This is a genomic window from Pedococcus sp. P2_E2, from assembly GCF_056403955.1.
The window spans coordinates 1-115,343 of record NZ_JBFUEM010000009.1 but is presented as its reverse complement, the minus strand read 5'-3'; the positions used below and the strand labels follow the sequence as shown (position 1 = coordinate 115,343).

At 71.3% G+C, this 115,343-nt stretch carries 93 protein-coding genes (1 of these 93 running past the window's edge); 40 read left to right on the top strand and 53 right to left on the bottom strand.

Translation table 11 applies throughout. The features are described 5' to 3' along the window. Window positions 1–223: the 3' portion of a DCC1-like thiol-disulfide oxidoreductase family protein gene (locus tag AC1DWR_RS18135; RefSeq protein ID WP_477624917.1), read on the top strand. It extends 194 nt beyond the left edge of the window; 223 of the gene's 417 nt are visible here — the last part of the coding sequence; its start codon lies off the left edge, out of view; its stop codon occupies window positions 221–223. Further along, window positions 198–890: a TetR/AcrR family transcriptional regulator gene (locus tag AC1DWR_RS18130; protein WP_477624916.1), complete on the top strand. Its 693-nt coding sequence runs from the start codon at window positions 198–200 to the stop codon at window positions 888–890. Before AC1DWR_RS18135 ends, AC1DWR_RS18130 begins: the two co-directional genes overlap by 26 nt. A gap of 28 nt (window positions 891–918) precedes the next feature. Here AC1DWR_RS18130 and AC1DWR_RS18125 read toward each other — a convergent pair whose 3' ends face one another. From AC1DWR_RS18125 to AC1DWR_RS18110, 4 genes are read right to left on the bottom strand one after another with little or no spacing between them, the layout of a single operon-like run. Then, window positions 919–2,121 (bottom strand): SIS domain-containing protein, encoded by a 1,203-nt coding sequence (locus AC1DWR_RS18125; RefSeq protein WP_477614996.1) that lies wholly within the window; start codon window positions 2,119–2,121, stop codon window positions 919–921. 22 nt (window positions 2,122–2,143) lie between these two features. After that, window positions 2,144–2,350: a Trm112 family protein gene (locus AC1DWR_RS18120; RefSeq protein WP_477614995.1), complete on the bottom strand. Its 207-nt coding sequence runs from the start codon at window positions 2,348–2,350 to the stop codon at window positions 2,144–2,146. Then, entirely contained in the window at window positions 2,350–3,792 is a 1,443-nt protein-coding gene (locus AC1DWR_RS18115) for a phosphomannomutase/phosphoglucomutase (protein ID WP_477624915.1), read from the bottom strand. The genes AC1DWR_RS18120 and AC1DWR_RS18115 overlap by 1 nt, the downstream gene beginning before the upstream one ends. 19 nt (window positions 3,793–3,811) lie before the next feature. Continuing rightward, window positions 3,812–4,207: a DUF3499 domain-containing protein gene (locus AC1DWR_RS18110; RefSeq protein WP_477614993.1), complete on the bottom strand. Its 396-nt coding sequence runs from the start codon at window positions 4,205–4,207 to the stop codon at window positions 3,812–3,814. A gap of 60 nt (window positions 4,208–4,267) precedes the next feature. On the opposite strand from AC1DWR_RS18110, the gene AC1DWR_RS18105 reads away from it, so the two are divergent. Then, window positions 4,268–4,714: a metallopeptidase family protein gene (locus tag AC1DWR_RS18105; protein ID WP_477614992.1), complete on the top strand. Its 447-nt coding sequence runs from the start codon at window positions 4,268–4,270 to the stop codon at window positions 4,712–4,714. 19 nt (window positions 4,715–4,733) lie between these two features. On the opposite strand, the gene AC1DWR_RS18100 is transcribed toward AC1DWR_RS18105, so the two are convergent. The 3 genes from AC1DWR_RS18100 to AC1DWR_RS18090 form a co-directional block, all read right to left on the bottom strand. Then, window positions 4,734–6,224, bottom strand: a complete 1,491-nt coding sequence (locus AC1DWR_RS18100) for a DUF5719 family protein (protein ID WP_477624914.1) — start codon at window positions 6,222–6,224, stop codon at window positions 4,734–4,736. After that, window positions 6,221–9,406, bottom strand: a complete 3,186-nt coding sequence (locus AC1DWR_RS18095; protein ID WP_477624913.1) for a glycosyltransferase — start codon at window positions 9,404–9,406, stop codon at window positions 6,221–6,223. Before AC1DWR_RS18095 ends, AC1DWR_RS18100 begins: the two co-directional genes overlap by 4 nt. Window positions 9,407–9,499: 93 nt before the next feature. Beyond that, on the bottom strand, window positions 9,500–9,715 hold the full coding sequence (locus AC1DWR_RS18090; protein ID WP_153269213.1) for a WhiB family transcriptional regulator: 216 nt from the start codon (window positions 9,713–9,715) through the stop codon (window positions 9,500–9,502). 319 nt (window positions 9,716–10,034) lie between these two features. Between AC1DWR_RS18090 and cofD the strand changes: the two genes are divergently transcribed. Continuing rightward, window positions 10,035–11,009 carry a 2-phospho-L-lactate transferase gene (gene cofD, locus AC1DWR_RS18085; RefSeq protein WP_477624912.1) on the top strand — a complete coding sequence of 325 codons (975 nt, stop codon included), beginning with the start codon at window positions 10,035–10,037 and terminating at the stop codon, window positions 11,007–11,009. Between the two features lie 2 nt (window positions 11,010–11,011). Beyond that, complete coding sequence (locus AC1DWR_RS18080) at window positions 11,012–12,043, top strand: coenzyme F420-0:L-glutamate ligase (RefSeq protein WP_477614988.1); 1,032 nt, start codon at window positions 11,012–11,014, stop codon at window positions 12,041–12,043. Window positions 12,044–12,431: 388 nt separating this feature from the next. On the opposite strand, the gene AC1DWR_RS18075 is transcribed toward AC1DWR_RS18080, so the two are convergent. Beyond that, window positions 12,432–13,364, bottom strand: a complete 933-nt coding sequence (locus AC1DWR_RS18075; protein ID WP_477614987.1) for a DNA-3-methyladenine glycosylase family protein — start codon at window positions 13,362–13,364, stop codon at window positions 12,432–12,434. Between the two features lie 89 nt (window positions 13,365–13,453). On the opposite strand from AC1DWR_RS18075, the gene AC1DWR_RS18070 reads away from it, so the two are divergent. Continuing rightward, window positions 13,454–14,155, top strand: coding sequence for a DUF3105 domain-containing protein (locus AC1DWR_RS18070; protein ID WP_477614986.1), 702 nt, complete (start codon window positions 13,454–13,456; stop codon window positions 14,153–14,155). A gap of 101 nt (window positions 14,156–14,256) precedes the next feature. Here the strand turns inward: AC1DWR_RS18070 and AC1DWR_RS18065 are convergent, their stop codons facing one another. The 5 genes from AC1DWR_RS18065 to AC1DWR_RS18045 form a co-directional block, all read right to left on the bottom strand. Continuing rightward, window positions 14,257–15,060 carry a class I SAM-dependent methyltransferase gene (locus AC1DWR_RS18065; protein WP_477614985.1) on the bottom strand — a complete coding sequence of 268 codons (804 nt, stop codon included), beginning with the start codon at window positions 15,058–15,060 and terminating at the stop codon, window positions 14,257–14,259. Continuing rightward, a complete protein-coding gene (locus AC1DWR_RS18060; RefSeq protein ID WP_477614984.1) occupies window positions 15,057–16,094 on the bottom strand; it encodes a lysylphosphatidylglycerol synthase transmembrane domain-containing protein in 1,038 nt (345 codons plus the stop codon). The genes AC1DWR_RS18065 and AC1DWR_RS18060 overlap by 4 nt, the downstream gene beginning before the upstream one ends. 18 nt (window positions 16,095–16,112) lie before the next feature. After that, entirely contained in the window at window positions 16,113–18,041 is a 1,929-nt protein-coding gene (locus tag AC1DWR_RS18055) for a glycosyltransferase family 4 protein (protein WP_477614983.1), read from the bottom strand. A gap of 139 nt (window positions 18,042–18,180) precedes the next feature. Continuing rightward, window positions 18,181–19,335, bottom strand: a complete 1,155-nt coding sequence (locus AC1DWR_RS18050; protein WP_477614982.1) for a glycosyltransferase family 2 protein — start codon at window positions 19,333–19,335, stop codon at window positions 18,181–18,183. A gap of 146 nt (window positions 19,336–19,481) precedes the next feature. Beyond that, window positions 19,482–20,453, bottom strand: a complete 972-nt coding sequence (locus tag AC1DWR_RS18045) for a hypothetical protein (RefSeq protein ID WP_477614981.1) — start codon at window positions 20,451–20,453, stop codon at window positions 19,482–19,484. Between the two features lie 163 nt (window positions 20,454–20,616). Here AC1DWR_RS18045 and AC1DWR_RS18040 point away from each other — a divergent pair, with 163 nt between their 5' ends. Continuing rightward, window positions 20,617–21,408: an inositol monophosphatase family protein gene (locus AC1DWR_RS18040; protein ID WP_477614980.1), complete on the top strand. Its 792-nt coding sequence runs from the start codon at window positions 20,617–20,619 to the stop codon at window positions 21,406–21,408. Between the two features lie 71 nt (window positions 21,409–21,479). On the opposite strand, the gene AC1DWR_RS18035 is transcribed toward AC1DWR_RS18040, so the two are convergent. After that, window positions 21,480–22,643 carry a GNAT family N-acetyltransferase gene (locus AC1DWR_RS18035; RefSeq protein ID WP_477624911.1) on the bottom strand — a complete coding sequence of 388 codons (1,164 nt, stop codon included), beginning with the start codon at window positions 22,641–22,643 and terminating at the stop codon, window positions 21,480–21,482. 55 nt (window positions 22,644–22,698) lie between these two features. On the opposite strand from AC1DWR_RS18035, the gene AC1DWR_RS18030 reads away from it, so the two are divergent. After that, the gene (locus AC1DWR_RS18030; RefSeq protein ID WP_477624910.1) at window positions 22,699–23,004 is read left to right on the top strand and encodes a hypothetical protein; all 306 of its coding nucleotides are present in this window, start codon (window positions 22,699–22,701) and stop codon (window positions 23,002–23,004) included. Between the two features lie 12 nt (window positions 23,005–23,016). Here the strand turns inward: AC1DWR_RS18030 and AC1DWR_RS18025 are convergent, their stop codons facing one another. Next, window positions 23,017–25,131, bottom strand: coding sequence for a hypothetical protein (locus AC1DWR_RS18025; RefSeq protein WP_477624909.1), 2,115 nt, complete (start codon window positions 25,129–25,131; stop codon window positions 23,017–23,019). Between the two features lie 131 nt (window positions 25,132–25,262). Here AC1DWR_RS18025 and AC1DWR_RS18020 point away from each other — a divergent pair, with 131 nt between their 5' ends. Next, window positions 25,263–25,694 (top strand): FAD synthase family protein, encoded by a 432-nt coding sequence (locus AC1DWR_RS18020; protein ID WP_477614976.1) that lies wholly within the window; start codon window positions 25,263–25,265, stop codon window positions 25,692–25,694. After that, window positions 25,694–26,428, top strand: a complete 735-nt coding sequence (locus AC1DWR_RS18015) for a TIGR03089 family protein (RefSeq protein ID WP_477624908.1) — start codon at window positions 25,694–25,696, stop codon at window positions 26,426–26,428. The genes AC1DWR_RS18020 and AC1DWR_RS18015 overlap by 1 nt, the downstream gene beginning before the upstream one ends. 6 nt (window positions 26,429–26,434) lie before the next feature. Here AC1DWR_RS18015 and AC1DWR_RS18010 read toward each other — a convergent pair whose 3' ends face one another. Then, the gene (locus tag AC1DWR_RS18010; protein ID WP_477624907.1) at window positions 26,435–28,096 is read right to left on the bottom strand and encodes a peptidoglycan-binding domain-containing protein; all 1,662 of its coding nucleotides are present in this window, start codon (window positions 28,094–28,096) and stop codon (window positions 26,435–26,437) included. Window positions 28,097–28,413: 317 nt separating this feature from the next. On the opposite strand from AC1DWR_RS18010, the gene AC1DWR_RS18005 reads away from it, so the two are divergent. The 3 genes from AC1DWR_RS18005 to AC1DWR_RS17995 all read left to right on the top strand — a co-directional run bounded on the left by AC1DWR_RS18005 (window position 28,414) and on the right by AC1DWR_RS17995 (window position 32,403). Further along, window positions 28,414–29,217, top strand: coding sequence for a CoA transferase subunit A (locus AC1DWR_RS18005; RefSeq protein WP_477624906.1), 804 nt, complete (start codon window positions 28,414–28,416; stop codon window positions 29,215–29,217). Window position 29,218: 1 nt separating this feature from the next. Continuing rightward, entirely contained in the window at window positions 29,219–29,857 is a 639-nt protein-coding gene (locus tag AC1DWR_RS18000; RefSeq protein ID WP_477614972.1) for a CoA transferase subunit B, read from the top strand. A 140-nt stretch (window positions 29,858–29,997) separates the two neighbouring features. Further along, window positions 29,998–32,403 carry a hypothetical protein gene (locus tag AC1DWR_RS17995; protein ID WP_477614971.1) on the top strand — a complete coding sequence of 802 codons (2,406 nt, stop codon included), beginning with the start codon at window positions 29,998–30,000 and terminating at the stop codon, window positions 32,401–32,403. Between the two features lie 61 nt (window positions 32,404–32,464). On the opposite strand, the gene AC1DWR_RS17990 is transcribed toward AC1DWR_RS17995, so the two are convergent. Then, window positions 32,465–34,492 carry a SpoIID/LytB domain-containing protein gene (locus tag AC1DWR_RS17990; RefSeq protein ID WP_477614970.1) on the bottom strand — a complete coding sequence of 676 codons (2,028 nt, stop codon included), beginning with the start codon at window positions 34,490–34,492 and terminating at the stop codon, window positions 32,465–32,467. A gap of 11 nt (window positions 34,493–34,503) precedes the next feature. Continuing rightward, a complete protein-coding gene (locus tag AC1DWR_RS17985) occupies window positions 34,504–37,299 on the bottom strand; it encodes an FG-GAP-like repeat-containing protein (RefSeq protein ID WP_477614969.1) in 2,796 nt (931 codons plus the stop codon). A gap of 286 nt (window positions 37,300–37,585) precedes the next feature. Between AC1DWR_RS17985 and AC1DWR_RS17980 the strand changes: the two genes are divergently transcribed. After that, on the top strand, window positions 37,586–39,019 hold the full coding sequence (locus AC1DWR_RS17980; protein ID WP_477614968.1) for a lipopolysaccharide biosynthesis protein: 1,434 nt from the start codon (window positions 37,586–37,588) through the stop codon (window positions 39,017–39,019). Between the two features lie 86 nt (window positions 39,020–39,105). Here AC1DWR_RS17980 and AC1DWR_RS17975 read toward each other — a convergent pair whose 3' ends face one another. Next, a complete protein-coding gene (locus AC1DWR_RS17975) occupies window positions 39,106–40,131 on the bottom strand; it encodes a hypothetical protein (RefSeq protein ID WP_477614967.1) in 1,026 nt (341 codons plus the stop codon). A gap of 119 nt (window positions 40,132–40,250) precedes the next feature. Between AC1DWR_RS17975 and AC1DWR_RS17970 the strand changes: the two genes are divergently transcribed. Next, window positions 40,251–40,922 (top strand): glycosyltransferase family 2 protein, encoded by a 672-nt coding sequence (locus AC1DWR_RS17970; RefSeq protein ID WP_477614966.1) that lies wholly within the window; start codon window positions 40,251–40,253, stop codon window positions 40,920–40,922. A gap of 24 nt (window positions 40,923–40,946) precedes the next feature. Then, window positions 40,947–41,339, top strand: a complete 393-nt coding sequence (locus AC1DWR_RS17965; RefSeq protein ID WP_477614965.1) for a DUF2304 family protein — start codon at window positions 40,947–40,949, stop codon at window positions 41,337–41,339. Here the strand turns inward: AC1DWR_RS17965 and AC1DWR_RS17960 are convergent. Genes AC1DWR_RS17960 through AC1DWR_RS17940 form a run of 5 tightly spaced genes read right to left on the bottom strand, consistent with a single transcriptional unit; the run spans window position 41,318 to window position 46,745 of the window. Then, complete coding sequence (locus AC1DWR_RS17960) at window positions 41,318–42,328, bottom strand: glycosyltransferase (protein WP_477614964.1); 1,011 nt, start codon at window positions 42,326–42,328, stop codon at window positions 41,318–41,320. The genes AC1DWR_RS17965 and AC1DWR_RS17960 overlap by 22 nt on opposite strands. Window positions 42,329–42,344: 16 nt before the next feature. Further along, entirely contained in the window at window positions 42,345–43,160 is an 816-nt protein-coding gene (locus tag AC1DWR_RS17955) for a CDP-alcohol phosphatidyltransferase family protein (RefSeq protein ID WP_477614963.1), read from the bottom strand. Then, a complete protein-coding gene (locus AC1DWR_RS17950; RefSeq protein WP_477614962.1) occupies window positions 43,157–45,190 on the bottom strand; it encodes a DUF5941 domain-containing protein in 2,034 nt (677 codons plus the stop codon). The genes AC1DWR_RS17955 and AC1DWR_RS17950 overlap by 4 nt, the downstream gene beginning before the upstream one ends. After that, on the bottom strand, window positions 45,187–45,936 hold the full coding sequence (locus tag AC1DWR_RS17945) for an ABC transporter ATP-binding protein (protein WP_477614961.1): 750 nt from the start codon (window positions 45,934–45,936) through the stop codon (window positions 45,187–45,189). The genes AC1DWR_RS17950 and AC1DWR_RS17945 overlap by 4 nt, the downstream gene beginning before the upstream one ends. Continuing rightward, window positions 45,936–46,745 (bottom strand): ABC transporter permease, encoded by an 810-nt coding sequence (locus AC1DWR_RS17940; protein WP_477614960.1) that lies wholly within the window; start codon window positions 46,743–46,745, stop codon window positions 45,936–45,938. The genes AC1DWR_RS17945 and AC1DWR_RS17940 overlap by 1 nt, the downstream gene beginning before the upstream one ends. Before the next feature lie 226 nt (window positions 46,746–46,971). On the opposite strand from AC1DWR_RS17940, the gene AC1DWR_RS17935 reads away from it, so the two are divergent. Continuing rightward, window positions 46,972–48,780 (top strand): CDP-glycerol glycerophosphotransferase family protein, encoded by a 1,809-nt coding sequence (locus tag AC1DWR_RS17935; protein WP_477614959.1) that lies wholly within the window; start codon window positions 46,972–46,974, stop codon window positions 48,778–48,780. Further along, window positions 48,777–50,540, top strand: coding sequence for a CDP-glycerol glycerophosphotransferase family protein (locus tag AC1DWR_RS17930; RefSeq protein WP_477614958.1), 1,764 nt, complete (start codon window positions 48,777–48,779; stop codon window positions 50,538–50,540). The genes AC1DWR_RS17935 and AC1DWR_RS17930 overlap by 4 nt, the downstream gene beginning before the upstream one ends. Before the next feature lie 48 nt (window positions 50,541–50,588). Here the strand turns inward: AC1DWR_RS17930 and AC1DWR_RS17925 are convergent, their stop codons facing one another. From AC1DWR_RS17925 to AC1DWR_RS17915, 3 genes are read right to left on the bottom strand one after another with little or no spacing between them, the layout of a single operon-like run. Then, window positions 50,589–52,481 (bottom strand): glycosyltransferase family 2 protein, encoded by a 1,893-nt coding sequence (locus AC1DWR_RS17925; protein ID WP_477614957.1) that lies wholly within the window; start codon window positions 52,479–52,481, stop codon window positions 50,589–50,591. Window positions 52,482–52,525: 44 nt separating this feature from the next. Next, entirely contained in the window at window positions 52,526–54,019 is a 1,494-nt protein-coding gene (locus tag AC1DWR_RS17920; RefSeq protein ID WP_477614956.1) for an SDR family NAD(P)-dependent oxidoreductase, read from the bottom strand. Between the two features lie 10 nt (window positions 54,020–54,029). Continuing rightward, window positions 54,030–55,577, bottom strand: coding sequence for a CDP-glycerol glycerophosphotransferase family protein (locus AC1DWR_RS17915; RefSeq protein ID WP_477614955.1), 1,548 nt, complete (start codon window positions 55,575–55,577; stop codon window positions 54,030–54,032). A gap of 219 nt (window positions 55,578–55,796) precedes the next feature. On the opposite strand from AC1DWR_RS17915, the gene AC1DWR_RS17910 reads away from it, so the two are divergent. Then, a complete protein-coding gene (locus AC1DWR_RS17910; protein WP_477614954.1) occupies window positions 55,797–57,734 on the top strand; it encodes a DUF6541 family protein in 1,938 nt (645 codons plus the stop codon). Between the two features lie 65 nt (window positions 57,735–57,799). Here AC1DWR_RS17910 and AC1DWR_RS17905 read toward each other — a convergent pair whose 3' ends face one another. Beyond that, the gene (locus AC1DWR_RS17905; RefSeq protein ID WP_477614953.1) at window positions 57,800–58,825 is read right to left on the bottom strand and encodes a glycosyltransferase family 2 protein; all 1,026 of its coding nucleotides are present in this window, start codon (window positions 58,823–58,825) and stop codon (window positions 57,800–57,802) included. Next, window positions 58,822–60,390, bottom strand: a complete 1,569-nt coding sequence (locus AC1DWR_RS17900; RefSeq protein WP_477614952.1) for an LCP family protein — start codon at window positions 60,388–60,390, stop codon at window positions 58,822–58,824. Before AC1DWR_RS17900 ends, AC1DWR_RS17905 begins: the two co-directional genes overlap by 4 nt. 161 nt (window positions 60,391–60,551) lie before the next feature. Between AC1DWR_RS17900 and AC1DWR_RS17895 the strand changes: the two genes are divergently transcribed. Further along, complete coding sequence (locus tag AC1DWR_RS17895) at window positions 60,552–61,805, top strand: LCP family protein (protein WP_477614951.1); 1,254 nt, start codon at window positions 60,552–60,554, stop codon at window positions 61,803–61,805. Between the two features lie 25 nt (window positions 61,806–61,830). On the opposite strand, the gene AC1DWR_RS17890 is transcribed toward AC1DWR_RS17895, so the two are convergent. The 8 genes from AC1DWR_RS17890 to AC1DWR_RS17855 all read right to left on the bottom strand — a co-directional run bounded on the left by AC1DWR_RS17890 (window position 61,831) and on the right by AC1DWR_RS17855 (window position 73,025). Next, window positions 61,831–65,334, bottom strand: a complete 3,504-nt coding sequence (locus tag AC1DWR_RS17890; protein WP_477614950.1) for a CSLREA domain-containing protein — start codon at window positions 65,332–65,334, stop codon at window positions 61,831–61,833. 207 nt (window positions 65,335–65,541) lie between these two features. Then, window positions 65,542–66,708, bottom strand: coding sequence for an acyl-CoA dehydrogenase family protein (locus tag AC1DWR_RS17885; protein WP_477614949.1), 1,167 nt, complete (start codon window positions 66,706–66,708; stop codon window positions 65,542–65,544). A gap of 127 nt (window positions 66,709–66,835) precedes the next feature. Then, on the bottom strand, window positions 66,836–68,017 hold the full coding sequence (locus tag AC1DWR_RS17880) for an aminotransferase class I/II-fold pyridoxal phosphate-dependent enzyme (protein WP_477614948.1): 1,182 nt from the start codon (window positions 68,015–68,017) through the stop codon (window positions 66,836–66,838). Continuing rightward, on the bottom strand, window positions 68,014–69,054 hold the full coding sequence (locus tag AC1DWR_RS17875; RefSeq protein WP_477614947.1) for an SDR family NAD(P)-dependent oxidoreductase: 1,041 nt from the start codon (window positions 69,052–69,054) through the stop codon (window positions 68,014–68,016). Before AC1DWR_RS17875 ends, AC1DWR_RS17880 begins: the two co-directional genes overlap by 4 nt. Then, window positions 69,051–70,109, bottom strand: coding sequence for a nucleotidyltransferase family protein (locus AC1DWR_RS17870; RefSeq protein ID WP_477614946.1), 1,059 nt, complete (start codon window positions 70,107–70,109; stop codon window positions 69,051–69,053). Before AC1DWR_RS17870 ends, AC1DWR_RS17875 begins: the two co-directional genes overlap by 4 nt. Continuing rightward, a complete protein-coding gene (gene neuC / locus AC1DWR_RS17865; protein ID WP_477614945.1) occupies window positions 70,106–71,305 on the bottom strand; it encodes a UDP-N-acetylglucosamine 2-epimerase in 1,200 nt (399 codons plus the stop codon). Before neuC ends, AC1DWR_RS17870 begins: the two co-directional genes overlap by 4 nt. After that, a complete protein-coding gene (locus AC1DWR_RS17860; protein ID WP_477614944.1) occupies window positions 71,302–72,351 on the bottom strand; it encodes an N-acetylneuraminate synthase family protein in 1,050 nt (349 codons plus the stop codon). The genes neuC and AC1DWR_RS17860 overlap by 4 nt, the downstream gene beginning before the upstream one ends. Window positions 72,352–72,374: 23 nt before the next feature. Continuing rightward, the gene (locus AC1DWR_RS17855) at window positions 72,375–73,025 is read right to left on the bottom strand and encodes a NeuD/PglB/VioB family sugar acetyltransferase (RefSeq protein ID WP_477614943.1); all 651 of its coding nucleotides are present in this window, start codon (window positions 73,023–73,025) and stop codon (window positions 72,375–72,377) included. Window positions 73,026–73,157: 132 nt separating this feature from the next. Here AC1DWR_RS17855 and AC1DWR_RS17850 point away from each other — a divergent pair, with 132 nt between their 5' ends. The 4 genes from AC1DWR_RS17850 to AC1DWR_RS17835 are packed head-to-tail and all read left to right on the top strand — an operon-like array spanning window position 73,158 to window position 76,991. Next, the gene (locus AC1DWR_RS17850; RefSeq protein WP_477614942.1) at window positions 73,158–74,177 is read left to right on the top strand and encodes a Gfo/Idh/MocA family oxidoreductase; all 1,020 of its coding nucleotides are present in this window, start codon (window positions 73,158–73,160) and stop codon (window positions 74,175–74,177) included. Continuing rightward, a complete protein-coding gene (locus tag AC1DWR_RS17845) occupies window positions 74,174–74,923 on the top strand; it encodes an acylneuraminate cytidylyltransferase family protein (protein WP_477614941.1) in 750 nt (249 codons plus the stop codon). The genes AC1DWR_RS17850 and AC1DWR_RS17845 overlap by 4 nt, the downstream gene beginning before the upstream one ends. Continuing rightward, complete coding sequence (locus AC1DWR_RS17840; protein ID WP_477614940.1) at window positions 74,920–75,687, top strand: SDR family NAD(P)-dependent oxidoreductase; 768 nt, start codon at window positions 74,920–74,922, stop codon at window positions 75,685–75,687. The genes AC1DWR_RS17845 and AC1DWR_RS17840 overlap by 4 nt, the downstream gene beginning before the upstream one ends. Beyond that, window positions 75,681–76,991, top strand: a complete 1,311-nt coding sequence (locus AC1DWR_RS17835; RefSeq protein WP_477614939.1) for an acyltransferase family protein — start codon at window positions 75,681–75,683, stop codon at window positions 76,989–76,991. Before AC1DWR_RS17840 ends, AC1DWR_RS17835 begins: the two co-directional genes overlap by 7 nt. 10 nt (window positions 76,992–77,001) lie before the next feature. Here the strand turns inward: AC1DWR_RS17835 and AC1DWR_RS17830 are convergent, their stop codons facing one another. Beyond that, window positions 77,002–78,063, bottom strand: coding sequence for an LLM class F420-dependent oxidoreductase (locus AC1DWR_RS17830; RefSeq protein WP_477614938.1), 1,062 nt, complete (start codon window positions 78,061–78,063; stop codon window positions 77,002–77,004). A gap of 139 nt (window positions 78,064–78,202) precedes the next feature. Between AC1DWR_RS17830 and AC1DWR_RS17825 the strand changes: the two genes are divergently transcribed. Continuing rightward, the gene (locus AC1DWR_RS17825; protein ID WP_477624905.1) at window positions 78,203–78,658 is read left to right on the top strand and encodes a CoA-binding protein; all 456 of its coding nucleotides are present in this window, start codon (window positions 78,203–78,205) and stop codon (window positions 78,656–78,658) included. A gap of 16 nt (window positions 78,659–78,674) precedes the next feature. On the opposite strand, the gene purE is transcribed toward AC1DWR_RS17825, so the two are convergent. Together purE and AC1DWR_RS17815 are read right to left on the bottom strand one after the other, a co-directional pair. Then, window positions 78,675–79,244: a 5-(carboxyamino)imidazole ribonucleotide mutase gene (gene purE, locus AC1DWR_RS17820; protein ID WP_477614936.1), complete on the bottom strand. Its 570-nt coding sequence runs from the start codon at window positions 79,242–79,244 to the stop codon at window positions 78,675–78,677. Beyond that, entirely contained in the window at window positions 79,241–80,449 is a 1,209-nt protein-coding gene (locus AC1DWR_RS17815; RefSeq protein WP_477614935.1) for a 5-(carboxyamino)imidazole ribonucleotide synthase, read from the bottom strand. The genes purE and AC1DWR_RS17815 overlap by 4 nt, the downstream gene beginning before the upstream one ends. A gap of 62 nt (window positions 80,450–80,511) precedes the next feature. On the opposite strand from AC1DWR_RS17815, the gene AC1DWR_RS17810 reads away from it, so the two are divergent. Next, window positions 80,512–81,018 carry a GtrA family protein gene (locus AC1DWR_RS17810; protein ID WP_477614934.1) on the top strand — a complete coding sequence of 169 codons (507 nt, stop codon included), beginning with the start codon at window positions 80,512–80,514 and terminating at the stop codon, window positions 81,016–81,018. A 119-nt stretch (window positions 81,019–81,137) separates the two neighbouring features. Here AC1DWR_RS17810 and AC1DWR_RS17805 read toward each other — a convergent pair whose 3' ends face one another. The 5 genes from AC1DWR_RS17805 to AC1DWR_RS17785 are packed head-to-tail and all read right to left on the bottom strand — an operon-like array spanning window position 81,138 to window position 85,567. Continuing rightward, a complete protein-coding gene (locus AC1DWR_RS17805) occupies window positions 81,138–82,163 on the bottom strand; it encodes a sensor histidine kinase (protein WP_477624904.1) in 1,026 nt (341 codons plus the stop codon). A 9-nt stretch (window positions 82,164–82,172) separates the two neighbouring features. Beyond that, window positions 82,173–82,850, bottom strand: a complete 678-nt coding sequence (locus AC1DWR_RS17800) for a response regulator transcription factor (protein ID WP_056922896.1) — start codon at window positions 82,848–82,850, stop codon at window positions 82,173–82,175. A 30-nt stretch (window positions 82,851–82,880) separates the two neighbouring features. Continuing rightward, a complete protein-coding gene (locus tag AC1DWR_RS17795; RefSeq protein ID WP_477614932.1) occupies window positions 82,881–83,672 on the bottom strand; it encodes an enoyl-CoA hydratase/isomerase family protein in 792 nt (263 codons plus the stop codon). Continuing rightward, window positions 83,669–84,775, bottom strand: a complete 1,107-nt coding sequence (locus tag AC1DWR_RS17790; RefSeq protein ID WP_477624903.1) for an adenylate/guanylate cyclase domain-containing protein — start codon at window positions 84,773–84,775, stop codon at window positions 83,669–83,671. Before AC1DWR_RS17790 ends, AC1DWR_RS17795 begins: the two co-directional genes overlap by 4 nt. Window positions 84,776–84,784: 9 nt before the next feature. Continuing rightward, window positions 84,785–85,567 (bottom strand): biotin--[acetyl-CoA-carboxylase] ligase, encoded by a 783-nt coding sequence (locus tag AC1DWR_RS17785; protein WP_477624902.1) that lies wholly within the window; start codon window positions 85,565–85,567, stop codon window positions 84,785–84,787. A gap of 24 nt (window positions 85,568–85,591) precedes the next feature. Here AC1DWR_RS17785 and AC1DWR_RS17780 point away from each other — a divergent pair, with 24 nt between their 5' ends. Continuing rightward, entirely contained in the window at window positions 85,592–87,256 is a 1,665-nt protein-coding gene (locus AC1DWR_RS17780; RefSeq protein ID WP_477624901.1) for an acyl-CoA carboxylase subunit beta, read from the top strand. A gap of 34 nt (window positions 87,257–87,290) precedes the next feature. Continuing rightward, window positions 87,291–87,530: an acyl-CoA carboxylase subunit epsilon gene (locus tag AC1DWR_RS17775; protein ID WP_477624900.1), complete on the top strand. Its 240-nt coding sequence runs from the start codon at window positions 87,291–87,293 to the stop codon at window positions 87,528–87,530. A 149-nt stretch (window positions 87,531–87,679) separates the two neighbouring features. Here AC1DWR_RS17775 and AC1DWR_RS17770 read toward each other — a convergent pair whose 3' ends face one another. After that, a complete protein-coding gene (locus tag AC1DWR_RS17770; RefSeq protein ID WP_477624899.1) occupies window positions 87,680–88,366 on the bottom strand; it encodes an MOSC domain-containing protein in 687 nt (228 codons plus the stop codon). Window positions 88,367–88,501: 135 nt separating this feature from the next. Between AC1DWR_RS17770 and AC1DWR_RS17765 the strand changes: the two genes are divergently transcribed. The 3 genes from AC1DWR_RS17765 (at window position 88,502) to AC1DWR_RS17755 (ending at window position 92,945) form a co-directional block, all read left to right on the top strand. Further along, window positions 88,502–90,217, top strand: coding sequence for a DUF885 domain-containing protein (locus AC1DWR_RS17765; protein WP_477624898.1), 1,716 nt, complete (start codon window positions 88,502–88,504; stop codon window positions 90,215–90,217). Window positions 90,218–90,322: 105 nt separating this feature from the next. Continuing rightward, a complete protein-coding gene (locus tag AC1DWR_RS17760; protein WP_477624897.1) occupies window positions 90,323–92,224 on the top strand; it encodes a Na+/H+ antiporter in 1,902 nt (633 codons plus the stop codon). 58 nt (window positions 92,225–92,282) lie between these two features. Beyond that, window positions 92,283–92,945, top strand: a complete 663-nt coding sequence (locus tag AC1DWR_RS17755; protein ID WP_477624896.1) for a Maf family protein — start codon at window positions 92,283–92,285, stop codon at window positions 92,943–92,945. 10 nt (window positions 92,946–92,955) lie between these two features. Here AC1DWR_RS17755 and AC1DWR_RS17750 read toward each other — a convergent pair whose 3' ends face one another. After that, window positions 92,956–94,575: an acyl-CoA carboxylase subunit beta gene (locus AC1DWR_RS17750; protein ID WP_477615306.1), complete on the bottom strand. Its 1,620-nt coding sequence runs from the start codon at window positions 94,573–94,575 to the stop codon at window positions 92,956–92,958. Between the two features lie 52 nt (window positions 94,576–94,627). Next, on the bottom strand, window positions 94,628–95,809 hold the full coding sequence (locus tag AC1DWR_RS17745) for an acyl-CoA dehydrogenase family protein (RefSeq protein WP_477624895.1): 1,182 nt from the start codon (window positions 95,807–95,809) through the stop codon (window positions 94,628–94,630). A gap of 123 nt (window positions 95,810–95,932) precedes the next feature. Here AC1DWR_RS17745 and AC1DWR_RS17740 point away from each other — a divergent pair, with 123 nt between their 5' ends. From AC1DWR_RS17740 to AC1DWR_RS17730, 3 genes are all read left to right on the top strand, one after another. Further along, window positions 95,933–96,346, top strand: coding sequence for a MerR family transcriptional regulator (locus AC1DWR_RS17740; RefSeq protein WP_477614922.1), 414 nt, complete (start codon window positions 95,933–95,935; stop codon window positions 96,344–96,346). A gap of 87 nt (window positions 96,347–96,433) precedes the next feature. Next, on the top strand, window positions 96,434–97,432 hold the full coding sequence (locus AC1DWR_RS17735) for an SDR family oxidoreductase (protein ID WP_477624894.1): 999 nt from the start codon (window positions 96,434–96,436) through the stop codon (window positions 97,430–97,432). 74 nt (window positions 97,433–97,506) lie between these two features. Further along, window positions 97,507–98,211: a M50 family metallopeptidase gene (locus AC1DWR_RS17730; protein ID WP_477614920.1), complete on the top strand. Its 705-nt coding sequence runs from the start codon at window positions 97,507–97,509 to the stop codon at window positions 98,209–98,211. Window positions 98,212–98,235: 24 nt separating this feature from the next. Here the strand turns inward: AC1DWR_RS17730 and AC1DWR_RS17725 are convergent, their stop codons facing one another. Next, window positions 98,236–99,195 (bottom strand): PfkB family carbohydrate kinase, encoded by a 960-nt coding sequence (locus tag AC1DWR_RS17725; RefSeq protein ID WP_477614919.1) that lies wholly within the window; start codon window positions 99,193–99,195, stop codon window positions 98,236–98,238. 88 nt (window positions 99,196–99,283) lie between these two features. Between AC1DWR_RS17725 and AC1DWR_RS17720 the strand changes: the two genes are divergently transcribed. Both AC1DWR_RS17720 and AC1DWR_RS17715 read left to right on the top strand, forming a co-directional pair. Next, window positions 99,284–100,663 carry a glucose-6-phosphate dehydrogenase gene (locus tag AC1DWR_RS17720; protein ID WP_477614918.1) on the top strand — a complete coding sequence of 460 codons (1,380 nt, stop codon included), beginning with the start codon at window positions 99,284–99,286 and terminating at the stop codon, window positions 100,661–100,663. A 121-nt stretch (window positions 100,664–100,784) separates the two neighbouring features. Continuing rightward, window positions 100,785–104,693, top strand: coding sequence for a hypothetical protein (locus tag AC1DWR_RS17715; RefSeq protein WP_477624893.1), 3,909 nt, complete (start codon window positions 100,785–100,787; stop codon window positions 104,691–104,693). An 81-nt stretch (window positions 104,694–104,774) separates the two neighbouring features. Here the strand turns inward: AC1DWR_RS17715 and kynA are convergent, their stop codons facing one another. Next, window positions 104,775–105,629 (bottom strand): tryptophan 2,3-dioxygenase, encoded by an 855-nt coding sequence (gene kynA, locus AC1DWR_RS17710; protein ID WP_477624892.1) that lies wholly within the window; start codon window positions 105,627–105,629, stop codon window positions 104,775–104,777. Window positions 105,630–105,704: 75 nt separating this feature from the next. Between kynA and AC1DWR_RS17705 the strand changes: the two genes are divergently transcribed. Together AC1DWR_RS17705 and AC1DWR_RS17700 are read left to right on the top strand one after the other, a co-directional pair. Beyond that, window positions 105,705–107,789, top strand: a complete 2,085-nt coding sequence (locus AC1DWR_RS17705) for a PQQ-dependent sugar dehydrogenase (RefSeq protein WP_477624891.1) — start codon at window positions 105,705–105,707, stop codon at window positions 107,787–107,789. A gap of 94 nt (window positions 107,790–107,883) precedes the next feature. Beyond that, window positions 107,884–109,677 carry an acetyl/propionyl/methylcrotonyl-CoA carboxylase subunit alpha gene (locus AC1DWR_RS17700; RefSeq protein ID WP_477624890.1) on the top strand — a complete coding sequence of 598 codons (1,794 nt, stop codon included), beginning with the start codon at window positions 107,884–107,886 and terminating at the stop codon, window positions 109,675–109,677. Window positions 109,678–109,765: 88 nt separating this feature from the next. On the opposite strand, the gene AC1DWR_RS17695 is transcribed toward AC1DWR_RS17700, so the two are convergent. After that, the gene (locus tag AC1DWR_RS17695; protein WP_477624889.1) at window positions 109,766–110,395 is read right to left on the bottom strand and encodes an antitoxin; all 630 of its coding nucleotides are present in this window, start codon (window positions 110,393–110,395) and stop codon (window positions 109,766–109,768) included. 145 nt (window positions 110,396–110,540) lie between these two features. Further along, on the bottom strand, window positions 110,541–111,947 hold the full coding sequence (locus tag AC1DWR_RS17690) for an NAD(P)H-quinone dehydrogenase (RefSeq protein ID WP_477624888.1): 1,407 nt from the start codon (window positions 111,945–111,947) through the stop codon (window positions 110,541–110,543). A gap of 57 nt (window positions 111,948–112,004) precedes the next feature. Between AC1DWR_RS17690 and AC1DWR_RS17685 the strand changes: the two genes are divergently transcribed. Both AC1DWR_RS17685 and AC1DWR_RS17680 read left to right on the top strand, forming a co-directional pair. Further along, window positions 112,005–112,856: a purine-nucleoside phosphorylase gene (locus AC1DWR_RS17685; RefSeq protein ID WP_477624887.1), complete on the top strand. Its 852-nt coding sequence runs from the start codon at window positions 112,005–112,007 to the stop codon at window positions 112,854–112,856. A 16-nt stretch (window positions 112,857–112,872) separates the two neighbouring features. After that, window positions 112,873–114,585, top strand: coding sequence for a phospho-sugar mutase (locus AC1DWR_RS17680; protein WP_477624886.1), 1,713 nt, complete (start codon window positions 112,873–112,875; stop codon window positions 114,583–114,585). A gap of 87 nt (window positions 114,586–114,672) precedes the next feature. On the opposite strand, the gene AC1DWR_RS17675 is transcribed toward AC1DWR_RS17680, so the two are convergent. After that, window positions 114,673–115,343 (bottom strand): HNH endonuclease signature motif containing protein (locus tag AC1DWR_RS17675; protein WP_477624885.1); only part of this gene is annotated, 671 nt, incomplete at its 5' end.

Genomic DNA, 115,343 nt, shown 5'->3' with positions numbered 1-115,343 from the left:
GGTCTGGACCGGCGCCCACGCCTGGGTCGCCTGCCTCTGGACAACGGTGGAGCACCGCGACCTCGCCATCCGCCTGTCCACCCCGCTCGGACTGCCCGTGGCCAAGGCGATGGCGTATGCCGCGGCCGGGCTCCGCGCCTCCCTCACCACCACGCTCGTGCCCGAGGCGGTGGAGGACAATGGCTACGCTGACGACTGTGACGGACTCTGCCAACCGGTCTGACCCCGCCAACCGGTCCGACCGTGGTGAGCAGACCCGCACCGCCATCGCAGCGGCCGCCCAGGAGCTCTTCCTCGAGCGGGGCTACGACAAGACGACCATGCGGGCCGTCGCGGACCGGGCCGGCGTCAGCATCGGCAACGCCTACTACTACTTCGCGTCCAAGGAGCACCTGGTCCAGGCCTTCTACGACCAGGTCCAGGTCGCCCACGCGTCCGCTGCAGAAGAGGTCCTGGCCGACAACGACAAGTTCGCCGACCGCCTGGGCGAGGTGCTGACCAGCTGGGTGGACGTGGCCGAGCCGTTCCACGGGTTCGCCGGGAAGTTCTTCAAGGTCGCCGCCGAGCCGACCAGCCCGCTGTCACCGTTCAGCAGCGAGTCCCGCGGCGCGAGGGAGGCCAGCATCGACCTGTTCCGCCGCGTGGTGGACGGCTCGGACCTCAAGGCTCCGGCAGCCATCCGGGCGGAGCTGCCCGAGCTGCTGTGGCTGCTCCAGATGGGGGTCGTGCTCTTCTGGGTGCACGACTCGAGCACCGGCCAGAAGCGCACCCGCGCCCTCGTGCGCCAGGTCGTTCCCCTCGTCGACAAGCTCGTGCGGCTCAGCCGCCTGCCCGGCATGCGGGGTGTGGTGGGCGACGTCGTCGCCCTGATCCGCTCCGTACGGCCCTGAGGGCACCCGGCCCGCCAGGCCACTCGGGTCAGCCGCCGGCTCGGCCTCGCAGGTCCGCCACGTGCGGCGACACCGCAGGATCCAGGCCCAGCCCCAGGGCCAGGTAGGTCGCGGCGAAGTCTGTGGTCGCGATCTGACCCGCCAGGCGGGTCAGGGCGTGCCCCGGCTGCGCCGTCACCTCGCTGACCCTGACCCCCACCTCACGAGCCGCCGAGGTCAGGGCTTCGGCCAGCGCCCGCGCCTCGTCGGCCTCTCGCGTCATCGGGTCGGGCAGGACGTCCCTGAGCATCAGCAACGACAACCGTGGTGCGGCCGGGCCGTCGAGGAACGGATCGGTGAAGATGTCGTCGACCACCCCGGAGGCCTGTGCGCCCGGGCGAGACGCGGCCCCGCCGGAGTACGCGGCGGTGAACGGGCCGTCGAAGCAGGCGACGACCTGGGCCGCGTCGTCGGGGAGCTCACCGGACGTGGCCGGCACCCGCGCGGTGCGCGCGAGCATCGAGGTGGCCCGCCCCGCGGCCACGCCGTTCAGGGGACCGTCGCCGAGGACCACCGGGACGCCCTCGGCGAGATCGGCGGCCAGCACCTTGGCCGGGTTGACGAACGACTCCGACGAGGGACGGCAGGACTCCGCGATCTCGTCGAGGCGGTCGGCGGCCTCGGTCAGCACCCGGGCGTCGACGTCAACGATGCCCAGGTGCCCTGCGCCCAGCAGCACCGGGGCGAGCAGCGACCAGAGGGAGGTGCGGGACGTGGTGCGACCGCGGCCGATGCCGATGTGGACACCCCGTGCCTGGGCTGCGACGTCCGCGAGCGGCGAGTCGATGGCCCCGACGGTGAGCAGGGCAGCGCCTCGACGAGCCGCCTCGGCGGCGAGCGCAAGCGGGCCCGGAGCGCGTCCTGACAGCGAGACGGCGATGACGAGGTCGAGCGGACCCACCCAGCCGGGCAACGGCAGGTTGCGCCGCACGCTGACCGGGACCGGCGAGCCCGGCTCGGCAAGCAGCTCGAGCACGTCGCAGACGACGGCCGACCCGCCGAGCGAGGCGACGAGGACCGACCGCGGCCGCTCGCCACCGGCCACGCGCTCGATCCCGCCCTCGGCGGACAGCTCGATCGCCTCGCGCACCTGGGCACCGGCCGTCGCCAGCCCCCGCAGGGTCTGGCGGGAGTCGAGGGTGGCCAGCGCCTCGTCGCTGTCGATGCGCGACTCGTCGAAGAACTGTGCCATCGTCGCGCCTCCCCGCCGTCCGTCAGACCGGCTTGCGGGCTTCGTCGACGAGCAGCACCGGCACACCGTCGTCGATGCGGTACTGCAGGCCGCAGGCCGTGCTGGTGCAGTGAAGCTCGGGCTTGCCCTCGACGGTGGCGTCGGCGAGCTCGGAACGGCAGGCCGGGCACCTCAGGATCTCCCGCAGCCACGGCTCGATCCGGACGTCCTGCCCTTGTCCTTGCGACATCAGCGTTCTCCTCTCACCAGTACGAGGACATCGTCCCGCACCTGGGTCATCGTGTCTTGGTCAGCCGCCTCGACGTTGAGCCGGAGGAGGGGTTCGGTGTTGGAGGCGCGCAGGTTGAGCCACCACATCGGCGCATCGCTCGTCCCTGCGTGGGTCGCCGTCAGTCCGTCCAGCTCGTCGAACTCAGCGCCGCGCTCGGCAGCCCACTGACGCACGGTCGCGGTCGCGGCCGCAGCGTCCGTGACCGTCGAGTTGATCTCGCCGGACGCGGCATACCGGCTGTATGCCGCGGTGAGCCGGCTCAGTGGCTCACCCTGCTCGCCCAGGGCAGCGAGCACGTGCATCGCGGCGAGCATGCCGGTGTCGGCGAACCAGAATTCCCGGAAGTAGTAGTGCGCACTGTGCTCGCCGCCGAAGACCGCGTCCTCGCGGGCCATTTCGGCCTTGATGAACGAGTGGCCGACCCTGGTCCGCACCCCGCGAGCGCCCTGCTCGGCGATGATCTCGGGGACCGCGGCCGAGGAGATGACGTTGTAGACGACGGCGACGTCAGCCGCGGCGACGCCTCCTGCGACCTGCTTGGCGATCTCACGGGTGGCCACCAGGGCCGTGACGGCACTGGGGCTCACCGGTTCGCCACGCTCGTCGATGACGAAGCAGCGGTCGGCATCGCCGTCGAACGCCAGGCCGAGGTCGGCGCCGTGCTCGACCACAGCAGCCTGGAGGTCACGCAGGTTCTCGGGCTCGAGTGGGTTGGCCTCGTGGTTGGGGAAGGTGCCGTCCAGCTCGAAGTAGAGGGGGATGACCTCCAGCGGCAGCGCGGGCAAGCCGGTGCCCGTGCCGAGGACGGCAGGCACCGTGTGGCCGCCCATGCCGTTGCCGGCGTCGACGACCACGCGCAGTGGCCGACCACCGGAGAGGTCGACCAGGCCGCGCAGGAAGGCCGCGTAGTCACCCAGGACGTCACGCTCGACGACGTGTCCAGACCTCGTGGCCGGAGGCCCCGCACTGACCCCCGCGTCGAGCAGCTGCTGGGCCAGGGCGCTGACGTCGGAGAGACCCGAGTCCTGACCCACGGGGCGCGCTCCCGAGCGACACAGCTTGATGCCGTTGTACTGGGCCGGGTTGTGCGACGCGGTGAACATGGCGCCGGGGAGGTCCAGGGCGCCACTGGCGTAGTAGAGACCGTCGGTGCTGCACAGCCCGATCAGTGTGGCGTCGAGGCCGTGGGCGGTGACGCCTGCGGCGAAGGCCCGGGACAGCTCGGGCGACGAAGGGCGCATGTCGTGGCCGATGACGACTCCGGGAGCTCCCTCCGGCCCGACCACGGTCCGGGCGAAGGCGGCGCCGAGGGCCCACGCCACATCGACGTTGAGCTGGTCGGGGACGAGGCCCCGGACGTCGTAGGCCTTGACGAAGTCGGAGAGGACAGGCTTGGGCACGCCCGAAACCCTAGCGGTGTCAGTTGTCGCGCAGGACGCGCAGGTGCCCGCGGCGACCCGTCTCGACGGCGCCGGAGGCGTCCTCGTCGGCTGGGTGGCGCCTGGTCTGCGCCTGTGCCGGACCGGGGGCCTCGCCCAGCCGGGGCCGGCCTGCCTCGCGCACGGCGTTGGCCAGCGCCAGCAGGTCGTCGTGCGAGGGCTCCGGCTCGACGTACTCCCCGGAGAGGCGCACGATCTCCCAGCCCCGGGGGGCGGTCAGTCCCTCGGCATGGGTCGCGCACAGGTCGTAGGTGTGCGGCTCGGCATACGTCGCCAGGGGTCCGACCACAGCGGTCTGGTCGCCGTAGACGTAGGTGAGCGTCGCAATGGCAGGCTTCGAGCACGCGGTGCGGGAGCACCTCCTGGACAGACTCACGACGCGGACTCTATGCCAGCAAGGCGGGGCCCCCGGGTCGGCACGCCGTAGGCTGGTCTGGTGACTTCGACCGGCCCGCAGGCAGGGCGCTCCCGGGCGGCGCGACGGGACCGTCGAGGCCGAGGGGTGAGGGGTCCGCTGGCCTGGCCGGCCGTCCCCGCCATGGCCACCCGCCGGCAGCAGTTCGACGACCTGGTCCTCGACAGTGCTGCTCGCCTGGAGACGCGGCTCGGCGCTCGCTTCCAGGACGTCGAGTTCGCGGTCGAGGACGTGCCTCCGACCGACCCTGCCCCGTGGGAGCGTGAGGGGGCGCCGCTCGCCCGGGCCTTCCCTCCGCACGGCAGGACCCCGGCGCGGATCGTCATCTACCGCCGCCCGATCGAGAGCCGCGCGGACAACCAGCGCGAGCTCACGGCCATCGTGCAGGACGTGGTGGTGGAGCAGGTCGCCGCGTTGTTCAACCTGCCGCCGGGCGACCTCGACCCACGCTACGACGACGGGTCCTGACCCTGCGTCGAGCCCCGATCTACCGGGTCACCTCTCGCAGGCCCACGGTCGTGGTGCGCAGGGCAGCGTCGTGCAAAGGGGTCGTCGTCAGGAGCGTTCCCTGGCTGTCGTTCACCCAGGTGACCACGCCTGCCCGGACCTGCCCCTTGCCGGACACGCGGTGCACCCACACGGAGGTGGCACCGGTGAGGTCGAGAACCCCTGACGCGTCGACACCGAGGTTCGGACGACGGGACGTCTCCACACCCTTGGCGTCGACGGTCACCACCTCGACGCCGGCGGTGTCACCGGACGACGTCAACGACAGGAACCGCTGCATGGGGCCGGGCGCGCCGACCGGGTCGACGAGAGGCATCCCGGCGACCCCCGAGATCGGCGGCGTGGAGGACGTCCACGCAAAGTCCCCCGGCTTGCCGGGGGCGGTCCGCGTGACCACGGCAGCGGCCACGACGGGCACGTCGGCTCGCACCTGGAGCCCCACCGTGCCGGTCGGCAGCGCGGAGATGTCGATGTCACGCACGGCACCACCGTCGATCCGGGTCACCCCGCCGGCGGGCAGGGCCCGCGGTCCCTGGGCGGTGAGCACCCTGGCCTGGACGACAGCCTCGCCCGTCCCTGGCACGGCGACGCGCAGGACCGCCTGGCCCCCCACCGCGACGGCCGGGATCACCTGGTCGCGCGACGGCGCCGCAGTGGGCACGGAGTCGTCGGACCCACCCGCGCGGGTGCCGTCCAGCCACAGGTCGTTGACGACCGCCCCGACCACACCACCATCGGCGACGACGTGCACGACGGGGTTGGCCAGCTCGCTGTTGATCGAGTCGAGGAGGAAGGCCGTGCGTCCGTGCGCCGGGACGACGATGCCCTTGCCGTTCGGGGACGAGACCGCCCCCTTGCCGCCGTAGAGGGTGACGTCGACGGCGACGGCGTTGCCGCCGGGGTTGGTCAGGAGGAGTCGTTCCTGCCGACCGGGCGCCCCCCCGCCGGCCATGATCCAGAACTCGGCACCGGGCGGCCCGCACGGGGCCGAGCCCAGCGACCGCTGGTCGCCCGAGGGCACCAGCCAGCCCTGTGCCGCGGCGACACCGGCAGCCATGGACTCGGTGCCCGACACCAGCACCCCTTCCGCACGGCCCTGGTCGCCCATCACGCTGGAGCCGCGGACGGTCACGGGCGTGCCGAGGTCGCCCCGCGGCATACGGCTGAGGCTCAGCCGACCGGGGGCCGTGGCGGGCGCGGTGCCGGTCAGGGCCCGGACGGGGGCCTCAGCCGCGGCAACCCGCACGCCGACGTCGACGTCGTCGACTCCCTTGACGCCCTTGAGCTCCGGACCCGGGCACACCAGCGAAGAGCTGCGCACCGGGTTGGTGGCCGAGGTGGTGGCGGTGTCCACGAGACGGGTCGACGCGACGGCGAAGGCCCCCTGGCTGTGCACGGCTGCGGTGACGATCCCGACGCCTGCGGCAGCCACGAGCGAGGTGCGGACGATGCCGCTGACGGAGAGGTTCACGGGCGCCTCCGCCTCGAGGAGCGGTTGCCGAAGGGCACGGCGAGGAAGACGACCACCAGGAGCAGGACGCCCTGGGCGTAGCGCCAGATGGCGTTGGTCGGGAGCACGTCCACGGAGATCGTGGCCGGCCCCGCAGGCAGGGAGTACGACGCTGCGTCGCCGTTGGGCGCGAGCACGTGACCGTCGACGGCGACCCGCGCGTGCCTGACCCACTGGCCCGGCTCGGACAGGACGAGCGAAGCCCCTTGCGGCACAACGGATTTCACCTCGAGCCGCGAGTGGGGACCCGAGACGGGGATGGCCTGCTCCGATGTGCGGGTCAGCAGACGGGCGCGGGAGGGTGCGACGGCGTCGTCGGCCGCCCCTCCGCCTCCGGGCAGGACCCGCCAGAACAGCACGCCATCGTGCTCGCCGAGTCGACTCAGCCCGGCCGTGGCGTCGAGGGCGCGGATCCGGGGGTCGGTGGGCTCGGCACTCAGGCCGATGAACCCGACGGCTTGGTCCGCCAGGTCGACTGCGGGGGTGAGCGCGCCGGGCGCAGCTCCCTGTTCGAACAGCGCACTCACCGAGGCGGCGAGTGCCTCAGCGGTGGGTCGGTCGGCCGTCATCGGGGGCAGGATCCGGGAGGTCTCCCCGACCTCGCGGCCGAGCAGCTCGTAGGTCAGGGCGTCGCCCTCGGGCCGCAGCAGCAGCATCCGGTTGCCGAGACCGCTCTCGGCCTGGTCGATGGCAACGGCTGGACGGGGGTCCTGCCAGGCCCGCAGCCCGTCGCCGACAGTCCGGACGGTGAGCCATCCGGAGCTGACCAGCACGGCCCCGATCAGCGCACCGGCCACGGGCCAACGAGCCAGCGCCTGCCACCCGCCGCGCGCCCGGCTCACGGCAAGGCCGTCGGCGCCCAGCAGGGCTGCGGCCACCAGCGCCAGGGCGAGGACGAGCAGGCCGACACCCGACCACGCCGTCACCGGCGCCCCGGCGTCGGGCAGTCCCTGCGGCACGACGCCGAGCTGGATCCGGGGTGCCACGACGGCATAGGCGAGGCCGAGAAGGGCCACGACCCCGAGGGCGCTCGCGGCGCGACCACGCCGGCCGGCACGCAGCAGGCCGAGCAGCCCGGCGAGGACCAGCGGCGCCGAAAGCAGCACGGGGTAGGACCCGGGGCCACCGGGGTGCAGGAGCGCAATCTGCCAGGGCTGCGCCTGGGTCGTCCCCCAGACCGACAGGCCGGGGCCGGTGAAGAGCAACGCCGGACGGTCGAGAAGCGCAGGCAGCCAGGACCCCAGGAGTAGGACCGGGCCGAGGACGATGGCCAGGCCCCGCACCCGTGCCCAGCCGTGACCGACGAGCGCGACGCCCAGGCCGGCGACGAGCACCAGCACGAGGAGGGCAGGAGCGAAGGCTCCGAGAGCAGTGGCGGCAAGGACGGTTGCGGCAGTGACCGTCGCGGTGCCGGTGCGGCGACCGGCCAGCGCGATGCCCCCGGCCACCAGCGGGAGGAGGATTGCGGCGACGATGCCGCCCAGCCGACCAGAGCCCACCGCCGTGGCCAGGACCGCGCTGGTGGACCAGGCCAGGGCGGCGATGGCACGCGGCCAGCGTGAGTGCGTGACGACCCGGGCGCCGAGGTATGCCGTGAGGGTCGCCATCGGGAGGGCGAAGGTCACCAGCAGGGTTGTCACAGCGCCGACAGGCGAGGCGGGTGCACTGAGCAGCGGGAGGTGGGCCACCAGCCACGACAGGCCCGACAGGATCACGAGGTGCGGACCCTGCTCGCCGGCACTGCCGAGCCCCGCGCCGTGCCAGCCGTCGAACCAGGCGTGCCACAGGGTGCCCGCGTCGGCTCTGACCCCGAGGGTCTCGCCGCCGGTCACACCGTTGTCCAGCCGGTCGACGAAGCTGCCTCCAAGGTGTCGGGTGGCCAGGGCGGCGACGACGGTCATGACCAGGGTCGCCAGCAGACCGGGGTTCCGGGCGGCATGGGAGGCCCACGTCGCACCCAAGATGTTGAGGTCCTGGGCCTCGTCGGCCACCGGGCCGGACTCGACGGCGTCGGCGCGGCCGGTGTCGCCCAGCCCCGGCTCGAGCGCGACCTCGTCGTGGATGAGGTCGGTCGTGTGCCGCAGCACCGTGCGCGATGGGACGAACAGGCCCTGCAGGTCGCGTCGGCGCACCTGTCGGGTGCCACGCGAGCGCCACCGGGCCCCGAGCACTCGTCCGGGGGTCAGCACCGCACCGATGTCGGAGAACTCGGCCCATGCGGCCCGGGGTCGTTTGGCCAGCAGCAGCGCGAGGGCGGCAACGGCGCTCGTCAGGACGATCCAGGCCGCCAGCAGCGGCAGGGCCCACCAGGCGCACCTGGCCAGCGCCACCCGCCGGGCCTGGCGACGCATCCGCGGTGTCGAGTCGCCGAGGGCGGCGTCGTCCGGCTCCGCCCGGGCACCGGTGCGCACGGTGGCGCGGGGCACGACGACGACGCGGCGGCCGGACTGCTGGGCACGCCACGAGAAGTCCACGTCGGCGCCGAAGTCCCCGAAGGCGCGCTCGGGCCCGCCGAGCTCGTCGAGCATTCCGCGCTCCACGAGCATGCCGGTCGCCGGGACGGCCAGGACGTCGGTGCGGCGGTCGTACTGGCCCTGGTCGGGCTCACCCGGGGCCGGTGAGGGGATCACCCGGCCACTGCGGGTCAGCTGCAGGCCAACCGATCGCAGGGCGCCGGGACGCGTCCAGTCGAGCAGCTTGGGGCCGGCTGCACCGACCGACGGGCTGCGTCGCACGGCATCGAGCAGTCGCGCCAGCGTCATGGGGGCCGCGGCACTGTCTGAGGTGAGCACCCAGACGTGGGTCATCCCTGGCGCGTCGGGGGTCACGTCGAGGGTCACGCCGGGGGCCACGTCGGGCGAGGACGCGCCGTCGGCCGTCGCGGCCCGGTCGGTCAGTGCGAGGGCCGACCGCACGGCATACGCGAGGGAGGTTGCGCCGGGGACGGTGACGAAGGTGATCGCGTCGATGGCTTCGGCCACGCCGCGGTGGGCGCGCACGGTCTCGACGGCGTTGCCGTCGCGCTCGTCCCTCCCGAGGTCGACGACGACGAGGCGTTCGGGGCTGCGCGTCTGGCGCGCGAGGGAGTCGAGGGTCTCCGCGAGCGCGGAGGTCGGGCCGCGGAGCACCAGAACCGCCGTCACCGTCGCGACCCCCGCAGGTGATCCTGCGGGGTCTGTCAGGCCATGGGGCGGGGCAAGCGTCATGCGCTGGTGACGGAGTCGCCGCTGGGGCGACTAGACCGCACGCTTCTTGAGCTTGCGGCGCTCCCGCTCGGACAGCCCACCCCAGATGCCGAACCGCTCGTCGTGGGCGAGGGCGTACTCCAGGCACTCGGCCCGCACCTCGCAGCCGACGCAGACCTTCTTGGCCTCACGCGTCGACCCGCCCTTCTCAGGGAAGAACGCCTCGGGATCGGTCTGGGCACAGAGCGAGCGCTCCTGCCATGACATCTCCACCTCTTCGCCACCTTCGAAGGTGACCAACTGAAGTTCCTGCACGGCTTCCTCCTCGACCCGGTTCGCCGCTGCGTGTGACCTTGCTTGGTCACAACAATGGAATTACACGCGTGTCATACGTGGTTCGTCAAGCGGAAGTCTGATATTTGCCCGATCGGATGAACCTTGATAACGCCGCTTCACAGGACGCTAGAGGTGCGCTAGAAGACTCCCGGCACAGGCGTCGCCCCGACGGCGCCCCCGAACGGCCCCGACGGCACCCCCACGGCGCCCCCGCTGCGGGGGCTGTGGACGGGCTGCAAGACTGCGGAGCATGCGCATCACGGCACTGGCCGGCGGCGTCGGAGGTGCCCGCTTCCTGCGTGGCCTTCGCGCCCACCTGGACCGCTCCCCCGGCCTCTCGGACACCGAGCTGACCATCATCGGCAACACCGGTGACGACATCAGCCTGTTCGGGCTGCGGGTCTGCCCCGACCTCGACACCCTGCTCTACACCCTCGGCGGCGGCATCCACGAGGGCCAGGGCTGGGGCCGGGCCGACGAGAGCCACCGGGTCCAGGGTGAGCTGGCGGCATACGGCGCCGTGCCGCAGTGGTTCGCCCTCGGCGACCTCGACTTCGGGACCCACGTCATCCGTTCGCAGTGGCTCGGCCAGGGGGTGTCCCTCACCGAGGTGACCGCACGCCTGGCGGCCCGCTGGGGCCTGCCCGACCAGCGGATCACCCTGCTGCCGATGAGCGACTCCCCCGTGGAGACGCACGTCGTCGTCGAGGACGAGGAGGGTCAGCGCGCGATCCACTTCCAGGAGTGGTGGGTTCGTCACCAGGCCTCGATCCCGGCGCAGCGGTTCCAGGCGGTGGGCATGGACCGCGCGACCGCAGCACCGGGTGTCCTCGACGCCATCCGGACCGCCGATGTGGTGCTCCTCCCCCCGAGCAACCCGGTGGTCTCGATCGGCATCATCCTGGGCGTGCCCGGCGTGCGAGATGCGTTGCGTGGCAGCGCCGCTCCCGTCGTCGGCGTCTCACCGCTCATCGGCGGTATGCCGGTGCGCGGGCACGCGGACGCGTGCCTCCGGGCCATCGGGGTGGAGTCGACAGCAGCTGCCGTCGCCGGGCTCTACGAGGACTTCCTCGACGGGTGGCTGGTGTCCGCCGAGGACGAGGCGTCCGTGCGCCTGCCCCGAGCGACGGTTCGCAGTCGGCCGCTGCTCATGTCGGATGCCGATGCCGCGGCCGACATCGCCGGCGCCGCCCTGGAGCTCGCGCTCGAGCTCAAGGGCGCCTGACCGTGTCGGTGTCACTCATCCCCTTGACGGGGATGCCGGAGGTGGCGGCGGGCGACGTCCTGGTCACGCTCCTGCTCGACGCAGCGGCCTCTGCGGGCATCTCGCTGGCGGACGGCGACGTCCTCGTCGTCTCGAGCAAGATCGTCTCCAAATCCCTTGGTCTGTGGGCTGATTCGGCCGACAGGAGTGCCGCCGTGATCAGCCAGACGGTGAGGGTGGTGGCGGAGCGCATGTCGGACGACCGGATCACCCGCATCGTGCAGTCGACGGCCGGTCCGATCATGGCAGCGGCCGGGGTGGACGCCTCCAACACCGGGAGTCGCGACGACGTGCTGCTCCTCCCCGCCGACCCCGATGCGGAGGCCGAGCACCTGCGGGTGGCCCTCCTCGCGGCGACAGGGCTGCGGCGCGTCGGAGTGATCCTGAGCGACACGGCGGGGCGGCCCTGGCGGTTCGGACAGACGGACTTCGCCCTGGGGGCAGCCGGAGTCTCCGTCGTCGATGACCTCCGGGGGGCTGTCGACGCCGACGGCAAACCGCTGGCCGTCACGGCGAGGGCCGTCGGCGACGAGCTCGCCGCCGCAGCCGACCTCGTCAAGGGCAAGGCGGACTCGATCCCCGCCGCGGTGGTCCGCGGCTCCGACCTGGCGATCGACGGGCGGGGGGCGGGGGCGCGCGCACTGGTCCGCGTCGGCCGGGAGGACTGGTTCGACCACGGGCGCGCCGAGTCGATCCGGGCTGCCCTCGGCACGGCCCCGGGCAGCCCGGAGGCCATCGAGGACGGCATCGCCGCGATCGGACCCGAGGACGTGGCGTCCCGACTGCGGCGGGCGGTGGCCGTCGCCCTGCGCGGAGCGCCCGAGGCCGGCGTGGACGTCGGGGGTGAGGTGGTCCACGTCAGTGCGCCGACGGCATACCAGCTGGGGGTGGCGGTGAGCCGCCTGCAGGTCGCGCTCTGGGGGGAGGGGCTGGCCACCGACGTGCCCGACGAGGTGAGCGGGCTGGACGTTCGCCTCGAGGTGCATCCCCGCTGACCGAGCCACAAGTCCGGCCCGCTGGGACTGTTGCCGGCTGGAGGTCACAGAGCGGTCGATTCGGGGTCCGGTGACAACAAGCGAGCACCAAGTCCCGGCCCGCTGCGACGTGTTGCCGGCCGGTGGTCACAGAGCGGTCGATTCGGGGTCCGGTGACCACGAGCGAGCAACAAGTCCCGGCCCGCTGCGACGTGTTGCCGGCTGATGGTCACAGAGCGGTCGATTCGGGGGTCCGGTGACAACAAGCGAGCACCAAGTCCCGGCCCGCTGCGACGTGTTGCCGGCTGGTGGTCACAGAGCGGTCGATTCGGGGGTCCGGTGACCACGAGCGAGCAACAAGTCCGGGCGCGGAGGTGTCCCGGCGCGGAGGTGTCCCGGGGCGGAGGGGTCAGCGACGGGTGGGCAGATGGGTTCGCGGCGCCATCCGCGGGCCACGCCGGGGCCGGCTGGCCCCGGACAGCTCGAGGAGGTGCTGCACCCGGTAGCGGTGGCCGCGGTAGGGCTCGAGCAGCTCGGCCAGCACCTCGTCGTCGCGGACCTCTCCGAGCAGGGCCCAGGTGAGGTCCTTGGCCACGTGGTAGTCGCCGAAGCTCACGGCGTCGGGGTCGCCGAGCGCCCGCTGGGCCACCTCGGCAGCGGTCCACACCCCCACGCCCGGCACCGAGCGAAGTCGTCGGCGGGCCTCAGCCAGGGGCAACGAGGCACTCTCCTCCAACCGGCCGGCCACCCGCGCCGCCCGCACCACCGTCGCGGACCGGGCGCCGTCGACCGAAGCGCCCAGCCACTCCCAGGACGGGATGCCCGCCCACTCCTGGGCCGTCGGCGCCACCCACAGCCGCCGCTCCTCCCCCGGCCCGGGCGCGCGGGAGCCGAACCGGTGGACGAGCCTGCGGTAGCCCCCGAAGGCCTCCTGCCCGGTGACCTTCTGCTCGATCGCCGCCGGCACCAACGCGTGCATCACCAGCCCGGAGCGCGGCACGTGCCACGCGGCATACCTCTTCCACGCAGTGGCCACCTGCGGGTGGTGCGCCACGAAGTCGCTGTCGTCGTCATCCCCACCGAGGAGCGCAGGCACCTGGTCGAGGGCCCACTGGGCGCCGTCGCCCCACGCCGTCGCGACGACCTCACCGACGTCGCCGCGCTGAACCAGCCGCAGCGTCGCGGTCCCCGAGGGCGTGGGAAGGCCGAGCCACCAGCCCTCACCGCGGTCGGGCTGGAACGTCGGATCGGCGCCACCACGACGGAATGCCGAGACGATCAGGCCGACCGACGTCGGGCGCCCGGGCCGCCAGACACGGGTCGTCTCGGCCGTCGGGGACATGCCGTCAGTCTTGCGCGTAGGGGTGACAGGGTCCGCAGGCGGGCCACGTAGACTCTGCGGGTCCCGACCCCGAACCACCCGAGGAACCCGTGGCAAACAAGCGCGTGAGCCAGGACCGCAAGGCCCGACTGGCCGAGATCCAGAACCAGCAGAAGGCGAAGGAACGCAAGGTCGTCGCCGGCATCGTCGTCGGCTGCCTCGTCCTGCTCGCGGGTCTCACGGGGGTCGTCCTCTACGCGATCAACGACGCCAAGGCGAAGCAGCTGCCCAACCTGGGAGCCTCGGTTGCCGCCGCCAAGTGCGACCCGGTCACGACCGACGCGAACGCCGGTTCGGGTGAGCACGTCGGTCCGGGCACGCAGAAGCCCGACGAGACCTCGGTGAAGTACGCCACCATCCCGCCGAGCAACGGCCCGCACTTCGTCAGCCCCGACGTCAGCGGCCGCGACTTCTACACCGCGACCGACCGCCCCGTCCTCGAGACCCTGGTCCACAACCTCGAGCACGGCTACACCATCCTCTGGTACGACGGCGCCAAGGTGAAGGACACCACCCTCCTCAAGGACATCGCCGACCAGGGCAACAAGCTGACCGACTCGAGCGGCAAGTTCAAGGTCGTCGAGTGGGACGCCAGCCGTGGCGCCTTCCCCGCTGACAAGCCGTACGCCCTCGTCCACTGGGCCAAGGACGCCGGTCACCGCCAGCTCTGCGGGGACATCTCCGGCCAGGTCGTCGTCGACTTCGTCAAGAAGTTCCCCAAGGACGACACCCAGGAGCCGGGCGCGCAGTAACGGCCCAGCAGGCCGCAAGCCCACCCACCACCTCGGTATGCCGCCCACTGGCCTCAGTGGGCGGCGTACCGGCGTCGGGTGGCGCGGGTTGGAGAGAACCGTCAGAGGTGGACGGGGCTGACGCGCAGCGCCGGGCCCGAGGGTGAGGCGTCCTTGAAGGCGGCCCAGATGTAGGTCGGGGCCATCGGCGCTGCCCTCTCGAGCAGCGGCGCGGGAACGCGCGACACCCACTGCGGTATCTGGTCCGTGCCCGCGAAGGCACGGCTGTCGGCCAGCACCGGCAGGGTGTAGTCCCACACGTCGAAGGCGCCGAACAGCCGGCGCAGCCCTGCTCGGGAGTAGTAGTGCTCGTAGTAGTGCTCGCCCCGCCGGGTGAGCCGCATGTAGCGGTCGGCGGCGCCCTGCGGCAGCCACGACAGGAACGGCAGCTTGTAGTGCGGCTCGACCACCTGGTGACGGTGCCCGATGCCGAGGTAGAGGACGCCGGTGGGACTGAGCACGCGGTGGATGTCGGCGACGACCGACTCGGGGTCGACGACGTGCTCGTAGATGTGGTTGAACACCACGACGTCCATCGAGCCGTCCTCGAAGGGCAGGGCCTCACCACGGGCGAGGCTGAACTCGACCCGCTCGCCGAAGCGCTCACGGGCGGCCACCAGCCCGGGCTCGTCGATGTCGACGCCGGTGGTGTGCGCGCCTGCCAGGGCGAGCTCGTCGGCGATGAAACCCGCCGAGCAGCCGACGTCGAGGGCACGCAGCCCGGCCAGGTCGTCGCGGCCCAGGGCGTGCCGGACGACAGCCAGGATCTTCTGGGCCTTCTGCCGCCGCTTCCGCTCGTCGAGCATGGCGTCCATGAGCTCGGAGTAGGCGAGCTGCTCCTCGCGTCCGGTGGCCTCGCCGCTCATGACCGGGCCTGCCTCGGGCCGGGCGCCTGCTCCTCGGGTGCACCGTCGGCGGCAACGTCCACGGCGGGGTCGACGACGATGTGGTCGTGTTCGCGTTCCTGGGCGGAGGTCAACAGGTGGTGCGATCGCGCGTAGGCCCAGCCGAGCAGGGCGAAGAGGACGTCGGCCGCCACCGTGAGGAACCGCGAGATCACCACGACCGCCGTCGCCGCTGAGGTCGAGGTGACCGGCGCGAGGATGAGCACCATCACTCCCTCGCGGACGCCCACGCCGGCGGGCAGGATGACGCTGAACATCGCCAGTGACGATGCCAGCGCGAAGCCCGACAAGGTCGCGAGCACCAGCTGGCCGCTCTCGTAGTCGGTGCTCGTGGCACGTGCGAGGACGAGCACGTGCAGGCCGGAGCACACCCACGCGCCGATGAACAGCAGCGTCGCCGACAGCACGGCGCGGCCCGAGAGCTCCCGCTCCAGGGGCTCGCGCCGCAGGATCCTCAGGACTGTCGCGATGGCCCAGTTGAGCAGCCGCGGCCACAGCACGACGGCCAACAGGGGCATGGCGAGCAGCACCATCCAGCCCGTTGCCGCCGCCGAGTCGTCCCGGGTGATGAGCAGGGGCAGGGCCGGGACGCCGACGATCAGTCCGCAGATCGCCGCGATCGCGACCGTCACGAACGCCACCACGGCCGAGCGGCGGCGGGGGATGTGCAGCCTCGCGCCGATCTCGGCCTGCGCGACGATGCTCCACACGGCACCAGGCACGTACTTGCCGAGCTGGCCGACGAAGAACACCCCGCCCGCGGGCGCGACGTGCAGCGGCGACCCGAGGTCGGCCAGCAGGATGCGCCACCCCAGCACAGTGAGCAGCGGGGGCAGGCAGACCAGCAGCGCTGCGAGCGCGAAGGACCCCGCGTCGATCCGGTCGATGTCGGCCGACACGGCTCGCCAGTTGCGCGCCACGGCGATCGACACAGCCGCGACGACGAGCAGTGCCAACAGGATTCGCAACAGGGTGAACACGCGGGATCGGGTCATCGTGGGCTCTCCGTCATGTCAGCGTCTTCGCAGAGTGAGACGAAGCAACCCGTATGCCGCGTCGGTGCGGGTGGAGGTGTCGGACGCCATCCGCATGCGTCCGGCGAGGTCGCCGTCGAGGTCGCCGACGAGCACGAACCCGAAGTCGTGGGAGCGGGCCAGGACAGCACGGACGTCGGCGGGGCCCAGCGCACCCTCGGCTCCGGAGTGACCGATCGGCAGGGTCACGCAGAGCAGACCGCCGGACTTCAGTGCCCAGGACGCCTGGCTCATCGCTTCGTCGATGTCGTCGGCGTCGCAGCCTCCCGGGTGCAACCGCACGATGACGTCGAGCGACGCGGTGTCGACGTCGAGGACCTCGACCGACGACCGACGACCGGTGAGCTCGAGCTCGACGGGCACGAACCCGATGGCTCGGGCCCACTTGGACAAGGGCGAGCGGCTGCCCGACTCGTCGACGATGACGGCGCTGCGGCGGCCGTCGTCGCGGACCCGGACGATGGCAGCCAGAGCGCCCAGGGCTGCCCAGGCCGCGATCGCGTCGCTGCACCGGGGCAGTCCGAGGCTGCGGGCGAAGGCTTTAGCCTCGTCGGCATCGTGGCCGTCGGCGAGGATGTCTGAGGCGTGGACCCATTCGGGCAGGTCGCCACGGCCGAGCTCCACCTCGGGACGCGAGGCGGCGATGACGGTGCGCGCGACGCTCGCCGCCCGGTGCCTCAGGTGCCCGACGACGGCGGCCGCCCCGGTGGCCGTGGGCTCGGCCCCCGGCTCGGACCCCGGCTCGTCAGCCTCGGCGGCCGGTTCGACGGCGGCGAGGGCCTCGATCGTCCCGACGTACCGCGCCCACGGCCCGGAGAGGTCGGGAGGACGGACCTGCGCGCGCAGCCGGTCCGTGCAGCCGGGTTCCGCGAGGCGCTGGAGGGCTTCGACGAGCGCCTTCTTGTCCCCCGGCGGCACCAGCAACCCGTCGACACCGTCGCGCACCTGACCGCCGAACGTGCCGACGTCGGAGGCCAGGATCGGCAGTCCGTGGTGCTGGCCGAGCAGGGCGTTCTGCGATGCCGTGGCACTGCGGTAGGTCAGCGTCAGGACGTCGTGGGTCGCCAGCAGCGGCGCCAGCCGGTCGGCCGGCACGTAGCCGCCGTGGACCTCGACCCGGTCGCGCAGCCGAGGATCCTGGGCAAGCTCCTTGACGCGCTCGCCGCTGGTGCCCCACATCTCGCCGGCCACGGTCAGGGTCGGTCCGGGCACCTCCGCGAGCGCCTCCATGAGCAGGTCGACACCCTTGTAGTCGCGGACCATCCCCAGCGCCAGCAGGCGTGGCGGGCCGTCGTGGGAGGCTCGCTCCACTGGTGCGCCACCGGGCAGGTGCGGGGGGAGGTCGGTGACCGAGACTCGCGGCGCGCCGAGCTCGTAGGCGATCCTTGCTTGCGAATCACTGTGCACGAGAACGGAATCCACGCGTTCGAAGAAGCGTTGCATCAGCTCACGGTCGCCCAGGTGCGTCTCGTGCGGCAGCACGTTGTGGGCGATCACGACGGTGCGTGGCCCCGCATGGGCAACGCCCCGCTGGGCGTTGCGACGACCGACGCCGGCCGCCCTCAGCAGTGCCAGGTGGGCGGGGACGACTGCCGGGATGACGTGCACGACGACCACGACGTCGAAGGTGCGCAGCCGACGCCCGGTGCGAACCCACGTGTCGGGACGGGCCCAGCTCAGGGCGCGGACGGTGCGGGGAAAAGGCTCGACGTCGGGGGCGCCGCCGGGGACGGCCTGCTCACCGGGATACAGCTTGGAGGGGTAGAGGTGCGACCAGGACACGAGCGTGACGTCGTGACCGGCCTCGGCCAGCTCGTGCGCCAGGCTCGTCGTGTGGGACGCGACCCCGCCCTTGTAGGGGTGGGTGGGCCCGACGACCGCGACCCTGAGCGCGGCGCTGGGGGTCACCGGACTCGCCCAGCAGGACTGCCCGCCGGACGTCCCGGCAGAGGTCCCGCCAGACGGACGCCCGGTGCCGGCTCGCCGGCCGACCGCGCGCCCTCGCGTGGCGTCACGCTGGCCGGCAACGCGGCATACCGGGCCGTGCTCACACGCCCGTCCGGGAACGCACGACGAGGTCGGACAGCAGCGCGAGCGAGCCGATCATGATGCCGCTGACGATGAGCAGCACGGTGCTCGCCGGGAAGTAGAACGGGTGCCGCACCATGTCCACGATGCCCTTGAGCAACCCGATGACGATGAGCCACAGGGCCGGCGGCATGAGCACCTTGAGCGGGTCGAAGTACATGACCATCCGCAGCACCTGAAGGATGTAGCGGTAGGCGTCGCGGACGAAGTGGAACTTGCTGACGCCTGCGCGCTTGGCATAGCTGGTCGGAACGTACTTGATGTCGTGCTGGTTGCTCAGGAACGCCAGCGTGATCGTCGTGACGCAGCTGAATCCGGGTGGCAGCAGGCGCAGGTAGGGCAGGGACACCTCGCGCCGGAACGCCCGCAGCCCGCTGTTGAGGTCGGGGATCGTCTGGTTGGTGAGCTTCTCGGCGATCTTGCGGATCAGCCACTTCGCCGGGATCCGGGCCCACTTGTGGGTGCCCTCCTCGGTGGTCCGGGCGCCGACGACCTGGTCGTAGGAGTCGTCGTCGCGCAGGATCCGGACCAGCTCGGGGATGCGCTCGTTCTCGTAGGTCATGTCGGCGTCGGTCCACACGACGATCTCGCCGTGGGCCTGCTGGGTGCCGATGCGGCGGGCGGTGCCGCTGCCGCCGTTGCGGCGGAACGGCATCACGCGGAGGTTCGCGTAGTCGCGACCGGCGCGCTGGAGCACTTCGAGGGTGTCGTCGGTGGAGGCGTCGTCGATGCAGAGCACTTCGTACGTGAACTCGCTGGCGTTCATCGCCTCGGTGATCCGGTCGATCTCCTTGAGGACGTGCGCAGCCTCGTTGAAGCACGGCAGGACGATGGTGACGTACGGCTTGCCGTGGCCGGGTTCGCCGGGCAGGGCGGCAGGCGCCGGCTCACGTGCCGGGAGGTATGCCGCGTCGGCCGGGTGCACGGGCAGGTCACCCACCGGGGTGGTGGGGGCCACCTGCTGACCGGTGCTGACCAGCTCCGTCGCGGGGGCGCTGACCTGCTGGGGCGCGACGGGCATGCGCTCCGTGGCGGGGCTGTGGGCCTGCTCGGGGTCGGTGGGAATGCGCTCCGTGGCGGGGGCGACTGGACCGGTGCTGGGGTGCTCGCTCATCTCGCGAGGAGCCTACCCGTCGGAAACCTCCCCCGTGCTCCCCGTCGTTGTTCCCGCCTGCGGCGGTGCGCCAGTCCGCGACTCTGAAGGATTCTCCGGATCTGGGTCCGGAGCGTCCTTCAGAGTCGCGGGCCGCCAGGCAACGGTCAGCGGACCGGGACCGTGCAGCCGTTCCGCCGGCAAGGTCGCGGCCGGCCCGGCCAGCCGCGGGCCCGGAGGATCGCCCCGATGTCGACGGCGGTGTCACAGGGCGTGACCGCCACATCGGCCCAGAAGACCCTCGTGGTGGCGCGCGCCCTGGAAAGCAGCTGGCGATCGCGGCGTCCGTCCTTCACCCGGTCCGCCCACCGCTCGTGCCCCAACCGACCGTCGACCTCGACGAGCAGGCCGTAGTCCTCGTACGCGTTGTCATGGAACCGTCGACGACCGACGTCCGAGAGTGCCTGGCGCGCAGCGACGGGCAGACGGTGGGCGCGCTCGACGTCACGGACGTAGAGCACCTCGGCACCACTCTGGGCGCCGTCCTCGACGTCAGCCAGAGCGGGACCGAGGACGCGGCTGTGGCGATGACCCTGACGCATGGCCAGCTCGGCCCGGAGCTGGCCGACCGTGACGACCTCCTTCTGCACCGCGCGGGCGACGGTCGACAGCGCGTCGACGACGGTCCCTGTGGCCGCCACGTCCAGGAGGGTGGCAGGGAGCGTTGTCCGCCACGGGTATGCGCGTTCGTCGACGAGATCCTCCCAACGCACCGAACGGCGCACCCGCAGAGTCGGACCCGAGGCGATGGCCCGCTCGTAGGGAACGACCACCTCGGTGACCGTTGGTGGCCTGCTCTCCAAGCCCCAGAGGTAGAGGGCGGAGCGACCACAGAAGGCTGCATCGGCGGCTGGCGCGCCGGACAGGCACCGCAGCAGGTCAGCAGTCGCAGTGACGTGCCAGTCGTCCCGGCCGGGCTTGGTGAGGAACACGCCCTGGCGCAGCCGGACCCACCTCCCCGATGTGACGCGCCACTGCACAGCGTCGTCCGTCATGCCTACTGCCAGGCACTGCCGACGGGTCAGCAGGTCGTACTGGCGGTTCGCGTGCTGGCGCAGCGTTGACCAGTCGATCGGCATCCGCCCACTGTGGCCGCTCGGCGGTGGCGGGCGGTCGGCTGTCCACAGCCCCGCGACTCTGAAGGATCGTCCGGGGCTGGGTCCGGAGGATCCTTCAGAGTCGCGGGATCCCAGTCGTGGACCGGTTGCCCACCCGGGGCTCCGGTGTGGAACGGTGGGACCCGTGGACACCCAACAGGTGCTTGACCTGATGAAGACCGTCGCAGCCGAGGTCATCACGCCGCGGTTCCGGGCGCTGGCCGACGGCGAGGTGATGGAGAAGAACCCTGGTGATCTCGTCACCATCGCCGACCACGAGTCCGAGGCGATCCTCACCCGCGAGCTCTCGGCGGCCTTCCCCGGCGCGTTCGTCCTCGGCGAGGAGCGCACCTCGGCCGACCCGACGACTCTCGACCGCTACGTCGGGGCGGAGCACGCCTTCACGGTCGACCCGGTCGACGGCACCAAGAACTTCGTCCACGGCTCCCCCGACCACGCCGTCATGGTCAGCGAAGTCGTCCGTGGCGAAACGGTGCGTGCCTGGATCCTGCAGCCCGAGCACGAGGTCGCGTGGGTCGCCGAGAAGGGAGCCGGCGTCTACCGCAACGGCGAACGCGTCACCCGCGAGCCGGTGGAGGACGGCGTCCCCCCGCACGGCGTCACCTCGATCTGGCCCCTGCGCGGTCACTCGCTCGGGCGGCTGCCGGCACTGGTCGGCTCGTGGGTCTGCTGCGGCGTCGACTACCCCCGGCTGATGGAGGGGGCGACCGACTACATCCTCTACGCCCGCAACAGCCCGTGGGACCATGCGCCTGGTTCGCTGATGGTCACCGAGGCCGGCGGTTTCGTCGGTCACACTGACGGAACGCCTTACGCACCAACGGTTCTCACGCCGGGAATCATCGTGGCTGCGGACAAGGGCACGTATGCCGCCGTCCGTCGCCATGCCGCCGACGCCTTCGCGAAGCGCAGCTGACCGGAAGGGACCAGGACGGGTTCGCCGGGCCGTCGCGAGGGAGCCTCAGGAGCCGGCCTCAGGAGCCGGCCTCAGAAGTAGTCGGTCAGGTAGGCCGTGGACGTCGCGAACACGGCGTCCACCAGCTCGGCCAGCGCGGGGTCGACGTCGGCGGCCAGCCCGGCAGCCGTGACGGCGGCGAGCGGCCTACCCGCGTAGAGCGCCGCCAGTCCGCGGCCCGTCACTCGTAGCGCCGGACGGTCGGCCTGCGGGGCGTGCTCCACCATGGCCCGGCCGTCCGCGACGGTGAGGCGCCAAGCTCCCGTGTTCGTGGCGGCTTCCGGATCCTCCACTGCCAGCGTGAGACCCGCCTCGACACCGGCGGGGTAGCCGCGCGCCGACAGGGCGGGTGCGACGTCGAGCACCCGCAGCATCCACGCGTGCTGCTCCACCTCGTGACCCGCCTCCTCGGGCAGCAGCCAGAAGAGCGGATCGTCCGGCGAAAGATAGGCATGCACCGTCCTGGCCACCGACGACCCGGAGCCCACCACGGCCCACAGGCTGCGCAGGGTGGTCTGCGTCGCACCCCACAGGAAGTGGACGAGGAGGTCGGTGCCGTGCCAGCCGTACACGACCACACCGTCCTCAGCGCGGTAGACGAACGTCTCGGGGTCGGTCACCCGGCGCTGCCATTCGCTCTCGGACCACAGCAGCGGCCCGCTGGCACGCCCCTGTCGCAGCGCCGTCGCGCACAGCTCGCGCAGGGCAGGGACGTCCTCGGTCCCTGCCTTCCGCAGCCGCGTGTTTCCACCGAGGGTCCGCAGCTGGGCTGCGTTCAGCGCGTAGCGGCTCTGCGTCCCAGCCAGCTCCCAGCCGAGGTGGCGGTAGACCGGGATCGTGGCTGGATACAGCGCCGAGAGGGGTTCGCCCCGCGTGACCGCCTGCTCGACCAGCCCCCGCATGAGCCGAGTCCCCACCCCGCGGCCGCGGAACTCGGGCAGCACGGTGATCCCGGCCATCCCGGCCATGGGTACCAACCTCCCGTGCCAGACCTGTTCGAACCCGCGCACCTTGCCGCAGCCCGCCATCAGGCCCCCGTCGAAGACACCGAACTGCCGGCCTTCGGCGATCAGCTCCGCGTTGACGGCGCGCCACCTCTGCGCGCCCGAGCCCGACATGGGTCCGAAAGCCCTGACCCGCACGTCCTGCATCGCATCGAGGTCTGACTCGGTCAGCGGGCGGAAGTCGAGGCTCACGGTGTCGAGGCTAGCGATCGGGCGAGGCGCGGCGCAGGGTCTTAGGCTCCATCGCATGGCGAGCGACCGCGACTGGGACCACGAGGAGGTATGTCGTGTGGTCGCGCTCCGCGGCGACGTCAGGGCTCTCGGCGGGGCCGTGACCACCGCGCTCTGTGGGCACTGGGAGCACGATGGTCCGTGCCGCTGGCCCCATCACACGACGAGCACGAGGGCCGGTGACGAGGTGGTCGCCACCGTGCGGTTCGATGCCGCGCAGCCTGAGGAACAGCAGGTTCGCGCGCTGATCCGGGAGGCGCTGGCAGGGGGAAGCCTGGTGGGCCCGGATGGCACGACCACCAGGTGGCGGCTCGCCCCCTGAGGCGCATACTGCTCAGCCGAGCCGGCCGAGCCAGACCTGGATCGGCAGCGGCACCAAGGAGTCCGGGCGTTGTTCGAGCAGCCGGGCGTCCTCCTCGACCCGCGCGTCGACCGCCACCACAGCAGAGGTCAGCCCCAGCCGGCTGAGCGCCTCGGTCGAGTCGGCTGCCACGAGGACCAGCCGTCCCCCGCGGGCGTCGACGGCGCCTCGGACCTGGTCGACGGCCGCGGCCAGGCGGGCTGGGTCGTTGCGGAGCGCCGACGTCGTCGACAGGGCGGCCACGCCGCAGTAGCCGCGCAGCACCTGGGGCCACTCGTTCGCCGCCCTCGAGTCGACCATGAGGGCGACATCACCAGGTCGCAGGGCCGCGCACACGTGGTCGACGGCCGCCCACTCGCCGTGTTCCACCCGCTCGTCCGCGTGCGGCCACGTGGCGAGACCGGTGGGAACCAGCAGGGCCAGGGCGACGGCGATGCTCACAGCGACGTTCACGGCATACGGGAGCCGGCGGGTGGACCAGCGCGACACGACGGCGGCGCAGGCGACGGTGAGCAGGACGACCGTGGGCAGGGCGATCAGGAGACGTCGGTCCGCCCACGGGTGGTCGGGGGTGATGCCCGGCCGGTAGAGGGTGAGCAGGGTGGAGCCGATCCCGACGACGGCCGGTCCGGTCCAGCCCGGCAGCTCTCGGCCGTCGACCCAGGCCGACGCGGCCCGGTGCGCGAGCACCCCTGCCGCCACCAGCGCGAGGCCGAGCGCGGCAGGACCGAGCCACCATGACAGCCACACGACGGTCTGCTCGGCGTAGGTGCGGCCTCCGTCGACGGGCAGCCCCTGACGCGCCTGGAGCCCCGCGACGACGCGAGCCCCCGGGTCCGCAGCGGACTGACGCACGACCTGCCACCACGGGCGGCTGGCCAGCACGAGTCCCACCACCACGACGCCGCCGGCCAGGACGCGCGGCAACCAGGCCTGGACGAGGGCGGGCATGGCCCAGCCCCGTCGGGCACCGTGGAGCAGGAGAGCGCCGAGGACGCACACCGCCGCCCCGAGCGCCACGAGCGGAAGCAGCGAAGCGGCAATGCTGCCGAGGTACTCGCTCGACGTCAGCCAGGTGAGCCCGAGGGCGACCGTCCCGGAGACGGCCGTGGCCACGCCGAGCACCCGGGCATGAGCCTGCCGCTGCAGCGCTGCCAGGACCACGACCGGCACGACCAGGACGACCTCGCGCAGGGCATCGACCCGGATGAGGACCGCCCCGCCCATGAGCACACCGGCGAGGAGGGCCGTACGGCGCGAGACGACCACGTCGGGCACAGCGGCGCTCCGTGCGGCCAGCACCATCGTCAGGAGCCCCGCAGCCAGCACGGGCAGGGCGACCGGTTCGGAGTAGGTCGCGCGGGCGACATGGACCAGCGGGAAGAGCAGCGCCGTGCCCAGTGCCGCGAGCGGGCCCCACCGGGGGCCGACGACGGTCGAGGCCAGCAAGCCGACGCCCAGCACGGTGAGGCCGAACAGGATGGCCGGCGCCCAGGCCAGGGCGGCCGAACCCCCAACCCACCAGGCGACGGAGTACCAGGCGGAGGCCCCGATCGGGAACTGTGGCTGGATGCTGGGGTCCTGGGGGGTCCCGGTCGCGTAGAAGGCCGGACTCGCCAGGGTGATGCCGTCGATGGCCAGCACGTCGGCTCCCCCGACGGACTCGCGCGGGACCGCGATGGGGCGCGCGTGCCCGGACGCGAGCTGGACCGCCGACTGGAGGTAGGAGCCCGAGTCGCGCCTGGGGAGCACCTGCTCCGAGTGCGTGACCCCGGCCCAGACCATGGCGGCCAGCGACAACACCACGAGCACGGTGGCCGACCACACCGGGAGCGGACGCACCGGCACGAGCGACGTGGCGAGCGCCGAAGCGACCGCCAGCACCAGCAGAACGGGGATGGCGACCACCGGTGACCACAGCCCGCCGAGGGCGAGCAGGGCCGCAGCGACCGATCCGAGCACCAGCACCAGACCCGACCAGACGACGGTGCGGGTGACGAACCAGCCGCCCCACGCCTCGCCCCGGAGGAGCGGGAGGTCGCCGGGGTCTGGGGCATACGGGTAGCTGCGGGACTCGCGGCTGCTCACGGTCGGCAACGCTACTGCTCCCGTGTCCGCAACCTGTGCACCGGTGGGGGCCCATCGGCGCGCGCCGCTGCGGTCGTCAGGGGTGGACGAGGATGCGAGCCCAGCACGGGTCTCGCGATAACCTCACCGCCATGCCTGCTGCCGACAGCGCCGAGGACGACGCCACCCCCCGCACCGTGATCACCTTCGGGACCTTCGACGTGCTCCACGTCGGTCACATCCGGATCCTCAAACGGGCCGCCTCGCTCGGTGACCGACTGGTCGTGGGCGTCTCTGCCGATGCGCTCAACGAGGCCAAGAAGGGTCGCGCACCGGTGTTCTCCCAGGACGAGCGGGTGGAGATCATCAGCAGCCTGAAGTTCGTCGACGCGGTCTTCATCGAGGAGAGCCTCGAGCTGAAGCGCGACTACATCATCGAGCACCGGGCCGACGTCCTCGCCATGGGAGACGACTGGAAGGGACGCTTCGACTTCGTCTCGGACCTGTGCGAGGTCGTCTACTTCCCGCGCACCCCGTCGGTGTCCACGACCGAGCTCATCGAGCACATCGCCAACACGGCCTGATGGCCGCCACACCCGGGGAGGTCCTCGCGGCGTTGCTGGGCTCGGACCCGGCCGGCCCGCGGGTCACCTTCTACGACGACACCCCGGGACCCACCCAGGGTGAGCGCATCGAGCTGAGCGCCAAGGTGCTCGCCAACTGGGTCAACAAGGCCGCCAACGCGTTGCAGGAGGAGTGGGACGTCGCTCCCGGCTCGCGGGTGCGCCTGGCTCTGCCGCCACACTGGCGCTCCCTCTACTGGGCGCTCGCCGTCTGGTCCGTGGGCGCGACGGTCGTCCTCGACGACGAGACGTCGGACGACACCTCCGCTGACCCGAACGACCTGGTGGTGACCGACGACGTCGCCGTGGCCGCGGCCAGGTCCGGCCCCACCGTCCTCGTCACCCTGGCCGCCCTCGCGCGGAGCGCGAGCCAACCGGTCCCTCTCGGGGCCATGGACGAGGCACGCGAGCTGTCCACGTATGCCGACCAGTTCAGCCCGTGGGAGGAGCCGACTCCCAGCGATGTGGCGCTGAGCGACAAGGGAGCTGACACGGCATACGAAGATGTTGTGCCGCAACGGAACTGGGCCCAAGGCGTCCGCGTGCACACCTCCACGGACGACCTCCGGACAGTGCTGGAGCTGGCGCTCGCGGCCTGGGCGTCCGGCGGCTCGGTGGTGCTCTCACGAGGCCCGGAGCCGGCGTCAGGTCGCGCCGGACGGCTGGCGTCGGAAGGCGTCACCCTGGAGCTCTAGCGAGCCCTAGCGGCGACGCAGCTCTGCCTCGAGCGCCTGCCACGTCAGCGTCGCCACCACGCCGGTCCGAGCCAGCTTGGCCCGCCCCTGGAGGGCCTTGACGGCCGCCTCGTCGCTCGAGCCGAACGTTCCGTCCGCGGGGATCCGCAGGGCCTTCTGCAGAGCCGTGACCGCAGCCCCACGCGAGCCGACCCGCAGCACCGTGCCGTAGTAGGCCCGCAACGGGTAGTCGCGGTTCTCCAGCGCCTGCCAGACCTTGACGTCCACCACCCCCGTCTGCGGCAGGTGCCGGGCCTTCTGGAAGGCCTTGACCGCAGCGGAGGTGCGCGCCCCGAAGGCACCGTCGACGGAGAGACCGCCGAGGGCACGTTGCAGGGTCTTGACCGCCGCGCCCCGGGAGCCCGCCTTCAGGACGGTCGAGACGAGGGCGGTGTAGGGGGTGGCGACGCGCGGGGTCGAGGTGCTCCGCGATGCCGTGGCGGTCGTCGCGGTCGTCGTCATGAGCGCGGCCCAGGTGGTGGGGCCGACGATGCCGGTCGCCGGCAGGTTGCGCCGGGTCTGGAACGCCTTGACGGCCGCGTGGGTCTTCGGTCCGAACGCTCCGTCGAGCGGCGTGACGCCGAGCGCCTTCTGCAGGGCCACGACGGCGGGGCCCTTGGCGCCCTGCGCCAGGGTGAGCTTCGCGTAGGGAGCGAGCGGGCTGGCGGGCGTCGACGTCGGCGGCGGCGGCGGCTTCGCAGGTGTCGTCGGCGTGGTCGGCGTGCTGGGGGTGGTCGGCTGGGTGGGCGTGGTCGCTGCGCCGCGAGCCGGGATGAGCTTGAGGGCGACCATCTTCGCCCAGGTGGCCAGGTCCAGCTGGCCGGTCACCTTGACGCCGTTCTTGCCCTGCCAGACGCTCAGCGCGGCTGCCGTCTTGGGCCCGAACACCCCGTCCGGCGTGGTCCCGATGACCTTCTGCGCCAAGGCGACGTCGGGGCCCGTCGCTCCCGGCATGAGCACCGAGTAGACGGCCGACGGCGGCTGGGGTGGAGTCGTGGGCTTGGGCGTCGAGGACGGGCCGGGGTCGACCGTGGTCAGCGCCTTGCCCGTCCACCACGACGTGCGGCCGTAGGCGCCGTCCCAGGAGAAGGAGAAATGGATGTGGTCGGTGTGCGGGACCGGTCCGGTGTAGGTGGCCCATCCCCTGGCGGGGTCGTAGGCGCGCCACATCTTGTGGTTCCAGATGATGTACATGATCCCGAACCGGCGGGCCATCGCGCCCGGACGACCCTGGGCGTCCGGTGCCGACAGCCACTGGGTCACGGCGTCGGCAACAGCCTTCTCGTTCGGCTTGTTGACGCTGAGCATCCAGTCCCACGCACGCCCTTCGGAGTGCTCGGTGAGGCCGCTGTTGCAGTTGCGGACGATGCCCCAGTCCGCGCTGCCGAGCCTGTAGTGGCCCGACATGAGCTTCGCGAAGGACACGACCCCGGGCTTGGCGTTGGGGTCGCACAGCCGCTGCGCCTGGTACGGCGAGGCGATGTCCAGCGCCGGGGGGAGCGCCTTGGTCGGCGGCTTCGGCGTCGTCACCGACGTCACCGACGTCGCGGCATCCGCGGTCGCCGCGCCGACGGGCACGGTGAGCACCGGGATGGCCAGGACTCCAAGGGCACGCACGACACGCGACACGGAACACTCCAGAGGGGGGATGGCGCCTCGGATCCCGAGCCGCGGTGACGAATTGGACACCAGCCCCAGGGGTCACTTCCTGAGCAGGCAGGACATTTGTCCCACCAGTGCACAGCCGTCACAAGGGCCTCTGGAGAACTACAACCACGGAATTCGTTCTCCCCTCCCCCGATCGGCTGATGGCCACAGCCAGCACGGGCCGGCATGTGCCGGCCACGCTGGTGCGCCGGCCCATGTGGGGGCACCACGCGGCATACCCGGAACGGTGGGGAGGGACCACGCAGGGCGACCCAAGCCCTCCGGCTAGAGTCCACGCCATGGACAAAGTCGTCTCCACCGCGGCCGCAGCCATCGACGGGATCGTCGACGGCTCCTCCCTCTCGGTGGGCGGGTTCGGGCTCTGCGGCATCCCGAGCGTGCTCATCGCGGCGATCCACGATGCGGGGGTGACCGGACTCGAAGCCATCTCCAACAACTGCGGCGTCGACGACTGGGGCCTGGGCATCCTGCTCAAGGACAAGCGGATCGCCCGGATGGTCTCCTCCTACGTCGGGGAGAACAAGGAGTTCGAGCGCCAGTACCTCTCGGGCGAGCTCGAGGTGGAGCTGACGCCCCAGGGCACGCTCGCGGAGCGGTTGCGTGCGGGAGGCTCGGGGATCCCGGCCTTCTACACCGTGACCGGCGCCGGCACCCAGGTCGCCGACGGCGGACTGCCTTGGCTGTATGCCGCGGACGGCACCGTCGCGAAGGCCTCGCCTCCCAAGGAGGTCAAGGTGTTCGAGGTCGACGGCGTCGAGAAGGAGTTCGTCCTGGAGCGTGCCATCGTCGCGGACTTCGGGCTGGTCAGGGCCTGGAAGGGCGACCGCCACGGCAACCTCGTCTTCAACCGGAGCGCCCGCAACTTCAACCCGCTGGCCGCGATGGCCGGCCGGGTCACGATCGCCGAGGTCGAGGAGCTGGTCGAGCCGGGCGAGCTCGACCCCGACCAGGTCCACCTGCCCGGGATCTACGTGCACCGGGTGCTGCCGCTGACGGCCGACCAGGCCAGGGACAAGCGCATCGAGCGCCGCACCGTCCGCCCCGCGACCGACACCAGCCAGACGACCGCGCAGGAGGCCTGAGATGGCACTGACCCGTGAGCAGATGGCCGCCCGTGCGGCCGCGGAGCTGTCCGACGGCTCCTACGTCAACCTCGGCATCGGCCTGCCGACCTTGGTCCCCAACTACGTCCCCGACGACGTCGAGATCGTCCTCCAGTCCGAGAACGGCATCTTGGGCGTCGGCGCGTATCCCGTTGACGGACAAGAGGATCCGGACCTGATCAACGCCGGCAAGGAGACCGTCACCCTGCGTCGCGGGTCGTCGTTCTTCGACTCCGCGACGAGCTTCGGGATGATCCGCGGCGGCAAGGTCGACGCGGCCATCCTCGGCGCCATGCAGGTCTCCGCCAAGGGCGACATCGCGAACTGGATGATCCCCGGCAAGATGGTCAAGGGAATGGGCGGCGCGATGGACCTGGTCCACGGCGCCAAGCGGGTCATCGTGCTGATGGAGCACAACGCCAAGGACGGGTCCTACAAGATCGTCGACGAGTGCTCGCTGCCCTACACCGGTCGCGGGGTCGTGCAGCGGATCATCACCGACCTGTGCGTCTTCGACGTCACGGCAGACGGCCTCGTGCTGCGCGAGCTCGCCGACGGTGTCACCGAGGACGAGGTCCGGGAGAAGACCGAGCCCGACTTCGTCTCCGGCCTGGCGTGAGCGACGGGACGGCCTCGTCAGCCCAGGGGGTGTCCGGCGGGTCGTCCTCCGTCCTTCAGGCTGCGCCCAACGGCGCGGTGGATACTCAGGACGTGTTTGTCCGAGCCAGAGCGCAGCCCATTCGTCGTCTCCTCCTGGGAGTGGGGCTGGCGCTCCCCCTCGCCGGCTTCGCCTGGGCTCAGGTGGCGACCGGTGTGGACCTCGGCACGGTCCTGCGCTGGCTGGGGATCTTCGTCGGGACCGTCATGCTTCCGGGTCTTGCCGTGGCCCGGGCGGCGCGCCACCGACCCGCCGCCCTCCTCGACGACGTGGCGTGGTCGACACCCATCGGTCTGGCGATCACCCTGCTCGGATGGCTGGCAGGACAAGCGCTCGGTCGGCCGGTCCACCCGGCGTGGGGGGCCGCGGTAGCCCTCGCGGTCGTCCTCGCGTTCCCCCTCACCCGCCGGAGGCTGCTCGGGCGACCTGCGCCGGGCTGGGGCCTTGGCGCCGGCGTCGTCGTGGTGGGGTCGATGCTGGTCACGCTGCTGTGGACCGCGACGACGCTGCTGGCCGCGGTCCCGGTCCGACCCTCCGGCCCGGGGTTCGCCTACACACCTGACTCGGTGTTCCAGGTCGCCATGACGGGCGAGCTCACCCGGGGCGTCTCGCCGTCGTACCCGATGGTCGCCGGCGCTTCCAGCAGCTACCACTGGTTCTTCCACGCGGCGTCCGCCCATCTCGGCCAGGGCTTGGACACGGCGACGGTGGTGACCCGGCTGTTTCCCGTGTGCCTCATGCTCGCCCTGGTCCTCATCACGGCCTCGGTCGCGCGCCAGATCGCCGGACGCAGCTCGGCAGCAGCGATCGCCGCCCTCCTGGTCGGCGTGGTGGGCAACACCCTGACCACCGCCTGGGTCCAGCCGACCGGCATCGCGGGCCGGTACGACGCGGACGGAGGGGGCCTGACCCCGGACCCCCTCCGGCTCTACTGGCAGGTCAGCCCGACCCAGACGATGAGCTGGGTCGCCGGCGTCGCCTGTCTGGGACTGGCGATCGAGATCTTCCGGGCGACCGGCAGCCGCTGGGTCCAAACGCTGGGGGGCCTCACCGTGATGTCCCTGGTCGCCGCGGGGTCGAAGTCGTCGGTACCTCCGGTCATCATCTGCGGACTTGCGGGAGCGGCGGCATACGGCCTCGTCCGTCGCGAGAGGTCGTGGGTGCTGCGAGGCGCCTCGGCAGCCGCCGTCACCGCAGCCACCTGGGTCTTCGCCATGGTGTTCGTCTACCCGGGGGGGTCCTACGGACTGCGGCTGCAGCCCGGCGTCCACGCGTCCTTCCTGGTGGGCCTGATGATGCCGGACCTCGCCACCTGGGACGCACAGAACCGCGCGGTGGCGGCCAGCCTTCCCGTCGCCCTGGCGGCGGCAGCCGTGGCGACGCTGCCCCTCCTGCCCCGGCTGGCCGGGCTGTGGTGGCTCAGCCGACTTCGACCTCAGGACCCGGCCGGGATCCTCTGCAGCGGGGTGGTCCTCGCCGGCCTCGCGGGAACGTTCCTGACCCGCCACCCGGGGCAGAGCGAGGTGTTCTTCATCGTGGGGGCCTACCCGTTGGGGCTGGCGGGGTCCGCAGCAGGATTCTCCGACGCCCTGGCCCGCTGGGCCAGGGCAGGTGTGCGGCAGACGGTCGTCGTCATGACGGCGACCGCCGTGGCTGCCGTCGCGGCGACAGCGGCCGTGACGGACTGGGCCGGGCTGCGTTCGCCCCTCGCGGTCTGGCGCTCGACGAGGCCACCGGGCGGACACCGGCTCGGCTTCGGGGTAGCCGTGTCCGACCAGGTCCTCGCGTGGGGTGGCCCCATCCTGGCGCTGGCTGGCCTCCTGACCGTGATCACCGCCGTGGTGGTGCTCGCGGCACGCCCTCCCCGGACGGGCCCCCCTCAGCCGGTCCTCGGGCGCCTCGCCACGGTCTTCGCCTTCGCGCTCGTCGCCTGCGGCTTGGTGCCGACCTGGCTCGCGGTCACGGGCGCCCATCACCAGTCCCCGGACGAGCGCCGGCACACGTGGGAGAGGAGCGCCGTCGCCCGAAAGGCGAGCCTGACCACGGCGGCCTTCATCGAGGGCGCGCAGCGCATCCACGCTGCCGCGCACCCTGACGACGTGGTCGCCACCAACCACGTGTGCGCCCAGCAGTGGCGGATCATCACCAGGACGAGGCTCTGCAACCCCACCGACTTCACGGTCGCGGCCTACACCGGTCTGCGCGTCGACGTCAGCGGGTGGGCCTACGCCGACCGCTCCCTTGCCCACGCTTGGGAGACAACCGGTGGGTACTCACGGATGCCCTTCTGGGACCCCGCAAGGCTGCGGTCCGAGCAGGCCCTCATCACGGCGCCGAGTCAGGCCCTCGCCACCGCGGCCTGGTCCCGGGGGGTGCGCTGGGTCCTGGCCGACGAGGCCACGGGTCCGGTCTCGCCTCGCCTGGCGGAGTACGGGACCGTTGTCTACGACCACGGCGGAGTCACCGTCGTGCACCTCCGGGCGCCGCAGGCGCAACCCGCCGGCTGAACCCGCGCACTGTCGCCGACGCCGCCGACAGCCGCCGACTGTCGCCGACGGTCGCCGACAGTCAGCGCAGGATCGTCATGGTGGAGACGTCGCCTGACACGCTCAGGCGGACACCGAACGTCCCGTCTCCCTTGCCGGGGTACAACCAGGTCTTGCCCGTGTTGTCGCGGGCGAGCAGGTCGGCTCCGCCGCCACCGTTCACGTCGCCCACCGCCACGAGGTCGGTCATCGCGTTCCAGCCGCCGCCGGCATTGGTGCGACCCGTGATCCGACCGGCACCGTCGAACTTGTAGGTCCAGAGCACACCACTCGCGTCGCGAGCCCAGAGGTCGGCCCGTCCGTCGCGGTTCGCGTCCGCCGCCCCGACGATGATGCCGAAGGGGTTGAAGTTCCCCCCGAGGCTCGTGCGTGACGAGGCCACGCCGCAGGCACCGTTGCCGGCGTACAGCCACAGCGTGCCGGTGGCGGGGTCGAGCCCCACGATGTCGCTGCGCCCGTCGGAGGTCACGTCGCCGACGCCGGTGATCCGGTCCAGGGTCGCCGGGACGTTGGTCAGCTCGGTGCGGGTCCCGAGGGTTCCGGTCTGGGGAACCGGGTAGCACCACAAGCGGTCGGCGGCGTCCCGGGCGATCAGGTCGCCCGAGCCGTTGCCGTTGAGGTCGCCAGCAAATCCGAGGAGCTTCATCGTGCTCCAGCCGGTCCCCATCGTCGTGGGCGCGCTGAGCGCGGTTCCGGTCAGCGTCATCCGCGAGAGCGTGCCGCTGGCGGTGCGGCCGAACACGCTCGCCTTGCCGTTGGCCGTGGTGTCCCTGCGCAGGAAGTCACCATTGGTCACGGTGAACCACTCCGACTTGAGGCCGAGCCGGCTGCGCAGCTCGTCCCAGGGCAGCGTGGCCGTCCCACTGCTGCCCACCAGGGTCACGCCGCGGATGCGGCCACCCCACTCCCCGTGCCCGTCCCGGGTGACGACCACGCTGTGGAGGGTCCCGATGGCGGGGCGGGCGTTCTGCAGGTCGGTGCGCAGCGTCGTGTCAGAGACGGTCCAGGAGTTGGCGTTGTTGGCCACCACCCCGTCGTACGGGTCGGCCTTGGCAACCAAGTAGGGAACGCTTCCCGCTGCCATCCACCCGCCGTTGGCAGCCGAGAACTGCGTGAAGGCCACATAGTGCTGGTAGGCGATCATCACTCCCGTGGTGGCCTTCACGGCTGCGTCCGCGTTGGGATGGGTCCTCGTGCTGGTCAGGGTGCCGCTGGCGCTGTAGTCGGCGTAGCCGAAGTAGACCTGGCACGACGTCGTGTCGCAGACGTCGTAGAGGGAGCTCGTGGCGTGCTGCTGCTCATACGCCGCATAGGTCCGGGCCGCGACTGACTGGCTTCGCAACGCCGCCGCCGGCCAGGACGCGGGCATCTCGTTGGGGACGACGCCGCGCAGGTACCTCTCCATGGAGGTCGCATTGACCGTGACGAGCGAGGATCCGCTCAGCGTCCCCTGGACCCGGTCCGGGTAGTCGCGCAGCGTGCCGTCGGTCCGCTCGACGCGAACGGTGGTGGCTGTCGGGTTCACGAAGCCGGGCGTGCCGGTCAGGCCCCTGTAGGAGCTGCCCGTGCTCCACACCCCACCCGCGCGCCACTGGAGGTCGAGCGCACCGGCAGTGACCAGCAGTCTCCACCGGTCGACGGGCTGGCTCGCCGTACCGCCCCCCAGGGCGAGGACCTTGCTGCCGATGACGAACTTCAGACCCGGTCGCATGGCGACGGTGAGGCTGGAGGTTGACACCCCGCTCAGGCGGGCGCGGAGCGGTCCGGGAGCGGTGGTGACCTGAGCGGTACCCGGGTAGTAGAAGGCCAGGATCTGCTGGTGGGTCAGACCCTTCGTGGCCGCGCCGTAGGCGCCCCACTGCGACATGCCGTGGCCGTGGCCGTAGCCGTGGCCCGAGATCAAGGACGGACCCGTCAGAGGGATGGGCAGGGCCTCGGCACCGGCAGACCCGGCGGACGCCAGCACCGCGGCGCCGGTGAGGGCGACGAGCGCACCGGACGCCCAGCCACGACGCCTCCCCACCAACGGCATGCGCAGCACTCTCCTCATGGCTTCCATGGTCACCCCAGTTCCTGTCCTGCGCCAAGGCCGCCCGAGAGCGGCATCCGTCCGGCATGCAGCGTGCCATCGCCTCTGCCTGCATAGAGCCACAGTCGCCCGGAGCTCCCCGCCGCCATGATGTCTGCTGCGCCGTCCCCGTTGTAGTCGCCCACGCCGAGGATCTGGGTCAGATCCGTCTGACCGGACCGCAGCACAGTGAAGTCGAACAGGGGGTTGGGGCCCGAACCGCGGAAGAGCTGGAGCGTGCCGTCCGAGCGGAGGGCGACGACATCGCCGTTCGCGTCGGCATTGAAGGCGCCGACTCCTGCGAGGCTCACGACGTCCCCCCAGCCCTGTTCGAGCTCCTCGACCCGCGGCATGGTGAAGTCGCGCTTGAACGAGTACCGCAGGGTGAGCCCGGCTTTCGTGATGACCAGGACGTCAGGGATTCCGTCGTAGTCCTGGTCGCCCGCTGCGGCGATCTGACGCATCGCCGCCCACCCCCGGGCACCGACCATGACCGGCGCACCGAACCCTCCGCCGCTTCGGCCGGGCAGCGCCTGCAGCGCGTCGCCCACCCGGACCACGGCGTCGACGTAGCCGTCGCCGTTGACGTCACCCACCAGCTGGACAAGGTCCGTTCCGGTCGGGGCCTCGAAGGTCGAGGCCACGCGGAGGTCCCTGAGGCCGGTACCGGGGTAGACGCGCAGGCTGCCGTTGGAGACCGTGGTTGCGACACCGAGGAGGTCCGGGTGGCCATCGCCGGTGAAGTCCACGCCGCTGGTCATCTGCGCCATGCTGTTCCATCCGCTGCCCCACCGGTTCCACCGCGCGGAGGGATTGCTCCCGTCGCCGTAGTACACCCGCATCGCACCACTCGGCTCGCGGCCGAAGATGTCGCCGTGCCCGTCGCCGTCGAGATCGCCCGCCGCGAAGACAGCGGTCAAGCCGCCCCACCCGGCGGCCAGCCGCTCGAGCGTGCCGAGGTGTCCGCGACCGTCCCCCGGCGCCAGCACGAGGGCGCCGTCGCTGACACGCACGGCGAGGAGGTCAGGGTGACCGTCACCCGTGACGTCGCCGGCGCCGCTGACGTAGCGGTAGGCACCCCACCCACTGGCCACGACCGTACGCGCAGTGAAGGTGCCCTTCCCGGTCCCCGGGTAGAGCACCAGCTGCCCCGTGCTGCTGATGGCCATGAGGTCCGCGTGGCCATCGCCGTTCTGGTCGCCTGCCGCGATGAGCGACCGGACGGAGTTCCAGCCGCTGCCGGTGGAGGTCATCCTCGCGATCCCGCCACGGCCATCGCCGCTGTAGATGCGCAGGTTGCCGGCCCCGGGGTACTGGGCCACGATGTCGGGCCGGCCGTCTCCCGTGAAGTCGGGCGACAGGGTCGCGAGCCTCACGGTGTTCCAGCTGCTGCCCAGGGTGCGCTGGGAGGTGAACGGGTTCGTGGTGGCCGAGGTCAGCAGCGTCACCGAGCCAAGTGCCGCCCCAGTCACCGCCGACGCGTGCGTCAACAGGTCAGCCTGCCCCGCCCGGTCGACGTCTCGCGACAGCCTCGTGGTCGCAAGGCTCCCCATGCGAGCGGCAACGTTCCTGCGAAGGGTGGGGAGCAGGGCATACAGCTTGGCGCCCGGACACTCGGTACTGACCGCGTCGCGGTGCCCGGAGATGCGGTTGAAGTACTTGTCCTTGGCGAACACGGTGCCCGTGGCCGGCATACCGTCGAGAGACATCTTCCAGGCGATGACGTTCGTGAGTGCCGTGGTCACGGCGGGGGGCACCGCGACGGTGTTGTAGTCCCCGATGACGCTGGTGCCGAAGGACCAGGAGTTGTACCCCAACGTGTGGGCACCGATGACGGCCTTGTCCACCCCGCCGTAGCGGCCCTCCCACGTCCGACCGAACTTGTCGACGAGGAAGTTGTAGCCGATGTCGGACCAGCCGTTGCCCTTCACGTGGTAGGCGTAGATACCCCGGATGATCGCCGGGACCTGCGCCTGCGAGTAGGTGTTGGAGCCAGCCGTGTGGTGCACGAAGGCGACGTGCGCCTGGGAGTACCCGGGGCTGCCCTGACGGATCGACTCGTCGGCTCCCCACTGTGCCCGCGTGTAGATGGTGGGCTTGGCTGTCGCCGCAACGGCCCCACCCGCCGGCGTGGTTCCCACGCCGGCGTCCGCATCGGACGTGCCCGGGTCGACGACCGTCAGCGACAGGCTCGTGGGGACGGTTGCGTCTGAGCTGAGCACGCGCGCCTGCACCTGGTCGCCCTGAACCACGAACGGGTCGCTGCCGGCCCGGAGCCCGCGTGCGGCCTCGGCCGTGCCCGGGTCAGGACCGTGGTCCGCCTCGGCATGCACCTCTTCCCAGGCTCCCCACACTCCTTCGCGCTCTACCCGGAGCTCGACGTGGTCGCCCCTCGCGAGATCGCCGGGCCGCCAGGTCACGCCGGCGACCGCCAGACCCGACCGCACTGCGGCAGGGTCGCTGAGGCCGCCAGCCGTGGCCCTGGCCAGCTCGCCCGCGCCTCCAGGGCTACCGGCGTCACGAGGGTCACCAGGGCCGGGCACGGCACGGCGGTCGTCGAAGCTCGAGCGGGCACCGGGGGCGGACTGCGCCCGCTCCAGCGCACTGCGTGGTGCCACCCGGAGGGAGTGCACCTGCGTGGTGGCCCTGACCTGGTGCGGCGTGGGGTGGCGTCCGAGGTCGACGAGGCCAGTGAGGCCCGGGGTCATCAGGGGCGCGGCCGCGGCGGTCGAGAAGATGGCCAGGAGCGCGGCGGGCGTGACGGTGGTCCGGCGTGTCTTCGCGGTCAACACGGCAGGGGCTCTCAGACGTCAGAGGGGATTTACAGTCCTCACACGGTGCACCAAAGGCAGGCGCAATGCCACACAAACGCACCAACTTCCCCACTGGCACCACAGATCGTTACCCACCCGCAACCCCCAGTCCGCCTGACGCGGCTGCGGTGTGGAACGTCGCCTAGGCTGCTGGCGCCGGCGCTGGACTGCCCAGGGCTGCAGTTCGACTCGACGCCCATGCGAACCGGAGCACTGATGAGCCACCCCCCTTCCACGCCCAGCTCACCACGGGGGTCCCACCGTGTCTGAGCCGGCCGGGGAGGCAGAGATCCGCTCCCCCGGCGCCGACGCGTCGCGGAGCGTTCTGGGCCGGGGACTGATCTACACGGTCGGCGCAGCGGCCCCGATCCTGAGCAATGCCGTGGTCACTCCGGCCGTCACGCGCAGCGTGGGCTCTCAGGCCTACGGTGCGGTCGCCACCGCACTGGTCATCATCCAGGTGGGGATGATCGTCGCCGGCCTCGGCCTCGCCGCCGCAATCATGAGGCACGGCATACTCGAGCGCACCGGCATCGAAGGCGCGCGAAGCCTCCTGCTCAGGGGCGCCCTCGCCTCAGCGGTCCTCTGCGGGATCGGGGCCGCCGCGGCCCCCTGGGCCCACCACGCCTTCGCCCTGCAGGAACCGGCCGTCCTGGCGCTCGCGCTGGCCGCCTCTGCGGGCTTCGCGACGGTGGTCAACGTGCAGTCCTATCTGCGCGTCATCGACCGCCCTGGCCTGTTCGTGTCCTTGTCCCTCACGAGTGCCCTGGGCGGGCCCGTGCTCGGCCTGCTGCTGGTGCGGCTGGTCGCCCGGACGGCGGAGGCCTACATCACGGGGCTGGCCTTGGGCCTCGTGGTGTCGGGCCTGGTCGGGCTCGCGATCGCTGTCCGCGACGGACACCTGCATCACGAGAAGGGTGACACCCGGCGAGCCCTGCGCATCGGACTGCCCACGGTGCCGCACCAGGTCGCGATCTTCCTGGCCAGCGGCGCACTCGTGCTGGTGGCGGGACGCGTGTTCGACAGTACGCAGGCGGGTCGACTGCAGCTGGCGGTGCTCATCGGTTCCGCGCCCGGCATCGTCTCCGCTTCGCTCAACAACGCCTGGGCCCCCATCGTCTACCGGGCACAGGAGAGTGACCGGGCAGACGTCCTCGAGCACACCGGCCAGAACATCGCCTTCCTGACCGCCCTGGCCGCGGGGTTCGTCGCATGCGCTGCACCGTTCCTCCTCGCGATGGTCGCGCCGCCCTCCTACGACCCCGGAGCACTGACGGCCGCCGTGGGCGTGGTGGCGGCGGGAACGGTTCTCTCGGTTCCCTACCTGTGCAACGTGCACCTGGTCTTCGTCTCCGGTCGGATCGGCGGCTTGGCCTTCGTGACGCCGTTCAGCCTCGTCGTGGGGACCCTGGCCGCCTGGGTGGGCGCCCAGGCCTTCGGCTTGTCGGGGATCGGCGTGGGTATGCCGGTCACTTACTCCCTCATGGCCCTCGGCACGGGAGTGCTGGCGCGGATGGTCTCGAGCACCCGCTGGCACTACCGGGTGCTCGTGACTCCCACTCTGCTCGGTTTCGCCCTGTGCGCGCTCGGCGCCGTCCTGCCGACCACGGGCGCGGCCATGATCGCCCGGCTCGTTCTCACCGCCGGCACGGTGGGACTCAGCCTGCTCGTCTTCCGCCGCGCGTTCACCTCCTGACGCTCGGGCGAGCGTGCCTGGCCACGCCGGTGGCAGGACGCGACGCGGCGTCATGGGCGGAAGGCGCCCGTTCCGGGCGGAGGTCGTCAGGCGACGGTGATCGGTTCGCGCGTTTCCCCCGGAGCCGGGATCGACGTCGGCATGCGTCCGGGCAGGTAGCTGGTGGCGGCCCGCAGCCACGCGCTGAAGCGCATGGGCTCATGGGTGTCGGCCACCGGCGTCGCGGGCGCCGCGCGCCTGCGCAGGTTGATGATGGCTCGTTGCGCCGGAGACGTGGTCCAGTACTCGACTGCGGCCACCGCGGTGGAGCCATCCCATCCCAGGATGTGCTCGAGCTCCTGCGGCGACCTCAGGTGCTGGACTCCGAGCTCGAGCTCGGACAGTGCCTTGGCGGCAGCGCGGTCCAGGTGCTCTCCGTAGAGCTCGGGCCAGACCCGCCGGTACTCGTTGGCCGTCGTCGTCTGCTCGCCGTCGACCCGAAGCCCGTCGCCATAGATCGCGATGTCGGCACCGAGGTGAGCCGCATACAGGACAGGGGTCGAGAGTCGGTTCGAGACCACCCGATCGGCTCGGCCGAGCATGGTCCACACCCGCCACAGGAAGGCAGGGTCGAGACGTTCCCCGAGCATCACGATGCGGTGCCCCGCAGCCCGGTAGGCGGAGACGATCTCCGGGTCCTGTGCGTCGGCGGCATACAGGCAGGCCGTCGCGGGCCCCTCCTTCTCGCGCCACATCCGTGCCAGGCCCGCGTGGTCGCCGCGGACCCGCTGGGTCTGAATGCCGTGCAGGGGCATGAGCACGACGCGGTCGTGCTCCTGCCGCGGCTCCGGTGTCGGGCCCGCAGCGGCAGCGAGGTAGGCGAACTGCGCCCCGATGGCCGTCGTCTCATGGGTCTCGTCCGAAGGCGACCAGGCTCGTGACGAGTGGGACCAGACCAGAAGCTTGCGGCGACCGTCACCGTGCAGGTTCGGGAAGTCCCTGAAGTGCGATCCGACCGGCGACACGGCCGTCCATCCATGCTGGACCAGCCCGTTGATGTGGCTCGGCCGGGCACGGTTCAGGTAGGCGGCCAGGCCCGCGCTGTGACCGTAGAAATGGTTCTGGGACTCCATGTCGACGAGGCTATCGGCAACGGTGCCCAGGGCACGCAGCCAGCCACCCGCGCCGGACCGGCGGCAGCGCAGCGTGGCGTTGGATCGAGTGGTCAGCCGAGCCGATACGCTGTGCTGCGATGGAGAATGATGACGTCTGGCTCGTGGTCCCCCTCTTCAACGAGGCGCAGGTCATCGGGGACGTGGTCCGTCATGCCCGTGAGACCTTTCCGAACGTCGTGTGCGTCGACGACGGGTCCAAGGACAACAGTGCTCAGGAGGCCGCCGCGGCCGGGGCTGTCGTCGTGCGACACCCCGTCAACCTCGGTCAGGGAGCGGCCCTCCAGACGGGCTTCGAGTATGCGCGCAGCGTCCCGGGCATGCGCTGGGTGGTCACCTTCGACGCCGACGGGCAGCACCAGACCTCCGACGTGGTGGAGATGCTCGACAAGGCCCGCGGCGAAGGGCTCGACGTCGTGTTCGGGTCGCGGTTCCTCGACAACCGCACCGATGCCGGCGCCCTGAAGAAGCTCGTCCTGCGCATGGCGGTGGGCTACACCAACCTCACCACGCACACGCGACTCACGGATGCCCACAACGGCCTGCGCGTCCTGTCGCGCGACGTGGTCGAGCGCATCGAGATCACCCAGAACCGCATGGCGCACGCCTCGGAGCTGGTCCAGCAGATCGGCGCCCTCGACGTGCGGTACGCCGAGAGCCCGGTGCACATCCTCTACACCGACTACTCCCGCGCCAAGGGGCAGTCCCTGTGGAACGCCGTGAACATCCTCGCCGAGCTGATTCTCCGATGAGCCTGCCGACCAGGAGCCTCTGACATGAAGATCGTGCTGATCCAGATCGTGCTGATCCTCGTGGTCCTGGCGGTGGCCGCGCGGCTGTTCCGCTCGCGCGGTGCCCGCGCCCAGGCCGTGCGGCGACTGGGGCTCCTGCTCTTCGCCGCCTTCGCCGTCGTCTCCATCCTGTTCCCCGACCTGTGGAACAAGATCGCCCGGGTGGCGGGGGTCGGACGCGGCACGGACATGGTGCTCTACGCGCTCGTCGTCGCCTTCCTCAGCTTCACCGTGACCACGTACCTGCGGTTCCGTGAGTTCGAGTCGCGCTACACCCGGCTCGCACGACGCCTGGCCCTGGACGAGACCCAACGGGACTTCCCGCAGCCCCCCGAGGGTGGTCGTGGCACGCTCGGTCAGCCGACCGACGAAGCCTGACGAACGCGCAACCGCGTCATCGCCCCCTGGGCGGCGTCGAGCAGTGTCGTGGCCGCCAGCCCGGCGCCGTCGCTGACCCGACCTCCGTGCAGCACCGCCGCGGCAACCTCCGTCACGTCCGAGCCACTCAGCTCCACCCCGGCTGGTCGGGGCGAGGAGTCCGTGGCGACGACTCGGGCGCCGGCCGCGAGGGCCTCTCGCACGACGACCGAGTCTCCGTCCCAGGCTGTCGGGCGCAGGAACACCCCCGTGCGGCGCAGCACCCCGTGGACCTCGTCCGGCGAGGAGTCGAAGCTCAGCTCGACCCAGGGCCGCCCGACGAGACGGGCGCGCAGGGCAGCCAGCTCGGGCCCGTCGTGACCGTAGGCCAGGACGCGGAGGCGGGCATCGGGCCAGACCTCACGGACCAGCGCCACGGCGTCGACGGCCAGCTCGGCACGGTAGTGCGCAAGCCCGGCGTTGGTCGCCACGGCGAGCAGGTGGGGGTCGCGAGCCGGGGCCTGCGCGTCGCCCTCACCGGCGGCCACTTGCTCCGCGGCGAACGGTGCGACCACCCTGACGCGACGGGCCAGGGACGCCGGAAGGCGTCGGCCGATCTCGTCGTTGACAGCCCAGATCTCGTCGTAGGCGCGCAGGACGAGCCTCAGCAGCCGCGCCTCCGAGGGGCGCATGGCATCGAGCTGACCGCCGACCGAACCGGAGTGGAGCACCAGCACGGTGCGTCCCGGGAGCACGGCGAACAGCGGTCCGAGGACGATCGCGCGCCACAGCCTGGTGATGTGGAACAGGTGCAGGGCACGTCGCCGCCACAGGTGCGGGAGGGCAGCCGCGGCACGCGCCGCCGACCCGGTGTCGACGTAGCGCACCCGATGGCCGGCAGCGGTCAGCTGTCGCGAGAGCTGGCGGTGGCTGGTGAGCACCCCACCGACCTCGCCGTCCTCCTGGGCCCACTGGAGCACCTGAACCCCTTGCGTACCAGTCGAATTCATGGCGACACCGCAGACCTCAGTCGAGCCGCGAGCTGGTGAGGACTCCCAGGAGATGACCCCCGGCCGTGATGATCGCCAGTGGAACCATGACGACCACCAGGACCTGAGTGCCGACCAGATCACCCCGCGTGACGTCCACGAGGCCGGCGACGAGGGCCAGGAGCGAGGCCTCGACCGCGACGAAGGCGCGGAAGATCGGCAGGTATCCCAGGGCACGACGGACCGCAGCCACACCCGAGACCTTGGACCGGGTCGTGGTGGCGACGTCCTCGAGCATGGGACGGCCGGTCTTGGCACGGGCCACGTGCACGAGATCGGTGAAGGCCTTGTTCAGCAGGACGAGGACCGCGACGAGCAGACCCAGGACGGTCCAGCCACTGACGTCGAGCGGATCGGACAGCGACCAGCCGTCGGCGCGCAGGCCCAGGGCGACAGGGATCGAGGCCTCCGTGAGGTAGTGCCCGACCCGGTCCAGGTAGATCCCGGCTGGGGAGAACCGCTGTCGCCATCGAGCCACCTCGCCGTCGCTGCAGTCGAGCAGGATCTGCAGCTGCATCGCGAGGACGCAGAGCAGCGGCCCGACCAGTCCGCCCAGGGGCAGGGCCAGGGCGCCCAGCACCCCCACCACGATCATCAGCCAGGTGACGCCGTTCGGCGTGATCCCGGTCGGCAGCATCGCCCTGGTGGCGTAGATCGAGAGGTGCCGGATGTACAGGGCGCCGGACCAGTGCTCCGCGTTGTAGCGCGCGATGTGCTCCGGAGGCTGGGCCACGGCACGCAGCTCGGCCATCGTCGGCCGGTTGTCCGTGGGGTCGTGGGCGAGCTGGCTCATGTCGGGATCCCACCACGCAGCGGATCTTCCTGGGCACCGATCCAGCGACGCCAGCCGAAGAACGACTCGGTGACGTAGGTGGCGAAGAGGGCCGCGGCCGCCACCCACAACATCGGAACCACGACTGCGGGTGCAACCGCGGCGACCACGAGCAGCACGACCAGTCGGCCATCGGTACCCAGCCCGACCCGCGCCAGCCAGCCAGCCGGGGCGGTCCCGGTGTCACGCAGCCGGTAGACCACGTCGTAGCGGTGGTAGGCCACCGCGGCGAGGTAGGCGAAGGCGGCTGCGGTCTGCTCGCCCAGCGTGTGGTGCACGAGCACGCCGACGACCAGGACCTCGGCCGCCCACAGTGCGGCTGGTGCCTGCCAGGCCAACGGGTGGTGGACCGGCGGCTGCCAGCCACAGGCCACGAGGGCACCGCCCAGGAGCGCCACAGTCGCCGCACTGCCGACCCTGTCGGCCCAGAGCAGGAGCGGCACCGCGACGACCAGGACGGTGGCACCCAGCACTCCCACCGCGAAAGGGGCCCGCCACAGCCTGCCCAGGAGGACGGCGATCGGACCGAGGTCGAGCTGCTCGTCGAGGCGACCCCTCACCGTGGCCCGCTCGGCCAGCGACCAGGTCGGGTCCCGGCGCGCGAGGACGGCGGCGAGCCGTCCACCCTGGGTCCAGGCGACGGCGAGGCCGACCGCGATGAGCAGCGTCCACAGCACCAGCATCGGACGGCCGGTCAGCAACGTGAGGGAGATGAGGAGGTAGCGCTCGGCAATCGGCATGTGCACGACCTTCTTCGCCCAGTGCACCGCCTGCGTGCGGCCCGTGGGCGGCCCGGCGAAGGTCGTCCGCGCCCCCTGCGGCGAAAGGTCGTGGGCTGACGTGACAGGGAGGACATCTGCGCTGCTGCGCCGCGAACCACGAAGCCTGTCCTCGTAGGCGTAGTCCTCGAGGTGTCGGAGCGTGACCACCGCCATCGCGGCCAGGGCAACGGGCCAGCCATCTGCCCCTTGGCGCACCGCGACCGACGCGACCGCCGCCAGCACGGCATACTCCTTGACCCTGTCGCCGACGGCATCGAGGAAGGCTCCCAGCGGGCTGAACCGCCTCGTGAACCGGGCGATCTCACCGTCCACACAGTCGACCACGAGGGCCACCAGCAGCAGGACCGCGGCAAGGGCCCACGCCCACCGGGCGCCGGTGGCGACGAGGAGCGCCGCGAGGATCCCGAAGGCCAGCGACACGACCGTGACGACGTTGGGTGTCCAGCCCATGCCGAGGCCCACCCCGGTGAGGCGCCGGGACAGCGGCCGCACCGCGAACGTGGAGAAGAAGCCGTCGCCACCGCGAGACGCACCACGCAGCCGCTGGCGCCACGGGTCGCCCGCTGCACCGTTCGCACGCACGCCGGTGCGCGCCCAGTCGAAGGGGCCCAGCGCACCCGCCTGCACGGCGAGGCCGCCGCGGACGAGCACGAGGGTGACCGCGGCAACCCGGTCTGCGCCCCAGCTCGGCTCGGCCGACGGTGCGGCGTCCCGGAGCAGCGCAGCCGCCCGTGACCGGTCGGCGGCCGCGACGCGCACGATTCCGGGAAGCGCGGAGGTGGGGTTGCCCGCGATGTGCGACGACGTGCCGACAGACTCGACCAGCTTGCCGTCGCGGCCGACGCGGCCGGGGGTCACGACGTCGACGCCCTCGACGAGCGCAAGGGGGTCGGCAACCAGTGCGGCCGTGTGCACTCCGGGCCTGTCGAGGAGGTCGAGCAACGCGACCCAGGAGATCTCGAGGTCGGCCGCCGCGATGACGGCGGGCCCGTCGTCGGCCTGTCCCAGCACATCGGCCAGCGTCTCGAACTGTGCTGCCAGGGTGGCCTCCGCCACCCGAACCAGAGCCGAGATCCCCAGTGCCGCAAAGACTTCCGCGACACCTTCTCCAGTCCCCGGACCGAGGAGGACAGCCAAGGCGCCGGCCGAGTAACCGTGGACGCTGCGGGCTGCGTCGTCGCCGACCGAGGGAGGCGAGGTACGGCTCACGCCCCGGCGTCCAGGTCGTGGTTGTAGCGGTCGAGCACGTCGAGCATCGGCCCGTCCATGAGCAGCTCGCCGCGCTTGAGGTAGAGGCCCCTGGTGCTGAACCGCTTGAGGTCGCCCTCCGAGTGGGAGACGAGGAACAGCGTGCGACCGTCGGCCAGCAGCGACTCCATGCGCTGGTAGCACTTCTCGCGAAAGGCCCGGTCACCCACCGCGAGGACCTCGTCGACCAGCACGATGGGTTCATCCAGGGTCGTGACGACGGCGAACCCGAGGCGCACCTTCATGCCCGAGGAGAAGTGCCGGTACGGCGTGTCCAGGCCATCGCGCACCTCAGGGCCGGCGAAGTCGACGATGTCGTCGAAGCGTGCCTCGACGTCGGACTTGGACAGGCCGTGCAGACCAGCGGTGAGGTAGATGTTGTCGCGGGCGGACAGCTCGCCCACAAAGCCACCCGTCAGCTCGATCAGGGGCGCGACACCACCACGGACGGTGACCGAACCCTCGTCAGGGAGCAGGACACCGGCGATCATCTTGAGCAACGTGCTCTTGCCGCCGCCATTGCCGCCCACGAGTCCCACTGCCTCACCGGCCTGGATGTCGAAGCTGATGTTGCGCAGTGCCCAGAAGGTTTCCTTGGCGGCTCCGCTGCGACCGTGGAAGAGCATCTCGCGCAGCTGCATCCGCCGCCGACGGGACCGGTAGAACTCGATTCCGAGGTCGTGCACGGAGATCACTGGATCAACCATCAGATCTCCTTGAGGACGGCGCGCTCGAGTCGGCCGAAGACCGAGACCCCGACGAACAGGAGGATGACCGACATCACCGCGGACACCCCGACGGCTTCCCACACGATGGGGTGCTTGTCGTGCGCGAACAGACCGGCCCGCATGATCTCCAGGATTCCGGTCATGGGGTTGAGCCAGGTGATCATGTCGTACGGCTTGGGCACCAGGCGGCTGGCATAGATCACGGGGGTGGCGTAGAAGAGCATCCGGATGACGATGCGGATGACGCGCTGGGTATCGGTCACCAGGGCGGTCACCGGAGCCAGGATCAGGCCGATGCCGATGAGCGCCACTGCCTGGATGACGATGCCGACCGGGAACAGCGCCAGCCAGCCGTTGAGGTGGACGTCGCCCTTGACCATGTACACGACGAGGAAGAAGAGCAGCACCGGCAAGGACAGCAGGTACTCGATCCCCTTGGACAGCACCACGCGGAGCACCCACATCTCGCGCGGCAGGTTGGTGGACCGCACCAGCTTCGCCTCCTGGATGAGGGAGCGCGACGTGTCCGTGAGCGAGCCCGAGAACCACTGCCACGACAAGAGCCCGACGACCAGGAAGAGGAAGTACGGCTCGTGACCGAGGTCCTTGCGCTTGAAGATGTAGACGAAGACGAGGAAGTAGATCAGCGACATCAACAGCGGATCGAGGATGGTCCAGAGGTAACCCAGGACGCTGCGCGAGTACCGCACACGCAGGTCGCGGATGACAAGGGTCCACAGCACGCTGCGCCTGGCCAGGATCGCCTGGGTGCGCGTGATGATCCTCATGTGTCCTGCCTGTCGTGGATGCGGGGGTGCCGGCACGATTCGTTCGCATCATCTCGCGTGCGATCCGACGACCGAGGGTACGCCACACCGCGCGGCCCCTTCAGTCACGCCGCCTCGAAGAGACGGCCTGCGACCCCGGTATCCTCGGCGCAGCGCTGGGGACACCATCCAGCGCCCCCCTACGCCCAGCCGCCCAGCCGCCCAGCCGCCCCGACGAACGGACACCATGACGCGCACGACCTCCGCCCTGCGCAGGCCCGACGTGCAGGTCAGCCTCGCCTGGGTGCTGAGCGCGGTCGTCATGGTGCTGGCGGCAGTCCTCGCGTGGGGCTGGGTGCTCGCGGTCGCGCTGGTCGTCAACTACCTGGCCGACGCCGCGTTCTACCGCGTCGACGAACGCGCAGTGACGTGGTTCAACGACCGCGAGATGGCACCCGTCAACCGGCACCTGCTCCGGGAGGGCGCAGCGCTCCTCGGCTGGGCGATGGTGCGCAGCCCCTCGGCCCTCGAGGTGACCGTCGCGCTGGCAGGGGTGGCGGTCGTCCACGGCGCCCACACGGCATACCGCATCATCGGGGCGCGCAACCGGCGGCGCCGGCGCGGTCGGGTGTGGTGGCGCGGGCTGGACGTCGGCGGCGCCGACAGCGGCCCCGAGATCCTGCCTCCCACGCTGCCCAGCCTGGGGCCGGTGGAAGGTGCCCAGTTCGCGCTCCACGTGGACGTGCCGCTCGTCGTCGGACTCTGGCTGTCGTGGACGCTCGGGGCGGCGTGGCCCGTCTGGGCAGCCTTCGTGCTCGTGGTGGGGGGAGCGGGGTTCGTGGTGCTGCGGGCGCTGGCGCGCCGTCGCCTGGTCGGTCGGCTCGCCACGCCGGCCCAGGAACGGTCAGGAGTCTTCGCCGCCCTGCAGGAGCTGGCGCCCGAGGTGGTCGTCTACTTCAGCGGCGGCCCCGACACGACCTACCAGCTCAACGTGTGGCTCGAGACCATCGACCGCATCGAGCAACCGACGGTCATCTTCATCCGCGAGAGCCTTCACCTCGATGCGCTGCTGCCGACCCGCACACCCGTCCTCGTCCTGCCCCGGGCCCAGGACGTCGAAGCCTTCCAGCTGCCGTCGATGCGGGTGGCGCTCTACCCGACGACCGTCATCAAGAACAACCACATGATCCGGTTGCGGGGGCTGCGGCACGTCTTCATCAACCACGGCGACGGCGACAAGTCGGTGACCTACAGCCCGCTGCACCGGGTCTTCGACGAGATCTGGGTCGCGGGTGCGGCAGCGCGCGACCGATACCTCCAGCGCGGCGAGGGCGTCCGCGCCGAGCAGCTGGTCACCGTCGGGCGACCTCAGCTGGCCAGCATCCAGGCGGTCCCTGACGGTGCCCGCGGCGCCTCCCCACTCACCGTCCTCTACGCCCCCACGTGGGAGGGCAACTTCGAGGGAGTCAACTACTCGTCGGTCGCGCCGATGGGCGTGGCCCTGGTCGATGCCCTGCTGCAGTCCGACCGTGACATCCGGGTGCTGTTCAAGGCCCATCCCGCGACGGGCACCCGACTCGACGCCGCCGCGACGGCCCGCGCCGACATCGAGCGCCGACTGTCCGGCGCGGGTCCGCACGAGGTCGTGGGAACCGAACCCGATGCCCTGTACCGGGCCTTCAACGACGCCGACGTGCTCATCGCCGACATCTCCAGCGTCGTCGCCGACTTCCTCGCGTCGCGCAAGCCCTACCTGGTCACCAACCCGAAGAACATCCCGCTGGCAGACTTCCGCCGGGAGTTCCCCAGCACTGCTGGAGGCGGGGTCGTCACCCTCGACCCGAACTCCGTGGTCGCCGCGATCGAGGACGCCGCCGGGGCGGACAGCCTGCGCCCGCGCCGTCTCGAGCTCGCCACGTACTTCCTCGGCGACCCCGTCAGCGATCCCATTGCCCGGTTCACCGACGAGGTGACTCGCGCCTGTCAGCGCAGCGAGGAGGCCCTCGCACGGACGGTGGCTGCTGCCCAGGCCGCGGCGCAGGAGGAGGACGCGTGAGGAAGTACCTGCCAGTCATCGGCATGCTCGGGACAGGGTTCGCCCTGCTCGTGCTGGCCCTGCCGGTCGCCGAGGCCTTCCCCCGCGTCGCCGCGGCGCTGTTCGCCGCAGGCACGCTCGTCGGTCTCGCGGGCGAGATGCTGGTGCGCGAGCGCGACGACGTGGCGGAGGCGCTGGAGGGGTTCGGCGCCGGCCTGTCCGTCCGCACCGGTCTGCGTGGACTGCTCCTCGGGGGGCTTGCCGTGACAGCGCTCCGCAGCGACGACGGAGGCTTCGTGGTCGTCGCGACCACCCTCATCGTGACCTGGCTGGCACGGCTCGCCATGCAGGTGCTGGTCGCCGATGCCGTCGGCCACCGCCTGTCCCCCGTCACCTGGCGCAACTTCGACGTGCCCGGTGTCGTCCGACATCCACCCCTGGCACCGCGCCTGCTCGCGGAGGCCCAGCGCTGGATCTCAGGGGCCACCCTGGCCCTGGTGGTCGGGGTACTGGTCCCGCTCGCTGGGGGTCCTGCCGGCGCCACGCGGGTTGCCGCATCTGTGGCCGTCCTGATCTGCGGGCTGTTCGTGTCGTTCGCGCTGGTCGACGCCTTGCGGGCACGCCGGGACACGCCCCACGAGAAGACGGTCGACCTGCTCGCCGCCGCACTGCGCGAGTCCGCACCCGAGGCGGTGTTCTACTACAGCCGTCCCGAAGCCGTCGGCTACATCGCGAACGTGTGGGTTCCGACCCTCGAGCGCATCGACCGCAAGGTCGTGATCATCGTGCGAGAGCCCTACAACGAGCCCCTTGTGGCGACCGAGACGCTCCCCGTCATCATGGTCAGCCGCCCAGGTGACATCGAGCGAGTCGTGCCATCGTCCGTGCGCATCGCCCTCTACCCGTCGAACGTCGCCACGAACAACCACCTGCTCCGTCTGCCCGGCATCGTCGACGTCTTCGTCGGCCACGGCGACAGCGACAAGGGCGGCAGCGCCACGGTCCTCACGAGGATCTTCGACGAGGCGTGGGTGAGTGGGCCCGCTGCCCGCGACCGGTATCGAGTGGCCGACGTCGGCGTGCGGGACGAGCAGGTGCGGGAGATCGGGCGTCCGCAGCTGGCGGAGATCCGCCGAGTCGCCGCGCCCCTCGCCGAGGACCACCACGGCGACGACGGCGACAGCACCTGGGAGTACACCGTGCTCTACGCGCCCACCCGTGAGGGATTCTTCGCCCAGTGGGAGTACTCCTCGATCCTCAGCCAGGGCCGGGTCATCCTCGAGACGCTGCTGGCCATGCCTGGCGTCCGCGTGCTGTTCAAGCCGCACCCCGGCACCGGCACCGACGACCCGGCCTTCGGCGACGAGGTCGAGGCGCTCAAGGACCTGGTGACCGCCGCCGGGGCCCCGCACGAGGTCGTCACCGGCTCGGAAGGCCTCTACCAGGCCTTCAACCGCGCCGACCTGCTGGTCAGTGACATCTCGAGCGTCATCACGGACTTCCTGGCCTCGGGCAAGCCGTACGTCGTGACCCGCTTCGGCACCGCTTCGGACGACCGCTTCCGGCTCGAGTTCCCCTCGGCCGGCGGTGCCTACATCCTCAGCGGCGACGGCAGCGACATCGCCGAGCAGGTCCGGGACGCCCGCGACGTCGACTCGCTCAGCGCAGTCCGCGCCACGACCGCGGCGTACCTGCTGGGTGACCAGACGGGCGACCCGGTGGCGCGCTTCGACCGAGCCTTCGACGACGCCGTTGCCGCGTGGGGCCGAGTCACCGCCTGAAGGGCCGGGTCACCGCCTGAAGGGCGGCGTCAACGGCTGAGGGCCGCGTCAGCGCTTGAGAGATCGGCGGGCGCGGGCGGCCAGGCGGGTCAGGCGCTCGACCGTGGTCGGTCCCGCGGTGGCCCTGCGGGTGCTGACTCCGAGCGGCGAGACCACGACCACTTCGAGCAGTCGCACGGCACCCCACGGTCCCGGCGCCGACAGGGTCAGCTCGTACGTGCCTGGGCGCAGCTGGTCACCCTCCGGAGCGGTGGCCACCCAGGTGGGACCACCCTCCGTGGCGACCTTCCACGAGGTGCGGTGTCCGTCGGCGCGACGCAGCCCCAGACTCCCCTGGCCGCTGGCCCCGGCGAGATGGACGTTGGGGGCGATCTCGACGGTGGTGCGTGAGGCCGACCGCACGGCGGACTTGGCGAGCAGGGTCCGCGCGCGGTCCTTGGGGATGCCGACGTTGAGGCTGAGGTTGCGGTGCGGGTCGGTGTCAAACCGCTCGACGAGCCGTCCACCCGGCTCCACGAACAGGTCCGGCACCCGGAGTCCGTCGCGGCGGTCTGCGCCCATCCGCTGCTGCCGGGCCCACCCGAAGCAGCCGAGCCGGAGGTAGAAGTCCTGCTTGCCGGAGCGCAGCGGCGAGCCACCCGCGGCGGTCGCGGGGTCGACCGTCGCGGTCCCCCGCCACACCACCTGCTTGCCGCTCCCACTCGGCTCCAGGGAGACCTCCAGTGGGGCGGGCAGGAACCACTCGTCACGCAGGTCGCGGTGGCGCAGGACGACGTCGCCGTATGCCGCGTCGACCTGGTCGTCGACGCGCCGCTCCTCGTCGGTGGCGGCGTCGCCGACCACAGCCCTGGGCAGGTAGAGCTTTCCGTCGCGGGACTCGAGGACGAGCGGACTGCCCCGATGGGTCAGTCGCACCTCGACGTCCACCTCGAAGGTGGAGCCGACCGTGCGCATACCGGTGAGGACCGCGAGCGCCTTGACGGCGTTGTACTCACGCGCGAGGGCGAGGATCTGCTCCCGGTCTCCACCGCGGACGATGCCGGCCCGCACGCGCATGGCGGCGCCCATGCCCTGGTCGACCGTGAGCGGGAAACGCTCCTCGAGCAGGGCACGGACCTCTCGCAGCAGCGCCTCGAAGAAGTCCTCGGGGTGCTTGAGAACCTTGCCGCCGCCCAGGCGACCGAGCAGCTCGACGCGCAGGAAGCGGCGGTAGAAGTGGTCGCGCTCCTCGCCGGGCTCGGTGTGCGCGTCGACGACGTCGAGCACCTCGCGGAGGTTGGCGTAGTAGATGGCCGGGTCGAAGCGCTTCGAGCCGGCGTTGCCGCCGTCGGGTCGGCGCAGGTAGCGGTAGCAGACGTAGTCGCCGACGATGGTCGCCGCCTTGGCCTGGAAGTAGGCCTTCGCCATGTAGAGCTGGTCCTCGAGGCGCCGGGCGCCCTCGGGGTAGCGGATCCCCTTCTCGCGCAGGAACTCCGCGCGGAACATCTTGTGCGGGGTGAGGCTCTCCATGAGGGGTGCGTCGAACACGGTGCAGGACGGGCGATGGGTGCGGTAGACCTCGTGGTTGACCCCCCGGAAGTCACTGATGACCTTGCCCAGCACGACGTCGGCGCCGTGGGCCGCAGCCAGGGTGTGCATCCGCTCGAGGGCTTCGGGCTCCATCGTGTCGTCCTGGTCCACGAACATGACGTAGTCGCCCTTGGCCTGGTCCGCCCCGATGTTCCGTGGCTTCCCCGGCCAGCCCGAGTTGGGGATCGGGATCACCGTCACCTGGGGGTGCTTGGCAGCGACGGCACGCAGTTTCGCCAGGGAGTCGTCGGTCGAACCGTCGTCGACGAAGATGAGCTCGAGCTCCTCGGCGGGCAGGGTCTGTCCGAGCAGGGACTCGATACAGGGGTCGATGTACGGTCCCGGGTTGTACACCGGCACGACCACGCTCACCTTTACCGACACTGGACTCCCTCTCGTTGCAACGGGTTCGTGCCCTAGGAGCGGTCGCTACCGCTGGCCGACTCGGCGTTCTCGGGCATCTCGTCATGCGGTTCTGTCTGGTGCATGTCGTCAGCCAGGGCCGACGTCAGCTCGTGGGTCGAGAACGGGTCGGCGCGACGGATGTCGATGACGTGACCGGTCAGCTCGGACACCAGCACTCGGAGGGCAGCCCTCGCGACGGTCTCGGAGTCGAGGAGGCTGTCTGCCGGCTCCTGACCGAAGGCCTTGGTGCGCATGGGAGTTCCGGTGCGCTCAGGGTTGACGCAGTTGACCCGGACGCCACTGGAGGCCCACTCGTCCGACAGCGCCTGGGTCAGGTTGACCGTGGCGGCCTTGGCCGAGGAATAGAGGCTGTAACCCGAACGACCGCGGGTGTAGGAGCTGGAGGTGAACAGGAGCAGGGCTCCCCCCGCCTCGCGCAGGTAGGGGTAGAACTCCTGGGCGATCAGGATCGGTGCGATGTAGTTGACCTCGGTGGCCGCGTAGATCGTCTCCTCCGTCGTCTCCTCCAGGGTCCCCCGCGGGAGGACCCCAGCGGTGTTGACCACGAAGTCCACGCGGCCGGTTTCCTCGAGGACCTTCTGGCGTGCAGCCACGACGTCGGCCCTGCGCTCCACGTGGGTGCGGGTGCCGGAGCGGCTGAACGAACGCACCGTGGCCCCGAAGCGCTCGGCCAGGGTCACGATGTCGGCGCCGATGCCGTAGCTGCCCCCGAAGACGACCATCGTCTTGCCGCGCAGCACCTCACCGAACTCGTCGTCGGTGTGGTCCTCGGGCAGGTCGTGGCTGGTGAGCTGGAAGAGCTTGTCGGCGAGGTAGACGTCGATCGGCTCGGTGACCTTCATGTTGCGCTCGTCGCCCGCCACGACGGCGATGGGCACATCGGGGAGGTACCGCAGCACGACGGTGCAGTCATCCGTCGCCGCGAAGTTCGGGTCGCGGGACGCCAGCTCGTAGGCCCGGGAGATCACCGACCGGCGGAAACCCTGGGGCGTCTGGCCGCGACGCAGCTCCGAGCGCTTGAGGACGTCGCTGATCTCGCTCTCGTCGGTGACGGAGATGATCGTGTCCGCCGAGGGGATGGCGGTGTCGACCGCTTCGTGGGTCTTCAGGGCGGCCACGCAGTCGGCGATGATGCGCTGGCTGAGCAGGGGCCTCACGGCGTCGTGGAACAGGACGTTGCACTCCTCGGAGCCGAGGGCCTGCAGGGCCCGGCCCGTGGTGCCGTTGCGGGTGTCGGCGCCCTCGAGGATCTGGGTCACCTTGGAGTAGCCGCCGGTGGCGACGATTGCGCGGACCGGGTCGAGGTGGCCGGGCGTCATCATCACGATGATCTCGTCGACGAGGGGACTGCTGTCGAGCGCCTCGATCGTGTGCTCGATGATCGGCCGACCGGCGATCTTGATGAGCTGTTTGGGGATGCTGAGCCCGACCCTGCTGCCGACTCCACCCGCGAGGACCACGGCCACCGTGCGCAACTCTGTCACGGACGCGACCCTACCGGCTGGCAGGTGTCTGACCGGCAGGCGGCTGGGCTCGGTCGAGGATTTCCAGCACCGCCTCGCCGAACGCGCGGTCCCCGTCAGCGCCCACGTAGCGGGCGCGCACGGCGGCGCGCTCCTGCTTCAGCGGATCAGCCCCGAGCAGTTCCGCGAGCACCTCGTCGAGGTTGGCGAGATCGGAGGCCACCAGGTATGCCGCGTCGGCGACCGGGTTGCGCTGCCTGAAGGTCGAGAGGTCGGCGTCGGCGATGATCGCCAACGGCTTGTCCGCGGCGAGGAACTCGGTCACCACGCTGGACAGGTCGGCCACCATGACGTCGGCGCGGTTGGCCGACGCGGCGAACGGTTCGTCGAGCCCGACCACGTGGGACCTTCCGGTCACGCGGGCGTCCTCGAGGAGCAACTGCTCGATCGCGCTGACGAGGACGGCCTCGGCGGGACGCGAGCGCGAGAACGGATGGGGCCGGAAGACGACGGCGCCCGGTCGGCGCAGCAGGCTCGTGACGAGCCGGACTCCCTGTCGCAGAGACGAGTACGACGAGTCGTCGTTGTAGCCCTGCCACGTCGGCGCGTAGAGGATCGTCGGCGCTGCGAGCTCCGCGACCGGCCGCTGGGCGCGCAGGACGGCGGCCGACTGGGGGCTGCCCACGACCACGAACTTGCCGGCGGGCACCTGGACGCCGTGCCGCGCGTACCGCTCGATGGCGGCCTGGCCCGAGACGAAGATCCGGTCGTACATCGCGTGCGCGGGGTGGTGTGACAGGGCCTTGTCGGACTCCCCGTGCCCCAGGTAGACGTGGGTGAGCTGGCGGTAGGTGACGAAGTCGGCGTTGGCCGCGACGCTGTTGACGTAGAAGGCCGCTCGCAGGCTCGGCACGACGACGTTGTCGAGGTCACGCCAGGCGGGGCAGGCGAGCACAGGCACCTCCGCCACTCCCCCGAGCGCCGCCAGGGCCACCGGGTCGCGGGTCGCGACCACGAACCGGCGATCGAGGGCGCGCAGGTGCGGCAGCCACATGTCCAGCTGGTAGGCGCCGCCCCGACGGGCGGTGTAGAGGACGAACTCGGGTGCGTAGGCAGCCAGCGCCTCACGCACGGCTGCGCCCCGGGCCCGCCGCCCGGCATACGCAGCCACCAGCTGCAGCCCGGCAGCCAGCAGCACGGCTGCCTGGACGGCGGCGGCCACCGCCACCACGCCGGGCGACCAGCGCGCAGCGACGGCCAGCGCCAGCAGGAGCAGCGCGGAGAGGGCGGCCGGGACGACGCCACTCACCCACGACACGTCGGGGTCGGCGTAGCCCGGCAGCTGGACCGCCCGGGGAGTCGGGAGCAGCCGACGGGCCAGCGTCTCACCGGCGGTGCTGAGGAGGATGACGGCCACCGGCCACCAGACCACGACGTCGTGGGGGCGCCTCGCGAGGTAGCCCACGGTGAGGGCGACGACGACCAGCACCCGGGTCATGGCCAGCCATCCCGGAAGGAACGGACCGGACGAGAGACCGCTGCCGACCGCGGTGCGCAGGAGGGCGCGCCAGGACTTCATCGAAGGCACCAGTCGCCGCGAGGCGCGTCGGGCATGCGGTTCTTCCTCGAGGGGAGCAGGGGCAATGCAGCATAGCCGCCGGCACCCTCGGCCCGGGTGGCGACGACGAGGTCGGCCAGACCCCGCTCGTATGCTGTCCGCCATGACCCGACCGACGCGCCCGCCCGGCCGCCACGCCTTCCGAAACCGCGGAATCGTCGACCTGGCGACGCGACCCTGATGGGGCTGGGAAGCACCACCTGGCTGGAAGCCCTTCCGGTCGTCCTGGTCGCCACGGTGCTGCTGGTCGTCCCCGGAGCCCTTGGCGCCCGGCTCACCGGGCTGCGGTGGCCGACCGCCCTCGCCGTCGGGCCCCTGCTCGGCACGACGACCATCGCGCTGGCCGGCGTCGCAGCGGCGACGGCGGGCGTCTCGTGGGGCGCCCTGCCCCTGGTGTCCGGCTTCCTCCTCCTGGTCGGCGCGTGCGCCATCGTGGGGCGGCTGCTGCGCTCACGCCCCGAGGTCGGCGACGACGGCAGCCTGTGGTCGTTGCTGGTCGGGGGGACCGTGTCGGCCGTGGTGGTTGCCCTCGTCGTCCTGCCGGTCAGCGGTCGGCCGACCACGTTCCCCCAGAGCCCCGACACGATCTTCCACCTCGGGACCATCCAGTGGATGCTCGAGCGGGGTGACGTCTCCACGCTCCACGCCGGGGGTTTCGCCGCCTCCGGCGCCGGCGGTTTCTACCCCGCGGCCTTCCACGCCGTAGCCGCGACGGTGGCCCAGCTGACCGGCAGCACGCCCGTCGTGGCGGCCTCCGCGACCAGCCTCGTCCTGGCCGCAGTCGTGTGGCCGCTCGGACTCATGCTGCTCGCCCGCCGGGTGCTGGGCACCGGCTGGTGGCCGACCCTGGCCGCCTCCCTCGCCGCCGTGGCGTTCTCCGGTTATCCGTTCTGGATGGAGGGGTACGGCGTCCTGTGGCCCAACCTCTACGGCCAGGCCCTGCTGCCGGGCGCGCTCGCGCTCCTGGTCGTCGTGGTCGATGGGCCGGTCCGGGCCCGCTCGGCGCTCGTGGGGACCGCCGCCCTTCCGGGCCTCGCGGCGGCGCACCCGAGCGCGTTGATCGCCTTCTTCCTCCTCGGCACCCTGGCCGGGGTTGCCGGACTCGTGCGCGGCGCCTGGCGGCAGCGACGGAGGAACGCCCGCGCCGCCGTCGGCCTCGCCGGCGCGGCCCTCGGGGTGCTGCTCGTGGCAGCCCTGATCTGGGTGGGCGCGACCTGGGTGTCCACGGCGATGCGCGCCTCCAACGGGCCCGGTCCGGAGATGTCCGTGCACGACGGGTTGATCGACGTCGCCTTCTTCGCCCCGAGGAACCTGCTGCCGGTGTGGGGCGTCGGTCTGGCGGTGGCTGTCGGCGGCCTCGTGCTGCTCGTGCGGAGGTCGCACGTGTGGCTCGTGCTGGCGCACGGCGGGGTCCTCGCGCTCTACCTCGCGATCACCCTGGTCGACACGCCGCACACGCGCTGGTTCACCTGGCCCTGGTACAACAACTCGCCAAGGCTCGGAGCACTCATGGTGCTCACCGGGGCGGTCCTGGCCGCGGCGGCGCTGACCGGGGTCACCGAGCTCGTCGTGGCCGCCATCCGCCGTGGCCGACCACGCACCCAGCCCACGCCGGCGATCGCCGCCGTCGTGGCCGTCGCGTTCGTGGCCGGGACGGCCGGGCTCGGGCTGCACTCGCATCGCGAAGCCCTGCGCCCCTTCTTCGTCACCAGCGGTCGCGGCGCCTGGGTGTCCAAGTCCAACCTCGACGCCCTGCGCACCCTGGGGGCCAAGGTGCCGCCGGGCGATGTGGTGGCGGCCAACCCGTGGCGAGGTGGCACCTACCTCTATCTCACGAGTGACCGGTCACTGCTCTTCCCCACCGAGAAGTCGTGGACCGAAGGCGACCGCGCCCTTCTCGGTCGCAAGCTCGACGAGGTCTCGAACGACCCCGAGGTGTGCACGGCAGCCCGCCGGCTGGGCGTCACCCACGTCCTCGCGGGAGGCAGGTCGAAGACGGGGAGCGCGTACCAGAAACGACTCTACGAAGGCATCGACGCGGTTCCCGACGCCCCTGGGTTCACCGTGGTCGGCAAAGCCGGGGACTACACGCTCTACCGCCTCGACGCCTGCCGCTGAGCCGTCCGCCGGCACCCGCGAGGCGTGGCGCCGCGCGGTGCCGGCCCCACGGCATACGCGACCGCTCAGGTGTCGATCCGCACGCGGCTGGACAGGAAACCCCAGCCCCAGCACAGGTGCATGGTGGGCAGGATGACCGGCAGCCACAGGCGGTCCGCCAGGTGCAGCCGCGAGTCGCGGACCGACAGCCCGCCCACGGTGATGACGGCGAGGTATGCCGCGGGCACCAGCCACAGGGGCCACCAGACGAAGCCCCCCACGAGCCCGGCGAGGATTCCGACGAGCGCCGCCGGAGGCGCGAGGTAGCGCGCGTTGATCGTGCCCGCGTGGGTGCGGGCCACGACCCGGCGCCAGCGGCCGTAGTCGCGGTACTGCCGGCCCAGTGCCCGGAGGGTCGGCCGCGGGCGGTAGGCCACCCGGAGCCGGGGCGAGAACCAGACCAGCCCGCCTGCCTCCCGGATCCGGTGGTTGAGCTCCCAGTCCTGGGCGCGGACGAAACGCGGGTCGTAGCCGCCCAACCTGCTGAGCCACTCACGCCGGAACACGCCGAGGTAGACCGTGTCGGCCGGCCCGGCCTCGCCACCGGTGTGGAACCGGGCAGCTCCCACGCCGAGCCTGGAGGTCATGGCTGCGGCAACGGCCCGCTCGAACGACGTGACGCCCTCGGCGTCCATCAGGCCACCGACGTTGGCTGCCCCCGTCTCGGTCAGGAGGCTCACCGCGGTGCTGACGTAGTCGCGGTCCAGCACGCCGTGCCCATCGACCCGGACGACCACGTCGACCTCGTCGAGCGCGCCCAGGGCGGCGTTCAGCGCCTCCGGGGTGCGACCCGACGGGTTGCCTACGCTCCGCACCCGGGGTTCGCGATCGGTGATGCCCCGTGCGATCTCGTCGGTGCGGTCGTGGCTGGGTCCGAGCGCGAGGACCAGGTGGACGGGGCCGTCGTAGTCCTGCCCCAGCACGGCGTCCACCGCTTCCTCGAGGTGCCGCTCTTCGTTGAGGATCGGCATCACCACTCCGACGCTGGGCAGCGACGGCAGCGGCGCCAAGGGGGCCGTGCGGAGCGGTTCGTCGGGCGGCGTACTCGTCATGAGGAGGATGAGCATACGGAGGAGAGATCGCTCTCCGCCGCGTTCCCCGCCGCCTTGGCCGGGTCCTGGACGGCCGTGCCCGGCTGGTGCCTGGGCTTGACCACGGGCCGGGGGGCGGCCGGCGCCTTGCTCTTCGAGCTGGTACTGCCCGCCTTCTCCGACGCGGCGATGGTGGACCGGACCGTCGAGGTGACCACGGAGGGGTCGTAGTCCCACGGCTTGATCAGCGGCGGGACGAAGTTGACGCCGCGGATCTTCTGCGAACGCGTCTTGATGGCCAGGTCGGCGAAGCGCCCGAGCTCGGACTGGGGCAGGTCGGTCTCGATCAGCCCGGCGCTGGCCGAGGCGATCTTCTGGAAGCGCAGCAGGACCGTCTGGGGGTCGAGCTGGCTGGCCATCGCCGTGGTGACGCACCGCTGCCTGGCCATCCGCTCGTAGTTGGTCGACCCCTGGCGGGAGCGGGCGTACCAGAGGGCGTGGTACCCGTCGAGGTGCTGGTGACCGGGCTCGATCCACCCGACGATGGGCGAGGTGCCCCCGCCGATCGGGGTGCGGTGCTTGACGGTGATGTCCAGGCCGCCGACGGCGTCGACCATCTGGCGGAAGCCCTTGAGGTCGATCATCACGTAGTAGTGCACCTCCAGACCGCTGAGCGCCTCGACCGCCTCGCGGGTGGCGACGATGCCCGGATCGCGGGTTCCCGCGGGAAAGAGCGCAGCGTGCTCCTGCCCCCAGGTGTAGAGGCCGTTGAGCAGGCACTCGTCGCCGCAGTTCCAGCCCTCGGGCATCAGCCGAGCCATGGTGGAACCGGGGCGGAAGTTGATGTTCTCCGTGTCGCGGGAGAAGCCGAAGGTCACCGCCCGGCCGGTCTTCTCGTCGAGGCTGACCAGCTGGATGCTGTCCGGCCGGGTGCCGACCCGGTCGCGGCCGGAGTCGGCCCCGAGGAGCAGGATGTTGTACCGCCCGTTCGTCGACGCGATCGCGCTGTTGCCCTGGAACATCGCCCCCAGGGCCTCGCGCCCGGCACCTACGGTCTGCGCGGCATACACGAGGCCGCCCGAGGTGACCACGAGCAGCGCGGCCGTCAGCCCGGTGAGCCAGCGCCGCGAGGCGGCGACGAGCCCGTTGGGGCGACCCAGCCGCCAGGCGTCCACGAAGAGCACCGCCCACAGGACGGCGAAGCCCGTGAGCACCCACTGCAGGCCGAGCATCAGCCAGGGTCGGCCGACCAGCCCGAGGGCCGTCGACCGGCTCGCCAGGAAGAGCAGCCCCACCGCGACGACGAGCGTGACCATGGTCAGCCACACCCGCAGACCCAGGCGTCCGAGCCGACGGTTCCCCGCCACGAGCTGCGCGGCGCCCGGGAGCACCAACGTCAGGGCGACCAGGGTGAACGCCCGCCGTCGTCGCATCCGGGGGCTGGCCGGGGTGGCATCGCCCAGTCGGCGACCGGGGCCTCCCGACAGGTAGACGCCGTCAGCCGGCCAGCCCGAGGGCGACGGCCGGGGCCCGGTCGCGCGGCGAGGGACGACCAGTCCCGGGTCGGCAACGGTCGGGCGGCTCATGGTGCATCAGTATGGGACGCAACAGGTGAGAATTCTGTGACGCGTGGGATTCCAGAGTGTCGTGTCGCCGGGTCGTTTCGTCATGGAATTGGCTGTTCTGCGTCTAGGCAACTTTCGTGCGGCGTTTTGCCTCGACCACCCCCTCACCCCAGACTTGCCGCATGAGTGGACGCCCCCAACGCCCCGACGACGCACGCCCCATCCCCCAGGGTGGCGGTGGCAGCGGCGCCGACGCCGGGGGGCTGTCGGACGGCGAGGGGACGCCCGAGGGCGAAGGGGTCTACACCGTCGACGTGCGTGGCCGACGGCGCGACAAGGCCGCCCGCGCGGCCGAGTCGGCTCCCCCGGCCTCGGTCGCCGCTGCCGGGTCCGGCCGTGGCTCGTCGGCGACACCTGCAGGCCCGGGGTATGACGAGACGTCACCCCCTCGGCGCCGGCGCAGGTTCCCGATCGTGCGGGTCGTCCTACTGCTGGTCGTGGCGTGGGTGGCGTTCATGGTCTTCACGCCGCTGCACGCGTGGAACTCGGTGACCAAGGTCGACACCACGCCCGCCGGCAAGCGACCCCCGGAGAGCAAGGGATTCACCTACCTGCTCGTGGGGTCGGACAGTCGCGAGGGGCTCACCGCGGCCCAGCGCAAGGAGTACGCCACCGGCAACGCCGCGGGCCGTCGGACCGACTCGATCATCCTCGTGCACGTCTCCCAGAGTGGTGGCAAGCCCGCCCTCATCTCGATCCCGCGCGACTCCTACGTGCCGATCCCCGGGCACGGCAGCAACAAGATCAACGCAGCCTTCGCCTTCGGCGGGCCGAACCTCCTGGTCCAGACCGTGGAGCAGGTCACCGACCTGCACATCGACGGGTACGTCGAGATCGGGTTCGCCGGCTTCGCCTCGGTCGTCGACAGCGTCGACGGCGTCAACATCTGCGTGCCGTTCCGCATGAACGACAAGAAGGCCGGCATCAACCTGAAGAAGGGGTGCCAGGTCCTCGACGGCAAGAACGCCCTCGGCTTCGTCCGCGCGCGCTACTCCGACCCGCGCGGCGACATCGGTCGCGCGGAGCGGCAGCGCCAGTTCCTCGCCGCCATCATGAAGAAGGCCGCCACCCCCTCCACCGTGCTCGTCCCGACGCGCTACTGGGGGTTCACCCACGCCGCAGCCAAGGGTCTCATCGTCGGTGAGGACACCTCGATGCGTGACGCCAGCCGCGTGCTGCTCGCCATGCGGGCCGTCTCCAACGACCAGGGCCTCAGCCTCGTGGTCCCGATCCAGAGCGTGAACTACCAGACGTCGGCCGGGAGCTCGGTCAAGTGGAACTCCGAGCGCGCCAAGGCGCTGTTCACCATGCTCCGCAACGACGAGCCCCTCGAGGCGCCCCCGGCCGGCACCGACGGCAAGCCCTCCGGCGGCTGACCGCCGAGGTATGGCCCTCCCCGCCTCAGTGGACGGTGATGTTGCCGCCCTTGAGCGTCTGACTCCCCGTGGAGAAGACCGGATGTGCAGGATCTGCCACTCGATAGACGACGATTGAGATGGTGTCGCCCTTCTTGGCGCCCGAGGATCCGTTGTCCACCACGGTGACGGTGTATCCGTAGCCGGTCACACCGTTCCACCGTCCGGTACCCGTCCAGCGAACTGAGGCGGCTGACAGCACGGTCGCCGTCGCGGGGCCAGATCCGTGGAACGTGTCCTTGTCTGCCGTACGCGCCTGGAACTGGCTGGTCAAGGCGCCTCCCGCTTGCGGGATGAGGTTGAACCCGAAGGAGGTGCGCCCGATTCCGGTGCTGACCCAGCCGCCACCTGTCACCTTCGCTCTTGCCTGCTCGACCGTGAACACCGCGTCGCGGGCGGTGCGGCAGGAGTTGTAGAACTCGTCCCCGGCGAAGGTGACGCCCACGCCATAGACGTTGGCAGGCAGGGCAACGGTTCGCGACGCGACCCCCTGCGCATCAGTGGCAGCGGCGTACACGGTGGTCGCGGACGCCGAGTCGAGAACGACGAACTCGACGGCATGTCCTGACCAGTCGCCGGGGGTGGTGTCGCTCTCCCCGAACTGGGCGCGCAGCGTCGTCGACGCCAGCGGGCTCACGAGCAGGTCACCGGTGTAGCTCAAGGTGCAGTCCTCTCGCAGCACCGTGACGGGATCCGTGTCGGTCGCCTCCCCGTATGCCGTGTCGCCGGCGAAGTGGGTGGTCACGGTTCGCTGGCCCGGTGTGGCCGTCACGGCGAACGGCGTCGACGAGGCAGTGCCATCGGCCGCCGTGGGGCCACCGGTCACGGTGGGCATCGCGCCCAGCGTGAAGGACAGGGTCTTCCCTGCGATCGGTGACGCAGGGGTGCCGCCGGTCACCAGCCGTCCGCTGAGCGTGAGGGGATCGGAGTAGGTGGCGGTGGCAGGTCCTGTGTAGGTGACCACCGTGTTCGCCGGCTGCACGATCAGGCTGGTGTCGGCGGACGTGGCGCAGGGTAGGTAGTAGTCGTCACCCGCAAAGCTCACCCCCACACGACGCGCGTCGGGCGGGAGCTGGACCCGTGTGCTGGCCAAACCTGCGTCGGTGGTCGTGGCCGTGTAGTGCGAGGTGTTCCCGCTGGAGCCGACGACCGCGAAGTCGAGCACGTGTCCGGACCAGTCACCGGGGTTGGTGTCGCTCTCGCCGAACTGGGCGCTCAGCGTGCTCGTTGTTCCGGTGGTCGCCGACGTGTCGCCCGTGTAGGCGAGGGTGCAGCTCTCCTTCGCGACGGTCACGGGATCCGTGTCAGTCGCGGGGTTGTAGACGTCGTCGCCGGCGAACTCGGTCGTGACGGTGGTTGGGCCTGGTTTGAGAGTCACGGTGAGTGCGGCGGCGCTGGCGGTGCCCGCGGCACTGGTGGGCCCGGCCGTCACCGTGGACAGGCTCCCCAGCGTGAGCGAGAGGGTTTTGCCAGAGATCGGCGCCGGCGGCTCCGCCACCGTCTCGAGTCGGCCGCTCAGGGTGGCGGGGTCCGAGTAGGTCACGGTGGTGGGCCCCGTGTAGGACACCCTCGCCCCAGGCAACGGGGCGCCGCACCGGGACAGCTCGGAGGTGCTTGCGTTCGCGTTCGTGGCGGAGGCGGCAAGAGTGTGTCCATCGGCTACGGGCGGCGTCACGGTGAAACTGAAGGACGCCACTCCCGGCGTGCTGCTTCCTGACCCCGAAGTCGTGACAGCCTGCGTGGCCACGAACTTCTCTGCCTCGCCGTACCCGGTCTCGTCACATGCCCCGTTCTCGTACAGATCGATGTCGAACCGCTCGCCCGGCGTGCTGCGCAGTCGACCGCTGACCACGGTCGCCGTGTCCGTCGTCGTCGCCGCGAGGATCTCCGGAGCGTTCTGGAGGTCGTTGGCGCCCGCGTCGGCGTCGAGGTCGTCGATGCCATCCGGCGCACCCAGTGCGGCCTCGCTCGGCAGGTCGATCCCCAGCGCGGGCGAGCCTTGCGTGCCGTTGTCGTGCACCGAGTTGTATCGGATCGTGACGCCGCGTGGCAGCGGCAACCCGGGAATCTCTGGGCGATGTGCGATCGCGATGCCGCCCCGGCCGTTGAAGGCGACCGTGTTGCCATCCCCGGCCGCGCCGCCGACGACGTGGGCGCCGCCCTCGAAGTCGTCCGAGACCAAGACACCGAAGCCTCCGTTGCCCAGCGCAGTTCCGTCCGTGCCGACGCCAATCCAGTTCCGGAGGACACGATGTCCTGGACCGGCATTCGTTCCGATCACGAGTCCGTTGCCCGAGTTGCCAGCAATCACGTTGTCCTCCACCAGGCTGCCGGTGTCCACCATCGTGACTCCGTCGGCATTCGGGATGGCGACCGTTCCGGTGACATCGGTTCCCACGAGGTTGTGGCTCACCACGGTGGAGCCCTCCGCCCCTGTCGCCGGGTTCGAGGACACGTGGATCCCGAAACCTCCCGAGACGACGTTCCCGGAACCTGCCCCACCGATCAGGATGCCCTCCGACTGAACGTCGATTCCTCCGTTTCCCGCGCGCACACTCCCGGTCCAGTCCACCCCGATCAGGTTGCCTTGGACTTTGGTTCCCGCCGTGTCCAGCAGGAGCAGTCCCACGCCCGAGCTGCCGCCGGAGATGACGTTGGGCGCTGCGCTGGTGCCTACCTGGCTGCCGCTGGCCTGCTGCAGCCTGATTCCGGCGCCGCCGCTTCGCGGAGTGAGGCCGTCGGCGAGAACGCCGATGTGGTTGCCCAGCACCTCGACCCCCGGTGTGGCGATGCCGTCAACCTCCGCAAAGGGGTGCCCGGCGATGACATTGCCCTCGCCCTGTGCGAGATCGCCTCCCACCCGCACGCCCTCAACGTGGTCCAGTAGGACCCCGCTGCTCGTGGGCGCGAAGGGACGCTGGACGACAGCCGTGCCTGCAGCGTTCGTCCCGATGAAGTCCCCCTCGACCACGAGGCCGTCGCCACGTCCCGAGATGTTGCGGATCCCCGCGAAGAACTCATGCACCGCAAGCCCTCGAATGATGGTGCCCGATCCCCCCACCACCAAGCCATCGCAGGGGTTTCCGGTTGGGTTGCACTCTGCACCACTGAGCTCCACGCGCCGGGGCGCCCACGGGGCCGGCAGGCCGGCATCTATGGTCACCTGGTCGGTGAGTACAGGCAGCACGCTCGTCGGGGCGATGACGTGAGGCTCCGCGCCGGCAATCGCGAAGCTGATGACGTCGGTCCCCCCGTCGACATTGGAATGGGCGTTCGCTGCGAGGATGGCTGCCCTCAGGGTGCACTCGCCCGTTCCGGCGGAGCAGTTGTCGACGGTCAGGGGGTCGCCGCCATCACCCGTCGATGTCACCACGAAGGTGCCATCGGCAGCCGTGCTCCAGGCCGGTGGCGCCAGCGCGAGACCCGCAGTGCAGCCGACGACGGCGACCGCCAGGCGAGCGATCAGCCTGGTAGGGAAAGTTCCAGGCATGATCTGCCTCCAACCAGCGGTTCAGCACGTAGTGGTTGCCTGCGCGACCCCGTGCAGGCGTGCTCGACAACGCTAGTGGGGCGCGCGCCGATGCTCATCCGTCGCCCGGCCTATGCCAGATGTCGAAGAACGTGCGCCGAATCGCGTAGCGCCAACGTCGTACGGCAGCGCGGACCTGGCAACCGCCCTGAGGCGGTTCAGCCGTCCCTACCTGAGGAGCTGGCGGGCCATCACGACGCGCTGGATCTGGTTGGTGCCTTCGTAGATCTGGGTGATCTTCGCGTCGCGCATCATCCGCTCGAGCGGGAAGTCGCGGACGTAGCCCGCCCCACCGAGCAGCTGGACGGCGTCGGTGGTGACCTGCATCGCGACGTCCGAGGCGTAGCACTTGGCGGCCGCCCCGAAGAACGGAAGGTCCTTGTCACCCCGCTCGGACTTGGCCGCCGCGACGTAGACCATCTGCCGCGCGGCCTCGACGGCCATCGCCATGTCGGCGAGCATGAACTGGATGCCCTGGAACTCGGCGATGTGCTTGCCGAACTGCTTGCGCTCCTTGACGTAGCCGACCGCGAAGTCCAGTGCGCCCTGGGCGATCCCGACGGCCTGCGCACCGATGGTGACGCGGGTGTGGTCGAGGGTCGCCAGCGCGATCTTGAGGCCCTCACCCTCGGCGCCCACGATCCGGTCGCCGGGGATACGGACGTTGTCGAAGTGCAGCTCGCGGGTCGGGGACCCCTTGATGCCGAGCTTGCGCTCCTTCTCACCGAACGTGAAGCCCTCGTCGGACTTCTCCAAGACGAACGCCGTGACGTTGTTGCCGCGCTTGCCGTCGGGGTCGGTGACAGCCAGGACGGTGTAGTACTCGGAGACGCCGGCATTGGTGATCCAGGACTTCTGCCCGTTGACGATCCAGTCGTCACCGTCCCGCCGCGCGCGCGTCTTCATGGCCGCGGTGTCCGAGCCGGCCTCGCGCTCGGACAGCCCGTACGAGAACGTCGTCCTCCCCTCCGCGAGGGGCGTGAGGTAGCGCCTCTTCACTTCGTCGTTCGCCGCGATGATCAACGGCATCGTGCCGAGCTTGTTGACGGCCGGGATGAGCGAGGCGGAGGCGTCGACCCTGGCGACCTCCTCGATGACGATGCAGGTCGCGAGGGCGTCGGCGCCCACGCCGCCGTACTCCTCGGCGATGTGGGGCGCGAAGAAGTCCGAGGCCACCAGGGCGTCGTGCGCCTCCTGGGGGTACCGCGCCTCTTCGTCCACGGCCGCGGCATACGGAGCGATCTTGTCCTCCGCGACGGCGCGCACTGCCTCGCGCAGGGCCTCGTGGTCCTCGGAGATCTTGAACAGGTCGAAGGCGTCGTTACCGGTGCTCACGGGCCTCAGGTTACCCGTTGGTATGCCGTGACGTCCCCGCCCCTGCGTGTGTCACCGGACACCTCGCTGACCTGGAGACCCGAGGTCCAGGGGCACGTGCGGGGAGTCGCGAGCCGCGGTGCCCGCGTCAGCCGAAGTAGGCGAGGACCGCGTCGATGACCCGCTGCTGGTCGGCCACGGTCAGCTCGGTCGCGCAGGGCAGCGACACGCCCCGGGTGAACAGGCTCGTGCCCACCTCTCCCCCGATGACGGCCAGGTCGGCGAACGGCGGCTGCAGGTGCAGCGGTCGCCAGAGCGCTCGCGCGCCCACACCGTGGTCGTTCAAGTGGGCCAGGAAGGCGTCCCGACCGTCCGCCTCAGGCGTCAGGACCGAGTAGAGCCAGTAGGTGGGGTCGTATCCCTCGAGCCGCGGAGGCAGGACGAGCGGGGTGTCCCGCAGCGCCTCGTCGTAGCGCGCAGCGATCTCGTGCTTGCGGGACACGAACTCGTCCAGGCGCTCGAGCTGGGCCAGCCCGAGGCCGGCGGCGATGTTCGTGAGCCGGTAGTTGTACCCCACCTCGTCGTGGAGGTAGCCGACGTCCGGGACCTTGGCCTGGGTGGTCAGGTGCCGGGCCCGGCGGGCCAGCTCCTCGTCGTCGGTGACGAGCATCCCGCCGCCGCCCGTCGTGGCGATCTTGTTGCCGTTGAAGGAGAACGCACCGACGCGGCCCACGCTGCCGGTGTGCTTGCCCGCCAACCGTCCGGTCCCGGCATAGGAGGCGCCGAGCGACTCGGCCGCGTCCTCGAGGATCGGCACGCCGTAGCGCTCACAGATCGGGGCGATGGCCTCGAGGTCAGCCGGCTGGCCCAGGACGTGGACCACCTCGACTGCCTTGGGCATCGGCTCGCCGGCCTGCTGGCGGCGCTCCAGCTCGCCCTCGAGCAGGGCCGGGTCCATGTTCCAGGTGTCGGTCTCGGAGTCGATGAAGACGGCCGTGGCGCCGGTGTAGGCGATGGGGTTGACCGAGCCCACGAAGGTGAAGTCCGAACAGAAGACCTCGTCGCCCGGGCCCACGTCGAGCAGCAGCAGGGCGATGTGGATGGCTGCGGTTCCGGTCGAGCAGGCAACCGCGAACCGGCTGCCGACCCGCTCGGCGAACCGCTGTTCGAACTCGTTGACGAAGGGACCGACCGACGAGACGAAACCCGACTCGACCGCCTTGAGCACGTACTGACGCTCCAGGGCTCCGATGTTGGGAACGGCGAGGGGGATGGTGCCCTCCGGGCCACGCGCGCCCGGTGCGTGCGCCTCTCCGGCGGGGATGCTCATCGGTGGTAGCGCCCAGCGGTCTCCGCGTCGACCCGTGGCCGCAGCCACTCCGCGGTCAGGGACAGACCCTCCTCGAGCGAGACGGTGGGGGCCCACCCGAAGGTGGCGTGCGCGTTCGACGGGTCGGACAGCAGGATCTCGACCTCGGAGCCGTCGGGGCGGAGCCGGGCCTCGTCGGTGACGATCTCGGCGGTGGATCCCGTGACCTTCTTGCAGAGGTCGACGACCTCGCCGACCGACACGGTGCGGCCAGTGCCCAGCTGCACCGTGGTGCCGGGGGCGACGTCTGCGAGGGCCGCCCGCACGAAGCCGTCAGCCGTGTCCGTGACGTAGGTGAAGTCCCGCTTGGGCGAGACGGCGCCGAGCTTGACCTGGGTGGCACCGGCAAGCAGCTGGGACAGCACGGTGGGGATGACCGCCCGGAAGGACTGGCGGGGCCCGAAGGTGTTGAACGGTCGCAGCGTGGTGACGGGGGTGTCGAAAGAGAGCGCGTAGGACTCGCACATCTTGTCGGCACCGATCTTGGTGGCCGAGTAGGGCGACTGACCGCGCAACGGGTGGGCCTCGGTGATCGGCACCTCCTCGGGCGTGCCGTAGACCTCCGAGGTCGACGTGTTGACCATGCGTGGGGTGCCGTGGCGGCGCACGGCCTCGAGGACGTTCAGCGTGCCGATGATGTTGGTCTCGACGTAGGACCGCGGCGCGACGTAGGAGAAGGGGATGGCGATGAGGGCCGCGAGGTGCAGCACCGCGTCGGCTCCGTCGACGGAGGCGAGCACGTGCTCCGGGTCGCGGATGTCTCCGAGGATGACCTCCGCCTGGCCGTCACGCACCGCCTGCTTGAACGGTTCGGACTCGTCGAGCCAACCCGTCGAACCGTTGGAGTTGTACAGGCAGAATGCGCGGACGTGTGCCCCGTCGGCCACGAGGCGCTCGACCAGGTGGCTGCCGATGAAGCCGTCGGAGCCCGTCACCAGCACGGTCTTGCCCTTCAGGCTGCCCTGCATGGCCTGGGGGGTGAGCTCAGCGTCGGTCACGCCTGTCCTTTCGCGCGGGCCAGGTCCACGGGGGTGCCCACATCGATCCAGTCGGAGGAAATCGTCCATGCGGCGACACGGTGGCCGCGGTCCAGACACTGCTGGACCAGTCCCGGCATCGTACTGGCCTGCCCCTCGGGGAGCAGAGCCAGCGCTGCGGGCTCCACGGCATACACGGCCGCGTTGATGTTGAAGCGGATCGTCGGCTTCTCGGTGACGGCGGTCACGAGGTGCTGGTCGTCGCTCTCGACGACCCCGAAGGGCACCTCGTGCTGGTAGCTGCGGACGCCCATCGTGAGCTGGGCTCCGCGCCGCCGGTGGAACTCGAGCAGCTGGCTCGTGTCGAACTCGACCATGAGGTCGCCGTTCATGACGATGACCGGGTCGGCGAGGTCGCCCCGCTCCTGGCGCAGCAGCGTGAGCGAACCCGCCGTGCCCAGGGGGTGGTCCGGGTCCTCACGGAGGTAGCGCACGGTGCACCCGAGCCTGGTGCCGTCGCCGAGGTGCTCTTCGATCTGGTCGGCGAGGTGGTTGACGCTGACGTAGACCTCGCGGATGCCGTCGCCGACGAGGTTGAGGACGATCCACTCGATGATCGACCGGCCGGCCACCGTCATCAGGGGCTTCGGGGTGTTCTTGGTGAGGTCGCCGAGCCGGGTGCCCTTGCCGCCGGCCATGATGACGGCGACGTTGGGCAGGGGGTCGGCGCCCACGACGTCCGAGAGGGTGTGCAGCCCCACGACGGTGCCGTCCTCCTCCACCTCGGGGACTGCCGAGATGCGCAGGGCACGCATGAGGTCGAGCACCAGGGCGCGCGGCGAACCGGCGGCGACGGTCTGCGGGGACGTCGTGGCGTGCTGGAGCGCGGGATCGTCGAGGTGGGCCCCCCGGAGCAGTGCCCGACGGACGTCGCCGTCGGTCAGCAGCCCGGCCAGCCGGCCGTCGGGCTCGGTGAGCATGCACAACGACGAGGCCAAGGTGTCGATGACGATCGCGACGTCACGCAGGCTTGCGGTGGTCGGGGCGCACGCCTCCTGCAGCTGGCGCTGGGTCACCGGTCCTCCTCGGTCGGGATCGCCGGCACGAGGTCGACGAAAGGTTTCACGCGCGGCGAGGCCGGCGCCTGCCGCACGATATCGAGGATCCGGTCACTGGCGTCTCCCGTGCCATAGGGGTTGACCACCGCACGGGCGCGTTCGCCGAACTCCGGGCTGAGCGCGATGGCGAGGCCCGCTCCGACAGCCGTGCCGCCTTCGGCCACGTCCACGACGTTGGTGCCACGCAACCGGCCCTGCTGTCGCGCGCCGATGTTGACCGCCGGCAGGTGGGCCGCAGCGGCCTCGATGATGCCGGAGGACGAGTTGCCGACCACGACGTCGACGCTGGCCAGGACCCGGGGGAAGCGCGCCCCGAGAGCCTCGACGACGACGACCCCGGGATGGGTGTCGGCCGCCGCGAGGAGGGCGGCGATGATGTCGTCCCGGCCGGCATCCATGCCCGGGTAGGTGGCCACGACGGTGCCGAAGTGCTCGACCGTCGCTGCCAGCGCCTCAGCCGCCCAGGTCCCCACCGGCGCGCCGGCCTCGGCGGTCGGGGGGTGGTAGGTGAAGAGCGCGACCGGTCTGCGCACCGGCACGCCGAGCTCCTCGCCCAGCTCGGCATCGGAGTACGGCTCGGCGTGGGCCAGCCGGTCCAGCCCGGGCGCCCCCGTGACGTGGACGCGGTCGGCGGGCTCACCCATCTGGCGCAGCCTGGCAGCAGCATCCGCGGATGCCACGCAGTGCTGGTCGGCGAGCTTGCTGATGGCGTGCCGGACGCGCTCGTCCAAGGCACCCTCGGTCACCTCTCCGCCGTGCAGGTGCACGATCGGGATGCCCGCGAAGAAGGCCGGCGGCACGGCATACAACAGCTCCCAGCGGTCGCCGAGGACGACGAACACGTCGGGCGCGACCTCGCGCAGCATCCGCGAGGCGCCGGACGCCAACCGCGGGCCGTGCTCGAGCATCGCGTCGACGGTGATCGCCACGATCGGCTCGGCCAGCTCGTGGACGGCGTCGCGCCACCCGCCCTCCCGGTCGGTGGCCGGAAGTGCGGCGGCCAGCTCGTCGCCGCCGTAGGCGACGCCCGTGAACAGGTGCAGGTCGATGTCTGGCGCCTCGGCGAGGACCGTGATGACGGGCGACAGAGGTCCGAGGTCTGCGCGCGTGCCCACGAACACAGCCACGCGCAGCGGGTGCCCCGCGGCGGTCATCGGGCCCCTGCGGGCGACAGGTCGTCCTCGCCGATGGGAGCGCCGGCCTGCACCGATCGACCGAGGCCACGGCCTCGGATGTCGACAGCGGGGCTCACGCCCCCCTCGGGTCGCAGCAGCAGCAGGTGCTCGTCGCCGAGGACGGTGCCCTCCGGCAGGTCGGCTGCCGCGTGCCAGCTGCGCCGGACGAGCGCCGCGTTCTCCTCCTCGGACGGCATCCGCCGCTTGACACCGTCACCGAGCCCGAGAGCCAGCACCTTGGTCTGGCTCACGTAGGCGGTCAGCTCCGCCGGCTCGAGCGAGGCGCGGTGGTCCGGGCCGGGCAGGGTGCGGTCGGTCGTGTAGTGCTTCTCGAGGATGCTCGCCCCGAGGGCAACGGCACCCAGTGCCGTGGTCAGACCGGGCGTGTGGTCGGACCAACCCACGGGTATGCCGTGTGCCTCCTGCATCGCGGGGATGGCCCGGAGGTTGCACTCCTCGATCGGCGCGGGATAGGCCGACACGCAGTGGAAGAGGATCAGGCCCGGCGCCTGCTCGCAGGCGCTCACGGCATCGGCCACCTCCTGCGCCGTGCCCATGCCCGTCGAGACGAGCAGGGTCACCCCGAGCGAGGCGAGGGCGCGCAGGTAGGGGATGTTGGTGAGCTCGCCCGACGACACCTTCAGGGCGGGCAGGCCGAGGCCGACCAGCATCTCCGCACTGGCCGTGTCGAACGGCGTGCTGAGGAAGGTGATGCTGCGTTCGGCAGCATGCGACTGGAGCTCCGCCCACGCCGTGTGCGGCAGGGTGAGCGCCTGCAGCAGCGAACGCTGGTCCTGGGCTCCCCCGCGGGCGCGCTGGTAGGGCGTCGACGACGCGGTGCTGGACACGAGCATGGCGGGGTCGAAGGTCTGGAACTTGACCGCGTCCGCGCCGGACTCGGCCGCGACGTCGACCAGCTCGTGGGCCAGCTGCAGGTCGCCGTTGTGGTTGACCCCAGCCTCGGCGATGACGAAGACGTCTCCTGCCGTGGGGATGGTTCGGCCTGCGATCTCGGCAGTGCGCATGTGCCCTCTCCTCGTGGTCGTGGTCAGCCGGGGCTCAAGCGGTCGGCCGTCGAGCCGAGCTCGACGGCCGGGACGCCGACGACCGTCCGCCCGGCCGCCACATTGTCCCGCACGACGGCACCGGCGCCCACCACCGCACCCGCACCGACGGTGCGGCCAGGCAGGATGCGCGCACCCGAACCGACCATGGCACCGGCTCCGACGCGTGCCGCTCCGAGCAGCACGGCCCCGGGCGCGATGTGGGCAGCATCCCCGATGACGCAGTCGTGCTCGACCACCGCGGCTGTGTTGACGACGACACCGCGGCCGACCCGCGTCAACGGTCCGACGTGCGCATGCTCGTGGATGACGCACGCAATGCCGACCTCGGCATCACGCGCGATCGACGCTGTCAGCGCGAGCACCGGGGGCACGGACACCTCAGCGTGCACCAAGAGCTCGATGAGGGCAGCGCGGGCGGCGTTGGCACCGACTCCCAGCGCGACCCGGTGCCCCTCCTCCAGGGCCATGGCCACGGCGGCGTCGTCATCAGCGAGCACCGGAACCGACCAGGGCGAGCCCTCGAGGTCTCCAGCCACGGCGACCACCAGTCCGCCCGCTCGCTCGATCACGTCGCAGACGCTGCGCGCGTGTCCACCTGCACCCAGCACGATCCATGTCGGAGGGGAGGTCATGGGGAGAAACTACCCGCCCTCCAGCCCCGGGGGGACGACCGGCGCCCCATGGTGCGTGCCGTGCGTGCCGCGACCCGACGTCATGGCACTATGACTGCTCGAGTCGTTGCAGCGAGGCGAGGAGGAGGCCCCATGACCGGCACGGTCGTCGTCAGGGGCTTGGGCTCCATCGGCCGCCGGCACGCCACCGTCCTCCGGGATCTCGGCGCCGACGTCCACGGCTGGCCGGTTCGCCCACGCGTGGGCGACCTGGACGGCACGCCGCTGCTCGACGACGTCCAGGGCGCCGAGATGAGCGGGCAGGCGGACCTGGTGGTCATCGCCACGGACACGGCCAGGCACGTCGACGACGCACTCGCCGCACTCGACGCGGGCGCCGCGCGGGTGCTGCTGGAGAAGCCGGTCGCACCGACGGCCGATGACGCTGGGCGTCTCAGGCAGCATCCGGAGGCTGAGCACCGGGTCTTCGTGGCCGCCCCCCTGCGAGCGCACCTCGGCTTCCTCGAGTTCCGCGACCGTGCCCTCGCCCTGCCTGCCCCGGCCAGCGCGCACGTCTACTCGCAGTCCTGGCTGCCCGACTGGCGGCCGGACCGCGACTACCGCCAGTCCTACTCGGCGCGGGCCGACGAGGGCGGCGTGCTGCGGGACCTGGTGCACGAGATCGACTACGCCGTCTCCGTCTTCGGCCCGCCCGCGGAGGACAGCATCCAGGCCGTCGTCGAGTGGGAAGGACCTCTTGACATCGCCGCCGAGCAGGCAGCGACGGTGCTCTGGCGGACGCCGTCCGCGACGGTGACGCTCCGGCTGGACTACACGACTCGCCCAGCTCGGCGGGGCGCCCTGGTCACCAGCGCCGACGGCAGTGTCGCCTGGGACCCGGTGACCGGTTCGGTGTCGTCCACGGCGCCGGACGGGTCGGTCGACGTGGTCGCCTTTCCCGAAGATCTCGAGCGCAACGGCGTGATGGCCCGGCAGATGCAGGCCGCGCTGGCCCTGGCCCCGACAGCAGACGCTGAGCTGCTCCTGCGCGCAGGGGCGCCCGCAACCCTCGCCGAGGGCGCCCTCGCCGTGCGCATCTGTGACGGCGCCAGAGGGTCGGCCGACCCCATCGAGACGTCGCGTCCCAGCACCCGAGGAGCGGAGTCCCCGTGAGCGCTGCACCCCGAGTCCTGGCCGTCATCCCCGCCAGAGGCGGCTCGCGCGGGCTGCCGGGCAAGAACGTCCGCCCGCTGTGCGGCATACCGCTGGTCGGCCACGCGATCCGCGCTGCCGCGATGACGCCGAGCGTCACCCGCACCATCCTGACGACCGACTCGGAGGAGATCGCCGATGTCGCGAGACGTTTCGGTGGCGACGTCCCCTTCATGCGCCCCGTCGAGCTCGCCGGTGACGACACGCCGATGGCCCCGGTGGTGACCCACGCGCTGGAGTGGGTCGAGAGGGAGGAGGGTCAGCCCTACGACGCCGTGCTGCTGCTCGACCCCACGAGCCCGGCTCGCCTGCCGCAGCAGCTCGACGCGGCCGCTGAGCTGCTCTGGAGCAACCCCGACCTGGACGGCGTGATCTCGGTGTCCGAGCCGACGTTCCAGCCGGAGTGGGTCGGAGTGCGGGAAGTGGGTGCGGAGGGAGCGCTGGAGCGCTACTTCGCCAGCGGCACCGGAGTCGTCCGACGTCAGGACGCCGGACGCTACCTTCGGATCAACGGCAACTTCTACATCTGGCGTGCCGCCTCGGCCCGTGCGCTGGAGCGCTCGTGGTTCGACAGTGGGACCTACGCCGGCATCGAGATCCCTGAGGCCCAGGCCTTCTCGATCGACGACGAGTACGAGTTCCGGCTGATCGAGGCGCTCATCGCCGCCGGGCTGATCACCTTCCCCTGGGTGGAGGAGCACGCATGACCGCCAGCCTCGCTGGACGTACCGCCGTGGTCACCGGTGGGGCCGGCCCTCTCGGCCGCGTCCTCGCGGGCGCGCTCGTGGTTGCCGGAGCAAGAGTGGTCGTCATCGACCGTGCCGGCGTCGACGAGACGGTCGCAGCGCTGGGGGATGGTCATCTCGGCGTCACCGCGGACCTGATGACCGGCGAAGGACTCACGGCCGTGGAGCACTTTGTCACCGAGCTCGGGGCCTGCGACGTCCTGGTGCACAATGCCGCCTTCACGGGAACGTCCGGGATCGCCGGGTATGCCGTGCCGTTCGACGAGCAGACCGACGAGGCCTTCGCGATGGCGACCTGGCTCAACCTCACTGTGCCGTTCTCCCTCACCCGGCGGCTGGCGCCGCTGCTCCGCGCCGGTGGGCACGGCAGCGTCATCACGGTGTCCTCGATCTACGGGCTCGTCGGGCCCAACATGGGTCTCTACGACGGCACCCGGATGGGCAACCCCGCCGCCTACGGCGCCACCAAGGGTGGGCTCGTCCAGCTCACTCGCTACCTCGCGACCGTGCTGGCGCCCGACATCCGCGTCAACGGCTTCGCCCCTGGTGGCATCGAACGCGGGCAGGACCCGCTGTTCCTCGACCGGTACAGCCGGCTCACTCCCCTCGGTCGGATGGCGACGGAGCAGGACTTCGCCGGCGTGGTGACCTGGCTCGCCGGCGACGACTCGGCCTACGTCACCGGTCAGATGGTGGCCGTCGATGGTGGGTGGACCGCGTGGTAGAACCGACCACGACCGTCGCCCACCCACACCTGCAGGCGGCGAGCAAGCACCAGCTCTTCTACTTCGACGCGGTCCGCGGCCTGACCGCACAGATGGTCGTGGTCGGGCACTCCCTCAACCTCTTCCTGCCTGCCGTCTTCATGGTCCAGCGTGCCAACGGCACCTACCGCACCACGCCCGGCATCTTCTACATGCAGAGCCTCGGCGTGCTGCTGTTCTTCGTCCTGTCCGGCTTCCTCGTCAGCCGGTCGGCGCTGACCAAGATGGCCTCACCGGGCTACACCTTCGGCGAGTTCTTCCTCGAGCGGTTCGCGCGGATCTTCGTCCCGTTCGTCCCTGCCGTCCTCCTCGTAGCCGTCGCGGACCGCCTGGTGCTGCAGGGGCGGCGAAACCCGTTCACGACGATCCCCCTCGACGTGTGGACCACCGTCACGAACCTCACGATGCTCTACAACAACCCAGTCATGCGCACGGTCGCCGAAGTCACCGGACTGCCCCTGAGGACCGGCCCGATCGGAACCGCCGACCCGTTCTGGTCGGTGGTCATCGAGTTCTGGATCTACATCACCTTCGGGCTGATCCTGCTCCGACTGGTGCGGGACCGACGAATAGGGGTCGTCGGCGTGCTTGTCCTGCTCTTCTCCGGCGCTGTCGTGGCCCAGACGCTGGTCGCGAGCGAGGGCCTCGTCCTCGCCTGGGTGGTGGGCATGGCATACGCCATCGGAGACCGGTTCGCCTGGTTCACCCACCGCCGGCTCCACCAGGTCCTGGGTGTGGTCGGGCTCTTGGCGACCCCCGTGTGCCTGCATCGCACGCACTGGAACGTCTATGACGAGTTCGTCGCGCTCGCGCTGTCGGTCGGAGTGATGTCCTTCTACTTCGGGTTCGCCCGCCCAGCGCCAGCCACGGACCCGGCCCGCCCGGCCCCAGCCACGGACCCGGCCAACCCGGCGGCAACGGCCGCGAACGCGGCAACGAGGGGTGGGGCCGGTGCAGCCGTGATGCCGGCCGGTCAGTCACGCATCCCCGCGCCCGTGCGGACGATCGTCAAGTACGTGTCGGACTACTCGTACTCGCTCTACCTGGTCCACTTCAGCCTGCTCGTGTACCTGCAGACCGTGCCCAGGGTACGCGCCCACCCCGCTGCGGCGATCGTGTTCGGCTTCGTGGTCGCGAACGTCGTCGCGTTCTGCTTCTGGTTCCTGTTCGAGCGCCACTACCCCTCGGTGCGCAGGGGCCTGCGCCGCACCCGCGTCTGGCAGACACTGTTCCCCGCGCGGCCCACCAGCGCACCCTCCGCCTGAGTCGCCGGCTTCAGCGACGACGCGGCAGGTGCCAGAGGTGGCCGTGCTCCTCACGGTCGAGCAGCTCGGGCATCACGTCGCGCTCGAACATCGCCATGCCCGTGGTGTCGTAGGCCGCCTCGGGGAAGTTGAGGATCGCGTAGGTCAGGCCGAGCTTCTCCAGGGCGCCGAGCTTCTCCACCACCTGCTCGGGGGTGCCGACCGTCGCGGCCTTGCGGTAGTCCGCGAGCAGGTGGTCGACGCGGGCCTCCGGCGTCCCCACCGAGAGGAGCCGCGCCCGCAGCGCGGCGAACCGATCCTCGACCTCGCGCTCGGTGGCGCCGATGAAGACGTTGAGGTTGCCGCTGCGGACGATCTCACCGAAGTCACGGCCCACGTCGTCGCAGTGCCCCTTGAGGATCGCGCTCTTGGCGGCAAAGCCCTCGGGGCTGGGGTCGAAGTTGGTGTAGTCGGCGTACTGGGCGGCGATGCGCAGCGTCTTCTTCTCGCCCCCGCCGGCGATCCACATGGGTATGCCGTTGTGCTTCGACCCCGGGGCCGTCGTGCCCTGGAGCGGCTGCGGGTAGCAGCGGGCGCCGTCGACCTGGAAGTGCTTGCCCTCGAACGTCGCCGTGCCGGTCGTCCACATCTGTCGGAAGATCTGGACGCCCTCGTCGAGAGCCCGCAGGCGCTCACCGGCCCGCGGGAAGCCGTAGCCGTAGGCGCGCCACTCGTGCTCGTACCAGCCCGCCCCGATGCCCATCTCGAGCCGACCCTCGGAGATGATGTCGACCGTGGCGGCCACCTTCGCGAGGTAGGCCGGGTTCCGGTAGGCCATGCACGTGCACATCTGTCCCAGGCGCACCCGTCCCGTGACGGCGGCGAAGGCGGCCATCAGGGTCCAGGCCTCGTGCGTCGCCTCCTCGCTGGGGATCGGGACGGTGTGGAAGTGGTCGAAGACCCAGATCGAGGACCAGTCCTCGTTGGCGTCGGCCCGTCGCGCCAGACCCGCCATCACGCCCCAGTGCTGACTGGGGTCGATCCCGACAAGGTCCATGCGCCAGCCCTGTGGCACGAACAGTCCGAACTTCATGGGGCCGACGTTACTGCCTCCCGCCGGCACTCCCCGTGTCTCTCGCCCGTGTCCCTCCCCTGTCCCCCTCCTTGTCACCTCCCTGTCCCCCCTCCCGGTCCCCCTCCCCAACGCGTCCTCATCGTGTGATGCTGAAGGCATGAGCCTTCGCCACCAGAACGATCCCGACCTCATCCGCGAGCTCCTCATCGACCCCGGCATCTGGGTCGTGGTCGGCCTGTCGAACAACCAGGAGCGTGAGGCGTTCGGGGTCTCCCGCTGGCTCAAGGTCGAGCTCGGCAAGGGCCTGATCCCGGTGCACCCCAAGGCCGAGACCGTGCACGGCGAACAGGGTTACGCGTCGCTGTCCGACATCCCCGACGGCACCGATATCAAGGTCGTCGACTGCTTCGTCAACTCCGAGCACGTCGGGCCGGTGGTGGACGACGCCATCTCCAACAAGGACCGGCTGTTGATCGACGCCATCTGGATGCAGCTCGGTGTCGTGGACGAGGCCGCTGCGGACCGCGCTCGCGCCGCCGGGATGGACGTCGTGATGGACACCTGCCCGCGCATCGAGTGGCGAGGGGTGCGCTCGGCAGGCATGGCCCGCTAGTGATCAGGCGGGCTCGTCAGGAGCCAGGCGCGCCCTGCCAGGAGCCGCTGCGCCGCTCGCGCAGCGCCGCACCCTTGGCGTGGGCCTGGTCCCGCAGCTCGGCCTGGAAGGCGGTCATCCGCTGACGCAGCCCCGCGGCATACTCCCCCTCGCCGGCGGCGAGGATGCGGGCGGCCAGCAGCCCCGCGTTGCGGGCCCCGCCGATGGACACCGCCGCGACCGGGACCCCTGCGGGCATCTGGACGATCGAGAGCAGCGAGTCCATGCCGTCGAGGTATTTCAGGGGCACGGGCACGCCGATCACGGGCAACGGTGTCACCGATGCGAGCATCCCCGGGAGGTGGGCAGCACCGCCGGCGCCCGCGATGAGCACCCGGAGTCCGCGCCCAGAAGCGTTCTGCCCGTAGGCGATCATCTCCTCGGGCATCCGGTGCGCCGAGACCACGTCGGCCTCGTAGGCGATGCCGAACTCCTGGAGCGCCTGGGCCGCCAGCTCCATGACCGGCCAGTCGCTGTCGCTGCCCATGACCAGCCCGACCAGGGGCGACGCCTCGGTGGTGGCGGGTGGTGCAGTGCTGTCGCTCATTCGGTGATCACTCCTGCGAGGTAGTCGGCCGCGTGGCCGGCCCGCTCGCGCAGCTGCGCCAGGTCGGTGCCGGAGACGTTGACGTGACCGATCTTGCGACCCGGGCGGACGCCCTTGCCGTAGAGGTGCACCTTGAGCCCGGGGTCCCTCGCCATGATGTGGCGATAGGCCGGGTAGAGCTCGGGGTAGTCGCCGCCGAGGACGTTGGCCATCACCGTGTGCGGCTCACGCGGGGTGGGCGCCCCGAGGGGCAGGTCGAGGACCGCGCGCAGGTGCTGCTCGAACTGACCGGTCACGGCGCCGTCCATGGACCAGTGCCCGCTGTTGTGCGGGCGCATGGCCAGCTCGTTGACGACGTATGCCGGGGCACCGGTCCGCGGGTCCCTCACCTCGAACATCTCGACGGCGAACACCCCTGTCACGCCGAGGTTCTCGGCGATGCGCAGCCCGGCTTCGGTGGCCACCGCGGCGAGGGCCGGGTCGAGGCCGGGCGCGGGGGCCAGCACCTCGGTGCAGATGCTGTCGGTCTGGACGGTCTCGACGACCGGCCACGCGGCTGCCTGGTTGGAGGGACTGCGGGCGATGAGCACGGCCAGCTCGCGGACGAAGTCGACCTTCTCCTCCACGAGGATGCCGTCGGCGAGCAGGTCGGCTGTCCCCTCCTGCTGCGCGACCAGGGCCAGCCAGTCGTCGACCTCCGCGGCGGAGTCGATGACCCGCACGCCCTTGCCGTCATATCCACCGCGCGGTGTCTTGGCGACGATCGGCCAGCCCACCCGGGCAGCGAAGGCCTCGACCTCGGCGGCGGTCTTGGCGCCGGCCCACGCCGGGCAGGCGACGCCGATCTCCGTGAGGCGCTCGCGCATCGCCAGCTTGTCCTGGGCGAAACGCAGGGCCTCGGGCGTGGGATGCAGCGGGATGCCCTCTGCGACAAGGGCTTCCAGCACGTTCGGCGGGACGTGCTCGTGGTCGAAGGTGACGACGTCGCACTCCCTGGCGAAGGCCAGGACCGCCTCGACATCCGTGTGGTCACCGACCGGTGAGGATGGGATGACCTGGGCTGCCGCCGCGTCCGGCGCCTCGGCGAGGACGCTGAGGGTGATCGCCAGCTCTGCCGCCGGGGCGGCGCACATCCGCGCCAGCTGCCCGCCGCCGACGATGCCGACGACCGGGAATCCTCCGGGGGCGCGCTGCGGTGACGTCACGCGGCGAGGATATCTGCCACCGTCGCCGACGGGCCGCGGGCATCCGCCGATAGGCTCCTCTGGTGTCCGAGAACCACTCCGTCGTCGCCCGCCTGCGCGGCACGATCGACGTCCTCTACCGCGAGATGATCAAGTTCGGGATCGTCGGAGCAGTGGCCTTCGTCGTGGACCTCGGCCTGTTCAACATCCTGCGCAGCACCGTGCTGTCGGGCTACGGCAACGGGCCGCTCTCCCGCGCGGTCGTGGCCACCGTCATCTCGGCAGCGGTCGCCACGTGCGTCGCCTGGATCGGCAACCGGATGTGGACGTTCCGGCACCGCCGCAACCGGCCCGTGCACCACGAAGCCCTCCTCTTCGCTCTCACCAACGGCGTGGCCCTGCTCATCCAGGCGGCCTGCGTCGGCTTCTCGCACCACTTCCTCGGGCAGGAGAGCCTGGTGGCCGAGAACGTCGCCAAGCTCGTCGGCATCGCGCTCGGCACCCTGTTCCGGTTCTGGGCCTACCGCCGGTTCGTGTTCAGCGAGGAGCCGCTCGAGGACACCTCACCGATGGCCGAGACCCAAGGCTGAGCGCCCCGAACCAGCACCCGGGCCGGGCAGCCTCACCCGACAACGGTCGACTCCACCCCGGAACCGTTTCGGGGTGGAGTCGACCTTTATCGGTCACCCGATAAAGGCGGGGCGGGCGGTCAGGTGCTGTCGGACTCGCTGAGGAACAGGGCGAAGATCGCCGGCTGGGCCTGGATGAGCTCGAGGCGGCCACCGTTGGACTCGGCCAGGTCGCGCGCGAGCGCCAGCCCGAGGCCCGTGCCGGTCGTGGTCACCGAGCGTTCGAAGATGTGAGGGGCGATCGAGGACGGGACCCCCTCGCCCTGGTCGCTCACCTCGACGACGACGGACGGGCCGCTCCGCCGGGCGTGGACGTCGACCGTGCCCCGGCCGTGGGCGAGCGCGTTCTCGAGCAGGGTCGAGAGCACCTGCGACAGGTCGACCGGCTTGGCCTGGACGACCAGCCCTCGCTCGCCGTGGACCCGGACGCTGCGTCGAGCCTGTTCGAACGCCGGCTGCCACTCGCGCTGGAGGGCCGCGATGACCGAGTCGAGCGAGACGGTGGCCTTCGACTCGTCGCCGCCCCGGCGGGTGCGGGACATCAGGTCGTCGACCACACGGGTCAGGCGTTCGACCTGGTCGATCGCGATGCTGGCCTCCTCCTGGACGACCTCGAGGTCGTCGGTGGCGGCGATCTCCTCGAGCCGCATCAGCAGCGCGGTCAACGGCGTCCGCAGCTGGTGGGAGGCGTCGGCGGCGAAGTCGCGCTCCGACGCGAGCGACTTGGTCAGCCGCTGCGCGCTGCGCGACAACACCTCCGACACCTGGTCCAGCTCGGCGATGCCGGAGTTGATGGGCTGGATCCGGGACTCACCGGCACCGAGTCGCTCGGCGCGCTCGGCGAGGAGCGTCATCGGCCGCGACATCCGGTGGGCCTGCCGGATCGCGACCAGGACCCCCACACCGAGGGCAACCACGCCGAGGCCGATGACCACGAGCACCAGCCGCATCGAGGTCGAGGCAGGGGTGCCCTCCTCGAGCCAGGTCGCGACGATGCCCTTGCCGTGGACCGTGGCGTTCCAGATGGCGAACGCCACCGGGGTCATGGTGATCAGGATCGCCAGGGCCACCGCGAGCACGGTCGAGCGGATCAGCTGCTGCCGCATCGTCAGCGGTCAGATCTCGTCGCCGCGCTCGAACCGGAACCCGACCCCACGGACGGTGGCGATGTAGCGCGGCTGTGCAGCGTCGTCGCCGAGCTTCCGGCGGAGCACGGAGATGTGCATGTCGAGGGTCTTGGTCGACCCGAACCAGGCGGTCTCCCAGATCTCGCGCATCAGCTGCTCACGCGAGACGACCTTGCCCTGCTCACGCACCAGCACGCGCAGGAGGTCGAACTCCTTGGCAGTGAGCTGGAGCTCCTCCTCCTTGAACCAAGCCCGCCGACCCTCCGGGTCGATGCGGACGAGCTCGTGGGCGGAGGGGGCGTCTGTGGGGTTGCGGCGCAGCAGCGCCCGCACCCTGGCCAGCAGCTCAGCGAGGCGGAACGGCTTGGTGACGTAGTCGTCGGCGCCTGCGTCGAGGCCCACCACGGTGTCCACCTCGTCGGCGCGGGCGGTGAGGATCAGCACGGGCACGGTGCGGCCCTCGGCACGGATCCGGCGGCACACCTCGAGCCCGTCGACGTACGGCAGCCCGAGGTCGAGCACCACCAGGTCCGGGTTCTCCGCGGAGGCTTCGAGTGCCGCCCGTCCGTCTGCTCGGACGTCCACGTCATACCCCTCACGGCGCAGGGCGCGAGCTAGCGGCTCGGAGATGGCAGGGTCGTCCTCAGCGAGGAGCACACGGGTCATGAGGGTGATGCTATGTAGAAGGGACCCATCTCAGCGACCAGGCCACACGGGACGGCGTTTCTCGTTGAAGGCGGCGACCCCCTCGGCACGGTCCCCGGAGAAGGCCGTTGCCGCCCACATCTCGTCCTCGATGCGCAGTCCGGAGTCCAGGTCGGTGTCGAACCCGCGACGCATGGCGGCCTTGGCGTTGCGCATGCCGACAGGTGAGTGGGACGCGATCATGGTCGCCAGCTCGAGGGCGCGGTCGCGCGCAGTCCCCGCGGCCACCACCTCGTCCACCGCACCCAGGCCGCACGCGTCGTGCGCGGCATACCGCTGGGCGGTGAAGACCATCTGGGCCGCCCGCGACCAGCCCACCCGGCGCGTGAGCAGCTGGGTGCCGCCCCCGCCGGGGATCACGCCGACGCTCACCTCGGGCAGGCCGACGACCGCGTCCTCACCACACACGACCAGGTCACAGGAGAGCGCGATCTCGAAGCCGCCCCCCAGCGCGAAGCCGTCCACCGCCGCGATCGCAGGCACGGGAAGGTCCAGGACCCCCCGGTATGCCGCCTGCGCCACCGGCCGCTGGGCGCGCAGGTCGTCGTCGGTGAAGGAGTTGCGCTCCTTGAGGTCCGCGCCGACGCAGAAGGCCCTCGGATGGGTCGAGGACACCACGACCGCCCGAACGCCCGCGTCCTGGGCGAGCTCGGTCGTCGCCCGGGAGAGGGCCTGGGCCATCGCGGTCGAGACGGCGTTCATCGCCTCGGGGCGGTCGAGGACGAGCTCGGCCACGTGGCCACCTTCCCCGTGTCGGTCGATGCGGACCAGCTCTGCGCTCATGAAGACGCCTTTCGGGTGGGGGTGACGGCCTGCGCGGTCGGCTGGCGACCGCCGGCGGCCCGCCGCAGCTCGCTGGGCGTGACCGGTCCGATGCCGCGAAGGGTGCGACGCCGCAGCGCCGTCGTCTCGAACCCCGACAGGGCCGCGAGCGCCGAGGCGAGGGCGTCGTCGACCAGGACTCCCCCACCGGGCGCCACGCTGGTCAGTCGGCTGGCGCGGTTGACCGTCGTGCCGAAGACGTCGCCGAGGCGTGACAGGACCGGTCCGACGGCCATGCCCACCCGCACGTCGGGCAGCAGGTCGTCCTCGGCCATCGTCTCGACCAGGTCGAGCGCCACGGCTGCCGCCGGCGCCGCGTCGATGGTGACGAACAGGATCTCGTCGCCCACGGTCTTGATGACGCGTCCCCCGTGCGCCGTGACGATGTCGGTCGCCAGCGCCTCGAACCGCTGCACCACCACGGCCAGCTGGCGCTCGGTCATCCGCCGGACCAGCGAGGTGAAGTTGACCAGGTCGGCGAACCCGACAACCCGGCGCACACCCTGGGAGGACTGCTGGGGGTCGGCATCGGCCAGCATGCGCGAGATGGCGGCGGTGAGGTGGCGCCGCCAGGCGTAGATGAGCAGGGGCTCGAGCTGGTCGGCCATGTCGGTGAGCTTGCGCGCGGCGGCCTCCGCAGCAGCGAGGTCGGGCACGGCTCGGGCGTCAGCCTCGTCCAGCGCCGCCTCGAGATCGGGATCGGCGAGCGCCTCGGCCATCAGCTGGGTCTGCCAGACGGCGAGACGGTCGGTGGTGCGGGCGAACGCCCGGGTCATCGCCAGGGCCGTCGTCTCGTCGAGCTCCTGCTCGCGCACCAGTCGCGCGGTGGCCACCAGGGCCATCTGGTCGGCCTCGGTGAACATCGCGTCGTCGTCCTCGACGTTCGGGAAGCCCAACGCGTGCCAGAACTTGCGGGCCGACAGGAGCGACACCTCGGCGCCGCGGGAGACGTCCCGGCGGGCCATGGTGGCCGGCTTGCCGAGCAGCCGCGCCTCGAGGTCGTCCGCGCGCAGCGCCGCGAAGTCCTCCGGGCGCACCACCCGGTGCCGGCCAACCTCGCTCATGCGGTCACCCTAGGGCGTGGTGGAGCGCAGGTGGACCACGTCGCCAGCGGCGACCGCGTACTCGCTGCCCGCGCTGCTCACGACGAGTCGGCCCTCGTCGTCCACGCCGAGGGCCCGAGCGCTGCGCACGTCACCGCCCGCCACGTGCAGCTCGACCTCGCGCCCGATCGTCGCGCACGCCTTGCGGTATGCCGSGTGGACGCCGGCGCGCGCCGGCGCGGCGCCACTGAGCTCACCGTGCCACCGGGCGAGGTGGCTGAGCACCGCCACGACGAGGCGCTCCCGGCTCACGTCGGGGGCACCCGCCAGCCGCAACGAGGTGGCCGTGTCGACCGGGAGCTCGTCGCGGTCCTGGTCGACGTTGATGCCCAGGCCGACCACGATCCCGGTGGGCTGGAGCTCGCAGAGGATGCCGCACACCTTGCGGTCGTCGTCCGCGGGCAGCAGCACGTCGTTGGGCCACTTGAGCGCGCTGTCGACCCCGGCGACCTCGCTGAGGGCGTCGCGAACCGCCAGACCGGTGGCGAGCGGCAGCCAGCCGCGACCCTGGTCGGGGGCGGGCAGCAGCACCGAGAGCGTGACCGAGGTGTTGGCAGGGGTGTCCCAGGAGCGGCCGAGGCGCCCTCGGCCGGCCTGCTGGTGGTCGGTCACCACCACGCGCCACTGCTGGGCGAGGCGGGCCGCCTCGAGGTTGGTGGAGCCGAGCGCCGGGTGGACGTCGACCCCCGTCCACGGCTGACCCGGCGTGACCAACGCCTCATGCAATGCCTCACGGTCGAGCGATTCGCGCATGGAGGCAAGGCTAGGCTCGCCGGCATGGCGCAGACCACCGATTCCGTCGCTGATCCGCTCTCGGTCGGCGGCACCGACGTTCCCGCCCCCGACTCGGGGATCGACATCCACTCCACGGCCGGCAAGCTGGCCGACCTCAAGCGGCGGGTCGCCGAGGTCGCGCACGCGGGGTCCGAGCGGGCCGTCGAGAAGCAGCACGCACGGGGCAAGAAGACCGCCCGCGAGCGCCTGGAGATGCTGCTCGACGAGGGCTCGTTCATCGAGATGGACAAGTACGCCCGACACCGGTCGACCGCCTTCGGCCAGGAGGCCAACCGGCCCTACGGCGACGGCGTGGTCACCGGCTACGGCACGGTGGACGGTCGCACCGTGGCGGTGTTCGCGCAGGACTTCACCGTGTTCGGTGGGTCGCTGGGTGAGGTGTTCGGCGAGAAGATCTGCAAGGTCATGGACTTCGCGATGAAGGTCGGCTGCCCCGTCGTCGGCCTCAACGACTCCGGCGGCGCGCGCATCCAGGAAGGTGTCGTCTCGCTCGGGCTCTACGGCGAGATCTTCCGTCGCAACGTGCACGCGTCCGGGGTGATCCCCCAGATCTCGCTGATCATGGGGCCGTGCGCCGGCGGCGCGGTCTACTCCCCCGCCGTCACCGACTTCACCGTGATGGTCGACCAGACCTCGCACATGTTCATCACCGGCCCCGAGGTCATCAAGACCGTGACCGGTGAGGACGTGTCGTTCGAGGACCTCGGCGGCGCCCGGACCCACAACACCAAGTCCGGTGTCGCGCACTACATGGGCACCGACGAGGACGACGCGATCGAGTACGTCAAGGCGCTGCTGTCCTACCTGCCATCGAACAACCTCGAGGAGCCGCCCTCGTTCGCCGACGACGGCGCCGAGCTGCCGTCGCTCGAGGTCACCGACGAGGACCGCGAGCTCGACACGCTCATCCCCGACAGCGCCAACCAGCCCTACGACATGAAGACCGTCATCGAGCACGTGCTCGATGATGGGGAGTTCCTGGAGGTCCAGCCACTGTTCGCCCCGAACATCCTGGTCGGCTACGGCCGCATCGAGGGCCGGTCGGTGGGCGTCGTGGCCAACCAGCCGATGCAGTTCGCCGGGACGCTCGACATCGACGCCTCCGAGAAGGCCGCCCGGTTCGTGCGCACCTGCGACGCGTTCAACGTGCCGGTGCTGACGTTCGTCGACGTGCCCGGCTTCCTGCCCGGCACCGACCAGGAGTGGGACGGCATCATCCGCCGCGGCGCCAAGCTCATCTACGCCTACGCCGAGGCCACCGTCCCGCTCGTCACGGTGATCACCCGCAAGGCCTACGGCGGCGCCTACGACGTGATGGGGTCCAAGCACCTCGGCGCCGACATCAACCTCGCCTGGCCGACCGCCCAGATCGCCGTGATGGGCGCCCAGGGCGCGGTCAACATCCTCTACCGCAAGCAGCTCGCCGCCGCGGCCGAGGCCGGGGAGAACGTCGACGAGGCCCGCGCCCGGTTCATCGCCGAGTACGAGGACACCCTCGCCAACCCCTACATCGCCGCCGAACGCGGCTACATCGACACCGTCATCACCCCGTCGAACACGCGCATGAACGTCACCAAGGCGCTGCGGGCGCTGCGCACCAAGCGCGAGACCCTGCCGCCCAAGAAGCACGGAAACATCCCGCTGTGACCCGTTCGAAGGCTCACGGCTGGGGGCCGGGGCGATGAGCGACACCGAGGGGACCTCGGGACAGGCGTCGAGCCAGCCGCCACTGCGTCTGGTCCGCGGCGACGCGACCCCCGAAGAGGTGGCCGCGCTGTTGGCGGTGCTGTCCGCTGCCTCTGGCGGCGCCGAGGCGCCGGCCGCGCGGCATACCTCGCAGTGGTCCTCCCCCGCCCGGGCGGTGCGCCGCCCACTCACCCCTGGTCGGGGCGCCTGGCGCGCCTCCGCCTGGCCCGGCTGACCGACTTCCCCCACGCGCCCGCCGTGGGCGGACGACCCTGGTCAGCCCGGGCGGACGGGACCCCACCGTCAACGCGCGTCACACCTCGTCGCGCCGTGACCGTCGACCGCACCGTGGTCGTCGGTCGACGGGCCCGTGCTCGACGCGGGTTACTCGTCGAGCTCGGTGCCGGCGGCCCGGCGGCGCGTGACGGTCTCGCGGAGCTCTGCAGCCTCGACGTCGACCAGGCAGTTGGCCGCCAGCACGCGCTCGGCCACCTCGAGGTCACCCATGAACGCCCGGAACGTGTCGGGCACCGTGATGTCGTGCGGGGGGCGCGCCACCACCTCGATGGCGTCCCCCTGGCGCACCGTCCCGCCGGTCACGACGGACAGGTAGGCGCCGGTGCGCCCGACGCCACTGAACCGCTTGACCCAGCCCCGCTCGCCCATCCGCGCGGCAAACGTGGCACACGGGATCCGGGGCCCGCAGACCTCGAGCACGACCTCGTTGCCGACCGCCCAGCGCTCACCGACCAGAGCCCCGTCGACGTCGAGACCGCTCGTGGTGAGGTTCTCCCCGAACATGCCGTCGGGCAGGTCCCGTCCCAGCTGCTCCGCCCACCAGTCGAGCTCCTCACGGGCGAACGCGTAGACAGCCTGGTAGTCGCCCCCGTGGTGCCGGGTGTCGCCGAGGAAGTCGCCCTCGAGACCGCTGCCCAGCCCACCGTGCTTGGGCCCCGGGGCACGCAGGTGGGCGGACCCGACCGGGCGCTTGGCTATGCCGGTCACGCCGACGTTCTTGGCGGTGCTGGGTTCGGCGCGTCCGACGTTGAGCGACAGCAGGTGTGCAGCCATGCGCCCAGCCTAGGGACGGTGGCAACGCCGTGTGGCGGTGGAGCCCGGGTATGCCGTGCGGCACGCAGAAGGGCGGGCGCCGCTCCCGGGTTATTGCGGTGCCCGCCGTCAGGACGCTGGGGTACCTTCGCTCGCGTGAGCACAGAGACGACCGCAGCGGCCCGACCCGCCACCGACATCGACCGCATCGCCGACGACTTCCTGGCGAAGTTCGTCGCCCTCAGCCCGATCACCGCGACCTACCTCGGCATCGCCGGTCACGACGAGGAGCTCGACGACTTCTCCCCGGCCGGCCACGAGGCCCACGCCGCCCTGCGCTCCGACACCCTCGCGCGGCTCGACGGAGCAGCCCCTGTCGACGAGATCGACCGGGTCACCCTGGCCGCCATGCGCGAGCGCCTCGGGCTAGCGGAGGAGACCCACCGGGCCGGGCTCGACGAGATGTCCCTCAACGTCATCGCCTCCCCGCTGCAGGAGGTCCGCGGCTGCTTCGACCTCATGCCCACGGCCACCGACGAGGACTGGGGAGTCATCAGCCGACGCCTCCAGCGCGTGCCCGACGCCCTCGCCGGGTGGCAGGAGAGCCTGCTGAGCGCCTCAGCCAAGGGCAACGTCGCGCCGCGTCGCCAGGTCGAGGCCTGCATCCAGCAGTGCGTCGACCTCGTCGCGGACGACGGGTACTTCGCCAAGCTCGTCGAGGACGCCAGGCTCAGCGGCGACGACAGCGGCGCAGGCGAGCTGGCCGAGTCGACCAGGGACGTGCTCGCGACCGCCGCCGACCGCGCCTCCTCGGCGTATGCCGAGCTCGGCACCTGGCTCAAGGCCCACCTGCTCGACGTCGCACCCGAGGCGGACGCCTGCGGTCCGGAGCGGTACGCGCTGCTCTCCCGCTCGTTCCTCGGCGCCACGGTCGATCTTGCCGAGACCTACGCCTGGGGCCAGCAGGAGGTCGAGCGGATCACCGCGCAGATGGAGCAGGTGGCCCACCAGATCAAACCCGACAGCTCCGTCAAGGAGGCCATCGCCGCCCTCGACGCCGACCCGGCATACCAGCTGCACGGCACCGACGAGCTGAAGGCGTGGATGCAGGAGCGGGCCGACGAGGCCATCGCCAACCTCGCCGCCACCCACTTCGACATCCCCGACCCGGTGCGGACCATCGAGTGCCTCATCGCCCCCACCCAGACGGGCGGCATCTACTACACGGGCCCTTCCGAGGACTTCTCGCGTCCCGGACGCATGTGGTGGTCGGTGCCCAAGGGCGTGACGGAGTTCGGCACCTGGAAGGAGCTCACGACCGTCTACCACGAGGGCGTTCCGGGGCACCACCTCCAGGTGGCCCAGACGGTGTTCCGATCGGAGCTGCTCAACAAGTGGCGTCGCATGTTCGCCTGGACCTCCGGTCACGGTGAGGGCTGGGCGTTGTATGCCGAGCGGCTCATGGACGAGCTCGGCTACATGGACGACCCCGGCAACAAGATGGGGCTGCTCGACAGCCAGTCGCTGCGCGCCGCCCGCGTCGTCATCGACATCGGGGTGCACTGCGGGTTCGACGCCCCGGCCGAGGTCGGCGGGGGTCAGTGGACCTACGACAAGGCCTGGCAGTACCTCACCGACCACGCCAACCAGGGCGAGGCGTGGCTGCGGTTCGAGCTCGACCGCTATCTCGGCTGGCCCGGCCAGGCTCCCTCCTACAAGATCGGCGAGCGGCTCTGGATGCAGCTGCGCGACCAGGTCGAGGAGCGTGAGGGAGACCAGTTCTCGCTCAAGGACTTCCACCGCCGCGCGCTCGACATCGGTGGCGTGGGCCTCGACACGCTGCGCGAGGCGGTGCTGGGCGAGCTCGGCTGACGGCCCGAGTGACCCGGGGCGCCTGAAGGCGGTCCACCCCCAGCGGTGGACCGCCTTCACCCGCCCACGCCCGGCACGTCTGCGGCTGCCTGCGAGGATGTCCCCGTGGAAACTGCCGGCGCCATCGTCGCCATCATCGCGACCGTCATCGTCGTCGCGGGTTTCGCGCAGAGGTGGCGCGTCGCCGCGCCCCTGGCCTTGCTCGTGGTGGGTGTCGCAGTCAGCTACGTCTCGTTCATCCCCGAGCCGGAGCTGAGCTCCGAGGTCGTCCTGGTCGGCCTGCTGCCGCCCTTGTTGTATGCCGCCGCGATCCGCACCTCGCTCGTGGACTTCCGCGCCAACTGGACACCGATCCTGGGCCTGTCCGTCGGGCTCGTCCTGTTCACCGCGGCGGGCGTGGGCCTGGTGACCTGGAAGCTGCTCGACGTCCCGTTCGCGGTGGCCTTCGCGCTGGGGGCGATCGTGGCCCCACCGGATGCGGTCGCGGCGACGGCGGTGGCCAGACGGATCGGGCTGCCGAGGCGGATCGTGACCATCCTCGAGGGCGAGTCGCTGGTCAACGACGCCACGGCGCTGGTGTCACTGCGCACCGCCATCGCCGCCTTCCCGCTCGCCGCGGGCGTCGTCGCTTCCGGCAAGCACGCCGACAAGGTGACGATGGGCTCGGTGGCCTTCGACTTCAGCCGCGCGGTCGTGCTCGGGGTGGGCTTCGGAGTGCTCGTGGCGGTCGTGATCGCCTTCGTCCGGCGCAAGGTCACCGAGTCGGCCATCGACACGTCCATCTCGTTCATCGTCCCCTACCTCGCCTACCTGCCCGCTGAGCACTACCACGGCTCCGGAGTGCTGGCCGTGGTCGTCGCGGGTCTGCTGCTGGGGCACAAGTCGCCGATCATCCAGAACGCCTCGTCGCGCCTGAGCGAGCGGATCAACTGGACGACCATCCAGTTCATCCTCGAGAACGTCGTGTTCCTGATGCTCGGCATGCAGATGCGCCGACTCGTGGAGGACGCCGGCCAGACCGGTCCGGGGTGGGGTCGGGTGATCCTGGTGTGCCTTGCCGTGCTGGCCACGGTGGTGATCCTGCGACCGATCTGGGTCTTCCCCTTCAAGCTCCTGCAAGCCAAGCTCCCGAAGGGCGAGGGCAAGTTCCACCCCAGGGCAGCCGCCGTCATCTCGTGGGCGGGCATGCGCGGGGTGGTGACCCTCGCCGCGGCCTTCACGTTGCCGGAGGGCACTCCCGAGCGCTCCACGCTCGTGCTGGCCGCCATGACCGTCACCGTGGCGACCCTGCTCCTGCAAGGACTCTCGCTGCCCTGGCTCGCCAGGAGCCTCGGCGTGCGCGGCCCCGACCCACGCGAGGACGCCCTGCAGGAGGCGACCATCCTCCAGTCGTCGGTCGCGGCCGGGCTCAAGGCGCTCGAGGAGCACCACGACGTCGACGACGACGTCATCGAGACCCTGCGCCGGCGCGCCGAGAACCGCACGAACATCGTCTGGGAGCGGCTCGGCCAGGGGCGCGCCGACGCGGTCGAGACGCCCAGCGCGACCTACCGCCGGGTGCGGCTCATCATGCTCGGGGCCGAGCGCGCCGAGCTCCTGCGGATCCGCGACGCGGGCACGGTCGACCAGGAGGTGCTGGGTCACGTCTTCGCCCAGCTCGACATCGAGGAGTCGATGCTCGACCGGATCGAGGAACGCTCCGACGAGCTCCGTGAGGACCCGTTGCTGCCCCCGGAGCGCCCCGAGGACGAGTGTCAGCACCTCGCCGACCACCACGACCGGTTCGTGGCGCCGACCAGCCCGCACGGGTGCGAGGAGTGCCTCCGGGACGGCACGACGTGGGTCCACCTGCGGCTGTGCCTCGACTGCGGCCACGTCGGGTGCTGCGACTCCTCACCCCAGAAGCACGCCTCGGCGCACTTCCGAGAGACCGACCACCCCGTGATGCGCAGCTTCGAGCCGGGCGAGTCCTGGCGCTGGTGCTTCGTCGACGACCAGCTCGGCTGAGCGCCGCGGCCACACGCGGGTATGCCGCGTCGGCGCCTCGGGTGGGTAGCCTCGCCTCGTGACGTCCCTCGTGCTCGCCTCCGCCTCCCCCGCCCGCCGTCGACTGCTCGCCGCTGCGGGGCTGGAGCCCAGCGTGGTCGTGAGCTCCGTGGACGAGGCAGCGGTGACCGCAGCGGCCCTCGAGACCTACGGCGAGCTGGTCGCCGAGGACGTCGCGCTGGTTCTGGCGCGCGCCAAGGCCGAGGACGTGGCCGACCAGATCGACGACGCGATCATCGTCGGGTGCGACTCGGTCCTCGACCTCGACGGCGAGATCCACGGCAAGCCCGCGTCAGCGGCGGAGGCCAGGTCGCGGTGGCGCCAGATGCGCGGCCGCTCAGGCGTCCTGCACACCGGCCACTGGGTCGTCGACACCCGCGAGGAGGCCGATGGTGGGACGGGCGCCACGCTCGGGGCCACCGCCTCCACCACGGTCCACTTCGCCAAGCTGACGGACGACGAGATCGAGGCCTACGTCGAGACGGGCGAGCCCCTGCGTGTCGCCGGGGCCTTCACCCTCGACGGGCTCGGCGGGCCCTACGTCACCGGCATCGAAGGCGACCCGAGCAACGTGGTCGGGCTCTCGCTGCCGCTGCTGCGCGAGCTGCTCATGGAGGTCGGACTGGCATGGCACGACCTGCGCAGCACCGCGCACCGGGGCGCCCAGGGCGAGCGCGGCTGACCGCAACCCGTCAGACCGGGGGGATGTCGCGCCGCTTGGTGGCGAAGTGCCGCTCGCGGGCCTTGGCGTAGCGCAGCCGCAGCAGGAGCTCGGCACGCAGGGCGTCGGCCTCGATGATCTGGTCGAGGACCAGGTCGGCGGCGAGCCGCTCGAGGTCGACGTCCTCTTCGTACTCGCGCCGCATGTCCTGCACGAACTGCTCACGCTCGGCCGGGTCGTCGATCGCCGCGATCTTGTTGGCGTAGACGGCGTTGACGGCCGCCTCCGGGCCCATCACGGCGATGCGCGCGGTGGGCAGCGCGATGGTCGCGTCGGGACCGAAGCCGGGACCGCCCATGGCGTAGAGCCCGGCGCCGTAGGCCTTGCGGACGATCACGCAGAACTGCGGGACGGTCGCCGAGGACACCGCGTGCACCATCTTGGCGCCGTGCCGGATGATGCCGCCGCGCTCGACCTCCGACCCGATCATGAAGCCCGGGACGTCGGCGAGGTAGATCAGCGGGATCGAGTAGGCGTCGCACAGCCAGATGAACCGCGCGGCCTTGTCGGCGCTGTCCGTGAAGAGCACCCCACCCTTGACGATGGAGTTGTTGGCGACGATGCCGACGGTCTCCCCCGCCATCCGGCCGAACCCGATGACGAGCTCCGGCGCGAACAGAGGCTTGACCTCGAAGAACGACTCGTCGTCGACGAGGCCGTCGATGACCTCGTGGATGTCGAAGGGCTGGCTCTCGCGCTCGGGCACGGTGTGCCGCGTCAGCGGCGTCGAGGGCTCCTCCGGCGCGTAGGACGGAAGGTCGGAGCGCCAGTTGGCCGGCAGGTAGGAGAAGTACAGCCGCGCCATCTCGATGGCCTCGGTGTCGTCGGCGACCAGCAGGTCACCCACACCGGAGACCGTGCAGTGCATCCGCGCACCACCCATGTCCTCCAGCGAAACCTTCTCTCCCACAACCATTTCCGCCATGCGAGGACTGCCGAGATACATCGAGGCGTTTCCCTCGACCATGATGATCAGGTCGGTGAAGGAGGGAATGTAGGCACCGCCCGCGGCGCTCGGCCCGAACAGGCAGCAGATCTGGGGCACCTTGCCCGACAGTGCGACCTGGTTGTGGAAGATGCGGCCCGCGCCGCGGCGTCCGGGGAACATCTCGACCTGGTCGGTGATGCGGGCGCCCGCGGAGTCGACGAACCAGAAGACGGGCAGCTCCTCGCGCAGCGCCATCTCGGTGGCCCGCACGATCTTCTCGACCGTCCGCGCCCCCCACGACCCGGCCTTGACCGTCGGGTCGTTGGCGATCACGATCGCGGGGCGTCCGTCGACGGTGCCGCGACCCGTGACGACACCGTCGGCCGGCAGGCCCTTCGCCGTCGCGTTGGCGAACCGCGCGTCCTCGACGAAGCTCCCCTCGTCGAACAGCATCGCGATCCGGTCGCGCACGTAGAGCTTGCCCTGCGCGTCCAGCTTGGCCTGCGCCTTCTCGGGCGCCGCCGCAGAGGCCAGGTATGCCGCGGCGAGCCGCTCCCGGACGTCGGTCACCTTCGGGTCGGTGCCGGAGTCGGCTCCGACGGCGAACGGAAGGGCGGGGGTGGACGCCGAGGCGCCTGACGACGAGGTGGAGGTCACCGGCATACCCTCTCGCACTGTCTCGGGGGCTGCTGCGTCTGCGTCGGTTGTCACGGGCTCAGGCGGTCGGCAGGCCGAGGTGGCGGGCGATGACCATGCGTTGCACCTCGGAGGTGCCCTCGCCGATCTCGAGGATCTTGGCGTCGCGGTAGAAGCGGGCGACGGGGTACTCCTCCATGAAGCCGTTGCCGCCGAACACCTGCGTGGCGATGCGGGTCGCGGTGACGGCCGCCTCGGTCGAGTAGAGCTTGCAGATCGCGGCGGCCTGCTTGACCTCCTTGACCGAGCGGCGACCGTGCTCGAGCTCGTCCTTGAGCCAGGCGGCCTTGTAGGTCAGCTGGCGCGACGCCTCGACCATGACGGCGAGGTCGGCGATCTGGAAGGACACGCCCTGGTTGACGCCGATCGGCTTGCCGAACGCCTTGCGGGTCTTGGCGTACTCGGTGGTCTCCTCGAGCATCCGCTGGCTCATGCCGACCGCGAGGGCCGAGATGGCGATGCGGCCGTCGTCGAGGGTCTTGAGGAACTGCTTGAAGCCCTCGCCCTCGTTGCCGAGGAGGTTTCCGGCCGGCACGCGGCAGTTCTCGAAGGTCAGGCCATGGGTGTCGGAGGCGTGCCAGCCGAGCTTGTCGTAGGCCGGTTCGACGGTGAAGCCCTTGGTGCCGGAGGGGATCATGATGGCGCTGAGCTGCGCCGAGCCGTCGTCGTTCGTGCCGGTGCGGGCCGTCACGGTGACCACGGAGGTGATGTCCGTGCCGGAGTTGGTGATGAAGGCCTTCGACCCGTTGACGACCCACTCGTCGCCCTCGCGGACGGCCTTGGTGCGGGTGGCACCGGCGTCGGACCCGGCGTCGGGCTCGGTCAGGCCGAACCCGGCGAGCGCGCGACCCGCCACGAGGTCGGGCAGGAAGCGCTCCTTCTGCTCCTGGCTGCCGTAGGTCAGGATCGGGTTGATGCCCAGGCCGACCCCGGCCGACAGCGTGATGCCGATCGACTGGTCGACCCGGCCGAGCTCCTCGATGGCGACACAGAGCGAGGTGAAGTCACCGTCGTCACCCATCCCGCCGAACTCCTCGGGCACGACGAGGCCGAACAGCCCCAGGTCGCCCATCTTCGGCACGAGGTCGCTCGGGAAGTGGTGGTCCTTGTCCCACTTGGCGATGTGCGGCTCGACCTCTGCCTCGGCGAACTCCCGGACGACCTTGCGGAAGTCCTCGTGCTCCTTGCTCAGCTCGAACATCGATTCTCCTTCGTGGTGCGCGCCCGGGGCGGTGTCGATCGGACACCTGCTCCCGGCCACGCGGCATACCGTGGGTGTGGTGGTGCTTGACGTTGACGTAAACGTAAAGCAATACTCACGGGTATGCCAGCCCCCGCCTCCACCGCCGTCGACGAGCGCGTCCGGGAGACCTGGACGATCCGCGAGATCGCGGACGAGTTCGAGGTCACCCACCGGACGGTGCGGCACTACGAGGACCTGGGCCTGATCACCCCCGAGCGACGGGGCACCGTGCGGATCTACCACCGCCGTGACCGGACCCGCCTCGCGCTGATCCTGCGGGGCAAGCGGCTCGGCTTCCCGCTCGAGGAGATCCGCACGATCATCGATCTCTACGACCGGCCGCGCGGCAAGGCGAGCCAGCTGGAGTACGTGCTGGACCAGATCGACGAGCGTCGCGCCGACCTCGAGCAGCGTCGCCGCGACCTCGAGGACGCCATCACCGAGCTCGGGGAGTTCGAGCGCCGCTGCCGCGCGGACCTCCATCGCCTGGGCTGACGCGAGCAACCCCGACACGAGGCGGCAGGCATCAGGGACAGGCAGTCATCAGGGGCAGTCACCGGGCCCTGGTCCTAGGCTCGTGACATGGCCGCACGCACCGTCCTGTTCATCGGTGGCACCGGCGTGATCAGCTCGGCGTGCGTCGCCGAAGCCGTCACGCAGGGACACCGCGTCACGATCCTCAACCGCGGAACCAGCACCACCCATCCGCCGCACCCCGACGCCGAGGCGCTGCAGGCTGACGTCCGGGACGCGGAAGCAGTGCGGGAGGCCGTCGGCGGCCGCGAGTTCGACGTGGTCGTCGACTTCCTGTCGTTCACGCCGGACCAGGTGCAGCAGCAGCTCGACGAGTTCGCCGCGCGGTCGGGGCAGTACGTCTTCATCAGCTCGGCATCGGCCTACCAGACGCCCCCGTCGCGGCTGCCCGTCACCGAGTCGACTCCGCTGCGCAACCCGTTCTGGCAGTACTCGCGCGACAAGATCGCCTGCGAGGACCTGCTCGTGCGGGCCTACCGGGACGGCGGCCTGCCGGTGACGATCGTCCGGCCGTCGCACACCTACGACCACACCCTGCCGCCCTTCGAGGGTCGCTGGACGGTGGTCGAGCGGATGCGGCAGGGCAAGCCCGTCGTCGTGCACGGCGACGGAACGTCCCTGTGGACCATCACGCACCACACCGACTTCGCGCGGGCCTTCGTCGGGTTGCTGGGCCGTCGTGAGGCGTTCGGCGAGGCGTTCCACATCACGGGCGACGAGGCGCCGACGTGGAACAGGATCTACGCCGACGTCGCCGAGGCCGCAGGGGTGGAGCCACACCTCGTGCACGTGACGTCCGAGGCCATCGCCGCCGTGGACGAGGAGTTCGGCGACAGCCTGCTGGGCGACAAGGCGCACTCGATGGTGTTCGACAACACCAAGATCCGCACGCTCGTGCCCGGCTGGACCGCCCGCGTGCCGTTCCGGCAGGGGGCGCAGGAGATCGTCGACTGGCACGACGCGGATCCCGCCCGCCGGACGGTCGACCAGCAGCTCGACGCCCTGTACGACCGCCTGGTCGAGGCCCACCGTCTTCCCAGCCGGTAGCCCCGAGTCAGGAGGGCTCCCGCACCAGGAGGGCCCCACCCTCGCGCACAGCGACGTCGGCTAGGTTCGCCGCCGTGGACTGGGAACAGGTGCGTGGCCGGATCGAGCCCTCGACGGGTGACGTCGCCCTGAGTGCTCCCGCCGTGACCGTCGCCCTGGTGGCAGCCCTCCTCGTGGTGGCAGTACCCGCCGTCTGGCAGGTCCTGCGGCTCGCGGTGACCCTGGTCCACGAGCTCGGTCACGCCATGGTGGGCCTTGCCGTCGGCCGCCGCTTCACCGGGTTCGTGCTGCGCGGCGACATGTCCGGGCACGCGGTCACCGTCGGTCCGTCGCGTGGTGTGGGTCGGGTGCTCTCGACGTGGGCCGGCTATCCCGCGCCGGCGGTGGTGGGTGCGGCGCTGGTCTGGACCGCGGGTCGCGGGTGGGCGGCCCCGGCCGTCACGCTGGTCGGCGTCGTGCTGCTGGTCGCGCTCGTCCGGGTGCGCTCACTGCTCACTGCGGTGGTGATGCTGGCCGCGTTGGGCGCCACGGCTGCGCTGTGGTGGTGGCGCGACGACGCGGTGCAGGCTCAGGTCCTCGTGGGGTCCGGCATCGTGCTGCTGGTCGGGGCCTGGCGACACCTCGGCGCCGTGCTGCGGACACGTGCCCACTCGAGCGACCCGGCGGTCCTCGCGTCGCTCACCCACGTGCCGCGAGCCGTCTGGAACGGCACGTTCCTCCTCGTCTGCGCCGGCGCATCAGCGCTGGCAGCGGTCGAGGTCGCCGCCGCCTGGCGCTAGCCACCGGCTCGACCCGGTGTCCGCCTACCGATCCTGGAGGGCGAGGAACTCGTCGATCTCGGCAGCCGTCGGCGCGGTCGCCGGGCCACGGCGGGTCACCTTGATCGCCCCTGCCGCGTTGGCCCGCTTCGCCGCCGTCTCCCACTCCAGGCCTGCGGTGCGGCAGGCGACGAGCACGCCGGTGTGGGTGTCTCCCGCACCGTTGGTGTCGACCGCCTCCTGCGGATAGCCCGGCAGGTATGCCGTCTGCCCCCTTTCGCGCAGGTGGCACCCCTTGGGCCCGTCGCGCACGATGGCGACGGCACCCGCGGGCAGACGCCCGGTGAGCGCCTCCACCGAAGCCGCGGGATCGGCGTGCCCCGTGAGCTGCTCGGCCTCCTCGGCGTTGCTGGTCCACACGTTCGTGCGGGCGAGGACGTGCTGTTGCAGCTCGTCGGGCAGGTCGGCGAAGGCAGCGCCCGGGTCGAGGACCACGACGACACCCGTCGCCAGTCCGTCCAGCCACTCCACCAGCGGGTCCCTCGTGCGACCCACGAGCGAGAAGCCACTCACGCAGACCAGGTCCCCGGCCACCGGGGACGAGGTCTGCAGCGACTCGACGCTGATCCGGCGCTCGGCGCCCTGGGTCGTCACGAAGGTGCGTTCCGCACTCGGCTCGACCATCACGAAGCAGATCCCGGTGTCGAGGTCGGTGACAGGTGGGCTGCTCGCGATCACGCCCTCGGCCGCGAGCGCCGACCGGACCAGGTCGCCGTTGGCGCCCGTCCCCACGGCCCCAGCCAGCACAGCCCGGGCCCCCGAACGCGCCGCGGCCACGAGGATGTTGACCGCTCCCCCGGCATACCGCGCATAGGACTGCGCCACCGCGTTGCCACCACGCACCGGCAGCGCCTCGACCACGACCACCTCGTCGACGAGGGCCTGTGCGGTGTGGATGACCCGCGGAGCCGCCGCGCGGTCCGGCGCGCCCTCGTGGGTGCTCATGCTGAGCGAGTATGCCGGGTGGGCGCGTCCGGTGCTCCCCGCGCGACCCATGGCGACCTGATCCCCCTGCCGTGTAATGCTGCACGGCATGGCGACGGCACCGGAGACGACCCTGCTCATCCTCGGCGCAGGGGGCGACCTGACCAGGCGGTTGCTGCTGCCCGGGCTGGCCAGCCTGCTGGTGGTCGAGCCCGAGCGTCGGGTCAGGGTCGTCGGCGCCGACCGCGTCGACATCACCGCCGCCCAGTGGAAGGCCCGCGTCAAGGAGTCGTTCGCCGAGGCCAAGCCACCCGCGACGGTGACCGGCGCGGTGACGAAGCACACGGCATACGTCAAGACCGACCTGCTCGACGAGGCGGCGCTGCGCGAGCTGGTGGCCGGCTGCGGTGCGGGCCCCCTGGTCATCTTCTTCGCGCTACCTCCTCAGGTGACCATGAAGGTCTGTGAGCTGCTCCGGCACGTCGAGCTGCCCGAGGTAACGCGGCTCGCCCTGGAGAAGCCGTTCGGCACCGACCACGCGTCAGCAGTGCACTTCAACGCCCTCCTGCACAAGGTGGTGCCGGAGGAGGACATCTTTCGCATCGACCACTTCCTAGGTGTCGCAACAGTTTTCAACCTCGTTGGCCTTCGGTTCGCCAACCGCGTGCTGGCCCCGATCTGGAGTGCCGAACACATCGAGCGGGTCGAGATCGTCTACGACGAGGACCTTGCTCTCGAAGGGCGGGCCGGGTACTACGACGGCGCCGGGGCGCTCAAGGACATGCTGCAGAGCCACCTGCTCCAGGTGCTCGCGCTCTTCGCGATGGAGTCCATCGCCGCCCTCGACGCCCGTGAGCTCCAGGACCAGAAGGCCCAGGTGCTGCGCGCCACGAGGATCTGGGGCGGCTCACCCAAGCGGTCCTCGCGGCGCGCGCGCTACACCGAGGGAAAGCTCGGCCGCCGGACGGTGCCGGACTACGCCAAGGAGGAGGGCGTCGACCCGAAGCGGTCCACCGAGACGCTCGCGCAGGTCACCCTCGAGGTCGCCAACCAGCGGTGGGCCGGGGTGCCGTTCGTGCTGCGCAGTGGCAAGGCCATGGGCGCGCCGCGCAAGCAGATCGTGGCCCACTTCCGCGACGTCCCGCACCTGCCGACCGGCTTCACCGGCGGCTCCGACGGGGACCTGCTGACCATCGACCTCAAGCCCGGCGCCGTCTCGCTCACTGTGACCATGAACGCCGAGGGCGACCCGGTCGACCTCGAGCAGAAGACCCTGACGGCCGGCCTCGCCGCGCCCCGCATGCAGCCCTACGGGGAGGTACTGGCGCAGATCTTCGACGGCAGCCAGCTGCTGACGGTGCGCGGCGATGCCGCGGAGGAGTGCTGGCGGGTGATGGCACCGGTCATCAAGGCGTGGGCGGACGACAAGGTGCCGTTGGAGACGTATGCCGCGGGGTCGAGCGGCCCCGAAGGCTGGCTCGCGCCCTAGCCTTCTGGCGTCCGAAGGTCCGGATCCGACCGATTCGTCCTCGACCACGCACCGGCCCGGGATATGGTTCCCCGGCCGCTCCGATCCGGGCGGTTGGGGATGGTGGACGGGAACGGCGCGCATGCGAATAGGGGACAGGGCCACGCGGCTGGCGGCCCGGGCGGTCGTGACGGCCGTGGCGGTGGCGGGGACGTGGGTCGGCGTGCCTGCGACGGCGCACGCGGAGGACCCGGTCGTGCGCGACGCCCTCGTCGTCGACCACGTCAACGACTCGTCGTACTACGGACCGGACACTTCGCAGGCCTTGTACGACTCGCTGCGCGGGAACGCGCCAGTGGTCTCGGCCACTGCGACCCCCGGCGGGGTGCGACTGACGCGGCCCACCGATGCCCGGACCGGACCGGGGATCGAGGTGATCCCGGACTCGACGGGCCGCCTCACGGTGGGTTCGTTCCGTCCCACGAGCTACCTCCCGGGCGGGACGAGAACCCAGCCGGTCGTCCGGGTGGTGTCGCCACCGAGCTTCTGCACCACCCTGAGCTCGGCCCCCGGCCGGCTCGAGGTGGAGGACGTCGAGTACGCCGCAGACGGAGTCCTCACGAGCCTGTCTGCGTCGTACCAGATGTCCTGCTCAGGCGGTGGCACGCTCTCCGGCATCGTGCGGGTCGCCAGTACGCGCGGCTACACCTCCGGCGCCTCGGCGGCCGTGAAGCTGGGGAGGGTCACTGCAGGGTCGCGGTCGGCCCGGCTCATGACCCTGCGCAACACCGGCACCGAGCCACTCCCCCTGGGCGACGCGACCCCGGCCACGATGGCCGCCGACCAGCCTCGCCTCGAGGTCGTCGCGGGCACCGACACCTGCTCCGGGCAGACCCTCGCGGCGGGCGCGCAGTGCACCCTCACGGTCGAGTACGTCGACGACGGCATCCCCGGTGGGGGCTATCCCGCGTGGCTCGCCATCCCGGCCCCGACCCTCTACACCGGCCTGCTCCGGGTGGGCGTGTCCGTTGCCGAGGTCGTCTACCCTCCACTCGCCCCCACGAACGTCGTGGCCGACGCCGGGTACGACGGGGTGCGCCTGCGCTGGTCGACCGACTCGACCAGCCCACCGCCCGAGAAGTGGCGAGTGCGCCGCGTGGACGGCGCCGAGCCCGTCGTCGTTGCGGAGGTCTCCAGCCCGGGCTTCGTCGACACCACGCTCGCCAAGGGGGAGCGCGCCACCTACACGGTTGCCGCCGTGAACCTGGCCGGCGAGGTCGTCGGCGAGCCCGTCACGGTCGCCCGCCCGGACCTGCCCGACCTGCCCACACCCGGCGGGCGGTCCGCCGTCGTGGTGGAGGGCCTGATGGCCGTCACGGTGGTCGACACGATGGCCGGGGGGACGGTCACGTCCAGGGCGCCGGTCTCGAACGCCTACGCGACGACCCTCATCGCGGGCAACTCCTCTCTCGACCTGCCGCGCTACCCCGGACCCGGCACCTACCCGCTGGCTGCCGACACGGCATACCCACTGAACCTGTCGACGGTCCCGTCGGGCTGCTCGACCCCGACGGGCACCGTGGACGTGCGCGAGGCGTGGGTGCGGGCCGACGGGACGGTCGACCGCCTGGACGCCGACGTGCACGCCACCTGCGGCACTGCCCCGCTCGAGCTCCAGCTTCGCGTGGGCTCGGACGCGTCGTACCGCGCCGTCCAGGTCTCGCCGGTGAGCAGCGCCACCAGGCTCCTCGAAGCCGTCGTGGGTGAGTCCTCGACGCCGCTCGAGGTCCGGGTCCAGAACGTCGGCAGCGTCACCACCTCCGTGGGCGCTCCGCACCTGTCGGGCACGGGGGCAGGCGAGTTCGTCACGGACTCCGACTGCCCGGCTTCGCTCGACCCACAGGCCAGCTGCATGGTCGACGTCGTCTTCCGCCCCCACGCGACCGGGAACGTCGACAACGTCCCGGTCGTCGTGCCCGTCGGAACGCCAGTGGGCTCCCAGGAGCTCGTGGTCTCGGGCCTCGCATCCGGTGCGCCCGGGTCGTGGCGTCCCGACGTGAGCGGGCTTCTGGACCGAGCGCTCGTCCACTGGGACGTCGGCGGCGACGGACTGTCACCCCTGACGGGCATTGCCGTCGAGCGCGCCACCGGCGATGGCGCCTTCGTCGCGATGGCGCAGCTGCCGGCCGACACCTTCTCCTGGGTCGACACGACGGTTGTCCCTGGCACCACGTACCGGTACCGCCTCGTCGCGACGAACCAGTACGGCAGCACGCCCAGCAACGACGCCGACATCGCCACCCTCGTCGCCCCGGACGAGGAGCTCGTCGTCGCATCGACCCAGGACTCCTCCCCCACCGGCGACCTCTGGTCGGCACCCGTTGCCACGGGACGGCCGTACGCCCTGGGCACCGGCCAGGACACCGACCTGCCGGTCGTCTCGCCGGACGGCCGCTCACTGACCTACGTGGTCTACGACGAGACGGGCGACGCCGGCCTCTGGGTCAGGTCGCTCGTCGGTAGTCCGTCCCCTCGGGTGCTCGTGGACAGCTCCACGGCCGACGAGCTCGACCCGACGTGGAGTCCGGACGGCTCCAAGGTCTGCTACTCGCGGCTCACCACGACGACCGTGGCCGTGTGGTGCGTCGGCACGGGCACGGGTGCGGTGCCGGCGGCCTTCCCGGGCGCCGGTCTGACGGTGGAGCCGACGTTCCTACCCGACACCAGCCGCCTCCTCGTCACCGACGTGACGGTGGGGGGCGTGCTCTCCCTGGACTCCACGGGCAAGCGCACTCCCGTCACCGGCACCGAGCTGGGCTCCTGGCCCGCCGTCTCCCCGCTGGGCGACCGCCTCGCCTTCGTCACCACCGACGACTCCGGCTACGACCACGTCTGGACCGTGCCGACGGCAGGTGGGGCGCGCCAGGAGGTCGCCAGGGCCTCCGACGTCTACACCATCTACGACCGGCCGGTGTGGTCTCCCGGAGGCGACGCCCTCGTCGTGCCCACCTACCAGCCCTACTCGGGGCAGAACGTGCTGTTGTGGCGTCCGAACGCTCCTCTGGCCGAGCGCCTCACGACGATCAACCCCGCGCACACGAACGACATCTCAGCGGTCGCGTGGCGCAGGCTCGACACGGCCGCGCCGTCGATCAGCTTCCCCGCAGCGCCCGCCAAGACGTCCGGCTCCGCACGGATCCCCGTTCGGGTCACCGACGACACCGTGCCGGTCGGCGGCATCACCGTTGCCTGCTCGGTGGACGGAAAGGCGGTGCCGCGGTGCGCCAGCGGGTATGCCGGCACGCTTGCGGCGGGGACGCACACCCTCACGGTGACGGCCACGGACCCGCACGGCCACACGTCGACCGCCTCCTACCGCTGGATCGTCGACACGGCAGCGCCCACCGTCTCCGTGACGGCCCTGCCCGCCCTGGTCCTCACCGGGACCTTCGCGGTCCGGTACGCCGCCACGGACGCGAGCGGGGTCGCGAGCTACGACGTCCGCTACCGCTCCGCCTCGAGCTCCGCCTCCTCCTTCTCGGCGTGGAGCCAGCCGACGGTGTGGACGAAGGTGACAGCGACCAGCCAGGTCGTGACGCCGAAAGCGGGCTACGAGTACTGCTTCTCGGCGCGAGCCCGCGACAAGGTCGGAAACACGTCCGCATGGTCGACGGAACGATGCACAGCACGTCCGCTCGACGACCGCTCCCTCTCGACCACGACCTCGGGATGGACGCGCGCGGCGTCGTCCACGGCATACGCCGGAACGCTGACCCGGACGACGACGGTGGGTGCGAAGCTGACCCGGTCAGCGGGCGCCTTCCGGCGGGTCGCCGTGGTGGCGACGACCTGCTCCACCTGTGGCTCTGTGGAGGTGTACGTGGGCTCGACCCGGATCGGGACGGTGAGCCTCTGGTCCTCGACGACGAAGACCAGGCAGACGAAGTCCTTGCCGGTCCTCACGTCGGCGCGCTCGGGGACGGTGACCCTGCGCGCGACCACGAAGGGGAGGTCGGTCCAGGTGGACGGGCTGCTCCTGCGGAAGACCTGAGCGGGGGATCCGAGCCCTTCGAGACCCGGCACGCGGCAGGTCGGTGCGTGGCGAAGGGTCGACGAGGCGGCCCGCTAGCAGTCAGACGCGGGTGCGCACTGAGTAGAGCTCGGGGAAGAAGGTCAGGTCGAGGGCACGGCGCAGGAAGTCGACGCCGGACGAGCCTCCGGTGCCCTTCTTGTGGCCGATGGTGCGGGTGACCACCTGCAGGTGCCGGAACCGCCACTGCTGGAAGTTGTCCTCGAGGTCGACGAGCTCCTCGCAGGTCTCGTAGACGCCCCAGTGCTCGCTCGGGCTGGCATAGACCGATGCGAACGTGTCGACGAGCTCGTCGTTCTCCCGATAGGGCTGGGTGAAGTCGCGCTCGAGCTGCTCGGAGGGCACGGCATACCCGCGGCGGGCGAGGTAGCGCAGGAACTCGTCGTAGAGGCTGGGCTCGACCAGCAGCTCGGCGAGCAGGTCGCGCGCCACCGGGTCGTGCTCGAAAACCGTGACCATGTCGGCGTTCTTGTTGCCGAGCAGGAACTCGACGGCGCGGTACTGCCAGGACTGGAAGCCCGAGCTGGTCGCCAGGAAGGGCCTGATCTCGGCGTACTCACTCGGCGTCAGGGTGGCGAGCACCGACCACTGGTCGGTGAGGATCTCCTGGATGCGCTTGACCCGCGCCAGCCGCTTGAGGGCGGGCGCCAGGTCGTCGGTGGTGAGCAGGGCCCGGGCTGAGCGCAGCTCGTGCAGCATCAGCTTGAGCCACAGCTCGGAGGTCTGGTGCTGGATGATGAAGAGCAGCTCGTCGTGCTGCGCCGGCTCGCTCCGCGGGTGCTGCGCCGTGAGGAGCTGGTCCAGTCCCAGGTAGTCGCCGTAGGACATCGCAGCCGAGAAGTCCCGCTGCACACCCTCTTCGATCTCCCGCACCGCCCGTGCGTCGTCACCGCTCATGGCGCCACCCTATGGCGCCGCGAAGCTCCTCCTGACAACAGGCCGAGGTCGTGCGGCGGGGGTACCGTCCCCAGCATGGACTCTGTACGTTCGGTTGCGGTTCGTCCGGTCGCGGCACGTTCGGTTGCGGCGCGTTCGGTTGCGGTGCGCAAGGACGCAGTCCGCAGGGTCGCCGTGCGAGTGTGTGCGGGACTCGCGTCAACGGCCTGCCTGGTCACCCCCACGGTGGCACCGCAGGTCGCGGCAGCCGCAGAACCCGCGCCAGGCGTCCAGGTGACCACCTTCACCACCGGGCTCACCCTCCCTTGGGACCTGGCGGTGCTCCCCGACGGGTCGGTGCTGTTCACCGAGCGGGGCGGCGCCACGAGGCTGCGGCGCACGAACGGCTCGGTGCAGACCGTGGCCACCAACCAGTCGGACCTGTTCGTCGGATCGGAGTCCGGGCTGATGGGGCTCACCCTGGATCCCTCGTTCGCGAGCAACCGCCTCTACTACACCTGCCAGGCCTCCAAGGGGACCGGCACGTCCGCGGTGGACATCCGCGTGCTGCGCTGGCTCCTTGCTGCCGATGGCACGTCGGCGACTCGCAGCGGGGCCCCGGTGCTGACCGGCATACCCATCACGACGGGGCAGCACGGCGGGTGCCGGCTGCGCAACGCGCCGGACGGCACCCTTCACGTCGGCACGGGCGACGCGATCACCGGGCCGGCCCCTCAGAGCCTGACGTCCCTGGGGGGCAAGACGTTGCGGGTCAACAGGGACGGCACCGCGCCCACGAGCAACCCGTTCTACGGCGAGGGCGGGAATGCTCGGTTCATCTACACGTACGGCCACCGCAATGTGCAGGGCCTGGCACTGCGCCCGGGCACCTCCCAGATGTGGAGCGCCGAGCACGGGCCGGACGTCGACGACGAGGTCAACCTGCTGAGCAGCGGCGGCAACTACGGCTGGGACCCGGACGGCGCCACGCACAACTACGACCAGTCGGTCCCGATGACCGACACCGTCACGTACCCCGCGGCGATTCGCGCGAAGTGGCGGTCCGGCAGCCCGACGGTCGCCACGAGCGGAGCCACTTTCCTCACCGGGGCGGCCTGGGGTCGGTGGGAAGGCGCGCTCGCGGTCGCGGAGCTGAAGAACCAGGGTGTCCGGGTCCTCTCCCTGACGCCGGACGGGCGCGTGATCGGCAACGAGCAGCTGAGCAAGCTCGATGACACGATCGGCCGGATCCGCACCGTCCAGAGTGCCGCCGGCGGCGCGGTCTACGTCAGCACCAGCAACGGCGGCGGGAACGACCGCATCTCACGGGTCGACCCGGTCGCCCCCGCACTGACGCGGTGGTCCCCCGGCCTCGACGTCTCGCCCAGCGGGGTCGCGACGGTGCTTCGCGGGTCAGCGGTGACCGCCTTCGTGCGTGGCACGGACAACCGTGTCTGGTACACGACCCAGTCCGCCGCCGGTGGCGCCTTCAGCGGTTTCCGGTTCATTCCCGGCACGATCGCCTCGGCCCCGGCGGCCGTGACCTGGGGTGGGTCACGGGTCGACCTCTTCGCCAAGGGCAGCAACGGCCACCTCCTGCACACGTACTCCACCGGCGGCGCCTACCACGCGTGGGAGGACGTCGGCGGCGCGCTGACCAGCGCTCCCTCGGCTGCCTCCCTGAGCACCGGCACGATCGACATCGTCGCCCGCACGACCGGGGATGCGCTGTCGCGGATCCGGTGGGACGGCGCTCGCTGGACCCCGTGGACCCAGGTCGGCGGCGTGTTGTCCGCCGCGCCCGCCGCGAGCGCGGACCGTGCCGCCGGGACCGTCTCGGTGGTCGTCCGTGGCACCAACGGGCAGATCTTCCGCGTCGTGCTGTCCGCGACAGGAGTCGCGGGCGGGTTCACCAACCTCGGTCGGCTGACGTGGTCCGGGCCGACCCTGGCACAGGGCCCCACGCCCGTCATGGTCAGCCGGAACGGCCAGACGCCGGTGATCACCCAGGGCAGCTTCGCCACAGCCATCGGTGGGCTGCTGAGCGGCGCGCCGGCCGTCACCAGCCGCTCCGCCACGAGCTACGTCGTGCTCGGCCGCGGGACCGACAACGCCCTGTACGCCTATGACGGTCGCGGCGGTCACTACACCTGGTCGAAGGTGGGTGGCGTCCTCAGCTGAGCCCGCCGAGTGCTGACGAGGCCGCCCCACGGGTGGGCGAGACCACACCCGCAGGGTGGCAGTGCCGTCGCGGAAACGGGCTAGGCTCCCGCGCATGGCGCCCATTTCCGAGTCGACGACGAAGCCGATCTCCAAGGTCCTGATTGCCAACCGTGGCGAGATCGCCGTGCGCATCGCCCGCGCGTGCGCGGACAGTGGCATCGGTTCCGTTGCCGTGTATGCCGATCCGGACCGCGACGCCCTGCACGTCAAGGTCGCGGACGAGGCCTACGCGCTCGGGGGCACCACCCCCGGCGACTCCTACCTCGTGCAGGAGAAGCTGCTCGCCGTGGCCCGCAAGGCCGGTGCCGACGCCGTCCACCCGGGCTACGGCTTCCTTGCCGAGAACGCCTCCTTCGCCCAGGCCGTCATGGACGCCGGGCTGCGGTGGATCGGCCCTTCTCCCGCCGCGATCGACTCCCTCGGTGACAAGGTCAAGGCCCGCCACATCGCCGCCCGCGCCAACGCCCCCCTCGTGCCCGGCACCGCCGACCCGGTGGACACCGCGGACGAGATCGTCGCCTTCGCCAAGGAGCACGGCCTGCCCGTGGCCATCAAGGCGGCCTTCGGTGGTGGCGGTCGCGGACTGAAGGTCGCGCGCACCATCGAGGAGATCCCCGAGCTGTTCGACTCCGCCACCCGTGAGGCCGTCGCGGCGTTCGGTCGCGGCGAGTGCTTCGTCGAGCGCTACCTCGACAAGCCGCGCCACGTCGAGACCCAGTGCCTGGCCGACACCCACGGCAACGTCGTCGTCGTCTCGACCCGCGACTGCTCGTTGCAGCGCCGTCACCAGAAGCTCGTCGAGGAGGCCCCCGCGCCGTTCCTGTCCGACGAGCAGAACGCCGAGCTGGTTCGCGCCTCCAAGGCGATCCTCACCGAGGCCGGCTACACCGGCGCCGGGACCTGCGAGTTCCTCGTCGGCCAGGACGGCACCATCTCCTTCCTCGAGGTCAACACCCGCCTACAGGTCGAGCACCCGGTCACCGAGGAGGTCACCGGCATCGACCTGGTCCGCGAGCAGTTCCGCATCGCCAACGGCGAGGAGCTGGGCTACGACGACCCCGCACCCACCGGCCACTCGTTCGAGTTCCGCATCAACGGCGAGGACGCCGGTCGAGGCTTTCTGCCCGCCCCCGGTGTCGTGACGGTCTTCGAGCCGCCGTCGGGCCCGGGCGTGCGCCTGGACTCCGGCGTCGTCGCCGGCGACGTCATCGGCGGGGCGTTCGACTCGATGCTGGCCAAGCTCATCGTGACCGGTCACGACCGGCACCAGGCCCTGGAGCGGTCGCGGCGCGCGCTGGCCGAGTTCACCGTCGACGGCATGCCGACGGTCCTGCCGTTCCACCGCGTCATCGTGTCCGACCCCGCCTTCGCCCCCGAGGGCGACAAGCCGTTCTCGGTGCACACCCGGTGGATCGAGACCGAGTTCGACAACCAGATCGAGGCCTACTCCGGCACCGTGGCGCAGGCCCCCGAGGAGGACGGCGAGCGTCAGAGCGTCGTCGTCGAGGTCGGCGGCAAGCGCCTGGAGGTCGTCCTGCCCGGCGGGCTGTCGCTCGGTGGCGGCTCCAGCGCGGCGAAGAAGAAGGCCCCGCGCCGCTCCGGCGGGTCCAAGACCGGCGCCGCCGCGTCCGGTGACTCCCTCACCGCCCCCATGCAGGGCACCATCGTCAAGATCGCCGTCGAGGAAGGCCAGGAGGTCGCCGCCGGCGAGCTCGTCGTCGTCCTCGAGGCGATGAAGATGGAGCAGCCGATCAACGCCCACAAGGCCGGCACCATCACCGGCCTCGTCGCCGAGGTCGGCCAGACCGTGACCAACGGCGCCGTCATCGCCGAGATCAAGGACTGACCACCCGGCATACCCAGCACTGGCCAGAAACCCGGAGCGGCGCCACCTCCCAGCCGGGAGACGGCGCCGCTGTCGTATGCCGGTTCGCTCAGCTCCGCCCGAACGGCGGGAGCTCCTTGGTGCCGCCGTCGCCCGTGTCGGTCTCGACGTCGGGGCCGGGTTCGGGGATGTTGCCGGTGCCGGGCTCGTCGCTGGGGACCTGCACCGGTCCGCTGTCGGGAACCTGCGAGGGATCGAGCGGGCCACCGGGCTGCCCAGGCTGCTGCGGCTCCCCCGGCGTCAGGGGGCCGTCTCCGGAAGCAGGTTCCTGAGGGTCGCCGGTGGACGGCGCCGGGTTGGGAGCCGGCGTCGGCTCGGGCACAGTCTCGGGCACAGTCTCAGGCGCCGGCTCGGGCGAGGGCTCAGGCGCCGGCTCTGGCGAGGGCTCAGGCGCCGGCTCTGGCACGGACGCGGGCTCCGGCTCCGGGGTGGGGGCGGGCGCCGGCTCGCGATCCGGCTCGGGCGCGGGCTCGGGATCCGGCTCGGGCGCGGGCTCCGGGGTCTGCTCCGGCAGGCCCAGCTGGTCACGCAGGGCGTCACCACCCTTGTCGACCTGGTCGGCGTACTTGCCTCCGGTCTGCTTGTCGATGAGGTCTTCGACCTTGTCGATGGCAGAGTCCGCCTGCTGCGGATTGCCCTTGGCGAGGTCCTTGATCTTGTCCAGCCAACCGCCTGCCATGCCCACGCCCCTCTCTCGGGAACTTCAGTGTCGACGCGTCGTAGTCGGCGCATCGCAACACCCTCACCCCGGACACTACCCACGAACGTGGGGGAACGGCCGGACGAGGCGCGACGCGTGAGATCAGTCGGAGGTCAGTCGGAGGTCAGTCGCGTTGGTGCAGCTGGCGAGCCGCCTCGGCCACGGATCCGGACAGCGACGGGTAGACGGTGAAGGTGCCCGCCAGCTGGTCGACCGTCAGCCCGTGCTGCACAGCCAGGGTCACCGGGTAGATCAGCTCCGACGCTCGAGGAGCGACCACCACGCCGCCCACGACCGTGCCGCCGCCCTTGCGGGCGAACAGCTTGACGAAGCCGTCGGTGATGCCCTGCATCTTGGCGCGCGGGTTGGTGGCGAGCGGGAGCATCACCGACGTCGCGTCGACGGTGCCCTCGTCGAGGTCCTTCTGGGAGAACCCGACGGTGGCGATCTCGGGGTCGGTGAAGATGTTGGCCGACACGGCCCGCAGGTTGAGCGGGGCCACCGCGTCACCCAGGGCGTGCGCCATGGCGATCCGGCCCTGCATGGCGGCCACCGACGCGAGGGGCAGCACCCCGGTGCAGTCGCCCGCGGCATACACCCCTCGCACGGAGGTGCGGGAGACCTTGTCGACGACCACGTGTCCGGACTCGCTCACGGCCACGCCGACGTCCTCGAGGCCGATGTCGGAGGTCTGCGGGACCGAACCGACCGCGAGCAGCGCGTGGCTGCCCTCGACCTCTCGGCCGTCCTCGAGCCGGACCACCACGCCGGACGCGGTCCGGGACACCGACGCCATCCGCGAGCGCCCGAGCACGTCCATGCCCCTCTTGCGGAACACGTCCTCGATGACGGCGGCCGCGTCGGCGTCCTCGCCCGGGAGGACCCGGTCACGCGACGACACGAGGGTGACGCGCGACCCGAGCCCGAGGTAGGCCTGGGCCAGCTCGGCACCGGTGACACCTGACCCGACGACCACCAGGTGCTCGGGGAGCTCGGCCAGGGTGTAGATCTGTTGCCAGGTGAGGATGCGTTCGCCGTCGGGCTGGGCCGTCGGGACCACGCGGGGAGTCGCGCCGGTGGAGATGAGCACCACGTCTGCGGTCAGGGTCTCCGTGGTCCCGTCGGCGAGGGTTGCCACCACCTCGCCGGCAGCGAGCAGGCGACCGGTGCCGGACAACACCCTGACGCCGTCACCCGCGAGCCGCGCGCCGATGTCGCGGGACTGCGCTGCGGCCAGGGCCAGGATCCGGCGGTTCACCGCCGTCAGCTCGGCGACCGAGTCGGAGACCTCGTCGCCCTCGTGGTCCTCGAGGTGCACGCCGAGGTCGGATGCGGTCTCGAACTGGCTCATGAAGTCGGCCGTCGAGATGAGGGTCTTGGACGGCACGCAGTCGGTCAGCACCGCGGCGCCGCCGACCCCGTCTCGCTCGACGACCGTCACGGTGGCACCCAGGTGGGCGGCCACCAGCGCGGCCTCGTAGCCACCGGGGCCACCGCCGAGGATCACTACGGAGGCTTTGGGCGCGTTCACGAGCCCTATCCAACCATCCGAAGAGCCGTCCCCTCGCAGCGTCGGTAGTCTTCGAGCGTGACTGAGCAGCGCAGCCCGTCCGCGGGCCATCCAGACCTGGCAGACCCCTCGACGGACCCGTTCGAGGTGGCCCGGGCCGCCGCAGCGGTCATCGCCGAACGCAGCGGCGCGGCGCGGCACGACGTGGCGCTCGTCCTCGGCTCGGGCTGGGGACAGACCGGCGACCTCATCGGCGAGACGCTTGCCACGATCGACAACGCCGACGTCCCGGGCTTCGCCAAGGCCGCCGTCGCCGGGCACAGCGGCACGATGCGCTCGGTCGCGATCGCCGACACCGGTCGCCGCGCGCTGGTCTACGGCACCCGGACCCACTTCTACGAGGGCAAGGGCGTGCGGGCCGTGGTTCACGCCGTCCGCACCGCGGCGGCAGCCGGCTGCAAGACCATCGTCCTGACCAACGGCTGTGGTGGACTCAACCCCGCCTGGGCTCCCGGCACCCCGGTGCTCATCCGCGACCACCTCAACCTGACGGCGACGTCCCCCATCGAGGGCGCGAACTTCGTCGACCTCACCGACCTCTACTCGCCGCGGCTGCGTGACCTCGCCCGGGCCGTCGATCCTGACCTCGACGAGGGCGTCTACGTCCAGTTCCGCGGGCCCCACTACGAGACGCCTGCCGAGGTGCAGATGGCCAAGGTGCTGGGCGGCGACCTCGTCGGCATGTCCACCACCCTCGAGGCGATCGCCGCCCGCCAGGCGGGGCTCGAGGTCCTCGGCATCTCGCTGGTCACCAACCTGGCAGCCGGGATCAGTGACCAACCCTTGTCCCACGAGGAGGTCATCGAAGCCGGCCAGGCCGCAGCCGAACGCTGCGGCAAGCTGCTCGCCGCCGTCGTCGCCACCATCTGAGAGAGGACGTCCAACCATGACGTATGCCGCGCGACACGGCCGCGGAGCCACCTCGCCCTCCGCTTCCGAGGCGCACGCACAGGAGCTGATCGACGCCGCGCAGGCCTGGGTCGACGACGACCCCGACCACGAGACCCGAGTCGAGCTGGGCGACGTCCTCGCCAAGGCCAAGAAGGGCGACCAGGCCGCCGTCGACGACCTCGCCGACCGGTTCTCGGGGATGCTCGAGTTCGGCACCGCCGGGCTTCGCGGCGCCCTCGGCGCCGGTCCCAACCGGATGAACCGCTCCGTGGTGATTCGTGCGGCCGCCGGCCTCACGGCATACGTCCAGGCCCTGAAGCCCGAACCGTTCGTGGTCGTGGGTTACGACGCCCGCAAGAACTCCGACGTCTTCGCCCGCGACACCGCGGCCGTCGTGGTCGGGGCGGGGGGTCGCGCCGCGATCCTTCCCTCGCCGCTGCCGACCCCGGTGCTCGCCTACGCGATCCGCTTCCTCGGAGCCGACGCCGGCGTGATGGTGACCGCCAGCCACAACCCGCCCGAGGACAACGGCTACAAGGTCTACCTCGGGGACGGTTCGCAGATCGTGCCGCCGTCCGACGCCGGCATCGCCGCACAGATCGCGCGCGTCACCGCGGTCGCGGACGTCCCCCTGGCCAAGGACGGGTGGGAGACCCTCGGAGACGGCGTGCTCGCCGCCTACCTCGAGGACGTCGTCACCGTGGTGGCCGCCGACACCCCGCGCGACGTCACCGTCGTGCACACAGCACTGCACGGTGTCGGGTCCGAGACGGTGGCCAAGGCCTTCGTGCAGGCGGGGTATGCCGCGCCGATCCCGGTCGCCAGCCAGGCGGAGCCGGACCCGATGTTCCCGACGGTGCACTTCCCCAACCCGGAGGAGCCCGGTGCGATGGACGCCGCGCTCGAGCTGGCCGAGCAGACGGGCCCGGACGTCGTCATCGCCAACGACCCCGACGCGGACCGCTGCGCCGTGGCGGTGCCCGGTCCCGGCGGCTGGCGGATGCTGCGCGGCGACGAGGTCGGGGTTCTGCTGGGGGCGCACATCCTCGCCCGCGGCGTCGACGACGATGCCGTCTTCGCGAACTCGATCGTGTCGTCGCGGCTCCTCGCGGCGATGGCCAAGGCGGCCGGGGTGCGGCACGAGGAGACGCTGACCGGTTTCAAGTGGATCTCCCGTGTGGAGGGGCTGCGCTACGGCTACGAGGAGGCGCTGGGCTACTGCGTCGACCCGCCCCACGTGCGCGACAAGGACGGCGTCAGCGCCGCCCTGGTCGTGGCTGAGATGACCGCGACCCTCAAGTCGGAAGGGCGGTCGCTGACCGACCTGCTCGACGACCTGGCGGTCGAGCACGGGGTGCACGCCACGGACGCGCTGGCCGTGCGAGTGGCGGACCTGTCCCTGATCGGCACCGTCATGACCCGGCTCCGCGACAACCCACCCGAGGAGGTGGCAGGCATCCCCGTCTCGCGGGCCGACGACCTCGCGGTGGGCAGCGAGGCCCTCCCGCCGACCGATGGATTGCGCTACTACCTCGAGGACAACTCGCGGATCATCGTGCGCCCCTCGGGCACCGAGCCCAAGCTCAAGGTCTACCTCGAGGTCATCGAGCCCGTCGCGAGTGCGGAGTCGTTGCGGGACTCACGGGCCGTCGCCGCCACCCGGCTCGGCGAGATCAAGAAGGCCATGGAGGCCCTCACCGCCGTCTGATTGGGTGTCCGCGTGCGCCAGCCGGCTGAGGCCTTGCCCGACGGGCATGCCAGCGGGCCCGCCGGGGTTGCGGGCTGTGGGGCGTGGTCATGGTCGCCAAGGTGGGGATGCAGTTGACCTGACCGTGAGCCAGTGGTCGTAGGCGCCCGCTGTCAGGTCCCACTGGACCCGGCCGTCGGTGAGCTCGGCGTGGTAGCCGTTGCGGTGCACGATCGTGTGGTGCCGCCCGCACAACAGGGCGGCGTTGGTCAGGTCCGTGGCTCCGCCGTCGGCCCAGTGCCGCAGGTGGTGTCCGTCGCACCAGGACGCCGGCACGGTGCAGTCGGGGAAGGTGCACCCGCCGTCACGCAACCACAACGCCCGCAGCTGGGCGGAGGTGAACAGCCGGAACCTGCGGCCCAGGTCCAGGATCTGCCCGTCGGTGCCCAGCACCACCGGCACGACCCCSGCGTCACACGCGATCCGSCGGACCGTSTCCGGCCCGATCAGGGTGCCCGCCTCCCCCGACCCGAACACGGTCGCGGCGTTCGACCGGGCCACCAGGTCCTCCAGCGACACGGTCACGAACAGCTCCGCCTTGGGGGTGGTCGCCACCCCACCGGCCGAGGCCACCCCGCGGCGCAGCACCTCCACCAGGGCGTCCATCCGCCGCTGCCCCGACGGCCGCCGGTCCGGCTCACCCTGCGCCGGCCGGGGCGCCGACAGTCCCTGCACGGCGGCCTCGATGACCGCCTTCGCCTCGGCGTCGACCACCATCG

Bases quoted from the DNA above. Each gene is read 5' to 3' on its own strand.
- AC1DWR_RS17945 (WP_477614961.1), bottom strand. From the start codon at position 45,936: ATGGTTGATCCAGTGATCTCCGTGCACGACCTCGGAATCGAGTTCTAC.
- AC1DWR_RS18005 (WP_477624906.1), top strand. From the start codon at position 28,414: ATGGACAAAGTCGTCTCCACCGCGGCCGCAGCCATCGACGGGATCGTC.
- AC1DWR_RS17840 (WP_477614940.1), top strand. From the start codon at position 74,920: ATGACCGCCAGCCTCGCTGGACGTACCGCCGTGGTCACCGGTGGGGCC.
- AC1DWR_RS17735 (WP_477624894.1), top strand. From the start codon at position 96,434: ATGGCCGCACGCACCGTCCTGTTCATCGGTGGCACCGGCGTGATCAGC.
- AC1DWR_RS17965 (WP_477614965.1), top strand. From the start codon at position 40,947: ATGAAGATCGTGCTGATCCAGATCGTGCTGATCCTCGTGGTCCTGGCG.
- AC1DWR_RS17825 (WP_477624905.1), top strand. From the start codon at position 78,203: ATGAGCCTTCGCCACCAGAACGATCCCGACCTCATCCGCGAGCTCCTC.
- AC1DWR_RS17745 (WP_477624895.1), bottom strand. From the start codon at position 95,809: ATGTTCGAGCTGAGCAAGGAGCACGAGGACTTCCGCAAGGTCGTCCGG.
- neuC (WP_477614945.1), bottom strand. From the start codon at position 71,305: ATGACCGCCGCGGGGCACCCGCTGCGCGTGGCTGTGTTCGTGGGCACG.
- AC1DWR_RS18050 (WP_477614982.1), bottom strand. From the start codon at position 19,335: ATGAGCGAGCACCCCAGCACCGGTCCAGTCGCCCCCGCCACGGAGCGC.
- AC1DWR_RS17695 (WP_477624889.1), bottom strand. From the start codon at position 110,395: ATGGCAGGCGGTTGGCTGGACAAGATCAAGGACCTCGCCAAGGGCAAT.
- AC1DWR_RS17880 (WP_477614948.1), bottom strand. From the start codon at position 68,017: ATGAGCATCCCCGCCGGAGAGGCGCACGCACCGGGCGCGCGTGGCCCG.
- AC1DWR_RS17975 (WP_477614967.1), bottom strand. From the start codon at position 40,131: ATGGAGTCCCAGAACCATTTCTACGGTCACAGCGCGGGCCTGGCCGCC.
- AC1DWR_RS18020 (WP_477614976.1), top strand. From the start codon at position 25,263: ATGCCTGCTGCCGACAGCGCCGAGGACGACGCCACCCCCCGCACCGTG.
- AC1DWR_RS17725 (WP_477614919.1), bottom strand. From the start codon at position 99,195: ATGAGCACCCACGAGGGCGCGCCGGACCGCGCGGCGGCTCCGCGGGTC.
- AC1DWR_RS17855 (WP_477614943.1), bottom strand. From the start codon at position 73,025: ATGACCTCCCCTCCGACATGGATCGTGCTGGGTGCAGGTGGACACGCG.
- AC1DWR_RS17940 (WP_477614960.1), bottom strand. From the start codon at position 46,745: ATGAGGATCATCACGCGCACCCAGGCGATCCTGGCCAGGCGCAGCGTG.
- AC1DWR_RS17700 (WP_477624890.1), top strand. From the start codon at position 107,884: ATGGCGCCCATTTCCGAGTCGACGACGAAGCCGATCTCCAAGGTCCTG.
- AC1DWR_RS17910 (WP_477614954.1), top strand. From the start codon at position 55,797: ATGGGGCTGGGAAGCACCACCTGGCTGGAAGCCCTTCCGGTCGTCCTG.
- AC1DWR_RS17770 (WP_477624899.1), bottom strand. From the start codon at position 88,366: ATGGCTGCACACCTGCTGTCGCTCAACGTCGGACGCGCCGAACCCAGC.
- AC1DWR_RS18125 (WP_477614996.1), bottom strand. From the start codon at position 2,121: ATGGCACAGTTCTTCGACGAGTCGCGCATCGACAGCGACGAGGCGCTG.
- AC1DWR_RS17970 (WP_477614966.1), top strand. From the start codon at position 40,251: ATGGAGAATGATGACGTCTGGCTCGTGGTCCCCCTCTTCAACGAGGCG.
- AC1DWR_RS18090 (WP_153269213.1), bottom strand. From the start codon at position 9,715: ATGTCATGGCAGGAGCGCTCGCTCTGTGCCCAGACCGATCCCGAGGCG.
- AC1DWR_RS17715 (WP_477624893.1), top strand. From the start codon at position 100,785: ATGCGAATAGGGGACAGGGCCACGCGGCTGGCGGCCCGGGCGGTCGTG.
- AC1DWR_RS18030 (WP_477624910.1), top strand. From the start codon at position 22,699: ATGGCGAGCGACCGCGACTGGGACCACGAGGAGGTATGTCGTGTGGTC.
- AC1DWR_RS17900 (WP_477614952.1), bottom strand. From the start codon at position 60,390: ATGAGCCGCCCGACCGTTGCCGACCCGGGACTGGTCGTCCCTCGCCGC.
- AC1DWR_RS17680 (WP_477624886.1), top strand. From the start codon at position 112,873: ATGACGTATGCCGCGCGACACGGCCGCGGAGCCACCTCGCCCTCCGCT.
- AC1DWR_RS17990 (WP_477614970.1), bottom strand. From the start codon at position 34,492: ATGAGGAGAGTGCTGCGCATGCCGTTGGTGGGGAGGCGTCGTGGCTGG.
- AC1DWR_RS17790 (WP_477624903.1), bottom strand. From the start codon at position 84,775: ATGAGCGAGGTTGGCCGGCACCGGGTGGTGCGCCCGGAGGACTTCGCG.
- AC1DWR_RS17960 (WP_477614964.1), bottom strand. From the start codon at position 42,328: ATGAATTCGACTGGTACGCAAGGGGTTCAGGTGCTCCAGTGGGCCCAG.
- AC1DWR_RS17895 (WP_477614951.1), top strand. From the start codon at position 60,552: ATGAGTGGACGCCCCCAACGCCCCGACGACGCACGCCCCATCCCCCAG.
- kynA (WP_477624892.1), bottom strand. From the start codon at position 105,629: ATGAGCGGTGACGACGCACGGGCGGTGCGGGAGATCGAAGAGGGTGTG.
- AC1DWR_RS17780 (WP_477624901.1), top strand. From the start codon at position 85,592: ATGGCGCAGACCACCGATTCCGTCGCTGATCCGCTCTCGGTCGGCGGC.
- AC1DWR_RS17740 (WP_477614922.1), top strand. From the start codon at position 95,933: ATGCCAGCCCCCGCCTCCACCGCCGTCGACGAGCGCGTCCGGGAGACC.
- AC1DWR_RS17850 (WP_477614942.1), top strand. From the start codon at position 73,158: ATGACCGGCACGGTCGTCGTCAGGGGCTTGGGCTCCATCGGCCGCCGG.
- AC1DWR_RS18045 (WP_477614981.1), bottom strand. From the start codon at position 20,453: ATGCCGATCGACTGGTCAACGCTGCGCCAGCACGCGAACCGCCAGTAC.
- AC1DWR_RS18120 (WP_477614995.1), bottom strand. From the start codon at position 2,350: ATGTCGCAAGGACAAGGGCAGGACGTCCGGATCGAGCCGTGGCTGCGG.
- AC1DWR_RS17775 (WP_477624900.1), top strand. From the start codon at position 87,291: ATGAGCGACACCGAGGGGACCTCGGGACAGGCGTCGAGCCAGCCGCCA.
- AC1DWR_RS17705 (WP_477624891.1), top strand. From the start codon at position 105,705: ATGGACTCTGTACGTTCGGTTGCGGTTCGTCCGGTCGCGGCACGTTCG.
- AC1DWR_RS17915 (WP_477614955.1), bottom strand. From the start codon at position 55,577: ATGAAGTCCTGGCGCGCCCTCCTGCGCACCGCGGTCGGCAGCGGTCTC.
- AC1DWR_RS17805 (WP_477624904.1), bottom strand. From the start codon at position 82,163: ATGCGGCAGCAGCTGATCCGCTCGACCGTGCTCGCGGTGGCCCTGGCG.
- AC1DWR_RS17795 (WP_477614932.1), bottom strand. From the start codon at position 83,672: ATGAGCGCAGAGCTGGTCCGCATCGACCGACACGGGGAAGGTGGCCAC.
- AC1DWR_RS17830 (WP_477614938.1), bottom strand. From the start codon at position 78,063: ATGAAGTTCGGACTGTTCGTGCCACAGGGCTGGCGCATGGACCTTGTC.
- AC1DWR_RS17890 (WP_477614950.1), bottom strand. From the start codon at position 65,334: ATGCCTGGAACTTTCCCTACCAGGCTGATCGCTCGCCTGGCGGTCGCC.
- cofD (WP_477624912.1), top strand. From the start codon at position 10,035: ATGCGCATCACGGCACTGGCCGGCGGCGTCGGAGGTGCCCGCTTCCTG.
- AC1DWR_RS18015 (WP_477624908.1), top strand. From the start codon at position 25,694: ATGGCCGCCACACCCGGGGAGGTCCTCGCGGCGTTGCTGGGCTCGGAC.
- AC1DWR_RS17935 (WP_477614959.1), top strand. From the start codon at position 46,972: ATGACGCGCACGACCTCCGCCCTGCGCAGGCCCGACGTGCAGGTCAGC.
- AC1DWR_RS17800 (WP_056922896.1), bottom strand. From the start codon at position 82,850: ATGACCCGTGTGCTCCTCGCTGAGGACGACCCTGCCATCTCCGAGCCG.
- AC1DWR_RS17955 (WP_477614963.1), bottom strand. From the start codon at position 43,160: ATGAGCCAGCTCGCCCACGACCCCACGGACAACCGGCCGACGATGGCC.
- AC1DWR_RS18075 (WP_477614987.1), bottom strand. From the start codon at position 13,364: ATGTCCCCGACGGCCGAGACGACCCGTGTCTGGCGGCCCGGGCGCCCG.
- AC1DWR_RS17905 (WP_477614953.1), bottom strand. From the start codon at position 58,825: ATGACGAGTACGCCGCCCGACGAACCGCTCCGCACGGCCCCCTTGGCG.
- purE (WP_477614936.1), bottom strand. From the start codon at position 79,244: ATGAGCGACAGCACTGCACCACCCGCCACCACCGAGGCGTCGCCCCTG.
- AC1DWR_RS18000 (WP_477614972.1), top strand. From the start codon at position 29,219: ATGGCACTGACCCGTGAGCAGATGGCCGCCCGTGCGGCCGCGGAGCTG.
- AC1DWR_RS18065 (WP_477614985.1), bottom strand. From the start codon at position 15,060: ATGAGCGGCGAGGCCACCGGACGCGAGGAGCAGCTCGCCTACTCCGAG.
- AC1DWR_RS17860 (WP_477614944.1), bottom strand. From the start codon at position 72,351: ATGCGCACTGCCGAGATCGCAGGCCGAACCATCCCCACGGCAGGAGAC.
- AC1DWR_RS17720 (WP_477614918.1), top strand. From the start codon at position 99,284: ATGGCGACGGCACCGGAGACGACCCTGCTCATCCTCGGCGCAGGGGGC.
- AC1DWR_RS17750 (WP_477615306.1), bottom strand. From the start codon at position 94,575: ATGCCGGTGACCTCCACCTCGTCGTCAGGCGCCTCGGCGTCCACCCCC.
- AC1DWR_RS18060 (WP_477614984.1), bottom strand. From the start codon at position 16,094: ATGACCCGATCCCGCGTGTTCACCCTGTTGCGAATCCTGTTGGCACTG.